This is a genomic window from Massilia pseudoviolaceinigra, from assembly GCF_030846505.1.
Classification (GTDB): Bacteria; Pseudomonadota; Gammaproteobacteria; order Burkholderiales; family Burkholderiaceae_D; genus Telluria_A; species Telluria_A violaceinigra.
In genome coordinates this window covers 113,508-207,300 of record NZ_JAVCWL010000010.1, presented here as the reverse complement: position 1 = coordinate 207,300, position 93,793 = coordinate 113,508, and the positions used below count along the sequence as shown (strand labels likewise).

General features: G+C 64.1%; 98 protein-coding genes (1 of these 98 running past the window's edge). 47 read left to right on the top strand and 51 right to left on the bottom strand.

All coding sequences use genetic code 11. From position 1 onward, the window contains the following. Positions 1–352: 352 nt before the first annotated feature. Positions 353–976, top strand: a complete 624-nt coding sequence (locus RBA40_RS12385; RefSeq protein ID WP_306648160.1) for a lysozyme inhibitor LprI family protein — start codon at positions 353–355, stop codon at positions 974–976. A gap of 202 nt (positions 977–1,178) precedes the next feature. On the opposite strand, the gene RBA40_RS12380 is transcribed toward RBA40_RS12385, so the two are convergent. Further along, entirely contained in the window at positions 1,179–1,673 is a 495-nt protein-coding gene (locus RBA40_RS12380) for an SgcJ/EcaC family oxidoreductase (protein WP_306648159.1), read from the bottom strand. 132 nt (positions 1,674–1,805) lie between these two features. On the opposite strand from RBA40_RS12380, the gene RBA40_RS12375 reads away from it, so the two are divergent. From RBA40_RS12375 to RBA40_RS12365, 3 genes are read left to right on the top strand one after another with little or no spacing between them, the layout of a single operon-like run. Beyond that, the gene (locus tag RBA40_RS12375; protein WP_306648158.1) at positions 1,806–2,579 is read left to right on the top strand and encodes a helix-turn-helix transcriptional regulator; all 774 of its coding nucleotides are present in this window, start codon (positions 1,806–1,808) and stop codon (positions 2,577–2,579) included. Then, positions 2,576–4,507 (top strand): ATP-binding protein, encoded by a 1,932-nt coding sequence (locus RBA40_RS12370; RefSeq protein WP_306648157.1) that lies wholly within the window; start codon positions 2,576–2,578, stop codon positions 4,505–4,507. The genes RBA40_RS12375 and RBA40_RS12370 overlap by 4 nt, the downstream gene beginning before the upstream one ends. Continuing rightward, positions 4,504–4,974 carry a response regulator gene (locus tag RBA40_RS12365; protein WP_306648156.1) on the top strand — a complete coding sequence of 157 codons (471 nt, stop codon included), beginning with the start codon at positions 4,504–4,506 and terminating at the stop codon, positions 4,972–4,974. Before RBA40_RS12370 ends, RBA40_RS12365 begins: the two co-directional genes overlap by 4 nt. Before the next feature lie 18 nt (positions 4,975–4,992). On the opposite strand, the gene RBA40_RS12360 is transcribed toward RBA40_RS12365, so the two are convergent. Beyond that, the gene (locus RBA40_RS12360; RefSeq protein ID WP_306648168.1) at positions 4,993–6,051 is read right to left on the bottom strand and encodes an AI-2E family transporter; all 1,059 of its coding nucleotides are present in this window, start codon (positions 6,049–6,051) and stop codon (positions 4,993–4,995) included. 148 nt (positions 6,052–6,199) lie between these two features. On the opposite strand from RBA40_RS12360, the gene RBA40_RS12355 reads away from it, so the two are divergent. The 3 genes from RBA40_RS12355 to RBA40_RS12345 all read left to right on the top strand — a co-directional run bounded on the left by RBA40_RS12355 (position 6,200) and on the right by RBA40_RS12345 (position 8,004). After that, a complete protein-coding gene (locus RBA40_RS12355) occupies positions 6,200–6,937 on the top strand; it encodes a hypothetical protein (protein ID WP_306648155.1) in 738 nt (245 codons plus the stop codon). A gap of 8 nt (positions 6,938–6,945) precedes the next feature. Then, positions 6,946–7,329, top strand: a complete 384-nt coding sequence (locus RBA40_RS12350; RefSeq protein WP_306648154.1) for a hypothetical protein — start codon at positions 6,946–6,948, stop codon at positions 7,327–7,329. A 180-nt stretch (positions 7,330–7,509) separates the two neighbouring features. Next, complete coding sequence (locus RBA40_RS12345; RefSeq protein WP_306648153.1) at positions 7,510–8,004, top strand: hypothetical protein; 495 nt, start codon at positions 7,510–7,512, stop codon at positions 8,002–8,004. A 65-nt stretch (positions 8,005–8,069) separates the two neighbouring features. Here RBA40_RS12345 and RBA40_RS12340 read toward each other — a convergent pair whose 3' ends face one another. Beyond that, a complete protein-coding gene (locus RBA40_RS12340; protein ID WP_306648152.1) occupies positions 8,070–8,483 on the bottom strand; it encodes a DUF8617 domain-containing protein in 414 nt (137 codons plus the stop codon). A gap of 56 nt (positions 8,484–8,539) precedes the next feature. Then, positions 8,540–9,274, bottom strand: coding sequence for an NUDIX hydrolase (locus tag RBA40_RS12335; RefSeq protein ID WP_306648151.1), 735 nt, complete (start codon positions 9,272–9,274; stop codon positions 8,540–8,542). A 176-nt stretch (positions 9,275–9,450) separates the two neighbouring features. Here RBA40_RS12335 and RBA40_RS12330 point away from each other — a divergent pair, with 176 nt between their 5' ends. The 4 genes from RBA40_RS12330 to RBA40_RS12315 all read left to right on the top strand — a co-directional run bounded on the left by RBA40_RS12330 (position 9,451) and on the right by RBA40_RS12315 (position 14,065). Next, complete coding sequence (locus tag RBA40_RS12330) at positions 9,451–10,293, top strand: TIGR02452 family protein (protein WP_306648150.1); 843 nt, start codon at positions 9,451–9,453, stop codon at positions 10,291–10,293. Positions 10,294–10,442: 149 nt separating this feature from the next. Further along, the gene (locus tag RBA40_RS12325; RefSeq protein ID WP_306648149.1) at positions 10,443–10,700 is read left to right on the top strand and encodes a hypothetical protein; all 258 of its coding nucleotides are present in this window, start codon (positions 10,443–10,445) and stop codon (positions 10,698–10,700) included. Further along, positions 10,697–12,220: a DUF885 domain-containing protein gene (locus RBA40_RS12320; protein WP_306648148.1), complete on the top strand. Its 1,524-nt coding sequence runs from the start codon at positions 10,697–10,699 to the stop codon at positions 12,218–12,220. The genes RBA40_RS12325 and RBA40_RS12320 overlap by 4 nt, the downstream gene beginning before the upstream one ends. A 117-nt stretch (positions 12,221–12,337) precedes the next feature. Further along, positions 12,338–14,065: a methyl-accepting chemotaxis protein gene (locus RBA40_RS12315; protein ID WP_306648167.1), complete on the top strand. Its 1,728-nt coding sequence runs from the start codon at positions 12,338–12,340 to the stop codon at positions 14,063–14,065. Here RBA40_RS12315 and RBA40_RS12310 read toward each other — a convergent pair. Next, positions 14,062–14,700: a TetR/AcrR family transcriptional regulator C-terminal domain-containing protein gene (locus RBA40_RS12310; protein ID WP_306648147.1), complete on the bottom strand. Its 639-nt coding sequence runs from the start codon at positions 14,698–14,700 to the stop codon at positions 14,062–14,064. The genes RBA40_RS12315 and RBA40_RS12310 overlap by 4 nt on opposite strands. Positions 14,701–14,773: 73 nt before the next feature. Between RBA40_RS12310 and RBA40_RS12305 the strand changes: the two genes are divergently transcribed. Next, the gene (locus tag RBA40_RS12305; protein ID WP_306648146.1) at positions 14,774–16,291 is read left to right on the top strand and encodes an FAD-dependent monooxygenase; all 1,518 of its coding nucleotides are present in this window, start codon (positions 14,774–14,776) and stop codon (positions 16,289–16,291) included. 271 nt (positions 16,292–16,562) lie between these two features. Here the strand turns inward: RBA40_RS12305 and RBA40_RS12300 are convergent, their stop codons facing one another. The 4 genes from RBA40_RS12300 to RBA40_RS12290 form a co-directional block, all read right to left on the bottom strand. Further along, on the bottom strand, positions 16,563–17,060 hold the full coding sequence (locus RBA40_RS12300; RefSeq protein WP_306648145.1) for a protein-tyrosine phosphatase family protein: 498 nt from the start codon (positions 17,058–17,060) through the stop codon (positions 16,563–16,565). 81 nt (positions 17,061–17,141) lie between these two features. Next, entirely contained in the window at positions 17,142–17,570 is a 429-nt protein-coding gene (locus RBA40_RS33560) for a transposase (RefSeq protein ID WP_374710483.1), read from the bottom strand. Positions 17,571–17,598: 28 nt separating this feature from the next. After that, the gene (locus RBA40_RS12295) at positions 17,599–18,108 is read right to left on the bottom strand and encodes a GNAT family N-acetyltransferase (protein WP_306648143.1); all 510 of its coding nucleotides are present in this window, start codon (positions 18,106–18,108) and stop codon (positions 17,599–17,601) included. Between the two features lie 148 nt (positions 18,109–18,256). Beyond that, entirely contained in the window at positions 18,257–18,664 is a 408-nt protein-coding gene (locus RBA40_RS12290; RefSeq protein WP_306648142.1) for a hypothetical protein, read from the bottom strand. 135 nt (positions 18,665–18,799) lie between these two features. Between RBA40_RS12290 and RBA40_RS12285 the strand changes: the two genes are divergently transcribed. Then, a complete protein-coding gene (locus RBA40_RS12285; protein ID WP_306648141.1) occupies positions 18,800–19,609 on the top strand; it encodes a porin in 810 nt (269 codons plus the stop codon). 55 nt (positions 19,610–19,664) lie between these two features. Here the strand turns inward: RBA40_RS12285 and RBA40_RS12280 are convergent, their stop codons facing one another. Further along, positions 19,665–22,514 (bottom strand): bifunctional diguanylate cyclase/phosphodiesterase, encoded by a 2,850-nt coding sequence (locus RBA40_RS12280; RefSeq protein ID WP_306648140.1) that lies wholly within the window; start codon positions 22,512–22,514, stop codon positions 19,665–19,667. Between the two features lie 207 nt (positions 22,515–22,721). Between RBA40_RS12280 and RBA40_RS12275 the strand changes: the two genes are divergently transcribed. From RBA40_RS12275 to RBA40_RS12260, 4 genes are all read left to right on the top strand, one after another. After that, positions 22,722–23,456, top strand: a complete 735-nt coding sequence (locus RBA40_RS12275) for a Crp/Fnr family transcriptional regulator (RefSeq protein WP_099881090.1) — start codon at positions 22,722–22,724, stop codon at positions 23,454–23,456. Further along, a complete protein-coding gene (locus RBA40_RS12270) occupies positions 23,453–25,759 on the top strand; it encodes a PAS domain-containing hybrid sensor histidine kinase/response regulator (RefSeq protein ID WP_306648139.1) in 2,307 nt (768 codons plus the stop codon). Before RBA40_RS12275 ends, RBA40_RS12270 begins: the two co-directional genes overlap by 4 nt. Before the next feature lie 9 nt (positions 25,760–25,768). Then, positions 25,769–26,599, top strand: coding sequence for a response regulator (locus RBA40_RS12265; protein ID WP_306648138.1), 831 nt, complete (start codon positions 25,769–25,771; stop codon positions 26,597–26,599). Between the two features lie 278 nt (positions 26,600–26,877). After that, a complete protein-coding gene (locus RBA40_RS12260) occupies positions 26,878–27,315 on the top strand; it encodes a hypothetical protein (protein WP_306648137.1) in 438 nt (145 codons plus the stop codon). Here the strand turns inward: RBA40_RS12260 and RBA40_RS12255 are convergent. The 8 genes from RBA40_RS12255 to RBA40_RS12220 all read right to left on the bottom strand — a co-directional run bounded on the left by RBA40_RS12255 (position 27,250) and on the right by RBA40_RS12220 (position 34,627). Further along, positions 27,250–28,293 (bottom strand): SDR family oxidoreductase, encoded by a 1,044-nt coding sequence (locus RBA40_RS12255; RefSeq protein ID WP_306648136.1) that lies wholly within the window; start codon positions 28,291–28,293, stop codon positions 27,250–27,252. The genes RBA40_RS12260 and RBA40_RS12255 overlap by 66 nt on opposite strands. A gap of 144 nt (positions 28,294–28,437) precedes the next feature. Continuing rightward, positions 28,438–29,322: a dienelactone hydrolase family protein gene (locus RBA40_RS12250; protein ID WP_306648134.1), complete on the bottom strand. Its 885-nt coding sequence runs from the start codon at positions 29,320–29,322 to the stop codon at positions 28,438–28,440. Positions 29,323–29,733: 411 nt separating this feature from the next. After that, complete coding sequence (locus RBA40_RS12245; RefSeq protein WP_306648133.1) at positions 29,734–30,741, bottom strand: sulfate ABC transporter substrate-binding protein; 1,008 nt, start codon at positions 30,739–30,741, stop codon at positions 29,734–29,736. Positions 30,742–30,832: 91 nt separating this feature from the next. Next, positions 30,833–31,045, bottom strand: coding sequence for a hypothetical protein (locus RBA40_RS12240; RefSeq protein WP_054263454.1), 213 nt, complete (start codon positions 31,043–31,045; stop codon positions 30,833–30,835). Between the two features lie 125 nt (positions 31,046–31,170). Continuing rightward, on the bottom strand, positions 31,171–32,244 hold the full coding sequence (locus tag RBA40_RS12235) for a MauE/DoxX family redox-associated membrane protein (RefSeq protein WP_306648132.1): 1,074 nt from the start codon (positions 32,242–32,244) through the stop codon (positions 31,171–31,173). A gap of 40 nt (positions 32,245–32,284) precedes the next feature. Next, the gene (locus RBA40_RS12230) at positions 32,285–33,304 is read right to left on the bottom strand and encodes a phospholipase A2 family protein (protein ID WP_306648131.1); all 1,020 of its coding nucleotides are present in this window, start codon (positions 33,302–33,304) and stop codon (positions 32,285–32,287) included. A 35-nt stretch (positions 33,305–33,339) separates the two neighbouring features. Continuing rightward, entirely contained in the window at positions 33,340–34,089 is a 750-nt protein-coding gene (locus RBA40_RS12225; RefSeq protein WP_306648130.1) for a hypothetical protein, read from the bottom strand. Position 34,090: 1 nt separating this feature from the next. Further along, positions 34,091–34,627, bottom strand: coding sequence for a hypothetical protein (locus RBA40_RS12220; RefSeq protein ID WP_306648129.1), 537 nt, complete (start codon positions 34,625–34,627; stop codon positions 34,091–34,093). A 394-nt stretch (positions 34,628–35,021) separates the two neighbouring features. On the opposite strand from RBA40_RS12220, the gene RBA40_RS12215 reads away from it, so the two are divergent. The 7 genes from RBA40_RS12215 to RBA40_RS12185 all read left to right on the top strand — a co-directional run bounded on the left by RBA40_RS12215 (position 35,022) and on the right by RBA40_RS12185 (position 40,534). Then, entirely contained in the window at positions 35,022–35,345 is a 324-nt protein-coding gene (locus tag RBA40_RS12215) for a hypothetical protein (protein ID WP_306648128.1), read from the top strand. Between the two features lie 12 nt (positions 35,346–35,357). Beyond that, entirely contained in the window at positions 35,358–35,723 is a 366-nt protein-coding gene (locus RBA40_RS12210) for a response regulator (protein WP_306648127.1), read from the top strand. A 111-nt stretch (positions 35,724–35,834) separates the two neighbouring features. Continuing rightward, complete coding sequence (locus tag RBA40_RS12205; protein WP_306648126.1) at positions 35,835–36,548, top strand: phosphatase PAP2 family protein; 714 nt, start codon at positions 35,835–35,837, stop codon at positions 36,546–36,548. Between the two features lie 25 nt (positions 36,549–36,573). Then, on the top strand, positions 36,574–37,479 hold the full coding sequence (locus RBA40_RS12200; RefSeq protein WP_306648166.1) for a diacylglycerol/lipid kinase family protein: 906 nt from the start codon (positions 36,574–36,576) through the stop codon (positions 37,477–37,479). 9 nt (positions 37,480–37,488) lie between these two features. Then, positions 37,489–38,325: a metallophosphoesterase family protein gene (locus RBA40_RS12195; protein WP_306648125.1), complete on the top strand. Its 837-nt coding sequence runs from the start codon at positions 37,489–37,491 to the stop codon at positions 38,323–38,325. A gap of 122 nt (positions 38,326–38,447) precedes the next feature. Continuing rightward, entirely contained in the window at positions 38,448–39,668 is a 1,221-nt protein-coding gene (locus tag RBA40_RS12190; protein WP_306648124.1) for a mandelate racemase/muconate lactonizing enzyme family protein, read from the top strand. Then, positions 39,668–40,534 (top strand): class I SAM-dependent methyltransferase, encoded by an 867-nt coding sequence (locus tag RBA40_RS12185; protein WP_306648123.1) that lies wholly within the window; start codon positions 39,668–39,670, stop codon positions 40,532–40,534. Before RBA40_RS12190 ends, RBA40_RS12185 begins: the two co-directional genes overlap by 1 nt. A 6-nt stretch (positions 40,535–40,540) precedes the next feature. Here RBA40_RS12185 and RBA40_RS12180 read toward each other — a convergent pair whose 3' ends face one another. The 6 genes from RBA40_RS12180 to RBA40_RS12155 all read right to left on the bottom strand — a co-directional run bounded on the left by RBA40_RS12180 (position 40,541) and on the right by RBA40_RS12155 (position 54,262). Then, on the bottom strand, positions 40,541–41,941 hold the full coding sequence (locus tag RBA40_RS12180) for a phenylacetate--CoA ligase family protein (RefSeq protein ID WP_306648122.1): 1,401 nt from the start codon (positions 41,939–41,941) through the stop codon (positions 40,541–40,543). 31 nt (positions 41,942–41,972) lie between these two features. Continuing rightward, on the bottom strand, positions 41,973–45,704 hold the full coding sequence (locus RBA40_RS12175) for an autotransporter outer membrane beta-barrel domain-containing protein (protein WP_306648121.1): 3,732 nt from the start codon (positions 45,702–45,704) through the stop codon (positions 41,973–41,975). 142 nt (positions 45,705–45,846) lie between these two features. Continuing rightward, positions 45,847–49,728 carry an autotransporter outer membrane beta-barrel domain-containing protein gene (locus RBA40_RS12170; protein ID WP_306648120.1) on the bottom strand — a complete coding sequence of 1,294 codons (3,882 nt, stop codon included), beginning with the start codon at positions 49,726–49,728 and terminating at the stop codon, positions 45,847–45,849. A gap of 259 nt (positions 49,729–49,987) precedes the next feature. After that, positions 49,988–51,379, bottom strand: coding sequence for a cardiolipin synthase (cls, locus tag RBA40_RS12165; RefSeq protein ID WP_306648119.1), 1,392 nt, complete (start codon positions 51,377–51,379; stop codon positions 49,988–49,990). Next, entirely contained in the window at positions 51,376–53,472 is a 2,097-nt protein-coding gene (locus RBA40_RS12160; protein ID WP_306648118.1) for a site-specific recombinase, read from the bottom strand. The genes cls and RBA40_RS12160 overlap by 4 nt, the downstream gene beginning before the upstream one ends. 91 nt (positions 53,473–53,563) lie before the next feature. Next, the gene (locus RBA40_RS12155) at positions 53,564–54,262 is read right to left on the bottom strand and encodes a hypothetical protein (RefSeq protein WP_306648117.1); all 699 of its coding nucleotides are present in this window, start codon (positions 54,260–54,262) and stop codon (positions 53,564–53,566) included. 165 nt (positions 54,263–54,427) lie between these two features. Between RBA40_RS12155 and RBA40_RS12150 the strand changes: the two genes are divergently transcribed. Continuing rightward, positions 54,428–55,264, top strand: coding sequence for a branched-chain amino acid aminotransferase (locus RBA40_RS12150; RefSeq protein ID WP_306648116.1), 837 nt, complete (start codon positions 54,428–54,430; stop codon positions 55,262–55,264). Between the two features lie 50 nt (positions 55,265–55,314). Here the strand turns inward: RBA40_RS12150 and RBA40_RS12145 are convergent, their stop codons facing one another. The 4 genes from RBA40_RS12145 to RBA40_RS12130 all read right to left on the bottom strand — a co-directional run bounded on the left by RBA40_RS12145 (position 55,315) and on the right by RBA40_RS12130 (position 57,483). Continuing rightward, complete coding sequence (locus tag RBA40_RS12145; RefSeq protein WP_306648115.1) at positions 55,315–55,917, bottom strand: DUF3617 domain-containing protein; 603 nt, start codon at positions 55,915–55,917, stop codon at positions 55,315–55,317. Between the two features lie 110 nt (positions 55,918–56,027). After that, entirely contained in the window at positions 56,028–56,315 is a 288-nt protein-coding gene (locus RBA40_RS12140; RefSeq protein ID WP_306648114.1) for a hypothetical protein, read from the bottom strand. A 78-nt stretch (positions 56,316–56,393) separates the two neighbouring features. Continuing rightward, entirely contained in the window at positions 56,394–56,849 is a 456-nt protein-coding gene (locus tag RBA40_RS12135) for a hypothetical protein (protein ID WP_306648113.1), read from the bottom strand. Positions 56,850–56,895: 46 nt separating this feature from the next. Beyond that, positions 56,896–57,483: an NUDIX domain-containing protein gene (locus tag RBA40_RS12130; RefSeq protein WP_306648112.1), complete on the bottom strand. Its 588-nt coding sequence runs from the start codon at positions 57,481–57,483 to the stop codon at positions 56,896–56,898. An 85-nt stretch (positions 57,484–57,568) separates the two neighbouring features. Between RBA40_RS12130 and RBA40_RS12125 the strand changes: the two genes are divergently transcribed. Continuing rightward, positions 57,569–58,339: a DeoR/GlpR family DNA-binding transcription regulator gene (locus RBA40_RS12125; RefSeq protein ID WP_306648111.1), complete on the top strand. Its 771-nt coding sequence runs from the start codon at positions 57,569–57,571 to the stop codon at positions 58,337–58,339. Between the two features lie 46 nt (positions 58,340–58,385). On the opposite strand, the gene RBA40_RS12120 is transcribed toward RBA40_RS12125, so the two are convergent. From RBA40_RS12120 to RBA40_RS12105, 4 genes are all read right to left on the bottom strand, one after another. Then, a complete protein-coding gene (locus RBA40_RS12120) occupies positions 58,386–59,051 on the bottom strand; it encodes a YiaD family glycine zipper/OmpA-like lipoprotein (RefSeq protein WP_306648110.1) in 666 nt (221 codons plus the stop codon). A gap of 106 nt (positions 59,052–59,157) precedes the next feature. Further along, the gene (locus tag RBA40_RS12115) at positions 59,158–59,304 is read right to left on the bottom strand and encodes a lmo0937 family membrane protein (protein ID WP_103170603.1); all 147 of its coding nucleotides are present in this window, start codon (positions 59,302–59,304) and stop codon (positions 59,158–59,160) included. Positions 59,305–59,396: 92 nt separating this feature from the next. After that, complete coding sequence (locus tag RBA40_RS12110; protein WP_306648109.1) at positions 59,397–59,627, bottom strand: hypothetical protein; 231 nt, start codon at positions 59,625–59,627, stop codon at positions 59,397–59,399. Between the two features lie 171 nt (positions 59,628–59,798). Then, positions 59,799–60,533, bottom strand: a complete 735-nt coding sequence (locus RBA40_RS12105) for a glycine zipper 2TM domain-containing protein (protein WP_306648108.1) — start codon at positions 60,531–60,533, stop codon at positions 59,799–59,801. A gap of 237 nt (positions 60,534–60,770) precedes the next feature. Between RBA40_RS12105 and RBA40_RS12100 the strand changes: the two genes are divergently transcribed. Then, positions 60,771–61,502 (top strand): Crp/Fnr family transcriptional regulator, encoded by a 732-nt coding sequence (locus tag RBA40_RS12100; protein WP_306648107.1) that lies wholly within the window; start codon positions 60,771–60,773, stop codon positions 61,500–61,502. 19 nt (positions 61,503–61,521) lie between these two features. Here the strand turns inward: RBA40_RS12100 and RBA40_RS12095 are convergent, their stop codons facing one another. The 4 genes from RBA40_RS12095 to RBA40_RS12080 all read right to left on the bottom strand — a co-directional run bounded on the left by RBA40_RS12095 (position 61,522) and on the right by RBA40_RS12080 (position 64,797). Then, positions 61,522–61,935 (bottom strand): hypothetical protein, encoded by a 414-nt coding sequence (locus RBA40_RS12095; protein WP_306648106.1) that lies wholly within the window; start codon positions 61,933–61,935, stop codon positions 61,522–61,524. 86 nt (positions 61,936–62,021) lie between these two features. After that, entirely contained in the window at positions 62,022–62,243 is a 222-nt protein-coding gene (locus tag RBA40_RS12090) for a YMGG-like glycine zipper-containing protein (RefSeq protein ID WP_099881030.1), read from the bottom strand. Between the two features lie 27 nt (positions 62,244–62,270). Further along, complete coding sequence (locus tag RBA40_RS12085; protein ID WP_306623274.1) at positions 62,271–62,582, bottom strand: BON domain-containing protein; 312 nt, start codon at positions 62,580–62,582, stop codon at positions 62,271–62,273. A 142-nt stretch (positions 62,583–62,724) separates the two neighbouring features. Then, the gene (locus RBA40_RS12080) at positions 62,725–64,797 is read right to left on the bottom strand and encodes an AsmA family protein (RefSeq protein WP_306648105.1); all 2,073 of its coding nucleotides are present in this window, start codon (positions 64,795–64,797) and stop codon (positions 62,725–62,727) included. A gap of 185 nt (positions 64,798–64,982) precedes the next feature. Here RBA40_RS12080 and RBA40_RS12075 point away from each other — a divergent pair, with 185 nt between their 5' ends. From RBA40_RS12075 to RBA40_RS12045, 7 genes are all read left to right on the top strand, one after another. After that, positions 64,983–65,375 (top strand): DUF4398 domain-containing protein, encoded by a 393-nt coding sequence (locus RBA40_RS12075; protein ID WP_099881024.1) that lies wholly within the window; start codon positions 64,983–64,985, stop codon positions 65,373–65,375. Between the two features lie 132 nt (positions 65,376–65,507). Beyond that, a complete protein-coding gene (locus RBA40_RS12070; protein ID WP_306648104.1) occupies positions 65,508–66,443 on the top strand; it encodes an OmpA family protein in 936 nt (311 codons plus the stop codon). A gap of 37 nt (positions 66,444–66,480) precedes the next feature. Continuing rightward, on the top strand, positions 66,481–67,020 hold the full coding sequence (locus RBA40_RS12065) for a ferritin-like domain-containing protein (protein WP_099881020.1): 540 nt from the start codon (positions 66,481–66,483) through the stop codon (positions 67,018–67,020). A gap of 55 nt (positions 67,021–67,075) precedes the next feature. Continuing rightward, the gene (locus tag RBA40_RS12060) at positions 67,076–67,414 is read left to right on the top strand and encodes an ElaB/YgaM/YqjD family protein (RefSeq protein ID WP_099881018.1); all 339 of its coding nucleotides are present in this window, start codon (positions 67,076–67,078) and stop codon (positions 67,412–67,414) included. 18 nt (positions 67,415–67,432) lie between these two features. Further along, complete coding sequence (locus tag RBA40_RS12055) at positions 67,433–67,819, top strand: phage holin family protein (RefSeq protein WP_306623268.1); 387 nt, start codon at positions 67,433–67,435, stop codon at positions 67,817–67,819. A 26-nt stretch (positions 67,820–67,845) separates the two neighbouring features. Next, the gene (locus RBA40_RS12050; protein ID WP_306648103.1) at positions 67,846–68,238 is read left to right on the top strand and encodes a hypothetical protein; all 393 of its coding nucleotides are present in this window, start codon (positions 67,846–67,848) and stop codon (positions 68,236–68,238) included. Between the two features lie 163 nt (positions 68,239–68,401). After that, the gene (locus RBA40_RS12045) at positions 68,402–69,556 is read left to right on the top strand and encodes a patatin-like phospholipase family protein (RefSeq protein WP_306648102.1); all 1,155 of its coding nucleotides are present in this window, start codon (positions 68,402–68,404) and stop codon (positions 69,554–69,556) included. An 18-nt stretch (positions 69,557–69,574) separates the two neighbouring features. Here RBA40_RS12045 and RBA40_RS12040 read toward each other — a convergent pair whose 3' ends face one another. The 3 genes from RBA40_RS12040 to RBA40_RS12030 form a co-directional block, all read right to left on the bottom strand. Continuing rightward, a complete protein-coding gene (locus RBA40_RS12040) occupies positions 69,575–69,982 on the bottom strand; it encodes a hypothetical protein (RefSeq protein ID WP_306648101.1) in 408 nt (135 codons plus the stop codon). A gap of 84 nt (positions 69,983–70,066) precedes the next feature. Continuing rightward, positions 70,067–70,219: a DUF3309 family protein gene (locus tag RBA40_RS12035; protein WP_099881010.1), complete on the bottom strand. Its 153-nt coding sequence runs from the start codon at positions 70,217–70,219 to the stop codon at positions 70,067–70,069. 75 nt (positions 70,220–70,294) lie between these two features. After that, positions 70,295–70,753: an outer membrane lipoprotein gene (locus RBA40_RS12030; RefSeq protein WP_306648100.1), complete on the bottom strand. Its 459-nt coding sequence runs from the start codon at positions 70,751–70,753 to the stop codon at positions 70,295–70,297. Positions 70,754–70,961: 208 nt separating this feature from the next. Between RBA40_RS12030 and RBA40_RS12025 the strand changes: the two genes are divergently transcribed. The 6 genes from RBA40_RS12025 (at position 70,962) to RBA40_RS12000 (ending at position 75,885) form a co-directional block, all read left to right on the top strand. Continuing rightward, positions 70,962–71,510, top strand: a complete 549-nt coding sequence (locus RBA40_RS12025; protein WP_306648099.1) for a hypothetical protein — start codon at positions 70,962–70,964, stop codon at positions 71,508–71,510. Between the two features lie 61 nt (positions 71,511–71,571). Beyond that, positions 71,572–71,886, top strand: coding sequence for a BON domain-containing protein (locus RBA40_RS12020; protein WP_099881004.1), 315 nt, complete (start codon positions 71,572–71,574; stop codon positions 71,884–71,886). A gap of 66 nt (positions 71,887–71,952) precedes the next feature. Beyond that, the gene (locus tag RBA40_RS12015; protein WP_306648098.1) at positions 71,953–73,197 is read left to right on the top strand and encodes an AI-2E family transporter; all 1,245 of its coding nucleotides are present in this window, start codon (positions 71,953–71,955) and stop codon (positions 73,195–73,197) included. 127 nt (positions 73,198–73,324) lie between these two features. Then, on the top strand, positions 73,325–74,272 hold the full coding sequence (locus RBA40_RS12010; protein WP_306648097.1) for a polysaccharide deacetylase family protein: 948 nt from the start codon (positions 73,325–73,327) through the stop codon (positions 74,270–74,272). A gap of 6 nt (positions 74,273–74,278) precedes the next feature. Continuing rightward, entirely contained in the window at positions 74,279–75,538 is a 1,260-nt protein-coding gene (locus RBA40_RS12005; protein ID WP_306648096.1) for a lipoprotein-releasing ABC transporter permease subunit, read from the top strand. Positions 75,539–75,561: 23 nt separating this feature from the next. Continuing rightward, positions 75,562–75,885 (top strand): hypothetical protein, encoded by a 324-nt coding sequence (locus RBA40_RS12000; protein WP_306648095.1) that lies wholly within the window; start codon positions 75,562–75,564, stop codon positions 75,883–75,885. Positions 75,886–75,908: 23 nt separating this feature from the next. Here RBA40_RS12000 and RBA40_RS11995 read toward each other — a convergent pair whose 3' ends face one another. The 3 genes from RBA40_RS11995 to RBA40_RS11985 form a co-directional block, all read right to left on the bottom strand. Next, positions 75,909–76,841, bottom strand: a complete 933-nt coding sequence (locus RBA40_RS11995; protein WP_099880994.1) for a YihY/virulence factor BrkB family protein — start codon at positions 76,839–76,841, stop codon at positions 75,909–75,911. A 63-nt stretch (positions 76,842–76,904) separates the two neighbouring features. After that, positions 76,905–77,924 carry an OmpA family protein gene (locus tag RBA40_RS11990; protein WP_510184482.1) on the bottom strand — a complete coding sequence of 340 codons (1,020 nt, stop codon included), beginning with the start codon at positions 77,922–77,924 and terminating at the stop codon, positions 76,905–76,907. A gap of 240 nt (positions 77,925–78,164) precedes the next feature. Continuing rightward, positions 78,165–78,482: a collagen-like protein gene (locus RBA40_RS11985; RefSeq protein ID WP_306648093.1), complete on the bottom strand. Its 318-nt coding sequence runs from the start codon at positions 78,480–78,482 to the stop codon at positions 78,165–78,167. A 341-nt stretch (positions 78,483–78,823) separates the two neighbouring features. On the opposite strand from RBA40_RS11985, the gene RBA40_RS11980 reads away from it, so the two are divergent. The 4 genes from RBA40_RS11980 to RBA40_RS11965 all read left to right on the top strand — a co-directional run bounded on the left by RBA40_RS11980 (position 78,824) and on the right by RBA40_RS11965 (position 82,898). Next, on the top strand, positions 78,824–79,435 hold the full coding sequence (locus tag RBA40_RS11980; protein ID WP_099880988.1) for a winged helix-turn-helix domain-containing protein: 612 nt from the start codon (positions 78,824–78,826) through the stop codon (positions 79,433–79,435). 343 nt (positions 79,436–79,778) lie between these two features. Continuing rightward, positions 79,779–80,531 (top strand): glutathione peroxidase, encoded by a 753-nt coding sequence (locus RBA40_RS11975; RefSeq protein WP_306648092.1) that lies wholly within the window; start codon positions 79,779–79,781, stop codon positions 80,529–80,531. 52 nt (positions 80,532–80,583) lie between these two features. After that, positions 80,584–81,477, top strand: a complete 894-nt coding sequence (locus RBA40_RS11970; RefSeq protein WP_306648091.1) for a M90 family metallopeptidase — start codon at positions 80,584–80,586, stop codon at positions 81,475–81,477. A 68-nt stretch (positions 81,478–81,545) separates the two neighbouring features. Beyond that, a complete protein-coding gene (locus RBA40_RS11965) occupies positions 81,546–82,898 on the top strand; it encodes an ATP-binding protein (RefSeq protein ID WP_306648165.1) in 1,353 nt (450 codons plus the stop codon). Positions 82,899–82,961: 63 nt separating this feature from the next. Here RBA40_RS11965 and RBA40_RS11960 read toward each other — a convergent pair whose 3' ends face one another. The 6 genes from RBA40_RS11960 to RBA40_RS11935 are packed head-to-tail and all read right to left on the bottom strand — an operon-like array spanning position 82,962 to position 90,046. After that, complete coding sequence (locus tag RBA40_RS11960; RefSeq protein ID WP_306648090.1) at positions 82,962–83,489, bottom strand: response regulator; 528 nt, start codon at positions 83,487–83,489, stop codon at positions 82,962–82,964. Position 83,490: 1 nt separating this feature from the next. After that, entirely contained in the window at positions 83,491–84,822 is a 1,332-nt protein-coding gene (nosR, locus tag RBA40_RS11955; RefSeq protein WP_306648089.1) for a response regulator c-di-GMP phosphodiesterase, NosR family, read from the bottom strand. After that, positions 84,819–86,303: a PAS domain-containing sensor histidine kinase gene (locus tag RBA40_RS11950; RefSeq protein ID WP_306648088.1), complete on the bottom strand. Its 1,485-nt coding sequence runs from the start codon at positions 86,301–86,303 to the stop codon at positions 84,819–84,821. The genes nosR and RBA40_RS11950 overlap by 4 nt, the downstream gene beginning before the upstream one ends. Before the next feature lie 28 nt (positions 86,304–86,331). Then, positions 86,332–87,171 (bottom strand): HDOD domain-containing protein, encoded by an 840-nt coding sequence (locus RBA40_RS11945; protein ID WP_306648087.1) that lies wholly within the window; start codon positions 87,169–87,171, stop codon positions 86,332–86,334. Next, positions 87,171–87,500: a hypothetical protein gene (locus RBA40_RS11940; protein WP_306648086.1), complete on the bottom strand. Its 330-nt coding sequence runs from the start codon at positions 87,498–87,500 to the stop codon at positions 87,171–87,173. The genes RBA40_RS11945 and RBA40_RS11940 overlap by 1 nt, the downstream gene beginning before the upstream one ends. Then, positions 87,497–90,046 carry an EAL domain-containing protein gene (locus RBA40_RS11935; protein WP_306648085.1) on the bottom strand — a complete coding sequence of 850 codons (2,550 nt, stop codon included), beginning with the start codon at positions 90,044–90,046 and terminating at the stop codon, positions 87,497–87,499. Before RBA40_RS11935 ends, RBA40_RS11940 begins: the two co-directional genes overlap by 4 nt. A 216-nt stretch (positions 90,047–90,262) precedes the next feature. Here RBA40_RS11935 and RBA40_RS11930 point away from each other — a divergent pair, with 216 nt between their 5' ends. Together RBA40_RS11930 and RBA40_RS11925 are read left to right on the top strand one after the other, a co-directional pair. Further along, positions 90,263–90,820, top strand: coding sequence for a hypothetical protein (locus RBA40_RS11930; RefSeq protein ID WP_306648084.1), 558 nt, complete (start codon positions 90,263–90,265; stop codon positions 90,818–90,820). Between the two features lie 233 nt (positions 90,821–91,053). Further along, on the top strand, positions 91,054–91,473 hold the full coding sequence (locus RBA40_RS11925; protein WP_306648083.1) for a hypothetical protein: 420 nt from the start codon (positions 91,054–91,056) through the stop codon (positions 91,471–91,473). Between the two features lie 6 nt (positions 91,474–91,479). On the opposite strand, the gene RBA40_RS11920 is transcribed toward RBA40_RS11925, so the two are convergent. Continuing rightward, positions 91,480–92,328 carry a universal stress protein gene (locus RBA40_RS11920; protein ID WP_306648082.1) on the bottom strand — a complete coding sequence of 283 codons (849 nt, stop codon included), beginning with the start codon at positions 92,326–92,328 and terminating at the stop codon, positions 91,480–91,482. Between the two features lie 136 nt (positions 92,329–92,464). Here RBA40_RS11920 and phbB point away from each other — a divergent pair, with 136 nt between their 5' ends. Then, on the top strand, positions 92,465–93,211 hold the full coding sequence (phbB, locus tag RBA40_RS11915) for an acetoacetyl-CoA reductase (RefSeq protein WP_306648081.1): 747 nt from the start codon (positions 92,465–92,467) through the stop codon (positions 93,209–93,211). 5 nt (positions 93,212–93,216) lie between these two features. Here phbB and RBA40_RS11910 read toward each other — a convergent pair whose 3' ends face one another. Both RBA40_RS11910 and RBA40_RS11905 read right to left on the bottom strand, forming a co-directional pair. After that, positions 93,217–93,579 (bottom strand): TraR/DksA family transcriptional regulator, encoded by a 363-nt coding sequence (locus tag RBA40_RS11910; protein WP_306648080.1) that lies wholly within the window; start codon positions 93,577–93,579, stop codon positions 93,217–93,219. 192 nt (positions 93,580–93,771) lie between these two features. Next, positions 93,772–93,793, bottom strand: the 3' portion of a protein-coding gene (locus RBA40_RS11905; protein WP_306648079.1) for a hypothetical protein. 422 nt of this gene lie beyond the right edge of the window; only the last 22 of its 444 coding nucleotides appear in the window; the start codon falls outside the window, past its right edge; the stop codon is at positions 93,772–93,774.

The window sequence follows — 93,793 nt, the reverse complement described above, 5'->3', positions numbered from 1 at the left end:
ATTTAGAAAATCTGGCTACCCGTTCATAGAACGCACCATCATGGTTGCGGTTGGGTGGAACGGCTTAAGTCAGTCGCGGTAGCGCGATGTCAAAAGGGGTAGCCAGGTGCCGCCCCTTTTACATTGGCGGTTCACCTTCGGCCGACCAAGTACGTGGCGCTCGCGATAAGCCGGAATCAACGGTCACGGTAACCGGAGTACAAACAAACTCGCGGTTCATTCACGGAAACTACTCACCATCCCAAGCGCCCGCCCGGGCAGCATGTAGACCGTCAGCGCGATGATGGGTGCTGGCGGCGGCCGGTGCGAACAGTTACATTAGCGTATATTCAACTTTTCCTTATTGCAAACTATGATTCCTTTTAAAATTGCCCTGCTGTCGCTCGCGCTTGTTTGCCCCCTGGCCTCGGCCGCCAGCTACGATTGTCCCAAGGCGGTCTCCAACGTCGAGAAGATGGTCTGCGCCGATCCCGAGTTGTCGCGGCTGGACGATGACCTCCATGGCTCGTACAAGCGGGCCGTGGCCCGTGTCGGCGACGAATTGGCGATGCGCCAGTGGCAGCGTAATTGGCTCAAGTCACAGGCGCTCAACGGATGCAAGACGGCGCAGTGTGTCAAGGTGGCGTACGGGACGCGCGTCAAACTGCTCGACGACGCGGTGCCCTCGCGCTGGACCGGACAGTACGCGCGCTATTACAAGGGCAAGGCCGACCGCAATCAGGGCGATATCCTGCTCATCGCCGTGGGCGAGAACGCCGCAATCGTGGAGGGAATGACGACGTGGCCAGATCCGGATGAGCAGGTCCGCCCGGGCCAGTTCGGCTCGCTTGGCGCGTTCAGCGGCGAGCATCTGATCGTTGAAGCTGAGGAGTGCCAGGCGTCGATGACGCTCAAGGGCAAAGTGCTGCGGGTGGACGATAGCAAGACCTGCAGCGGCACCAACGGCACTTTCGGCGCCGAATACCGTCGTAAGTAGTTGCAGCGCAAGATGGAAAGGCGCCGCGTCCTTCCATCTTGCGGGTTGGGGCGTTCCAACTGGCTGGAAGGCGTTCCGGCAGCATGCCAGCCAATCGTTCGTCAGGTGCGCTCTTGGAAGTTTGCTTTAGCGACGCTGATGCGCACGGTCATCCTGCAGGCCCGGCCACGGGCATATCTCCATCACGCCCGCAGCTGCCGTCTCAGTTCAGCGCCACGTGTTCGGGCATCGCCGACGAATGGTGCTTCAGAATCAGCCAGTCCTTCCCCAGCTTCTTGTACACGAAGGTGTACCGCGCCTGCACCTTGGCCGGCTTGCCATCCTTGACGATGTCAAAGGTGTACACGCCGCTGTCGACCGCGCTATCCTTGCTCAGCATCTGAATATGACGCGAGTTGATCACGCCGTGCGGCTTCAGTTCCAGAAAATGCACGAAATAATCCTCGATTTCCGCCGGCGTCGTCCTCACGTGATTCGACACGGTCGGCTGCAACACCGCTTTCGGGTGATACAGCTTGACCACTTCGGCCGGCTTCCCGGTGCCCAGCGCGGCGTTCCAGCGGTCGAACAGGCCGGCAATCTCGCGATCTTGCTTGGCGGTCGGGGCGACGGCTTCGTTGCCGTACACCCGGGGCGGCTCCTTGGCATACGCAACGCTGCAAGCGAAGAGGGAAGCGGCAAGGATCAGTTTGTTCATGAAATTCTCCTGTTAAGTCAAAGTGGATGGCGCATTGTTTGCTGCGACAGACACACTATCGCCCCTCGCCGGCGCCTGGGCGTCCGCCGCCAGGCCTAGCCCAAGCTCTGCCGTTCGGCATATACTGCGCGTATGCCCCGTACCTCTTCCCCCTCCGCCCAAACCCTGCGCGAGCACTATCGCGAGCAGCAAGCCAATACCGCCCGCCTGCGTCTGCTGCACGAGGCGGGCCAGGCGCTCGCCGCGCGCGAGGCCGCCACCGCGCTGGACGCGATGCTCGGCTTCGCCCTGGCGTTTTCCGCCTTCGACTGCGGCAGCGTGCTGGCCGACGACAACGGCGCGCTGCGCGTGCAGGCGGCGCGCGGCGAGGTACTGCCCGCGGGCATGCGTTTTCCCGCGCAAGGCGCCCTGGCTGCGGGTTTGAAGGATGAGGCCGGCGTACTGGTCCGGCGCAACAGCGTCAGCCAGATGCTGCTGCCGGCCGGGGCGATGGCCGGCATCGAACTGCTGTTTCCCCTGCGGTCGGCGGGGCGCGCGCTGGGCGTGCTGCAACTGGCCAGCCGCCGCCCGCTGCCGGTTCCCGGCGAGGCCGACCTGGCCGCCTTGTCCACCCTGGCGAGCATGCTGGCCTCGGCCTTGCCGCAGGGCGCCGCGCGGCCTGCGGTGCCAGCCGCGCAATCGGCTAAGCTGCTCACTCCGCTGACACCGCGCGAGCGTGAGGTGCTGGGCCTGCTGCCGCACGGATTGACCAATGCCGACATCGCCCTGCGCCTGGGCATCGCGCCCGGCACCGTGAAGGTGCATGTGGAGCGCATCATCCACAAGTTCGGCCTGGCCGACCGCACCCAGGTCGCTGCCCGCGCGGTCGAACTCGGCTTCGGCCATTCCGGCGCGACCAACCCATGAGCGTGTTGGCGAGCTGGTCCCAGTGGTGGTCGAACCGTTCCTTGCGCGTCAAGGGGCTGGTGCTGATCGCGGTGCCGCTGGTGATCCTGCTGGGCGCGCTCGCTTCCGGCTATCTGATGGGCGCCGAAAGCCGCCGCGCCCAGCAGGGCGTGCAGCGCACCTTGCAGATCCAGCACGACATCCAGGAAGTGCATACGTTACTGGCCGAGGCCGCCACAGGCGTGCGCGGCTATCTGTTGACGGGGCGGGCGAATTTCCTGGAGCGCTACCGGATTGCCGAAACCGAGCTGCCGCGCACCTTGCGCCGGCTGCGCGTGCAGATTCGCGATCCGCAGCAGAACGCCTTGCTCGACCAGGTCGCCGCCCTGGCCGCGCGAAAAAGCGAGGGCTTGAGCGAACTGGTCGCCCTCGGCAACACCACCCCGGCGGCGACGCTGGTGCCGATCCTGGTGTCGAACAAGGTGGTGCTGGACGAGCTGCGCGGACACATTGACGCCATGCTGGCCCGAGAAGACGTGCTGCGGCGCGAGAGCGAGCGTTTCGCCGACCAGGTCTACATGCGCACCATGGTGGCCACCGGCGTGGCCAGCGCGGCCGGGGTGCTGGGCGCGGTCATCGTGGTGCTGCTGTTTTCAACCGGCATCGGGCGCCGCGTGCGCGATCTGGCCGATAACGCGGAGCGGCTGGCGCGCGGCGCGCCGCTGGCCCCGATCGCGCCGGCCACCGATGAGCTGGGCCAGCTGGCGGCGCGGATGGAGCATGCCAGCATGCTGCTGGCGGCCCGCAGCGCCGACGCCGAGCAAGCCTATCGCGAAGCCGAACGCGCCAGCAAGGCCAAGACCGAATTTCTGTCGCGCACCAGCCATGAACTGCGCACGCCGCTCAACGCGATTCTGGGTTTTGCCCAGTTGCTCGAACGCGATCTCAAGACGCCTGCCGAGCGCGAGCATGTCGGCCATATCCTGAAAGGCGGCCGTCACCTGCTGGCGCTGATTAACGAAGTGCTCGATATCGCCCGCATCGAAACCGGCCATATGGACCTGGCGCCGGAGCCGGTCGAGGTGGACAGCCTGCTGCGCGAAGCGCTGGCGCTGATCGCCCCGATGGCGGGCGAGCGCGGCGTGACCCTGGCCGCCCAAGCGCCATCGTCCGGCGTGCACGTGCTCGCCGACCGCAAGCGCTTGCTGCAGGTGATGCTCAATCTGCTGTCGAACGCGGTCAAGTACAACCATCCGAACGGGACTGTATCGCTGCGCGTCGAGGCCGACGCGCAGCGTGCGCGCATCGGCGTGAGCGACAACGGCCCGGGCATCGATCCATCCTTGCAAGCGCGCCTGTTCACGCCGTTCGACCGCCTGGGCGCCGAACGCCGTCCCGGCGAGGGCACCGGCCTGGGGCTGGCGGTATCGCTGCAGATGGTGCGTGCCATGGGCGGCGACATCGGCATGGAAAGCGCGGTGGGGCAGGGCAGCACCTTCCGCGTCGAGCTGCCGCTGAGCGCCGCGGCGGGCCATGCGCACGCGACGCGGCCATCCAGTATGGCGGCGCCGCCATCGCAGCGCCCCTGTACCGTGCTTTATATCGAGGATCAGTCCTCCAATCTGGCGCTGGTCGAGATCCTGCTGGCCAAACGCGCCAACATCACCCTGCTCAGCGCATCCACCGGCAGCGAGGGGCTGGCGCTGGCGCAGCGGCATGCGCCCGATCTGGTGCTGCTGGACCTGCACCTGCCCGACGTATCCGGACTCGACTTGCTCGCGCAGCTGCGCGCCACGCCCGGGTTGAGCCAGACGCCGGTGGTGGTGGTCAGCGCCGACGCCTTGCCTGCGACCATAGCCGGCGCACTGGCCGCCGGCGCCGCCGACTACCTGACCAAGCCGCTCGACGTGAGCCTGTTTTTTGCTACTTTGGACCGATTGATGCCATGAATATTTTCGACTTGCATGCCATGCGGCTCCTGATCGTCGACGACAAAATCGAGAACGTCAACATCCTCGAAGACATGCTGGCGGGAGAAGGGTTTCGCAACGTCGTCAGCACCACCGATCCGCGCCGCACGCTCGATCTGGTATCGGCTTTCGATCCCGACCTGGTGCTGCTCGACCTGATGATGCCGGACCTGGACGGTTACGCGGTTCTGGAGCAACTGGCGCGCCGCACGCCGCCCAACGAGTTTCGTCCGGTCATGGTGATCAGCGCTGATGTGACCCAGGAAGCCCGGCGGCGCGCATTGTCGCTGGGGGCCAAGGATTTCCTGACCAAGCCGTTCGACCTGATCGAGACGATGCTGCGCATCTGCAATCTGCTGGAAACCAGCCTGCTGTACAAGCGTCTGCAAGCGCTCACGTCGCCGGAGCCGCCGCTGCAGCGCTGGCACCCGAAGGCGGACGACTGAGCCGATGGGGCCTGGCGTTTAATCGGTGTGGAACTCGCTGGCCGAGGCAAACAAATCCCAGGCGGCGATAAACAACGCCGCCACAACCGGGCCGATGACGAATCCATTCAGCCCGAACAGCGCCATGCCGCCCACGGTGGAAAGCAGCACCACGTAGTCCGGCATCTTGGTGTCCTTGCCCACTAGAATAGGGCGCAGGATATTGTCGACCAGTCCGATCACGACCACGCCAAAGATACTCAGCACCACGCCTTCCCAGACCGATCCGGTGACCAGGAAATAGACGGCAACCGGTGCCCACACCAGCGCCGCGCCAATTGCCGGCAGCAGCGACAGAAACGCCATCACCACGGCCCACAGTACCGGCGCCTGCACGTCCAGAAACCAGAATATCAGGCCACCGAGCGCGCCTTGCGCAACCGCGACCAGGATATTGCCCTTGACGGTAGCGCGGGTCACGGCGGTGAAATTGCTGAACAGGCGCTGTTTATATTTGCGGCTCAGCGGAACGGCACTCTTGATCCGCGCAGCGAGCGCCTGGCCGTCACGCAGCAGGAAATACAGCAGGTACAGCATGATGCACATGCTGACCATCAGATCGAAGGTGTAGCTGCCCACGTGGATGGCCTGGCGCGCGACGGTCTGGCTGACCTGCGACGCGCCTTCCGTCATTTTCTGCTGCAGCTTCGACAGGGTGGTCAGGTCGAAACGCTCAAGCAGATTGAGGGCCCATTGCGGCAGCGCAGCCATGATTTTCTTGAAGTAGCTGCCCACGGTCAGATCGCCGGATCGGACCATTTCGTACACGGTGGCGGCCTGGTCGACCAGGGACACCGCGATCAGCGACAGCGGCAAAATCACCATGACCACGATCGACATCAGGGTCAGCAAGGCAGCGAGATTGGGTTTGTGATTGGTCTTCCTGAGCAGCCAGCGGTTCAGCGGCGCGAACAGGATCGCCAGCACCACGCCCCAGAACACGGCACCGGCATACGGCGCCAGGATCCAGCCGAAGCCGATGGTGACCAGGGCGAGAAGGAGCAGAAACGATTTTTGCTGGAGGGTGTATTCGTGCATAGGAGTTTGCATATGAATTCGATAATTTTTATAGCCCCATCATAATCTATCCGATGACCCAGGTGCGTGCGTTGGGATACGCAACCGAATCGGCCGCCGGCCGGCATTCGCATGGCTGATAAAATACGATGTCCTTTTTGGCGCGCATATGACCTATACAAACATCAAAGAACTGACGACCGCGATCCTGTTCGTTCCGCTGTTGGCCTTCGCGGCGGCGCCGGACACAAAGACCAGTATCGAGACGCGCCATGGCAGGGTAGACGTGAGCGCGGAGGCGGATGCCACGCACCTCCTTGTCGCTGGCAAGAAAATCGCAACCATCAGCGCAGGCGGTGCATCCCTGTTTCGCATCACTTCCATGGCGGAGCGGGAATACATCGTCGTGCAAGGCAGTCGCCCTGGTTTGCATTGCCAGTACGCGTATCGGCTGCTGGCATTGTCGGATAGTGCGCCGAAGGTGTCGAAGGAATTCGGAGAATGCCTCGACCTTGGCGGCGCCGGGATGGCCGGGGCCGAGCCGGTGGTGCATCTGAACAGTCGGGTGGATCCGGAAGCCGGCGTCGAAACCTATCAATGGCAGGGCGATGACGTCATCCTGGTGTTTGAATCGCCCACCCTGTGCGGCGCAGCCGGCTTTCTGGCCCAGAAAAATGCCGCGCCGGTGAGCGCGCCGCGTGACAGGCGCGTCAAGGGCCCCGGACGCCTGCAATTCCTGAGCGCTCCCGATGCCGGCTGCGCGATGCCCGGCGTGTTTGTGGTGGGGGGCGATAGCGTGACGACCAGCCTGGCCTCCGGTGCATTCGTCTATGCGAACTACACCAATCCCAAAAACGGAAGGAAAGTTCAGGGATGGGTGCCGCGCGAGCGCCTGTCGGACCTGTGACGACCGCCATGGAAGGCGACTATTTCCGTCACCCCCAACGATTCCCGAAAAACGCGGAAGGCCCCTTCTATACGACAGGAGGTCAACTGCGCGATGGCACATGGTGTAGCGACTGCATGTCCTGCGAGGTGCCCGAAAATGAGGCGCCGTCGCTGCTCGCGCCGTTAACCGACGATAACAGCGATACCTACTTTGTTCGGCAACCGGTGACCGGCGAAGAAATCGAACAGGCATGCGCAGCCGTCAACGTATGCTGTACCGGGGCACTTCGCTACGGTGGTTGCGATCCGGGAATTCTGGCAAAGCTGGACCCATCGAATTGTGATAACCCCAAATTAGGGTGCTTGCAGAAGCTTTTACGGTTCCTCGGTTTCAGGAAGAATGACGGATGATTCAGGATCAATCCGGAGTATGTCACCTGCTTCTCGGCCGCAACCTCAACAAGGTCGTCGCATCCGGCGGCGGCCATGGGCTGGACTTTTAACTGCCCAGACGGCTGCGACGCGCAAAGCACGCCATCTGTCCAATCGCTTGTTTCAGATAGTTTAAGCCCCCGTATTTTGTGGAGTTTTATGTTTGCCAGCATTCTAGCCGCCCTCGCCATCGCAACCGATGCCTGCAACGCCATTCCGGCCGATGCCGTCCAGGCGCTGCAGGAATCGCGCAGCGCCGTTTTGTATTCTCTCGAACCCATATCACCGGAGGGGTTTCGCGGGCGGACCTTCAAGGGTTATCAGCTTTTCGGCAAGACGCGGATCGAGGGTGCAAGCTACAAGATCGCGGCTGACGAATTTCGCAATGCCGCAACGCGATCGAATGGCTACGGCGCCGCCTGTTTTGATCCGCGGCACGCCATCGAAGTCGCCGCAAAGGGGCACACGTTCACGTTCCTGTTGTGTTACGCCTGCAAACAGATGGCTGTGTATCGTGACGGTAAGATGATAACCAAGGTCGATGCAGCCGGCTCCTCAAAAACCTTGAATCGCATTTTGACTGCAGCGAAGGTGCCGCTGTCGACCAGCTACGATGAGACCAGGCAGAAAGGACAAAACGCGGATTCGGATTGAAGCAGGATGCTGCGGCCCTACGCGCACGCGCATGCCGATCGAACTGTCCACGCCGGTATTGATCGTTACAGATCCTCTGCGTCAACTGGCCGATCGCCGGCAAGTACACGGTTGTAGCTACCGCTATCAGGCGCGTAAGCAGTGAAATGATTGTTCGTGCTCAGTTCGACGAGAACCCGTCCGCATGTCTGACATTCAAACATATCGCGCGAGAGACTGATGTATTTCGTGTGAATGTGGTCGAGCATGATATTGCCGTGGCTAAGCTTTAAATCGACATAATCCTTGCCGTAACCTTTTTGCAGAAGCCATTCGTCAACGCTGCCATTCAATGCCGCGGTGACATAGCGCTGCGTCTCGTCGACAAGCCATTCAAAGAAGGGGTTGTAGTTAACATCCGGGAGCACCGATGCTTTGTAAGGCAGCGAATCGCTGTTGTCGCTGATGGTTTTCCCGCAGGTACAACCTAATTTGCTCATCGCTCAGGCCCGTCAAGAAGTGGATCAAAATTGGTGCAGGAATCGTGCCGCGTCCATTACCCCATTGTGCGGCTGAAGAACACCGTCGGCTGACCGCTGCGAATGCGGTACAGCTGCGCCGGGCGATTGCTGCCATGGCGCTGCTTGCCGGTGATCTCTTCCAGAAAATCGCCTTCCTTGACGCGCTTGCGAAAGGCGCTTTTATCGATCGGCCGCCCCAGCACGATTTCATACACGCGCTGCAGATCGGACAAGGTGAATTCCTCCGCCAGCAAATGGGCCGGCAGCGAGGTGTATTCGACCTTGTTACGCAGCCGCTGTACTGCCGTGGCAATGATCGTGGCGTGGTCGAATGCCAGATCGATGTCCACGCCGGCCTCGCCAATCGAGTGCCAGCAAGCGGCATCCGCCCCCGATCCATGCTGCAGTTCGATGTGGCTTGACCCGATCAGCGCAAAATAGGCGAACGTGGCCGACCAGCCGCGCGGATCGCGCGTGCTGCTGCCGAATCCCTGCAATTGCTCGAGATAGGGCGCCGTCACACCCGTCTTTTCGCGCAGCTTGCGCAAAGCCGTCGCGTCCAGATCCAGGTCGTGCCGGACATCGATAAACCCTCCCGGCAAGGCCCATTGCCCCTTCGCCGGATGCGCGCCGCGCTGCACCAGCAGCACGTGCAGTGCCTGCTCCCTGACGGTAAATATCACCAGGTCGACACTGGTCAACGGCACATCGAAAGCGTGGATGTTGTAGCTGGCGAGATATTCCTGTTCAGTGAGATCGGCGGTACCCATCGTTTTCCTCGTTGTGGCGAGCGCGGATTCTACCACTTTCCGCGCCTTAGTTGAAAATTCAAACTAAGTTAGTTGTAAATTACTACTAAGTGATTTATGATGCGGCAGCGGCCCGGCGCAACGCTGCTGCCGTGCGGGTTTCACGTCGTAACGCATAAAAATAAAAAGGAACAACAATGAGTAATCGAGATTATCGTGCCGGTATTGCGCAGGAAACCCTGACCGTGCTGGAGCGGGGGAACTATCAGAATGCGCGCGGAGACACGGTGTCGATCGCGGACGCCCTGACGTTCGCCAAAGCACAGTCCCAACACTATTCGTCGGAGCGCCTGGCGGAATTGACTGCGGCGCCGGTTGCGGGCGAAGCGAAGACCACGCGTTTTGAAGTACGCAATGAATCGACCCTTGCCGCAGCCCGGCGCGGCATCGGTGAAGGGCGCCTGGACCCGTTGTGCCTCAATTTCGCCTCCGCGAAAAACCCGGGTGGCGGCTTTCTCGGCGGCGCAGAGGCGCAGGAAGAAAACCTGGCCAAGTCGTCCGGCCTGTATCCCTGCATCGTGCAGATGAACGCCATGTACGACGCCAATCGCGCGCTCAGAACCTGCATCTACAACGATGACATGATCTATTCGCCCAAGGTGCCGGTGTTTCGCGACGATGCGTATGCCTTCCTCGATACGCCTTACCTGGCATCGATGGTGACTGCGCCGGCGGTCAACCGCGGCGCGCTTGCCCGCAATGAGCCGGAGCGCATGCAGGATGTGGCGCCGTGCATGCTGCAGCGAATCGACAAGCTGCTGGCGCTGGCCCTGCATCACGGTCATCAGGACTTGATTCTCGGTGCCTGGGGCTGCGGCGTGTTCGGCAATCTGCCCGAGGAAATGGGCGGCTGGTTCGCCGCGCATTTGCTGCATAACCCGCGCTACAGGAACGCGTTCCGTCATGTGACGTTTGCCGTACTCGATCGTAAAGACATCGGAACCTTCGATGCATTCGATCAGGTGTTCAGGAAGCTGTAAGTTCTTCTATTGCTGCCACGGCACGACGGCTCGATGGCCGGACGCTGACATGGAGGCTTTGATCAATCGGCCGGTATCTGGTAAAACAGTGGTCCGCGCATCCGGCCGCTTTCCGGTCGGGCCGCATATGTATAACTACAAGGAGCGTCATGTCGAAGCCTCACACCACCACGCGGACTATCCGCGCCGCCGTTGCCCTGGCCATGCTGTCGCTGTGCGCCGCTGTTTCCGCGGCCGAACCGGCGTGGGTCACCAAAAGTAATGCCAACGCCAAGCTTGTGCTCAACGTGATGGCCAAATATGCGCCCGAAAGCGCCAGCGGCCTCGGTGTCGACGGTTACGACGAACAGATCACCGACCTGTCGCGCGACCATTTTGCACAGACCATAAAGATACCCGTGCCGTGATCGCGGAACTGCAAAAACGCCGCAAAACCGAGACCGACGCCAAGATCCGCCAGGATATCGATATCCTGATCGGCAGCGCCGAAGACCAGATGCGCTCGGACGCCCTGGAGCGCAAGCATTTTGTCCCGTTCGACAATCTGGCCGATCAATTGTTCGGCGTGGTGCGCCAGACGCTCGACCCGCGCATTCCCAAGGAGCGCCAGAAGACGCTGCTGGTCCGGCTGCAAAAATACGCCGGCCTGGCCAAGGGATATCGCCCTTCCACCGAACTGGCGGTCGAACGCCTGCAGGAGCGCCTGAAAGCGAACAGGAACCTGATCGGTCCTTTCAAGGATGAAGTGGAGCAGGCCATCAACGACAGCCCGACCCTGATCAAGGGCATCAAGGAGTTGCTGAGCAAGAGCGCCCTGCAAGGGTGGGAGCCGAGTTTCGCCGCGCTCGAAACGCAGCTGACGGCCTATAACGAGCACGTGAAAAAGCAGATCCTGCCGCGCGCACGCAGCGACCACCGTTTGCCGCCCGAGGTGTATGCGAATAACCTGCGCCAGTTCGGGGTCGATATCAGTCCGCAGGAGTTGATCGCCAAGGCGCTGACATCGTTCGCCGAAATCCGCAACCAGATGAATATCACCGCCGGCCTGATCGCACGCGAGCGCAAGCTGGCCAATCCCGATTACCGCGCCGTGATGGCCGAGCTGAAAAAGCAGCAGATCGCGCCCGAGCAGGTCATGCCTTTGTACGCCGATCGCCTGGTCCAGATCGAAGCGGCCGTGCGCGCGCAAAACATCGTGTCGCTGCCGGAGCGCAAGGCGGTCATCCGCATGGCCAGCACCGCCGAAAGCGCAGCGCAGCCGGCGCCGCACATGAACCCGCCGCGCCTGATCGGCAACACGGGCGAATATGGCGAATTCGTGCTGACCGCCGGCATGCCGCCCGACGCCAAGGGCAAGACGCTGGCCTTCGACGACTTCACCCACGAAGCGGCGACCTGGACGCTGACGGCGCACGAAGCGCGCCCAGGGCACGAGCTGCAGTTCGCCAAGATGATCGAAACCGGCGTCTCGACCGCGCGCGCGGTGTTTGCGTTCAACAGTGTCAACGTCGAAGGATGGGCCCTGTACGCGGAAGCGGAAATGCAGCCCTACGAGCCGCTCGACGGCCAGCTGTTCGCGCTCCAGGCCCGCATGCAGCGCGCCGCCCGCGCCTTCCTCGATCCGATGGTCAACCTGGGCGAGATCACGCCCGAGGGAGTGAAGGCTTTCCTGATGGATGAGGTGGGGCTGTCGGAAGGCATGGCCACCCAGGAAATGCAGCGCTATACCTTCCGCGCGCCGGGCCAGGCGACCTCGTATTTCTACGGCTACCAGCGCCTGATGGAAACGCGCCAGGCGGCCGAAGTTGCCCTGCGCAAGAAGTTCAACCGCCAGGCCTTCAACGACTTCGTGCTGGCGCAGGGGCTGGTGCCGCCGGCGCTGTTGCGCCAGGCTGTGCTGCAGGAGTTCGTGCCGGCCCAGCGCTAGACCGATGCGGCCGTAGTGTGCCGCATAACAACACTCCTTGACTGCGTTGCATGAAGCAGGCTTACAATCGTTCTCATCGGTTAGCCATGTGAATGCTCGTCAAGGAGGATTGTCGTGATGTTTTCTGATCTGAAAATTGGTGCACGTCTGGCAATCGGGTTTGGCTTGACGATCTGCATCCTGCTGGTGATGTCCCTGTTCGGGATCAGCCGCATCCGCTACACCAGTTCCCTGACCGACCATATCGTCAACGACCGCTACGTCCAGGTCGAGCTGACCAATGTCATGCGCAGCTACGCCAACCGAGGCGCCCAGTCGCTGCGCAACGCCATGCTGGCGCCCGATCCGGCCCAATCCAAAACATTGATGACCGGCATGCTCGATGCCGACCGCACCGGCGCCGAGGCATCCGCCAAGCTGGGCGCGATGATGGTCGCAGACGAAGCCAAACAACTGTTCCAGGATCAGGCCAAGGCCTTCGATGCGTATTTCCAGCTGCGTTCGCAAGCGGTCAAGCGCTTCGAGGAGGGCGAGCGCGACGCCGCCGTCCAATTCCTGTTCAAGGAAGTCATTCCGATACAGAACGCGTACTTCGGCCGGCTCGACGCCGTGCTCAAGTACCAGACCGGGTTGATGGCGCGCGACGGCAAGGAAGCGGCGGACGCGTCCAGCTCGGCGGCGTTGATGATGTTGATGCTGCTGGCGCTTGCCAGCGCGATCTCGGCCGTTGCGGGCTTTCTGATCACCCGTTCCGTGACCGTTCCCATCGGCGAAGCCGTGACCCTGGCCGAGACGGTCGCCCGCGGCGACCTGACCACCCGCATCGACGTGACCCGCCAGGATGAAACCGGGCGCCTGCTGACGGCCTTGAAAGACATGGTGGAGGGCTTGACCCGTACCGTCGGCGCTGTGCGCAGCAGCACCGACACGATCACGACCGCCTCCTCCGAAATTGCCGCCGGCAATATGGACCTGGCCTCGCGCACCGAAAACCAGGCTGCCAGCCTGGAAGAAACGGCGTCGTCGATGGAAGAACTGACGTCCATCGTCAGCCAGAACGCCGACAACGCGCGCCAGGCCAACACCCTCGTGGTTTCCGCCGCCGAGCACGCCAACAAGGGCGGCCGCGTGGTCAGCGAAGTGGTCGAAACGATGGGCGCCATCAGGGAAAGTTCGGGCAAGATCGTCGATATCATCAGCGTGATCGACGGCATCGCTTTCCAGACCAACATCCTTGCGCTCAATGCCGCGGTCGAGGCGGCCCGCGCCGGCGAGCAGGGGCGCGGCTTCGCGGTGGTGGCGTCCGAGGTGCGCAACCTGGCGCAGCGTTCGGCCAGCGCCGCCAAGGAAATCAAGGCGCTGATCGACGATTCGGTGGGCAAGGTCGAAAATGGCAGCGCACTGGTCAATCAGGCGGGCGAAACGATGCAGCAGATCATGGGTTCGGTGCGCCAGGTGGCCGACATCATGGGCGAAATCGCCGCCGCCAGCGCCGAGCAGAGCGCCGGGATCGGGCAGGTGAATGTGGCGATCGTGGCGATGGACAATGCCACGCAACAAAACGCGGCCCTGGTTGAGGAGGCCGCCGCCGCTGCAGCGAGCATGCAGGGGCAGGCCGTGCAACTGGCCGAGGCGGTCAGCGTGTTCAAGCTGCATGGCGACGATGCGCAGGCAACGCCGCTGCGCACGCCGGTACGCACTGCCGTTGCCGCGCCAGCACGTGCCAGGGCGGTGGCCAAGCCGGCGGCGAAGGCGGCCGCCAAGGTGCCAGCCAAGGCGTCACCCCAAGCCGCGACCCGGATCGCCAAGCCGGCGGCCCAGGCCGACGAGTGGGAAGAGTTCTAGCCCGCGCCTGCTTTCAGCTTGACGTCGAGGCCGGTGAGAATCAGGTCCAGTCCTGCCTCGAAGCGGGTCTCGAAATCCATATCGAACAGGTCGTCCATGGCCGCCAGCACGTGCGGATAGCGTTGCGCCGCGAGTTCCTCGAACGGACCGCGCCGGCTGGCCGCATCGATGGGGGCAGCCGCTGCCGGATCGAGCGCCTGTTCCTCCATTACGAACCCGAGCACGTAGTACAGGATGGAAAACGCGCCCCAGCCCGCCATGCGTGTGCTGGCGCCCGCCGTGCGCAGCGGGCCGATCATCGACTCGGCCACGCGCAGCACGTTGTCGGTGACCACGTAGGTGCCCGCGAACACGCGCGCGCCGTCGCGCCGGGCGAGCAGGGCGGCGCGCACCGCCCGCGCCGTGGCGCCGACGGCGTCGCGCCATGAGTCCGGTGGCGCTTCCTGCGCCACGCCCGCCATCAGGGCATCGGCCATGCCGTCCAGCAAAACCTGCTTATTAGCAAAGTGCCAGTAGAGCGACGCGGCCTTGATGTCGAGCGCGTCGGCCAGCCGGCGCATCGTCAATCCTTCCAGCCCGACCTCATCGAGCAAGCCCAGTGCCGTGGCGATCACCGCCTCGCGCGAAATTCCCATGATGTCCTCTTTTTCTTGACAGTCTAACGGTGTTAGGTTTATCTTTGACCTTTCCCTAACGATGTTAGCTTATATGACGATGACAAGCAATGCAGAGGTAATCGTGGTCGGCGCCGGGCCGGTCGGGCTGTTGCTGGCCTGCGAACTGGCCGTGGCGGGCGTGCGGGTGACAGTGCTGGAGCGGCGCGCCGGGACGGTGCCGCAATCGCGCGCCCTGACCATGCACGGGCGCACGCTGGAAATGCTGGCGCTGCGCGGCGTGGCCGGGCGTTTCATGGCGCGCGGCATGCCCATTTCCAGCGGCCACTTCGCCGGCCTGCCGACCCGGCTCGATTTCAGCGCCTGCGACAGCACCTATCCCTTCACGTTATTTATTCCCCAGAGCGTGACGGAACAGTTGCTCGAAGCCTGGGCCGGCGAACTGGGCGTCGACGTGCGGCGCGGGGCCGCGGTGGAGGTAACCGGGCAGGGTGAGGAGGGCGTGTGGGTCGGCGGCACGCAGGCGGGAATGCCGTTTCGGCTCGATGCGCGCTTTCTGGTCGGTGCGGACGGGGCGCGCAGCCTGGTGCGGCGGCAGGCCGGCATCGCTTTCGATGGCTTGGGGGCCACCAAAACGGCCATGCTGGGCGACGTACGCCTGCCTACGCCACCACCGGGCCGGGCCATCAGCGTGGGCAATTCGGCGGGCGGGTTGATGGTGGTGCCGCTCGGTGGCGAGCTGTACCGCGTGATCGTGGTCGATGCGCAGGAGATCGGCGTGCCGCTGGAGGTTCCGGTCACCTTGGAAGGATTGTCGGAGGCGACGCGGCGCGTGGCGGGGGAGGATTTCGGCATGCATTCGCCCGAATGGCTGTCGCGTTTTTCGAACCAAACCTGCCTGGCGCAGTCTTATCGTAAAGGGAGGATTTTTTTGGCGGGCGACGCGGCCCATATCCATTTACCGGCGGGCGGGCAGGGGATGAATGTGGGTATGCAGGACGCCATGAATTTGGGCTGGAAGCTCGCTGGCGTGCTGCGCGGCAGGGCGGATCCGTCGCTGCTCGACAGTTATGAGGGCGAACGCCATCCGGTGGGGGCGGCGCTGTACCGCAACACACTGGCCCAGAGCGCGCTGATGATGGATTCCTTCGGCCCGGCGGGGCAGGCGCTGCGCGCCACGCTCAGCGACCTGATGAAGGGACCGGAACTCAATGCGACGCTGGCGCATGACTTGTCGGGTTTCGGCATCCGTTATCCGGCTGCGCTGCTTTCCGGGGCGCCGAAGGGCGATGCGTGCGCGCGCTGGACCGGGCGCAGGTTGCCGGATTGGCCTTTGCAGCATGCCGATGGCGCGGCATCGTCGCTGTACGAGCATCTGGCGAGCGGGCGCTGGCTGGTGCTGCAGGTGGACGGGGACGTGCAGGGCCATGATCAGCCTGCCCTGGACGGCGCGTGGGTGAATACGGTGACGGCACTGGTGCCGGGGAGGGAGGCGGAACTGGACGGCGTGGCGGCGCTCGTGGTGCGGCCGGATGGTTATGTCGACCATGCCGTTGCATTACGTTCCTCTGTAATGAGTGGCAATCCATGCTCCGCGCAAGCGGTGACGTAGCCTGTCGCCTGGCACCCGCACGTCCGTTGTTGGCTTCTTGGGCTTTCGCGTCGACTCGGGTCCGGCGGCGTCCGCCATGGCGCGGGAGCAAGGAAGTTAGCACCCGTAGCCCAATATTCGTCGTTCCCGCGCCGGCGGGAACCCAAGTTCCGCGCACCACGCAAGGCTGCGACCCGAATTCCGTCCCCCGCTCCTCAGCCAGGCGCATCCCCGGCCATGGCGCGACGCTCCCACAGGAACCCACGGTCGGCTTGCCAGGACGGTGAACCAGTCAGGCCATGCGCAAACGCTTCTGATGTGTCACTACCCAGGCATACTGTTCCGGCGTATCCGGCACCTGAACGCCGCGCGACGCCGACACCTGCCTGAACGCGTCCTCTGGCGTCCAGCCGTGCCGTACGAGCACGGCCGCAGCCATCAATCCGGTGCGCCCGATGCCGGCCCGGCAATGAATGACGATATGTTCGCCATCCTCAATGCGGCGGCCGAGCGCCTGTACCAGTGCAAAAACCCCCGGCGAGGCGGGCAAGCCGCGGTCGGCAATCGGGAAATGCGTGAAGGTGATGCCATTCGACGCGCACAGTGCCGGCGCGTCGACCAGACCGAGTTCGTGGATTTCGTGCCGCTCCAGCAGGGAAACCATGCCGGTAATGCCATACCTGGCGATGCCGGAAAATTCGTCGTCAATCCATTCGCCAGCCACCGGTTTTGCCATCACTGCCAAGCACCCGCGCCCAATGCCCGCGACCTTGTAAATCTCTGGACCCATACCATCCTTTATTTTTTATCGCGTTGACTTGGAACGCCTAACAAAACCTCTCGACATACCGCCCACAGATGAGTGAACAAGCTAACGAAAGAAAGGCTTGGTGAATATCTGCCCGCCGTTCGTGACGAACACGCGGTCTACGAAAGCGATGAAGCCAACCAAGGTCCGCTCAACAACCCAACGCCAGCGGCCCAGCCCTTCCCGTGACTCGACGCCGTAGCGTGCAAGACGTGCGGCGATACCTCGTCGGCGCAGCCAGGCACGGTGCGCTCGCGAGCAATAAGCACGGTCGACGTGTAACTTCCCTGGGCGTTTGCGAGCGAACCCTGAAAGCACTTTGGCAGCCGGAATTGCTTCAACGTGCGGTATGAGCATCCGTGAATCGTGTACCTGCGCACCCGGGATCCGGGCCACCAATGGCAAACCGCGCTGGTCGACCAGCACGTGATGCTTGCAGCCGAGTTTGCCACGATCGGTTGGATTGCGACCAGCATGCCCAGAAGCGGTCACTGCCCCTCGAGCTTTCCATCGACCCTGCTTATACCTCCATGCGGACTTCAAAATTTTCCGGGACGAGGGCGACAGTAGAACCACCCATGCTGGCGAACTCGTTCAGCGGGTGCGTCATTGTAAAAAAAGCCTCATCCGCAGCTTCGACAACCCACCCCTCTCGCTCATAGAACCGTTTCGCGGCGCTATTGACACGAAACACGCGCAAGTGCAGTGGACGACCTGACCGATGAGTACATCGCAGGATTTCCTGTAACAACGAAGCCCCTATCCCCATTGATCTGACAGTTGGCGTCAGAACGAGCATGCGCAGATAGACGCCAGTGTCATCGATGTCGAGTTGGATAAAACCGCAAAGTTTCGTATCAAGCTCTACGATATAGGTTGCTGAAGCAACATATGCTTTGCTGAAGTAGTCTCGCTGCCAGACTGGATCCCATCCCCAGAGGGATTCGATGTAAGCTCTCAGCGCGCTTTCGTACAGCGTCCAGATGGTGTCCTTTTCCGTTGTGCAGGCAAGTCGCGTATCGATTTTCATGGAGTAAGCTTGGTTTTTTTTCTAACGGCCGCTCTTGGGCCGATAGCGGCCGGGCGCAATGGCTCAGTGTACGATGTTGTTGCCATCTTGACAAAGTAAGGAATTTTGTCAGGCCTTCTTAGACCTGCGGCAACGTTGCCGGAAGTGCCTATTCGCCATCGTCTTCCTCTGGCGCGGCGACCGCCCTGACTTTGGCCGCCCCCGGCGAACGCAGCGGGCGGCGCCGGCGGGCCGACCTGGCCGCCCGCACACCCTCCAGCCAGTCGCGCCCGGCGCCGGCCAGCGCGGCGTCGATCACCTCTTGCGGCAGGCAATACACCGAGGCCCAGCCAGCCCGGCCATCGGCCGTGTTGGTCGGAAAGTCCCGGCGCTCGATCGGCCAGCCGTACTTGCGGATCAGCGCGCGGATCACCGTGCTCAAGCTTTGCTTTCTTTGGTCGAAAATACTTTCAATGCCGGTCATGTCGTCCGATGCCAGCAAGACCGCCAGCACATCGGCGCGCAAGGTGCCTGGCATCTTGGGATAACGGAAGGTTTTGCTGCTGCTGTTACTCACTGTGGACATCCTGTCAGGCCGGTGGTCAATACGATATCGACGATGATAGCCTGCTATGTGGGGTAACGGACAGAACAAAAATTCGGGTTGGAGGATAACGTAACTAGCGTAGAATTAATTGTACGGAGTACCGCCATGAAAACATCTTCTTTTGCCATTGTTGCCTTGTGCGCCTGCGCCGCGGGTGCGAATGCTCAAACACAAACTTCCGTGTACCGGGCCGCCCTCACGCCGTCCGATGCCAAACAGGGGCTGGCGCTGGTCGATGTCAGCGATCTGTTCGACTCGGGCACGCCCGAGACCGCCACCAAGGTATTCGGCTATCCCGGCAAGCGCATGGGCTTGCAGGACATGACCGAACCACGCCGCTTTGCCCTCAGCAACTTTGAACGCGACCGCCAGAACAGCCGCGCCTGGGGCTTGTCGGTCGGTGTCTCAGGCGGACCGGTCACCCTGCGCCTGGCACACCAGAACAAGAGCGTTGCCAAGGTCGCACCGGCAACCTCGCTCGGTGCCCGCATGGATGCCAAGAATTCCATCGCCGCCGCCAATGTCGACCTGGGCAATATGAAGGCGTACGCCGCTTACAGCGCCAACCGCGGCTGGGGTGCTTCCCCGTTGTGGAATCCGGATAATCCCTACGGCGCGGCCATGGCCAGTACGCCATCGACCGACAGCCGCGACGTACTGGTCGGCATTGCCGTGCCGATGCGCGCCACGACCTACCTGGTGTCGTTCGTGCGCAAGAACGACCGCGACCGCGCCAACCGCGATGTGGACATGCTGGCCTTCGGCGCCACGTATCAAATTTCGCGCCGCACCGATTTCTATACCGCGTATTCGCTGGTAAAACACCGTACCGGACCGGGCTACATGGCCATGACGGCGCCGGACGGCGGCAAAGGCTGGTCGGCCCTCAACATCGGCATGCGCCACTCGTTTTAAGCTCTGATACGCCGGATTGCACGCGCTCGGCCGCCGCGCCCATCCCGCAGACGCGTCAGTTCGTGGTGCATGGCGCGTGCCCCATCAGGTGTTCAAATTCCAGGGCGCCCACCGGGCGGCTGAAGAAATAGCCTTGCACTTCATCGCAGCCATGCTCGCGCAGGAAGGCCAGCTGTTCGGCCGTTTCCACCCGTTCGGCAATGACTTTCATGCGCAGGCTGTGCGCCAGTGAAATGATCGACACCACGATCGCCGCTCCGTCCGCCTCCAGCGCAATGTCGCGCACGAACGACTGGTCGATCTTGAGCACGTCGATGGGAAAACGGCTCAGATACGACAGACTGGAATAGCCGGTGCCGAAATCGTCGATGGCGAGGTGCACACCGAGCTGCTTGAGCATGCGCAAGATCGTGATGGCGTTGTCGACATCGCTCATGACCATGCTCTCGGTCAGCTCCAGCTCCAGGTAGCGCGCCTCCAGGCCGCTTTGTTCCAGGGCATCGCCAACCGATTGCAGCAGATCCTTGCCGGTGAACTGGCGCGCCGACAGGTTCACTGCCATGCGCAGCTTGCCCATCCCGGCCGTTTGCCACGCCATGTTCTGCAGGCAAGCGGTACGGATCACCCACGCCCCGATCGGGATGATCAGGCCCATCTCTTCGGCCAGGGTAATGAAGCGCAGCGGCGAAACCAGGCCCAGCACTGGATGCTCCCAGCGCAGCAGCGCTTCCACGCCGACCACGGCGCCGCTCTGCACGTCGATCTGCGGCTGGTAATGCAGCACCAGTTCATTGCGTTCGAGCGCGTGGCGCAGATCGGCCTCGATCCGCAGCCGCTCCAGGGTGCGCGCATTCATTTCCGGGCAATAAAACTGGTAACTGTTGCGCCCCAGCTCCTTGGCCCGGTACATGGCAATGTCGGCATGCTTGGTCAGGGTGTCGGCGTTGTCGCCGTCGGCCGGGTACACCGCCACGCCCAGGCTGCAGGTGACGAAAAACTCGTGTGCCTGGATGCGCAGCGGTTCGGCCACCGCGTCCATGATGCGCTGGAGCACGCGCAGGCCGTCGCCGTCGCCCGGATGCCCGGGCAAGACCAGCACGAATTCGTCGCCGCCCATGCGCGACACCGTGTCGTCTTCGCGCACCGCGTCCTTGATGCGCTCGCCCAGCACGCGCAGCATGGCGTCGCCGGCTTCATGGCCGAGCGTGTCGTTGACGAACTTGAAGCGGTCGAGGTCGGCGAACACCACCCACAGTTCGGTGCCCGCGCGGTGCGCCTGCGCAATCGCACTGGAGAGCCGCTCGGCCAGCAAATGGCGGTTGGCCAGCCCGGTGAGGGCGTCATGGTTGGCCTGGTATTCCAGCTCGGCCTCGAAGCGCATCACGGCGCTGATGTCGTACTGGGCCACCACGAAATGGCTGATCGCGCCGGCGTCGTCGCGCACGGGAGCGATGAACAGGTCGTTCCAGTAGCCGCTGCCATCCTTGCGGTAACTGCGCACCACCGCATGGCCTTCGCGCTGTTCGCGTAGGGCCGCGCTGATTTCATCGATGCTTCGCTGGTCGTGTCCTTCGCCCTGCAAGGATTTGAGGCTCTTGCCGATGACCTCGGTCGCGCTGAATCCGGTGAGCGCTTCAAAGGCGGGATTGACGTACTCGACGGCATAATCGGGCGCATCGGCGTTGCAGATGATGACGGCGTTGGCCGACACCTCAATGACTTTCTCGCGCAGGCGCAGCGCTTTTTCGGTGCGCTTGCGCAGGGCCAGGTCTTCGGTCAGGCGCAGGTTGGCGAACTGCAGCGCCGCGGTGCGTTCGCCGGCGGCGCGCGCGAACGTCGAGTGGCGCGCGACCAGACTGTAGACATAGCCGGCCGCCAACAGGCTCGACAGCACGCCGCCGAGCAGCGCATACGAGGAGCCGGCCGGGGTCTCGATAAAGGAGCGCGGTTCCTGGGTCACCTCGATGAACCAGGGTTCGCCCGCGACCTGGAATACGGTATTGACGGGGGCCGGATGGTCGTACAGCAGCCAGGTGGGCAGCAGGGAGCGCACGCCCCCGGACCGGTGCGGCGCCTTGCCGTCGGAAAAAGCCAGCCGCGCCGCTTGCGCCGAGCCCGATGCGTAGATATTGATCGACATGCCGGGCTGGTCGAGCAGCCTGGCGTTGCCGAGCAGGGTATGGATCAGGTGGTCGACGCGGAATACGGCGGCCGTTTCGCCGATCACAGCGCGCTCGCGGTGGCGGATGGTGTCTAACGGAGCCTGGCGCTGGTACACCGGCGCGAGCACCAGGAAGCCCGTACGAAATCCGCGTTGCTGCACCAGCGAGAGCAGGCCGGTGGCAGTGACGCGGCCGTTGCGGCGCGAGCGCGAGCGGGCGTCGCCATAGGTGGTCAGGGCTGCGGTGTCGAGCCCGAGCGCGGTGTCATTGCCGGCCGCCGGTTCAATATACTCGACCACGTTGTAGTAGGCCCGTTGCCGTGCCGGACCGTGGCGTTCGTCGATGAATTCGGTGATGGTAAAGCCCGGCACGCGCCGGCGCTGCTGCGCTTCGTACGCCGGGCGCTCGGCATCGCTGACCAGGCGCTGGAAACTGAGCGCTTGCAGTTCAGGATAGCGTGCCAGCAAGGGTGCGACAAAGCTGCGGAATTGCTCGCGGCTCACCACGCCAAAGGTATTGAACAGCTGGTTGATGACCATCAACTGCTCGATCGCGTCCGACAGCCCGCCCGAGACGGCATTGATGCGCAGTGTCGCCGCCTGCTTGAACTGCACGGTGCGCGCCTGGGTTTCCACCCGCCGTACCGCCGTGAACAGCAGCGCAGTCAAGGCCAGCCCGACCAGCAGCGCCAGGATGGCCGACACCGAGATCGAAATGCGCACCCGGCGCAATAAATTTCCCATCAGCGAACCTCCTGCGTGCACGCGTCCGGGTGATCGACGATCACATCTGGCCGTAGCTTTACGATACTCCAAAGTGCGTCGATTGTATGTACGCTTCCGTACGGACAAGTAGGTTCCGTATGTCATACATTGCACCATGGAATGTGCGCGTGATATTCTGTCGGATTAACTCAACGCACCTTTCACTGGAAGAATAGGCTGTCTCCAATGTCCAGTAAGCACGACCCTAACCAGAACCATTTGTTGGCAGCGCTTCTCGACGCCGAATTCGATCGTCTTGCCCCGCACCTCGAACTGATTCCCCTGCTGCTTGGCGACGTGTTGTCGGAATCGGGCGACAAGTTGCATCATTTGTACTTCCCCACGACCGCGATCGTGTCGCTCCACTACCTTCTGGAAAATGGAGGCTCGTCCGAAATTGCCGGGGTCGGCAATGAAGGCGTGCTCGGCGTGTCGGTATTCATGGGCGGCGACAGCACGCCCAGCCGCGCCGTGGTGCAGACGCGCGGTCATGCCTACCGCTTGCCGGCCGCGATCCTGATGGAAGAATTCAACCGCGGCGGCCATGTGATGCGCCTGCTGCTGCGCTACACCCAGGCCCTGCTGACGCAAATGTCGCAAACGGCGGTGTGCAACCGGCACCATTCGGTGGAGCAGCAACTGTGCCGCTGGCTGCTGCTGACCCTGGACCGCTTGCCGTCCAACGAACTGACCATGACGCAGGAACTGATCGCCAACATGCTCGGCGTGCGGCGCGAAGGGGTCACCGAGGCGGCCGGGCGCCTGCAGGGCTACGGCTACATCAGCTACCGGCGCGGACACATCACCGTGCTGGACCGGGCTGGGCTGGAGGACGACGTGTGCGAATGCTACGCCGTCGTCAAGAAGGAATTCGGACGCCTGCTGTCGGACGTGCGTCACCGCCAGGGAAATATCGGATGAGCAACGGTTTCTTGCACAACACCTCGGTCGAGCGCCTGATGGTGATCGGCTTCGGCGCCACCTTGACGGTGCTGCTGCTGGTCGGCGGCATCGCGCTCAATTATGCGGTGGACTCGGCCGGCGCGGTCAACCTGATCAAGGCCAGCATCATCCTGCTGCTCATTTTCCTGGCGCTGCTGTTCGTGCGCGTGCAGCGCGCCATCAGCCAGCGTACCGAGGCCGACCGGGCGCTGCACGCGGTGCCGCTGCTCAAGTCCGGCGCGCTGCAGGATGCGATTTTCAACAGCGCCAATTTCTCCAGCATCGCCACCGATGCCCAGGGTGTGATCCAGATCTTCAATGTCGGCGCCGCGCGCATGCTGGGCTACGTCGCCGGCGAAGTGATCGATAAGATGACCCCGGCCGATATTTCCGACCGCCAGGAACTGGAAGCCCGCGCTGTCGAACTGAGCCACGAGATGGGCGAGCCGATCGCCCCCGGCTTCGAATCGATGGTATTCAAGGCCTTGCGCGGCATCGAGGATATTTACGAACTGACCTATATCCGCAAGGACGGCACCCGCTTTCCGGCCCTGGTGTCGGTCACCGCGCTGCGCGACGCGCCCGGCCGGGTGATCGGCTACCTGCTGATCGGCAGCGACAATACCGCCCGCAAGCAGGTCGAGGCCGAACAGGCCCTGCTCGACCAGCGCTTGCGCGACCAGCAGTTCTACACGCGTTCGCTGATCGAATCGAATACCGACGCCCTGATCGCCACCGACCCGCGCGGCATCATCAGCGACGTCAACCAGCAGATGGAAGCGCTGACCGGCTGCACCCGCGACGAGCTGATCGGCGCGCCGTTCAAAAACTATTTTTCCGAGCCGGAACGGGCGCACGAAGCGGTCACGCGCGTGCTGCGCGAAGGCAAGGTGACCAATTACGAACTGACCGCGCTGGCGCGCGACGGCACCCGGACGGTGGTGTCGTACAGCGCCAGCACCTTCTACGACCGCGACCGCAAGCTGCAGGGCGTGTTCGCCGCCGCGCGCGACGTGACCGAGCGCAAGCAGTTCGAATCCGCGCTGCAGGAAACCAATGTCGAGCTCGAAAGCGCGCGCGCCACGGCCGACAAGGCCAATCGCGCCAAGTCCGAATTCCTGTCCTCGATGAGCCACGAACTGCGCACCCCGCTCAACGCGGTGCTCGGCTTTGCCCAGCTGATGGCATCCGACGTGCCGCCGCCGGCCCCGCATCAGCAGCGCTCGATCGACCAGATCCTCAAGGGCGGCTGGTATCTGCTGCGCCTGATCAACGAAATCCTCGACCTGGCCATGGTCGAATCGGGCAAGGTGACGATGTCGCAGGAATCGATGTCGCTGGGCGACGTGCTGCTCGACTGCCAGGGCATGATCGGCCCGCAGGCCGCCACCCGCAAGCTGGGCCTGCATTTCCCGATTGTCGACAAGCAGCTGTACATCCATGCCGACCGTACCCGCGTGAAACAGGTGATGATCAACCTGCTGTCGAACGCGATCAAGTACAACCGCGAAGGCGGCTCGGTGAGCGTGACCTGCGAACTGGTGGCCGACGGCCGCGTGCGCGTGAGCGTGGAAGATACCGGCGCGGGCCTGGCGCCGGCGCAGCTAGCGCAGCTGTTCCAGCCGTTCAACCGCCTGGGCCAGGAAAACAGTCCCGAAGAAGGCACCGGCATCGGGCTGGTGGTCACCAAGCGCCTGGTCGAACTGATGGATGGCCGCATCGGCGTCGAGAGCACGGTCGGGTCCGGCACTGTGTTCTGGGTCGAATTCGCCGGTGCCGCCGAGCCCGCGCTGGCGATGGACCACGATGACGACCTCGAGCGCGACCGCCGCCAGGCCGCCGCGCGCAGGGTCGGCCGCCAGCCGACCCTGCTGTACGTGGAAGACAACCCGGCCAACCTGGCGCTGGTGGAGCAATTGATGGAGCGCCGCGGCGACCTGCAACTGCTCACCGCCGTCGATGGCTACCACGGCGTCGAAATGGCGCGCGCCTGCAAGCCCGACGTGATCCTGATGGACATCAACCTGCCCGGCATGAGTGGCTACGGCGCGCTCAAGATCCTGCGCGAAGACAGCAGCACCGCGCATATTCCGGTAGTGGCGCTGTCGGCCAACGCCATGCCGCGCGACATTGAAAAGGGCTTGGAGGCGGGATTTTTCCGCTACCTCACCAAGCCGATCCGCGTGCGCGAATTCATGGATGCGCTCGACCTCGCCATCCAGCACGCGGCCGAACACGGCCTGGCCGAAACTGTCGACTCCGGCACCAATGCACCACTTTGAAAGAACGACATGCTTGACCCTTCTGAAATCCTGAGCGGCAACATCCTGATCGTCGATGATCAGGAAGCGAACGTGATGCTGCTTGAACAAATGTTGCGTAACGCGGGTTACGTCAACATTTCCACGACTCAGGATCCGCGCACCGTGTGCGCCGCGCACGCCGAACACAGCTACGACCTGATTCTGCTCGACCTGCAGATGCCGGACATGGACGGGTTCGAGGTGATCGAAGGACTCAAGCTGATCGAGCGGGGCGGCTACCTGCCGGTGCTGGTCATTACCGCCCAGCCCGGACACAAGCTGCGCGCGCTCAAGGCCGGCGCCAAGGATTTCGTCAGCAAGCCATTCGATCTGGTCGAGGTGCAGACGCGCATTCACAACATGCTCGAAGTGCGCCTGCTGTACCGCCGCCTGGCCGATTACAACCGCCAGCTCGAACAGACGGTGCTCGAACGCACCGCCGAGCTGCGCGCCAGCGAAGCGCGTTTCCAGCGCTTTACCGAGCTCTCGTCGGACTGGTACTGGGAGCAGGATGCGCAGGGCCAGCTGACCCGGTTTTCCGGTCCCGTCAGCGAAATGCTGGGCATCGGCGCCGACAGCGACAGCGACGGCGGCTGGAACCCGGACGAGCGCGCCGAGCTGCAAGACAATATCGCCAGCCGCACGCCCTTCCTCGATTTCATCTTCACGCGCAAGCGCGCCGACGGCACGGTGCAATACCTGCAGGTGAGCGGCGAGCCGATGTTCGATTCGTCGAGCCGCTTCACGGGGTACCGCGGGATCGGAATGGATATCACCGAGCGCATGAACTGGCGGCCGCCGGCAACGACGCCGGGCTGACGCGACCGGCTCCGATGGCGCCGCATGGCGGAGTTGTCAGCCTTTCCGGGGCTACAACCTGTCGATGCCGCATGGCGGAGCAGTAAGACGATCCTCGCGGCCACTACCTGTAGAGTCGTCGCCCCCGCGCCAAGGCGGCTCCCGGCGGGGGGCCAAGTTCGCTCCGCATCCTCGGACGCAATTTGTCAACCTTGTCGGTGCGACACTTCTGCGTGCGACATGATCCCGCGATTTTGGTTACGCTGTCATCACACCATCCAATCATTTCCGGAGGCACCATGACAGGCACCAGCACGCTCGACCCCGATAACTTCCCTGAAACCCCGGACCGCAAGCTCGGCTCCGGCCACGGCACCGGCGCACTCGGCCCCAGCGATTCCTCCGACAGCGGCAGTGACCTGGTCGGCGCATCGGGCTTCGGTCGTGACGGCGTGCTGGACCTCGGCAGCGGCACCACCTCCGACCTTGAAACGGGCACGGCCGGCGGCGCCGGTCCCGATATCGGCGACCCTGACCTCGACAGCGATACCGACGCCAGCGGCACCGGCGAACGCGCCGCGGCCGGGCGCGATACGACCGTGCGCGATGGCGCCGACATCGACGTCGACCATATCGAATCGATTCCCTCGGTGCCGCTCGACGAGGACGACCTAGAATTCATGGCCAGTGCGCCGCCGGGACAGGCGCCAGGCGGCAAAAAGGGCGCCAACCCCTAACAGGGCGCTCAGCAAGGGCCGGGTGCGCATCGACAGCGCCGTGTAGGTGCTCGATTCGGCCACCTGCGCCACCATGCCCATGCCCTGGCGCTCGCGCATGGCGTTGGCCGGATCGGGCGCGTGCAGGGCGTCGCGCCGGGTCTGCGTGGCCGGCATGGCGGACGGCTCGCGCATCTGCTTGCGAAACAGGGCATACCGCATATAGCGGTCCATCAGCGACGGCAGGTGAAAGCCGCCAAGCGACATCAGCCTGGACGCGGCGCCCACGTACACGTCGCGGCGCGGATGGCGCGCCGCATACAGGATCGCTTGCGCCACCAGCTCGGGCGCGTAGATGGGCGGAGGCAGGGCCGGTTCCTTCTCCATATAGTTTTTCGCGTGCACCGTGAACAGGGTGTCGACCGCAGCCGGCTTGATCAGGGTGACCGACACCGGCGCGCCATCGTGCGCCAGCTCGACCCGCAGCGCATCGGTGAAGCCCTTGACCGCGTGCTTCGAGGACGAATACATCCCCTGCAGCGGTACCGCCACATCCGACACTTCGCTTCCCAGGTTGATCAGGGCGCCGCCGCGCGCCTTCATGTGCTTGAGCGCTTCCAGCGAGCCGTGCACCACGCCCCAGAAATTGGTCTGGAACAGGCGCTGGTGGTCTTGCAGCGTGACATCTTCCAGCTTGCCGAAAATCGCCACGCCGGCATTGTTGATCCAGGTATCGATACGGCCGAAGCGCTCGATCGCGGCGCGGCCGATGCGCGCCACGTCGTGCGGCACGCCCACGTCGGCCGTGACGGCGACGACCTGGGCGCCATGCAGGCGCAGCTCGCCGGCCAGCTGTTCGAGGGCATCGCGCCCGCGCGCGGCCAGCACCAGGCTGGCGCCCTCGTCGGCGGCCATGCGCGCGGTGGTCAGGCCGATGCCGCTGGTGGCGCCGGTGATCACCATCACCTGGTCCTTGAGGGGTTTGAGTCGGGGTTTCATCAGGCATCCTTTCGTGAATAAGCTCACAAAGGACAGACAGCGCGGGAGGGTGTTTGGTTCGCGGCGCTGGCGCTGGCGCTGGTGCTGGTGTTCCGGTGCGGGGGAGTCATCCCCGCCTGTGCGCTGGCGGGGATGGCGCGCGGGTCAGCCCAGGTGTTTCTTGAAGAAATCCATGGTGCGCTGCCAGGCCAGCTTGGCGGCCGCTTCATCGTAGCGCGGGGTGGTGTCGTTGTTGAAACCGTGCTCGACGCCGGGATAGATGTAGTGCTGGTAATCGACCTTGTTGGCCTTGAGCGCCGCTTCGTACGCGGGCCAGCCGGCCAGGATGCGTGCATCCTTTTCGGCGTCGTGGATCAGCAGCGGCGTTTTGATCTTGGGCACGTCGGCGGCGGGCGTCTGGGCGCCGTAGAACGGTACCGAGGCGGCCAGGTGCTTGACCACGGTCGGCAGGTAGTTGGCGATGCCGCCGCCGTAGCAGAAGCCGACCACGCCGACCTTGCCGGTGCCGTTGGGCATGGCCTTGAGGATGGCGGCGGCTTCGACGAAATCGGCGCGTGTCTTGGTCTGGTCGAGTTTGCCGAACAGTTCGCGCGCCTTGTCTTCGTCGCCGGGGTAGCCGCCCAGCGGGAACAGGGCGTCGGGGGCGAAGGCGATGTAGTTCTCGAGCGCGACGCGGCGCGCGATGTCTTCGATGTGCGGATTGAGGCCGCGGTTTTCATGCACGACCAGCACGGTCGGCAGCTTGCCTTTGGCGTTTGCCGGCTGCACCAGGTAGCCGCGCAATGCGCCGTAGCCCTGGGGCGAGGGGTACTCGACGTAGGTAGCCTTGATGCGCGGGTCGGTGGGCGGCACGACCTGGGCCGCGAAACTGGGGGAGAGCGCAGCGAGCATGCTGGCGGCCGTGGCGCCGCCGACCGCGTAGCGGCCTGCCTGCGACAGAAAGCCGCGGCGGCCGAGCTGGCCGTGTACGTACTGGTCGAATAACTTCAGCACTTCGGGATCGAAATCTTTAGCGGTCATGCGTGTCATCGTTGACGTCTCCTCGTAGTTGCGGTGTGGCCGGGAATGGTTCCGTGGCGATCCGATCATACCCCGGTTAAGGGCAGGATGCAGGGCGGGAGCAGCGTGATGAAACAGGCGTGGAGGAGGGGCGTGACGGAGGGGCCGCTGTTGCAGGGCGCGCGACGAGCGCTTGCGTGCGCAGATACGGCGCCTCGCAATTTGCCGGCGCCTCGCAGGGATCCGTCGCTTCGAGCCGTCGCCCCGTTTGGCACAGAGCTGAGGCTGCGCGAGGCAGCCTCGCACGGAGCCGCCGCGTCGCAACGTACCGCCGACTCGCACCGAGCCGACACTCCGCGGAGCCATCGCCTTCGCGCCGGGACGGCACTTGGCGGGGGCGACGTCTCCGCGGTATAACGGTTGCCCAAACGGGCTACATCATTACTTCTTGCCGGTCAGGTAAATCTGGTCGAACACGCCGCCATCGGCGAAGTGGGCCTTCTGGGCCTTGGTCCAGCCGCCGGCAACTTCGTCAATGGTGAACAGCTTGACCTTGGGGAACTGCGCGGCGTATTTGGCGCCAATCTTCGGCACCACCGGACGGTAGTAGTTCCTGGCCGCGATTTCCTGGCCTTCATCGGTGTACAGGAATTGCAGGTAGGCTTCCGCCACCTTGCGCGTGCCGCGCTTGTCGACCACCTTGTCCACCACCGACACCGGCGGCTCGGCCAGGATGCTGAGCGATGGCGCAACGATATCGACCTTGTCCGGGCCGAGTTCCTTGATCGCCAGCAGCGCTTCGTTTTCCCATGCGATCAGCACGTCGCCGATGCCGCGTTCCACGAACGTGGTGGTCGCACCGCGCGCGCCCGAATCGAGCACCGGTACGTTTTTGTACAGCTTGCTGATGAATTCCTTGGCCGTCGCTTCAGTGGCGCCCGGCTGGCGCAGGGCGTAGCCCCAGGCCGCAAGGTGGTTCCAGCGCGCTCCGCCCGAGGTCTTGGGATTCGGCGTGATCACGGCGATACCGGGCTTGACCAGGTCGTTCCAATCCTTGATGCCTTTCGGATTGCCTTTGCGGACCAAAAACACGATCGTCGAGGTGTAGGGGGAGCTGTTGTGCTGCAAGCGTTTTTGCCACTGGGGCGACACGCTGCCGCGCTCGGCGATGGCGTCGATGTCATAGGCGAGCGCGAGCGTGACCACGTCCGCTTCCAGCCCGTCGATGACGCCACGGGCTTGCTTGCCCGAACCGCCGTGCGATTGCTTGACCGAGACGTTGTCGCCCGTCTTGGCTTTCCATTGCTTGGCAAACGCGGCATTGACGTCCTGGTACAGCTCGCGGGTCGGATCGTACGACACATTGAGCAAGGTAACGTCAGCGGCGATGGCAGCTTGTGACAGCAGGGTCAGTGCGATCAGGGACTGGCTTATTTTTTTTAACAGCATGGTGAGCTCTCTCGGTGGGAAATGCGGGAACAAACAGCATAAATGGCTCCCACCGGAAAGAACACGAATTAAATCAGCTTTGCATATGCGTTTAATGTGCCTTGGAGAGGATCAGCAGCCAGCGGCGCATCAGCAGCACTTCCACATGGCCCGGCTCGACGCCGGTATCGCATTCGATGATGGGGTTGACCGGGTAGAAGCGCTTGCGGAAATCGCGCGTCACCAGCACTTCGCGGCGGCCGAGGCGCATCAGGAATGGGGTTGGAGCGTATTCGAGGCCGAAGTTACCGTTCAGTGGAGTCATGATAAATTCCTTTGGGGTTTGCGTTGAGCGAGTGAATCCAGAATAGCACAAGTACTGTATGAATCCACAGGTACTGTATAAATAAACAGTTGTTTGTCGTTTTGCGGCATCGGCCCCCTTTCTCGTCAGGAATAGACGATGTGCCGCCCGTGCAGGCCGGCGCCGTCCCACGCGCGGGTGCCCTGGACCAGTGCCATGATCTGGTCCTTGCCGATGGCGATCGGTGCGGCGATGCTGCCGTCGGCGGCTAGCAGCAAGGCGCTTGGCGTGGCCACCACCCCGAACAGGGCGTTGATTTCGCGTTCCTCTTGCATTAGGGCATCGGCGCCGATCAGGCCACCGAGCTTGTCGCGGTTGGCCTGGACCGTCCCGCTGGTCACGGTCACCAGCCGGTCCCGGGGATGATGCGCGCCGCGCCATGCCAGCAGGTCGGTCAGCAGATCCTTGCACGGTGCGCAGTCGGCGCTCACGAACAGCAGCAGCGACGGTGTGCCGTTGCCGAACAGCGTGCTTGAGGCGGCCTCTGCCCCCGCCAGGGTGACGGCGCTGAACGCGGGCGCGGCGCTGCCGGGCAGGGGGCCGGTCAGTGGCGGGGACTGGTGTTGCGGGATGCCGGCCGCGGCCAGGCGCTGCTCCAGGTTATCGATTTTCAGGAGCAGTCGCCCTTGCTGGCGCACCAGGTTCAGCGACAGCCAGCCCTGGAGCAGAAAGATGCACGCCATGGCCAGCGATGCCAGCACGGCCGCGCCAAGTGTCGCCGCCAGCTTGCCGGCTTCTGCCAGCAGCCCCTGGTCGAGCTGCGCGCGCCCGTCCCACAGCACATAAGCGGCGCACAGGGTCAGCAGCAGGCTGCGCAGGGCGACGCCCCAGCTGACCGGCGCGGCACGCACCTGTCCGAAGCAGTTGCAGCTGGGATGTTTGTTTTGCAGCAGCGCGGCCGTCACCAGCATGGTCACCAGCGCCATGAACAGGGTCGCCGCCAGCGCGCCGGCCCATGCCGCGCCTGGCGTGAGCAGGCAGATGGCAATGCCGAGCTCCGCCGCAGGCAGCACGGGAGCGGCCCAATCCGCCCATCGCGCGGGCAACCCGAACTCGCGCATGGCACTGGCGGTCTCGAATGCGCGGCCGAATTTGGAGACGCCGGCGAGGGTCAGGACCAGCACCACCGTGATGCCGCAAACGACGGACAAGATACCCATTGATTACCTCCGGTCAGTGGCTGGAATATGAATGGTGCGGTCAGTGTCTGCCGGTGGTGGCCGGTCGTGCCGTGGTCGGTCCCGCCGCCGGCGCCGCCCCAAACGGCGACACGCGGGCGCCGCCAACGACAAAGCAGGGCTGGATGCAGACAGGATGGCTTCCGCAGCAAGTGACGCTGACGCAGGCCCATCCGGACGGGCAACTGGCGCTGGACGTGCAGCCCGACAAGGCCGCGCACGGTTGCGGACGGTGGCAAAATCCGGCGCCTTCGATGGTCTGGAAACACACGCAGCCGGGATCCTCGCAGCTGGGCAATGCCTCGCAGGTGCCGCCGGGGCAGGTCTTGCAGGTTTGCGTGCCGCAGCAGTCGCAGGCCGCCTGCTGCGCCGCGAGGTAAGCCGGGGTGCCCCAGGTGTCGGTCTGGACGCCCTCGAAGTAGGCGCGCGCCGTGGCGCGGCACGAGGAACGCCGGATCCGGTTGCTGTCCAGGCCGAGCGCATTGAGGCGCGGCGGGTAAGCCGCGTCGCAGGCGTCGCGCAGGCAATCGATGAAAGTGCCGTCGCAGCGTGGCCGGTTGCTGTTGCAACTGCCCCAGCAGCAGTCGTGGCCGTCGCAACAGGCGCCAAAGCGCGCCGCGCCGAACGCGCCCGGGAAGGATTGTCCGCCGGCGGCGCCGCAGCCGTTCGGACGGCACACGTAGCCCGGATGCGCGACCCGCTCCGGGCACGAGGCAAGGTCGGCCAGCGGATGCTTGGGCCGCACCCCGGCCGGGGTGCAGCATTGGGTCGCCACGTCGTACAGCTGGCGTGCGCACAGGCAGTTGGCCGCCGCCCACGCCTGCTTCATGCCGACGCTGCCGAGCAGCGCCGAGACCGCGCCGAACAGCGCCACCTTCATCACGTCGCGGCGCGCGACCTGGCTGCCCAGCGAGCGCGAAAAATGGTCGAAGCCGGTGTCGTCTCCGGCAGGGCTGGCCGGCGCTGGGACGCGCACCTGCGCGCGCACCCAGCGGCGCAGTGCGCGCGCCAGTGCCGACATGGCCGAACGAGTGGCATCCATGCTTCCCTCCCGCGTCATACATGCGTTGAATCGATTCAGGCAAACCGGTATGGCGTCATCACGTAGTCGGACACGACGGGGCCGGCCTCGTCGCTGGCGTGGTTCCAGGAGGTCAGCGCGGCCGGGCTGGCTTCCGACCGGGTTCGGGTGCTCATCAATTGAAATCCGGACAAGGACTGTCCGGGCGCGAGCTGATGCGGATAGGACGGCGCATCGTCGGCGGCGTACCACAGCACAAAGGTCTGGCCGTCGGTTTCCACCGCCCAGCCGGCCGGGATGCCGGTCACGGCCACCGGCGCGGCGATCGACAGGGACAAGGTGGCGATCGACTTGCGGCTGGCGGCCGGCTCGTCGTTGAAGAGCGTGTAGTTCCAGTAACGGGCCCTGGAAGACGATTCCACCCGTGCCTTGAAGCGCGGCAGCGCGGCCGCCGTCGCGGCAGGCAGGCGGATGAAACGGTTCAGGCTCAGCCCATACGCGACCCCGCCCACCGTGTAGGTTCCGCCGAGGGTGAACAGGTATTTGCCGCCCACGGTCAGCTCCGCGCTGGAAAAACGCGCCGTCACATGCGCGGTCGCGCTGGCCCCGATGAGCTCGATCACGATGGGGAATCCGGGCGGGCTGGCGCGGTGCGCGCTGCCGAGCGTCATCGCGCTGATGTGCAGATTGGCCAGCGGCGCTTCGCCCACGTTCATGATGTGCAGATTGAGGAATACTTGTCCGTTCACATGCTCAATCCCCGGCTCACCGAGCACGACCTTGGTAGCGGCTGCAGGCTTGGCCATGTCAGCCCCGCAAGCCGTTAGGGTGCCCGACCCGGGGCCGGGCCAGCGCCACGCCGGCCAGCAGCGCAATGAGCCCGGCGGTCACCAGCGGCACCGTGGATGGCTCCGGCACCGCGGACGCCGGCCCCTCGATGAGGAAGGAAAACGTGGTCACGTCGCTGAAATTGCCATGGATGTCGGCCGCGAACACGTCCATGGACCAGGCCAGGCCGCGCACCGCATCGGGAGCGATGTCGACGTGAAACAGGTCGGTCAGGCCGGAGACCGTCCTGTTGCCGATGGTAAATTCGATCCCGCCCAGGCGTTGCTGCGGCGCCAGCATGTGATGCGGGTAGCCGCTGAACTCCAGAAATATCTCCGTGCTGAGCAGATCGAAGCCGCTCAGGTTGGTGATGGTGCCTGTGGCATCCCAGGCCGATCCGGGCGCCAGGGTGATGGTCTGGACGGCGGGGGTGATGGTCAGCAGCGATGCTGGCGTGGAGGAGGACCAGAAGACGGCCATCGCGAAAACGAGGGTGGCAAATCGGTTCAATCGCACAAGGATCTCCGGCGGGAAGGGATGGGGGCGCTGCTGTTCTGCCGATTTTGTAAGAAGGCGCCGCTAGCGGGTTTGATTCGCGTCCATCCGTCGGGCTTGCTTAGCCCGCCTCACGCCGGCGCTTGACGCGGCTCGGCTCGTGCATGTGCGTTCGCTCAACAAGCCGCCGGTTGAGTCGGCCCAGGTGTAAAATTTGGCGCACAGCAACAATTTGATTGACTACTGTGCAAGTCGCGGGCCATACTGCGCGCAAGCTGGCTGTTGCGCAATATGATCTGACGTATCATATTGACTGTTACGTCCATGCCCGGTGGACCAGGTAAAACCGGTTTTGTGTGCCGTCAGCAGTCCCACGGGAGCCTGTGGCGCTCGTTCATTGATTGGGGTTCTATTCATGCCTGACCCAAAGGCGGTCAATTCTGCGCTGTATAACGCCGTGCGGAAAGACGTGGCGCGCTACGTCAGAAACAAGCTGCGAAGCATGGAACTCGACGTCACCGCCCTCGAGCTGCATAATTCCAGCTCGACCAAGACCTTGCGCGTGTACGTGACGGTCAGCCGTACTACCAACCTGAAGGCACTGTACTTGGCCGAAACCATCGTCTGCCAGGAATTGCAGAAGGAATTCGGCTTGCGCCCCGACGCCTTTTACTGGCGCTATCATCCCGAACGCAAAGCAGCAGCGGAGGAGGCAGTGCCTTCCTCGTCGACCCATTGAAATCGATTTGTCATGGCTAGTCAAAAAATCCTCGTCGTCGACGATTCGCTGGTACAGCGCCTGATTGTCGCCGAACTGCTGCAAGCGCACGGGCACCGGGTGATCTTGGCCACCGACGGCCTGGAAGCGGTGGCGATGGCGCGCAGCGAGCTGCCGGACCTGATCGTCATGGATGTCATCATGCCCAACCTGAACGGCTTCCAGGCCACGCGCGCCATCACCAACGATGAAACCACCTGGCATATCCCGGTCATCCTGCTCACCAGCAAGGACATGGATTCGGACCGCGTCTGGGCGCTGCGCCAGGGCGCGACCGCGTTCCTGAACAAGCCGCTCGATCACGCCGCGCTGCTCGACCTGGTCAATACGCTGGAATAGCAGCGGGCAGGACGCCGGTTTGGCGGTCTGTGCGCTGCGAAGGGCGGCGCGTCGTGTACGATTGCAAACGTTGCCGTGCCGCTGGTGCCGGCCGTCGTCCAACTTTCAATCGTGATCAATTTCCATCCCCGCGTACGCAGCTTCGTCGCCGCCCGCCTCAGTCCCGAAGGCGAGCTCGGCCTGCACGTCACCATCGGCGCCATCCTGATGATGCTGGCCGCCGCGCTGTTCGGCAACCTGGCGGCCGACGTCGTCTCGCACGACGACATCACCGAGCTCGATGCCCTCCTGGCGAACTGGTTCCACGGCTACAAGGACAGTATCTGGACCGGCCCCATGCTGTTCATCACCAATACCCACGACGTGCTGGGCGTGTCGCTCATGGCCACCGCGCTGGGGCTCTACTTTTACCTCAAGAAAGCGCGCTACTGGCTCATTTGCCTGGTGCTGGCGGTGCCGGGCGGCCAGCTGCTCAACGTCATGCTCAAGTATATTTTCCAGCGCGCCCGGCCCAGCTTCGACGAGCCGCTGCTGACCTTGTCCACCTACAGCTTCCCCAGCGGCCATACCCTGGGCGCGACCGTGTTCTACGGCCTGCTGGCGGCCTACCTGGTGTGCGTGGTGCCGCGCTGGCGCGTGCGCATCCTGGTGGTGCTGGGAGCCTGTACGATGGTCGCTCTGGTGGCCCTGAGCCGGGTCTACCTCGGCGCCCATTACCTGAGCGACGTGCTGGGCGCCATGGTCGAGGGCTGCGGCTGGCTGGCGGTATGCATCACCGCCTGCTCGACCCTGCGCCGGCGGCGCGCGGCGCGCATCAGCGAGTAAGCCATCGCTTTCCCTCTCAACGCACCTGAGGAGTTCCATCCTGACCCCGATCGCAGTCATCATCAACGGCAGTGCCGGCAGCGGTCACGACGACGACCGCGCCGCCGAGCTGCGCGACAAATTCGCGGCCCATGGCCTCGATGCGCACGTCACCCTGGCGCGCGGCGGCAGCGAGTTGATCGAGGCGGCCAAGGCGGCGCGCGCCAGCGGCAAGCAGATCGTGGTGGCCGGCGGCGGCGACGGCACCATCAACGCGGTCGCCTCGCAGCTGGTCGGCAGCGAGGTCGCCTTCGGCGTGCTGCCGATGGGTACCCTGAACCACTTCGCCAAGGACCTCGGCATTCCGCTGGCGCTCGACGAGGCGATCCGCAACGTGGCGCAGGGCCGCCGCACCCAGGTGGATGTGGGCGAGGTGAACGGGACGATTTTCCTGAACAATTCCAGCCTTGGCCTGTATCCCGACATCGTGCGCGACCGCGAAAAGCAGCAGCGCCGGCTCGGCCGCGGCAAGTGGCTGGCGGCCTGCTGGGCCACCGTGACGGCGCTGCGCCGCTATCCGTTTCTCAGCCTGCGCCTGACGGTGGGCGAGCAGGAACATGCGCGGCGCACGCCGTTCGTCTTCATCGGCAATAACGAATACACGATGCAGGGCCTGAGCGTGGGCGAGCGCCAGCGCCTCGATGCCGGCAAGCTGAGCCTGTACGTGGCGCAGCGTCCCGGCCGCCTGGGCTTGCTGCGGCTGGGCTGGAGCGCCCTGTGGGGCAGCCTGGCGCAGGAACGCGATTTCGACGTACTTACGGTGGAAAACATGGAGATTGCCACCCGCCACACGCGTTTGCGCGTGGCCACCGATGGCGAAGTGACCGTCATGACGACTCCGCTGCGCTACCGGATTCGTCCGGCCGCGCTGACGGTCGTTGTCCCAACTTGAGGAGTTAGCATGCGTACTTTGGTTCATCTTTCAGACCTGCATTTCGGCCGGGTCGACGAAAAACTGCTGGCGCCGCTGCGCGAGCTGGTCGAACGCATCGCGCCGGACGTGGTGGTGGTCTCGGGCGACCTGACCCAGCGCGCCAAGAGCGAGGAATTCGAGGCGGCCAAGGCCTGGCTCGACACCTTGCCCGGTCCGCAGATCATCGTGCCGGGCAATCACGACATTTCGCTGTACAACGTGTTCCGGCGCTTCCTGCAGCCGCTGACGCGCTATAAGCGCTATATCACCGACGACCTCGATCCGATCTACGTGGATGAAGAAATCGCGGTCCTGGGCGTGAACACCGCGCGCTCGCTGACTTTCAAGGATGGGCGCGTGAACGACGAGCAGGTGGCGATGATCCGCAAGCAGCTCAAGGGGCTCGATCCGGCGATCACGCGCATCATCGTGACCCATCATCCGTTCGACCTGCCCAAGACCGAGGATGACGACGATCTGGTCGACCGGGCGCCGGCGGCGATGCAGGCGTTTGCCGACTGCGGGGTGGACTTGCTGTTGTCGGGGCATATGCATACCAGCCATGCCGGCAATACCTCGGAGCGGTACCAGATGAGCGAATACGCGGCGCTGGTGGTGCAGGCCGGCACGGCGACATCGACGCGCGGGCGGGGCGAGGTGAACTCGTTCAACGTGGTGCGGGTCGAGCACCAGCGCGTGGAAGTGGACCGCTATGGCTGGGATGAGGTGGGCTTGCAGTTTTCGCTGATGAAAACCGAGCCGTTCCTGCGCACCGGCAATATCTGGTCGGGCCATACCGAAGGGCTGATGGCCAGCGGAATCTGAGCCGCTGGCAGCCGCGCGGCAAGCCGGCTTGACGGTACAATAGGCTGTGCGGCCGCTCCCGCGAGCGCCGATGCAAAAGTCCTGTGCCGGTGCGCACCCTGCGCCGGCGCAGCAGATGTCCGATGGCCCGACCTCACTGGCGCAATGTGCTCATGGCTGATTTTTCTCCCGCAAGTGCGCATGGCGCGCCGCTGACCATCGTGCGGGTCGGGGCATGGAAGGTGCGCATGCCGTATATCGCGCCCATGCAGTCCTCGCGCGGGCGCCTGGAGGTGGGCGAGAAGGTGCTGCTGCGCCTGACCGCGCTCGATGGCACCGTGGGCCTGGGCGAGGCCTCGATCATTTTCCCCGCGCGCGACGGCGAGTGCGCCGACTCGGTGTTCCGCCGCCTCGCCGAGGTCACCGGCCCGCTCCTGCTGGGCCAGGACGGGGCGCGCATCGTCACCATCCTGCAGACCTTGGCGGGCCTGTCCTCGGAACGCCACGCCTTTCCCACTTCCCTGTGCGCCATCGACCTGGCGCTGCACGACCTGAAGGCGCGCCACCTCGGCATCTCGGTGGCCGACCTGCTCGGCGGCGCGACGCGCGACCGTTTTGCCCTCTCGCGCAGCATGGCCATGCCGGACGAACGCACGGCGGTGCAATCGGCCTGCGCGCTGGCCGGGATGGGCTACCGCCTGCTCACCCTGAAAGGCAGCGCCGACTGGCGCCACGATATCCGCATGGCGCGCGCGGTGCAGCGCGCCGTGGGCGCGGGCGTGCGCATCGAAATCGACCCCAACCAGGCGTGGCACTGCAAGGCGGCGCTGGCCGTCGATGCCGCCTTGCAGGAGTGCGAGCTCGAATGCATCGAGCAGCCATGCGCCTGGTGGGATATCGAAGCCATGCAGCTGATCACCGAACGCGCGCATGCGCCCATCGCGGCCGATGAAAGCGTCCTGAGTCCGGCCGATGCGATGCGCGTGGTGCGTGCGCGCGCGGCCGACATCATCACGGTCAAGCTGGCGAAGTCGGGCGGCTTGCGCGCTTCCTCGGCCATCGTGGCGATTGCCGAGGCAGGGGGGCTGCAGTGCAACCTGGGCTCGAAACACACCCTGGGCGTGGGCAGCGCGGCCCTGCTGCACTTTGCCGCGGCCCATCCCGCCGTCGGCGAGTTCGTCGGCTACGGTTCCGCGCTCGAACGCTTCGTCGGCGACGTCGTCAACGAAACGATCGACATCAGCGATGGCCAGGCGCGGCTGCCGCCTGGTCCCGGCTTCGGGGTTACGCTCAACGACGAGGCCGTCGCGCGCTTCGCCCTCGCCTCGGCCGACCTGTCGGCCGAGCGGGCACGCGCGCGGTGATGCTTGTGCCCTGCGCCAGCTACGGCCATGCGGCGCGGCGCGAACGGCTGCTGCAAGCCTTGCCGGCCTTGCTGCCGATGCAATCGCCCTACCATAGCGGCTGGGTCGTGCTGCAACTGCTGGGCATCATCAGTGGCCTGGACAGCGAGCGGGCGCATATCGTGCGGCACCTGCGGGCCCTGGCGCGCGAGCGGCCGACCGCCTCGGTGTACATCGCCGGCAGCGCCGATTGCGGCTTGCTGTCGGTGCTGCACGAGGCGTTCGGCGCGGGCATCGCGGCGCTCGACGTGCGCGTCGCCGACCGCTCCCCGGTGCCGCTGGCGCTGTGCCGGCAGTACGCCGGCGCGATGGGCTTTCCGGTCACGCTCGACGTGCACGACCTGTGCGCGGAGCCAGATCCGGGCGGACGCCGGTTCGATCTGGTGCTGACCCATTCGCTGCTCAGTTTTATCGCGCCGGACGCGCGCGCCGCGCTGGTCGGCCATCTGGCGGCGCGGCTGGACGTGGCTGGCAGCTTGCTGCTGTACCAGAGCGTGCGCGCGCAGCATGGCGCCTCGCTGCTGGCGTATTCGCCGCAGCAGGTCGACAGCATGGTCGCCGCCAGCCTGGCTGCCCAGGGCACTGCCGCGCGGCGCCTGGCCATGCTGACCGACCATGAACTCGAAGCGATCGTGCGCGCGTTCTGCGCGGCCAAGATCACCCATGCGGTGGCCTCGGTGGACGAGCTGGCCGGCATTGCCCGCGCCGCCGGCCTCACCGATGTGCGCTGCGAGCCGCTGTCGGCGCAGGACCTGGCCGGACACCGGCCCGCCACGCCGGAAAGCCGCTACGTCAAATGGATGATGCTGGGACAGCGGGCCGCCTGAACGCCATCACGGCGCTTCCGGCGCCGTTGCAATAGCCGCGACGAACTCCTCGAATTTGCCGTTCGCACTGCGCGCGATGCCGGCCACCCGCTGCGCCGTGACGTTCACGCCGGGCGGCAAGCGCTGCGCCACCTGTGCCGTGAGCATGGATTCTTCGTCGGGCGAGAGCGCGCTGGCGCTGACATAGCGGATCTGCACCTGGTCGAGCGCGCTCTGGACCACCTGGCGCTGGATGATGCGCGGGCCGCCGCTGCCGGCGCCCGTGGCACTGTCGCGAAAGCCGAAGGTGGGCCAGTAGCGTTTGGCGTCGGCTGTCACCAGCATGCTGCGGGTCCGTCCGAGAATGCGGGTGAGCACGGGCAGGCCGCGCCCGCAGGGGCAGGGCGGGCCCGCTTCGGCCATGTCGCCCAGCTCGTAGCGGATCAGCGGCATCGCGAAATTCAACAAGCCGGTGACCACCACGCGTCCGATGGTACCCGGCGCGCAGGCATTGCCATCGTCATCGAGCACTTCGAGCAAGACGCTTTCGGACTGCACATGATAGTGGCCGCTGTGCGGACAGCCGATGGCGAGGTAGCCGAATTCCTCGGATGAATAGGTGTCGTTGACCGGCACGCCCCACGCCTCGCGGCAGGCGTCGCGCACCTGCGCATCGAGCGGCTCGCCGAAGGTGCGCACCTCGCGCAGGCCCGGCAAGCGCACGCCTTGCTGGCGCGCCAGGCTGGCCAGTTGCAGGGCGAGCGAGGGATAGGTCAGCAGGTAGCCGGGCGCGCGCTCGACCAGCCATGCCAGCTGAGCCTCGACATCGATGCTGACCGGGCACAGATAGGCTGCTCCGGTGTGGAACATGCGGGTCGGCAGGCCCCAGTTGTCGGCCTCGTCGGCCTCGCCGCGCCGGATGATGCACAGCGTTTGCTGCAGGTCGCGCCGGTGCCAGGCATGGTCGCGCAAGGTCAGCGCTTCCCAGATCAGCTGGTTCAGGTAGGTTTTGCGAAAGCGCACCGGGGTACCGGTGGAGCCGGAGCTGCTGCTGTCGGCAAGCGGGCCGTGTTCGGACGGCACCGCGCTGCTTTGAAGCTGCGCAAACTGCGCCTGCAGGTCGCGTCTGCCCAAGCACGGCAGGCTCGCGAAGGCATCGGCGGACAGCGCCCCACCCTCGCTCAAGCGCGCGAGCAGGCCTGGCGGCCAGTGCTCGCGGTACCAGGGTACGGTCAGAGCGGCATGCCGCACGATTTGCTCCAGCTGGACCGACTGGCGTGCCGCGATATCGCGCGGGGCCAGCCATTGCTCGGTTTCCATCTGGCGGAACAGGGAGTAGACCAGGCTGCCCCGCACATCGGGGACAGCCGGCCACTCGATGCCGCTCAAACTGCTTTTCAAACGCCATGCGGGTACGTCGTTCGACATCGGTCTCCTTGTGTCAGGGTCGAGGCGCCGCTCAGAACTGCTTGCGCAGTTTGAGCGACACGCTTTGAGCGCGGTAGCCGCGATGCGCTTCAGCGTCGTAGCGCGCCGTCAATTCGGTGCTGCCGGTCCGCAGCAGCGTCACGCCGGCGCCGGCACGGGCAAACAGCGGCTTGGGATCGATGCCGCTGGTGGTGAAGGCCGGTCCGCCACCGGCAAAGGTCGCCACGACCGAGGTTTGCTCGGCCAGGAAATCATAGCCGAACCCAAGGTTGCCCGAGAACGTCAATTCCTTCGATGGCGAATGATTGAACTTGACGTCGCCGTACAGGACGAACTGCTTGGCGCGCTGGCTGTTGACCAGCAAGTTCAGGGCGCCCGCGCCGGTTTCCGCGTAAGCCTTGTTCTTGACGGTGGTGTAGTCCAGGCGCACCGATGGCGTCAGGTTGGTTTGCTCGCTCAGGCGCATCACCCGTGCGATGCCGCTGCCGGCATGCAGGCTCATGCCGCGGTAGTCGCTGTTTGCCATGCGCGTCAGGCCGCCGAAACTGATGAGCCGGCGGCCCTCGGTCTTGTTGGTGCCCATGTCGAGCTGCCAGCTGATGTCGGTATCGGCGTCCAGGTTGTGGCTGCCGTAGGTCATCAGTTGCAGCAGGTCGATATCGGCCGTCTGCGCGCTCACGCCGGTGCCGTCCAGGCTGGTACGGGCATAGGTCACCGCGAAGCCGACCCGGTCGGCGCTGCTGAGCACGCCGTCCGCTCCGACGATCAGGCCGCCGCTATCGGCCTCGTAGCCGGGGGCGCCATTGCGTTCGCTCTGGCGTCCCCAGGCTCCGAACGGCTTGGCCCACATGGCGCGATCGCCGCCGTAACCGTCACCGGCCGACAGGCCCCGGTTCGATTCGATGCGCGCCTGCACCACGCGGTCGGTCAGGTTCATGGTACGGGCCAGCGCGGCGGCGGTGCCGCCGGCTGCCAGCGGCAAGCTCTGGCCGACGGCATCGGACACTTCGTTCGCGGTCGACAGCTTGCCCAGCGCGGTGATGACCTGGCCCATGTCACCGCCGGTGCTGTTGGCGATCAGGGTGTCGAACACGCGCGCCGCGCCGCCCCCGGACGAATTGCCGGTGGCCACGATGGCCGAGATGGCGGTGTTGGCCGGTGGCGGTACGATGGGCGGCAGCGGTGGCGTTGGAACCGGTGTCGGAACCGGGACGGGTGTCGGGACCGGTACCGGTGTGGGGACCGGAACCGGCGTCGGCACCGGTACGGGGGTTGGCACTGGCACCGGTACGGGAGTTGGCACAGGCGTCGGCACCGGTACGGGTGTCGGCACCGGCGTAGGCACAGGCGTTGGCACCGGTGTCGGTACTGGTGTCGGTACTGGTGTCGGCACCGGCACCGGGGTTGGCACGGGTGTTGGAACCGGTGTCGGCTCTGGTGTCGGTACCGGGGTCGGTACAGGCGTCGGTGTGGGGACCGGCGTCGGTGTCGGCGTCGCCGAGGCAATCACCAGATTGATGGACTTGCCGTTTTTCACGCCAGTCAGGTTGAACAGGAAGCTGTTGTCGGTCACCGGGATGGTGGCTGCCGTGGTCAAGGTGCCGCTGGCCTTGATCACATCGGCCAGGACGGCGCCGTTGGCAAGGACCGGCGCGCCACTGACGTCCACATCGATCTTGCTGCTGGCGGCCAGATTGACATTGCCGGTCACGTTCAGTTTGCCGTAGGTCGTGGCGTTGGTCAGGCCGCTGCGGAACATGCCGCCGGCAGCCTGGACATAGTCGCCCGTCAGCGAGACGGTATGGCCGGCGGCGACCGACAGGATGCCGCTGTTGCTCATGGTCGTCGCGCCGATGGTCAGCGCACTGCTCGAACGCAGGGTGCTGCCCGCGCCGATATTCATCTGGCTCAAGCCGGCAAAATTGCCGCCAGCCGTCATCGACCCGGTATTGAGCGCGCCGGTGCCGATATTGACCACGCTGCCGGTGCCGCCGGTGACGGTGCCGGTCACGCTGGCGGTGCTGCCCAGGATGTTAAGGGTATTGATGCCAAGCACGACTTGGCCAGTCAGGCTGCCCCGGTTGGTGACGGTAAACGCGCTGCCGCTGTTCGTGAGGTTGAGCGCCTTGGTGCCGCTGATGGTACCGGTGGCGCTGTTCAGGATGCCGCCGTCGAGGACGCTCGTGCCCGTGATCGCGATGCCGGTGTTGGTACCGCTGATCGTGCCATCGTTGGTGATGCCGCCATGCACTTGGGCGTTGACCACGGCGATGCCGCTATATTCGCTGGCGATGGTGGCGCCGGCCTGGTTGACAATGCCGTCAGTGAGAATGATGGCGCCGGTGTTGACGTACACGCCGTTAGCGCCGTTCAGGGCGCCGCTGTTGACGATCCCTTTCGCCTTGCTGACGCCGCCAATGCCATTGATATTAATAGCGGTGCCTTCGGAGCTGTTGATGACGCCAGAGGCGGTGTTGCTGATGTGGCCCGCCGTGGCGCCGCCCAACAGGAAAATGCCATTGGCGTCAGCGGCGCCGATCGTGCCGCTGTTGACAATGTCGCCGCTGATCTGGGCATTGTTAAAGAAAATCCCACTGCCGGTATCGGTGGCGATCGTGCCCGCGTTGCTGATGTTGCCGGTGATGGTGGTCCCGTTGTGCACGTGCATGCCGCCTTCGGCGCCGTCCAGCAGGCCGCGGTTGACGATGTCGCCGGTGATCTGCGAACTGTTCAGATCGATCCCGCGTTCGCCGTGCGTCGCGGCCCCGGTATCGTTGACGATGCCGCCGCCGCTGATGGTTGTCAACTGCAAGGCGATGGCGTTGATGGCGTTGATCGTGCCGGCATTGACGATGCCGTTGGTGATGGTGGAATTGTTCCCATAGATGCCCAGCTCGTCGCCGTTGATGGTGCCCGACGCGGTATTTTCGATCTGGCCGACGGTGGAATTGCCTTGCACCGTCAGGACGCTGGAACTGGAGCTGACCAGCGCGCCGCTGTTGCTGATCTTGCCGCTGACGGTGCTCGCTATCAGCGACAGCACCGCGCTGCCGCCTTGGGTGTTGATGGTGCCGCTGTTGAGGATATCGCCGGTGAGGGTGACGCTCGCCAAGGTTATGCCGAGCCCGTTTTGCCCTGGCGGATGGCCGATGTGTCCCTGGTTCACGATGCTGGCGCCGATCTGGGACCCGCTGATGGAGAGCGCGGCGAAGCCGCCGGCCGCGCGGATGTCGCCGCCGACGGCGTTGGTGATGCCGCCCTGCAAAGTACTGTTGATGATATTGATCGCGGCGCCGTTGACGGCGCTGATCACGCCTGCCGGGCCGTTGCTGATGGCGCCGGTGACGGTGGCGCCGTTCAGCCGGATGCCTTCCTCGGTCACGCCGCCCCCTGGCCCGGTGGAGGCGATGATGCCGGTATTGGTGATGCCGCCGGTGAGCGTGCCTTCGATATTGATCGCGACCGTGACCGGGTTGATGGTGCCGGCATTGGTGATTGAGCCGGCGCTGACGCCGGTGGCGAGTTGCACGCCATTGTTTGGCGTGTTGGCCAGCGGCACGGTGATCACTCCGGTGGCGGTCACGTCGAGACTCTCGCCGGCGCCGATCGTGCAGGTGTTATCGATGGTGATGTTGTCCACCGTAATGATGCCGCCGCTGGGAGCCGGACAAGGGTTACCGATCGCCGAGGCATTGGCCATCAGCAGGCAAGCGCCGGCGACCAGTACCGCTATTTGTTTTTTTTGGAAATTGGAATTCATCATGAGCTCAGTTCCCCGGTTCAGGTGCGCAACAGAATATGGCGGCGCCCTGCGAAGAACTCGCGCGCGCCCGATGAAATCGGTCTCCTTGTGGCAGGCTCGGCGGGTGCCTCGACCGCGGCGGCGGCCACGGTCGAGGCGCCGCTCAGAACTGCTTGCGCAGTTTCAGCGACACGCTTTGAGCGCGGTAGCCGCGGTGCGCTTCAGCGTCGTAGCGTGCCGTCAGTTCGGTGCTGCCGGTCCGCAGCAGCGTCACGCCGGCGCCGGCACGGGCAAACAGCGGCTTGGGATCGATGCCGCTGGTGGTGAAGGCCGGTCCGCCACCGGCAAAGGTCGCCACGACCGAGGTTTGCTCGGCCAGGAAATCATAGCCGAACCCAAGGTTGCCCGAGAACGTCAATTCCTTCGATGGCGAATGATTGAACTTGACGTCGCCGTACAGGATGAACTGCTTGGCGCGCTGGCTGTCGACCAGCAAGTTCAGGGCGCCCGCGCCGGTTTCCGCGTAGGCCTTGTTCTTGACGGTGGTGTAGTCCAGGCGCATCGATGGCGTCAGATTGGTTTGCTCGCTCAGGCGCATCACACGGGCGATGCCGCTGCCGGCATGCAGGCTCATGCCGCGGTAGTCGCTGCTTGCCATGCGCGTCAGGCCGCCAAAACTGATGAGCCGGCGGCCCTCGGTCTTGTTGGTGCCCATGTCGAGCTGCCAGCTGATGTCGGTATCGGCGTCCAGGTTGTGGCTGCCGTAGGTCATCAGTTGCAGCAGGTCGATATCGGCCGTCTGCGCGCTCACGCCGGTGCCGTCCAGGCTGGTACGGGCATAGGTCACCGCGAAGCCGACCCGGTCGGCGCTGCCGACCACGCCGTCCGCTCCGACGATCAGGCCGCCGCTGTCGGCCTCGTAGCCGGGGGTGCCATCGCGTTCGCTCTGGCGTCCCCAGGATCCGAACGGCTTGGCCCACATGGCGCGATCGCCGCCGTAGCCGTCACCGGCCGACAGGCCGCGGTTCGATTCGATGCGCGCCTGCACCACGCGGTCGGTCAGGTTCATGGTACGGGCCAGCGCGGCGGCAGTGCCGCCGGCTGCCAGCGGCAAGCTCTGGCCGATCGCATCGGACACTTCTTTCGCGGTCGACAGCTTGCCCAGCGCGGTGATGACCTGGCCCATGTCGCCGCCGGTGCTGTTGGCGATCAGGGTGTCGAACACGCGCGCTGCGCCGCCTCCGGACGAATTGCCGGTGGCCACGATGGCCGAGATGGCGGTGTTGGCCGGTGGCTGCACGACTGGCGGCAGCGGAGGTGTCGGGACGGGCGTCGGGACCGGGGTCGGAACCGGGGTCGGAACCGGCACCGGGGTTGGTACCGGCGTCGGGACCGGGGTCGGCACCGGAGTCGGGACGGGAACAGGTGTCGGGACAGGAACGGGCGTCGGGACCGGAACCGGTGTCGGTACAGGAACCGGCGTCGGTACAGGCACCGGTGTCGGAATGGGCGTTGGCACCGGTGTCGGGACCGGCGTTGGCACCGGCACTGGCGTCGGCACCGGTGTCGGGGTCGGCTCCGGCGTTGGGGTCGGTGTCGGTGTCGGAGTGGGCGTTGGCGTTGGCGTCGGTGTCGGTGTCGGCGTCGGTGTTGGTGTTGGCGTTGGCGTTGGCGCCGAGGCGATCACCAGATCGACTGACTTGCCGTTTTTTACGCCGGTCAGGTTGAACAGGAAGCTGTTGTCGGTCACCGGAATGGTGGCCGCCGTGGTCAGCGTGCCGCTGGCCTTGATCACATCGGCCAGGACGGTGCCGTTGGCAAGGACTGGCGCGCCGCTGACATCGACATCGATTTTGCTGCTGGCGGACAGGTCGACATTGCCGGTCACGTTCAGCTTGCCGTAGGTCGTGGCGTTCGTCAGGCCGGTGCGGAACACGCCCGTGGCAGCCTGGACATAGTCGCCCGTTAGCGCAACGGTATGGCCGGCGGCCACCGACATGATTCCGCTGTTGGTCATGGTTGTGGCGCCGATGTTGAGCGCACTGGTCGAACGCAGGGTACTGCCCGCGCCGATATTCATCTGGCTCAAGCCGGCAAAATTGCCGCCGGCCGTGATTGCGCCGGTATTGAGCGCCCCGGTGCCGATATTGACCACGCTGCCCGTGCCGCCGGTGACATTGCCGGTCACGGCGGCGGTACTGCCCAGGATGGTGAGGGTATTGATGCCGAGCCCGAGGGCACCGGTCAAGGTGCCCTGATTGCTTACCGTGAAGGCGTCGCCGACATTGCCCAGATCGAGCGACATGGTGCCGCCGATGGTGCCGCTGTTGACGATGCCGCCACCGAGGGCGGTGGTGCCGGACACCACGATGCCGGTGGTGGTGCCGGTGATCGTGCCGGTGTTGTTGATGCCGCCACCGAGGGCGGTGGTGCCGGTCACCGCGATGCCGCTGGTGGTGCCGGTGATCGTGCCGGTGTTGTTGATGCCGCCAGTCACTTGCGCGTTTTGGATAGCGATGCCGCTGTTGGTGCCGCTGATCGCACCGAGGTTGCCGATGCCGCCACTCACTTGCGCATTGTTGACGCTGATCCCGACGTCGGTGCTGGTGATGGCCGCGCCGAGCTGGTTGACGATGCCGGAGTTCACAATCACGGCGGTACTGCTCACTGAGATGCCGCGCGCGCCGTTCAGGGCGCCGCTATTGACGATCCCGCCCGCCACGCTGGTGTCCACGCCGTCGACGCGGATACCGTAGCCGTTGACGGTGGTGATGACGCCGGCGGCGCTGTTGCTGATCGACGCCGCCGTGGAGCCGCCCGTCATGCTCATGCCCATGCCGCCAGCGCTGGTGAGGGTGCCGCTGTTGGCCAGCTCGCCGGCGATCTGGACATCGTTCAGGTTGATGGTGTCGCCGTAGGCGGTAATGGTGCCGGAGTTGCTGAGCTTGCCGCTGACGGTGGTGCCGTTGAACCCGACGATGCCGCCTTCGGCGCCGTCCATCAGGCCGCGGTTGATGATGTCGCCGGTGATCTGCGCACTGTTCAAATGCATGGCGCGGCTGCCGTGGGTTTCGGCGCCGGTATCGTTGACGATGCCGCCGCCGCTGATGACCCCCGCCTGCAGTTCGATGGCATGGATGCCGTAAATCTTGCCCGCATTGACGATGCCGTTGGTGACGGTGGAACTGCCCACATGGACCCCCACGTAGCCGGAAGTAATGACGCCGGACGCGGTATTTTCAATCTGGCCGACCGTGGAATTGCTCTGGACCATCATGGCGTTGGAGTTGGCGCCGCCCAGCGTACCGCTATTGCTGATCTTGCCGCTCACGGTGCTCGCACTCAGGTACATCGCCGGATTGCCGCCCTGGGTGTCGATGGTGCCGCTGTTGAGAATATCGCCCGTGAGCGTGACGCTCGACAAGAACATGCCGCGCGCGTTTTGCCCGGCGGTCTTGCCGATATGGCCGGCATTGACAATGCTGGCGCCGAGCTGCGAATTGCTGATGTCGAGCGCGGCGAAGCCCCCTGCGGCCGCGATTTCGCCGCCGGCGGCATTGGTGATGCCGCCTTGCAGCGTACTGTTGACGATGTGGATCGCGGTGCCGTTGACGGCGCTGATCACGCCCGCCGGGCCGTTGCTGATGGCGCCGCCGACCGTGGCGCCGTTCAGGCGGATGCCTTCCTCGGTGATGCCACCCCATGGTCCGGTGGACGCGATGGTGCCGGTATTGGTGATGCCGCCGGTGAGCGTGCCTTCGATATTGAGCGCGACCGCGACCGGGTTGATGGTGCCGGCATTGGTGATCGAGCCGGCGGTGACGCCGTTGGCGAGCTGGACCCCATTGTTGGGCGTGTTGGCCAGCGGCACGGTAATGACCCCGGTGGCGGTCACGTTGAGGCTTTCGCCGCTACCGATGGTGCAGGTGTTATCGATGGTGATGTTGTCCACCGTAATCATGGAGGCGCTGGCAGCCGGACACGGGTTGCCAATGGCCGCCGCGTTGGCCATCAGCAGGCATGCGCCGGCAACCAGAACCGCCATTTGTTTTTTTTGGAAATTGGAATTCGCCATGAGATCAGTTCCCCGGTTCAGGTGCGCAACAGAAGGTGAAGGCGCCCTGCAAAGAACTTGCGCGCGCCCGATGAATCAAGGCTTCGCTTGATTTATCTCAAGTCGCGCTGATCCCTGTGTGCTTTGAATATAACGAAACACTATTTTTATGTAAATGATGTTTCGCTCGGAACACACCGGAATCCCAATGTGTAACAACACATTGATGAAGTGGGGTTGATCGGGGGGATCAGATCCAGTATTCGGTCAGCCGTGCCGCCCATTCCTTGAAGCGGTCGGCCCACGGGCGGTCGCGCCATTGTTCGAGGGTGATTTCCTTGGAATCGCGCATATCTTCCGAAAACGCGCTTTCCATGTCGGTGCCGAAGCCGGCGTCGAGCACCACGACGTTCAATTCGTAATTGTGCAGAAAACTGCGGCGGTCGATATTGGCCGAGCCGACGGTCGACCAGGTGCCGTCGATCACCGCTGTCTTGGCGTGCAGAATCGCCACCTGCAACTGGTGAATCTTGACCCCGCTCCTGAGCAGTTCATCGTAAAACGCGCGTCCCGCATGGAACACCAGGCCATGGTCGGTCACCCCTGGCAGCACCAGGCGCACGTCCACGCCGCGCTTGGCGGCGGCGCAGAGCGCATCGACAAACTGGCGGTCCGGCACAAAATAGGCCGAGGTGATGTGCACCGATTTCTTCGCTTCCTGGATCGCCAGCATGAACGACTTGTAAATCTCCGACTCGCGCTCGGGATCGGTGGCCAGTACGCGCACGATCTTGTCGCCGACCGGCGCCAGCGGCGGGAAATACTCGCGCTCGGGCAATTCGCCGGCATCCTGGTTGACCCAGGCGTCGATGAAGTGATACTGCAGCGAAGCGACCGCCGGGCCCTCGATCTTGAGGTGGGTATCGCGCCAGCCGACCTTCTTGCTGTCGGTGGTGTCCGGCTTGCGCTTGGAGCGGAAGAAGGAACTGTTGGCGTAGGTACTGCTGATGTTGATGCCGCCCGTGAACGCGACCTTGCCGTCGACCACCATCAGCTTGCGGTGGTCGCGGTTGTTCAGCTCCCACTTGCCGACCCGGGCCGCCGGATTGACCGGGTTGAAGGCGACCATGGCAATGCCGGCCTGCTTCATGCGCTCGAAGAAGGCCTTGGGCGTGGCCAGGGTGCCGACGCTGTCGTACAGCACGTTGACGGTGACGCCCTGTTTTTGCTTCTCGATCAGCACGTCGGCGAACTGCAGGCCGACGTCATCCTGGTCGAAAATATAGGTTTCCAGGTTGATCGAGGTTTTGGCGCTGCTGGCGGCGGCCATCATTTCCTTCATGGTGGCCGGGCCGTCGAACAGCAGGGTGACCTTGTTGCCCGCCACCAGGGGCACGCCGGTGGCCGCTTCTTCCAGCACCGCCAGCGCCTTCATGTCGGGCGTGGCCTTGGCCCAGCGCCGCGCCAGCAGGTCGGCGGCCTTTTTCTTGTCCATCCGGCCCTTGCCGGTGGCCACCGTCGGGGTGGCGCGCGCCGCCGGGGCGTCCGCCAGCGCGTCCATCGAGGGCAGCGCGGTGCAGGAGGCCAGGCCGACCGCGAGGGCCAGGACGGCCAGCCAGGCAGCGACGCGTGATTTTGTCATTTTGATCCCCTAATTGGTACGGCTTCGAGCGGCTCCGACGGCATGTCCTTGGGCCCGATGAAAAAATCGATGGGGGCGGCCAGGAAACGCCGTCCGAGTGCTTTCAACAGAAGAATACCGTGTTCGAAGTGAATCTTGCGCGCGCGAAGCGCAACTAAAAGTGCTAAGCCGAAACTTACCACGAGATTGACCGTCCCGATCGATAAAAATCCGCCGATCGAGGTCAGCGCCAGTTCCCAGCTCATATTGTGGTCTAGCGCCACCAATGAGGTGGCGAAATTGGCGGACGAGAAGGTGACATGGCGGATGTCGAGCGGCAGGCCGAACAGGAAGCCGAGGGTGCCGATGGTGCCGAGCAGGATGCCGAAATACAGGTTGCCCATCAGGCTGCCCAAGTTGTTTTCGATGTACATCGACAGGCGGCGCAGGCGGTCCGGCCCCAGCAGGCGGCCCAGGCCGCGCAGCTGGTAGACGCGCTGCGCCATGCGGGTGTACAGCGCCTTGTTATCGAAGTAGCCAGAAATCAGGCCGGCCACGAACAGGCACACGCCGGCAATGGCGGCGTAGAACAGGGCCAGGCTGTGGATCGGGTCGATGTCGTGCAGCAGGTGCATGGCCTTGTCGGGCGTGACCAGGTGGCGGCCGGTGGCGTAGTGGTAGCCCATGGCGATCAGCCAGGCGGTCGGAATGGCCGTGGCCAGGTTGCCCAGCACGGCGAAGCACTGGGTGCGGAACACCTTGTTGATGAGCGCAGCCATGCTGTCGAGGTCGATATTGCGCCCATCCTTGCTCGACAAGCCGGCGGCGATGCGCGAGGCGGTCATGGCCGGTTGCTTGGTGGCCACGGTGAAATGCAGCACGTGGATCAGCATGAAGCCGAGCGAGTAGTTCAGGCTGAACAAAAACGCTTCGACCAGCGGCGCGGCGCGCAGTGTGCCCAGCAAAATCTTGAACAGCGCCATGAAGCCGACGATGAGGCCGGCCCCGGCCGAGGACAGGAACATGCCGCCCAGCTGGGCGCGGGTGTCGGCGATGTAGTGTTCGCCGGTGCGGCTGGCGTTTTCGGTAACGTTGCGGGCCAGCAGGTCGATATTGTCGGCGAACAGGTCGCGCACCGTGTATTTGTTGTTGTGCGCTTCGACCAGTTCCTGCGCCAGGGCGATGGCGCCGGCGCGGCGCAGGCTGGTCGGCGGGGCGTAGTCGGGCGTGGCCTCGTTGGCCAGCGTTTCCAGGTCGACGCTGGGGGCGGCCGGCAATTGGCCGCTGACGTCGACCAGGAACAGCAGCTTGCGCAGGCGGTCGATGCTCTGGGTCAGGGCCAGCAGCAAATAGGTGAGGGCGACGCTGGTGCCGTGGCTGAGCGCATTCTTGCGGATCTTGGCCACCACGCTGTCGCACTGGTCGAGCATGACCAGCAGATGGCGCGCATCGTCCATGCTGGCCGTTTCGCCGGTCAGCAGGCGTGCATAGCCGTCGAGGTAGTTGTTGACCTCGATGTTTTGCATCAGGAACGGCGAATCGAAATTTTCGATGTCGGCGTGGCTGCTGATCAGGCGCGGCTCGAAGCCGAGCGCGCATACGCGGCAGGACAGGGTGCGGATTGCTTCGAGCATGCCGAGCGCGGTGGTGCGGCGCGCGTTGGCCGGGCTGGCGTGCGGCGCGGGCGTGGCGTTGGACACCACGTCGAACAGTTCCAGCCAGTCGGCGGCCGGAACGGTACGAATCCAGCGGTAGTCGGTTTTGATGTACAGCACCTGGTCGATGGCGTCGCTCAGGTACACATCGCCCAGCGCGGGCGGCAGGAAACGGTAGGAAATGCGGCGTTTCAGTTCGGTGAAGAAGCCATCGTTGGACAGCACGCCGATGTCGGTGTACAGGCTGGCGTGGCGGCGGCTGTCGAGCACGCGCGTGACGTAGCTGCGCAGGGCGGAAGCCTGGGCGGGATTGCCCCTGAGGAGCTGGCACAGGGTGCGCACCCGGTCGGTGCTGGTGGCAATGTCGGCGCGCCGCCGCGGGCGCAGTTTTTCGACCAGGTCGACCAGGATGTCAATCCGGTCGCTGTGAGGATCGATTCGTTCTAAGGTTGAAAGCATGAAAAATAGCCGGAGCAACAGATACTAAAGACCCAGTATACGTTGCTGTCGCGTGGAAACTTTGTTCGCTACCGAACACAGGGCTGGCGCGCTAATCGGGGCACTGGGTGTATTTCTTTTCCTGAACACGCTCGTTGACCCGCTCGGTGGGCTTCAGATAGGTGATGCAGTAGGTCCCCAGGGCTGTCCTGATTTTGTATTTGCGCCCGCCGCTATCGGTATTGCCGGTGGTAATTTCCTCGACCTCGGCCTGTTCGAACAGGGTGGGGGGGCGCCGGGCCGACTCGATGCCGGCGATCAGGCGCTTTTGCGGCGAATCGTCAGGCACGCTGAACTTGTTGAGCGATTGCTTGCGCAAGTCCTTGTCGATCTTGCCCAGGTCGGCCATGGCGCGCTTGCGGATGGCGTCGGCGCCGCCGGGTGGCGCGGGCTCGGCGAAGGGATCGGGCGGCACCACGGACATTGCCGGCGCTTCGGCTTCGGGAACGGGAACGGGAGCGGTCGCGGGCGCAGGCGTGGGCGTGGGTGCGTCCGGGCGCTGGCGCGCGGCGCGCACGGGCGCGGAGCTCACGCTCGCTGCCGGCGGGGTGCGCGTCTCCGGCGGGCTCTGGACCGGCTTGGCGGCGATGGCCTCGATCCACTGGATGCGCGGGCCGCTGTCGTCCTCGCGGGCCGGGGCTTTCTCGCGCTTATGGCACCAGGCCAGCAGTAGGGCGGCATGCAGGCCGAGCACGAGGCCGATCGTGATCCAGCGCGTGGGACGGCGGGGCGGAAGTAAGTCAGTGGACATGGCGCATCAATAAGTAGCTGTTGAAATGCAGTGCGTTAAGTTAAATGTATGCTTGCAACATTTTCAATGCTAACAGCTCAGGCCGCCTTATGGCCGTGGCCGTGGTGGAGCATCACCTCTAAGTTCGGTTAAACTGGAACGCAGAACAATGACTGAGGGGCAAGTATGTATTTGACTTATTTCAAAGGGCAATGGGCCGAAGGTAATGTGCCGCTGTTCGGCGCGATGGACCATAGCGTGTGGCTGGGCTCGTCTGTATTCGATGGCGCGCGCGCCCTCCGCGGCCAGTTGCCCGATCTGCGCCTGCACTTGCAGCGCGTGATTCACTCGGCCGAGCGGCTCGGTTTGCAGTGCCCGCTGACGGTGGACGAGATGGAAGCGCTGGTGCGCGAAGGGGTGGGCAAGTTCCCGCTTGACGCCGAACTGTACGTGCGCCCGCTGGTGTTCGGCGCCGAGGGCTTCCTGGTGCCGGTGCCCGGGAAGAGCGGTTTCGCGCTGACCTTGTTCGATGCGCCGATGCCGCCGTTCACCGGTTTTTCGGCCTGCCTGTCGAGCTTGTGCCGGCCGGACGCCAGCATGGCGCCGACCGATGCCAAGGCTTCGGCCCTGTACGCCAACACCACGCGCGCGATCCGCGAAGCGAATGCGCGCGGTTTCGATAATGCGGTGGTGGTCGACAGCGACGGCAATGTGGGCGAGTTCGCGACCTCGAACCTGTTCCTGGTCACGCCCGAGGGCAAGGTGGTGACGCCGGTGCCGAACGGCACCTTCCTGGCCGGCATCACGCGCGCCCGGGTGATCGGGTTATTGGCCGAGGCCGGCGTGGCGGTGGAAGAGCGCAGCGTGCATCCGGACGAGCTGCTGACGGCGCTGGAAATCTTCAACACCGGCAACTACGGCAAGGTCACCCCGTGCATCCGCTACGAAGGGCGCACCTTGGCCATCGGACCGGTGGCGACCCTGGCGCGCGAGCGCTACCTGGCATTTTCGGGCGCGGCGTAACGCGCTGCCAGGCGCGCCGCCGGATGCCTTAGGGACGCCTTACGGACGCCTTATTTACTGGGGGCGGGCTTGGCGGCCGGCTTGGTGTCGACCGGCTTGACGTCGCCGCAGTTGGCGCCCAAATACTTGCCCGTCGATTCCATGGTCATGTTTCCCATGGCGCCGGCGGCGCTGGACGTCATGGTCACGGTCGAGCTGTACGAATCGGCCTGGTACGAAATCTTGCCCTCGCCGCTGGCCTGCGGGTTGACGCAGGTGTAGGAGAAACTTTGCGTGCCGCCCACCAATGCCCCCTTCTTGTGGGTGCAGTTGCCGTTGAGCTGGCCAAGATGGTTGCCGGCCGAATCGTCGATCATTTTCTGGGTGATGCACATCTTGACGGTGACGCTGCCGTCGTCGTTGAGCTTGAAGTTCGGCGCACCGGAGTTGCCCATGGCTTTTTCCATCGCCTTGCGCTGTTCCGGCGGCATGGACTTCATCTGTTTCTGCATCTCTGCCATGGCCTTCGCAATCTCTGCGTTTTGCGAGGTCGACTTGCTGGTGTTTTCCCAGAGACCGGGCTTCATGTTCTGGGTGGCGGCGCTGGCGGGCGCGAGCGACAAGGTCGCGGCGGAAACGATGGCGAGGGAGGTCAGGCGAAGGCGTGGGTTCATGGTGTCTCCAGTGTGAATACGCGAGTTTATCGCGAAACGCCCACTGGATGTTGTTAATAGAACACGCAGGCGAACGGCGGGCCGCGCCGCCGCCGTCGGCCGGCAGCCGATCAGTTGAACTCGTCGTCGTCTTCTTCGTCGAGGTCGTCATCGAGGTCGTCATCGCGTTTGTCGGCATGGTTCGCCGCGCTGTCGTTGCCGGCCTGGACGTCGCCGCGCGCGCGCCAGGAGGGATCCGATCCGACCGCTTCCAGCAAACCCTTGACGCGGCGTACGCGCGCGCTCTGGTTGGCGTTGGTCTGGCCGGGGGAGGTCACCGGCGCCGCGGCCGGGGCGGGCGCTTCCGCGCTCCAGGATTGCAGAGAATCCAAAAAATGGGCAAAACGCTCCGTGCTCATACCGTGCTCCTGTGCGAGTGGTCAACCTGCGAAAAGGGGGTACCGCCAACTGCGACGCCAATGCGGACGGCGTTCATCTCAGTGCACCTGCGTGATCAACGCGAGCAGCCGGACGTAGCCGAACACGTACGCAATGAACAGCACCAGCGCGCAGGGCAGGGCGACGGCCCAGGACTGGCGCGCATAATCGGTGCCCAGGCGCTCGCGGATGAAGCGCTCCTGGGGACTGGCCTCGGCGATGTACCAGACCAGCAAGAAAATCACATTGCTCATGCGTATGGGCGAGGACTCGCCGCACAGCAAGGAATAGTAGAAGTTGAGAATCAGCATTACCAGGCTGAGGGCGAACCACCAGCATGCGCGCACGGCGCGCCCGGGCTCGCCGAGCGCTTCCCAGTTGCGGATGGTCAGGTAAGTGCCGAACAGGGGCGTGAGCAGCAGGCTCCAGCAGGCGGCGGCGTCCGGGTTCCACAGCGTGTCGCGCCGCTCGGCGCGCGCTGCCGGGTTCTGTGGGAGAGAGGTATGTGCATTCATAGGTGCAACTATCGCGTGCCTCCCACGCCGATGTATTGATCTGGCGCTAGGTTTGCGCCGACATCAGGTGCAACTGAAGATATTGCAACAGCAGGACCGTCTTGCCATCCATGATTTCGCCGCTGGCCATCATGGCCAGCGCCTCGTCGAAACCGAGTTCGAGCACGTCGATATCCTCGCCCTCGGCCGCCAGGCCGCCGCCATCGCCCACCTTGTGTTCCGGCTCGTAGGCGCCGACGAAAAAGTGCAGGCGTTCGGTCACTGAACCGGGACTCATGAAGAGATCGTAGATCTTTTTCACGTCGTTAATGCGGTAACCGGTTTCTTCCTCGGCTTCCGCGCGGATGCGCTGCTCGGGGCTGGCATTGTCGAGCAGGCCGGCGGCCGCTTCGATCAGAAAACCGTCGTGGCCATTCACAAAAGCGGGGATGCGGAACTGGCGCGTGAGCAGCACCGTGCGCTGGCGCAGGTTGTACAGCAAGATCACGGCGCCGTTGCCGCGGTCGTAGACTTCGCGTGTCTGGCTTTGCCAGCTGCCGTCGCGCCGGCGCAGCGAAAAGGTCAGGCGCTTCAGGATGTACCAGTTGTCAGAGAGCAGTTCTTCCTTGTCGATGCGGACCCGTGTTTCTTGCATGGCGTTTCTCCGTGATTGTGCTTGGTGTTTTTTAGAATATCGTGCAAAATCGTGCAATGTCAAGAAAATACGTGCAGGAGCAATCATGCTGACGACCCAGCGAAAACAATATCTGATGGACCTGTTGCGGCGCGACGGACAGGTGGTGGCCAAGGCCGTGAGCGAGGAGCTGGGTTTGTCGGAAGACACCATCCGGCGCGACCTGCGCGAGCTGGCGCGCGAAGGCTTGCTGCAGCGCGTGCACGGCGGCGCGCTGCCGGCCTTGCCCGCTTCGCCGGCGCTGGCCGACTTCAGCGCGCGTGCGCAGATGTCGCCTGACGCCAAGGCGGCCATCGGCCGCGCCGCCGCCGCGCTGATCTTGCCGGGGCAGGTGGTGTTCATCGATGGCGGCACCACGTCAGGCCATCTGGTGCGGTCCCTGGCGCCGGACTTGCGCGCCACGGTGCTCACCCACAGCCCCTCGGTGGCGCTGGCGCTGCTGGGGCACCAACAGGTGGAGGTGATCATGCTCGGCGGGCGCCTGTACCGCCATTCGGTGGTGGGGGTGGGCGCGGCCACGCTGGACGCGATCGCCCAGGTGCGCGCCGACCTGTGCTTCCTGGGCGTGAGCAGCATCGACCCGGACGCCGGCCTGTCCACGGGCGACTTCGAGGAGGCGGCCGTCAAGCGCGCCATGTGGCGCGCGGCCGCGCAGACCGTGGTGCTGGCTTCCCCCGAAAAGCTGGCGACCGCCTCGCCCTACCGCATCGCCGGCGCCGACGAGATTGCCGCGCTGGTGGTGGCGCACGGCACCGACGCGGCCTTGCTGGCGCGCTACCGCGCGCTGGGCGTGACGGTGCATGTGGCGCCGGCGTAAAAAAGCCGGCATCGCGATGCCGGCTTTTGGGGGTATTGCAGCGGGTTTAACCCTGGCGGTTCGGCTCGGCGACGTAGATCTCGACGCGGCGGTTGCGCGCGCGTCCGGAAGCGTCATCGTTCGAGGCGACCGGTTCGCGCTCGCCGCGGCCATCGATCATGATGCGGTTCGGCGAGACGCCGCGCGAAGCGAGATAATCGCGCGTCTGGGCGGCGCGGTCGACCGACAGCGGCTCGTTGACGGCGTCGCCGCCGGTGCTGTCGGTGTGGCCGATGATGGTCACGGTGGTGGCAGGATTGTCTTGCAGAGTCGCGGCGAAGCGTTCCAGCACGGGACGGAAATTCGATTTGATGTCGGAACGGCCGGTGTCGAACGACACGTCGGCAGGCACGTCGAGCTTCAGGCGGTTATCCTGGGTCTGGCTGACCTCGATGCCGGTGCCGCGCGTGGCTTGTTCCATGGCTTGCTTCTGCTGTTCCATGCGGTTCGACCAGATGTTGCCAATGATCGCGCCGGCGGCGCCACCGATCAGGGCACCCTTGCCCGCGCGTCCGCCGCTGCCGGCGGAGGCGCCAATGATCGCACCGAGGCCAGCGCCTACGCCGGCGCCGGTGGCGGTGCCGCGCTGGGTCGCGGACATGTCGGCGCAACCGGTGGCAAACATGGCGACGATGGTGATACCAATCAGGGATTTGCTCAGGTTCTTTTTCATAGTGTGGCTCCAAAAGTAATTAATCCGTTTCGCTGTCACACCAGGCTATGCCAGGCGCGACCGCGAAACGGATCGGACATCAGTTGATGGCCGGATCATGCGTCAGCTAGATACCTCGGCCGCTGATCAGACGAACCAGAATCATGATGACTGCGACAACCAGCAAAATGTGGATGAAGCCGCCAATTGTATAGGAAGTGACCAAGCCAAGCAGCCACAGGATAAGAAGAACTACGGCGATTGTATAGAGCATGATTTTTTCCTCGGTGGGTTTTTATAGACGACTGATATGTCGTGACTGCAGTATGCAGAACTCTTGCATGCCGCTCCGTACGCTGGCGTACATTAAGAATAACTTTTTTGTTCGTTTCGCAAGGCTGGCAACCATCCCAATACGCCAGCCAGGCCAACGAGACCGATCAGGCAGGCCACCAGGCCGCCGGCAATCAGGAACACCACATCCTGGGCCTGCATCGTGGCGCTGCTGCCCGCCGCGACAGGTCCCGCGGCGCTGAAACCGAACAGCGTCACGATAATGCCCCAAGCTAAAATGCCGATCCAAACCATGCGGTTCATGATAAATCCTTCTTCTCTGGTGATACTGCCGCGCCGTTTGCTGCAGGCGTGAAGCCATTCTCGCGCCTGCTCATCAGGAGATCGGTTCGCTGGCACACATTGCAAAGAAGAAAACACAACGCCCCTTGCTTTTCAGCCAGGGGCGTTGTTTTTTTGTACTGCTGTCCGGGATCAGGCGGCCGAGCGCAGCGTCCCGTTGACAACCTTGACGCGGTCGCCGGCGCGCCAGCCGGCGGCGCTTTGCTGATGAAAGGTGCGGGCGCCGCCATCGTCCAGACGGACCCGGATTTCGTAGCTGCGGGTGGCCTTCATATTGCCTTCGAGCTGGTTGCCGACCACGGCGCCGCCCACCGCGCCGGCCACGGTGGCCAGCTTGCGGCCATTGCCGCCGCCGACCTGGTTGCCCAGCAAGCCGCCGAGCAGGGCGCCGCCGGCCGCGCCCAGGCCGCTGCCTTCGGCGCGCTGGCTCACTTCACGCACCGATTCGATATTGCCGCAGTGCGCGCACCAGCCGCTTTCCTTCACCGGTTCGGCCGCGGCCACGCGCGGGGCCGGTTTGCGTAGCGGCGCCGCATTGTCGTGGGCGGCGCGGTCGGCGGCGCGTTCGCGCGCGGCGAGGCGATCGGCGGCGCGGTTGCGGTCGCGTTCCCGGTCGCCGTCGTGGTCGAGCTCGCGCAGATCGAGCGCGGCCGGCTGGGGCGGCGTGGTGCCCTGCAGTTTGGAAGCGAGCACGGGGCGGTCGATTTCGCTCAGTTCGGCCGCGGCCGGCGTGCCGCCGATGGAGGAAGGAATCCAGCCCAGGATGGCGGCCGTACCGGTGCCGCAAAACACGATGACCGCGACCGCGGCGGCGATCAGCAGGGGATGCCGCGCGCTCGGCGCCGCGGGGGAAGTGGGACTACTCATGGTGTTTCCTTTGGATTGAATGTGCGCTGCTGCACGGTCGGGTTGATGCAGGCCATTCTCCCGAGGATGGGGCGGTGCTTCCGTGCGTCACCGTACATACTTTGCCTATTATTGCCGTTACGCTGATTGAAATTGTTTGTAAATGTATCCGCAGTATTTACTTGGCCTTACCTATCTAATGATCGCTATCCGTTTTGACTTATGGTCGACCACACGCTTTGCTTGCCGGAGGGAGCGATGAATCACGTTTCCGCCGTAGAGCTCGACCACCCGAACGGCAACCAGTTGCTCGCCGCCCTGCCGCATAGCGATCTCGCGCGTCTGTCTCCCTTGCTCGAACCGGTGCAGGTGGAAGTGGGCGAGGTCCTGTACGAGCCGGCCGAGCCGGTGCGCTTTATTTATTTTCCGCACGATAGCCTGATCTCCCTGCTGGGCGTGGCCGAAGGGCGCATGACGCTCGAAGTGGGCCTGGTCGGACGCGAAGGCATGCTGGGCGCCACCGTCGCGCTCGGGCACGACACGGCGCAGACGCGCGCCATCGTGCAGCGCGCCGGTTGCGCCAGCCGCATGGACAGCGCCAAGTTCCGCACCGAGTTCGCGCGCAATCCGGCGCTGCAGCGGGTGCTGTACCGTTACACCGATACCTTGCTGGCGCAGGCGATCCAGATCGCCGTGTGCAGCCGCTTTCACGTGCTCGAAGCGCGCCTGGCGCGCTCGCTGCTCATTACGCGCGACCGTCTCAAGTCCGACAAATTCCACCTCACGCACGAATTCCTGGCCCATGCGCTGGGCGTGCGCCGGGTCGGCGTGACCAAGGCCGCCAGCGCCCTGCAGCAGCAGGGGCTGATCATCTACAGCCGCGGCAATATCGAAATCCTCGACGTGCAGGGCTTGGCCGCGGCCTCCTGCAAGTGCTACGAGATCGTCAAGGAAGCCGGCGCCAGCGCGCTGTCCACCGCTTTCGTCTGATCCGCCGGGCAGCGCCGGCCTACGGGTCTTGCCGCTGTCCGAGTACCTGCTTGCGGTACGCCATCCATTGCGTCAATCCCTGTTCCGGAACCGGCATTTGCTCCAGGAACGTGCCGGCCGTGGTATCCATCGCCTGCCATCCATGCTTCAGGCACAGTTCGACGATGGGCGCGACGATGCCTTCTCCCGCGCGCACATGCAGCATGACGCTGTTGACCGGCTCCTCGTCCGAGACACTGAATACGACCGAGCCGAACGGCCCCTCGTGCCTGCCCCATCCGGGCTCGCTCCAGTCGGTGTGCGGGAACAGGGCGCAGACGGCGGCGTGGATCTGCGCCCGGCTTCCCATCGGCAGGAACGACCCGTCCTCGCCGATCTGGTTCATGTGGGTATAAGTGCGAGAAAATTTGCAAACGAAAACATCCCAGCTCATCGGTCCCCCTTGTGTTTTCCTCCATCATAAAACACCGGGCGTAAAAAAACCCCGCAAGCGGGGTTTTCTCAATCAGGCAAACCGGATCATTTCGGTGGCTTGACCTGGTTGCCGATCACGCCGCCGACGGCTGCGCCGCCAACGGTGCCGACAGCGCTGCCGCCGGTCAGAACGCCACCGACCACTGCGCCGGCACCGGCGCCGATGGCCGTGTTCTTATCCTGGGCCGACATGCCTGCGCAGCCACCTAAACCGAGCGCCACCGTGACCAGTGTCGCGCTCATGACCAGTTGCTTGATTGTTTTCATCTTGAACCTCTTTGAATTGCTTGTCGCTTATTTCATGCGAATGTCGTTTTTCACCTGCTTCACACCTTTGACGTCGCGTGCGACCTTGCCGGCGGTAGCGATGCTGTCCTGGGCGGCAACGAAGCCGCTCAGCTGAACAACGCCTTTGAAGGTTTCAACGTTGATTTCAGCAACTTTCAGGGTCGGCTCGTTGAGGATGGCGGCTTTCACGCTGGTGGTGATCACGCTGTCGTCAACGTACTCGCCGACGCTTTCTTTCTTTTCGGTCGAAGCGCAGCCGACAACGGTGGTCAGCATCAGGGCGGCGAGCAGGGTCGATACGATTTTCAGGTTTTTCATGGGGTGTTCCTCTATGGTGGTGGTCTATGTTGTTATGCGTTCGGCGGTGCGTGTCGCCCAACCGATACGTCTAGATTACGGCCTGCCGGGCGTGTGGTCTGTTCGCCAACGCACATAAGTGATAAAACGCAATTTTGTGACTTTATCGGCGGCTGGTCTTGCCCGGCGGCGGCGCCACCGGCTTTTCGCGCGCTTCGGCCAGCAGGCGCGCGCAGCCGCTGTCCTTGCCCGGTCCGGTGTTGACCAGGGGCAGCAGGGCGGCCGCCGGCGCCGCCAGGCCGAGCGCCACCGCGCCGCCCGCTTTCAGGGCCAGCACGCCCTTGTCGACGCTCACGTCGGGCTTGGAGAAGCTGCCGCGCACATGCAGGGGCGAGCGCAGCGAAAAGATGCGCAAGCCCTTGGTCTTGGGGTTCAGGGTCAGGTCCATCTGTTCGTTGGCCAGGTTGATGGTGCCCTCGGCCGTGATGACCGCCTCTTCGGTATCGACGACAAAGGTGCGCGTCTGCATCAAGCCGTTGGTGACCTGGAAATCGGTGGCCATGCAATTGAGCCTGACCTGCTTGTCGCCGAATAATTTGGTCAGCACGATGTTGCCGATATTGAGGCCCATCTGTTCGAGCAGCATCTTGCTGACCGTGCCTTCATCGATCAGCGCCTTGATTTCACCGTTGGACGCGCCCAGCAGGGAGGCGACCGAATTGCCGGTGGCGGACAACTGGGCGTCGCCGTTGATCTGGCCGACGGTCGCTTTCATTTCCTGAATCGACGGAAACAGTTCCTTGATGCGGATGTGGCGCGCGCTGACCCTGGCGGTGGCCTTGATGGCTTGCTTGCCCTTGCCGCTTCCGTCGAGCTTGATGGTCGAGGTCATGTTCCCGCCCGCCATCTGGAAGTTCAGCGGTGCCAGGTTGAGCACGCCATCCTTGAGGATCAGGTGGGTGTTCAGTTTGCTGATTGGCAGCTGCTTTTCGCGCACGATGCGCTCGGCGGCATAGCGCACGTCGGCGTCGATGGCGCTCCAGCGTTCGGTGCGGAACGATTCGACCGGCAGCACCTTGCCGGCCGGCTGCACCGCGTCGACCCCGCGCGCTTCCTTGCTGGCGTTCGAGTCGGCGCCGACCAGCGGCCCCAGGTCGGCGAACTGCAGCAATTTCGACGATACGCTGCCGCTCAGTTTGCCGCGCGGCTTGCCGGTCCGGTATGCGAGGCGGCCGGCGATATCGCTGGAACCGACCTTGCCGGTGAATTTGTCGTAGACCCAGAGGCTGCTGGTTTCTCCCAGCTCGCCGGTCAGGCGGCCCTCGGTGCGAAAGGCCGGCGTTTCCGGCAGCAGCACCCCGGTCAGCGTATACAGGCGCGCCATGCTGGCGCCGGAGAGCTTCAGGCGCAGGTCGAGCGCCGCCAGCTTGGTCGGCTTGGTGACCGTGCCTTCGACTTCGATGTGGGTCTTGCCCACGCGCAGGTCGGCCTGCACCGGGTAGGGCGTGGTCTGCTGCTTGAGCGAGAGTACCGCGCCAGCCTTGCCGCCGCCGGTGACCGGCCCGCCATTGTAGGTGCCGCGCAGCTTCCAGCTGATGCCGTAGGCGGGGTCGGCGTTGACGGTGTCGACGTCGGCCGTCAGGTCGATCTTTTCCACCGCATCGTTGAACTTGACCACGCCCTTGGTGAAGATCACCCGTTCGAGGTCGAGCTTCCAGCGCGCCGGCTTGTCTTCCTGGTGGAAGGTCCAGTTGTTCTTGCCATCCTTGGTGCGGCGCAGGTCGACCGCCGGCGCGTCGAAGCGCAGCACGGGAATGGCGATGGTCTTGTGCAGCAGCGCGAACGGGTTCAGCGAAAACGAAAACTGCTTCACGCTGGCCATGTCGCCCGCCTCTGCGCCGGGCGCACCCATGCCCTCGGGCTGGCCGACGTGAACATCGTTGGCAACCAGATGCGGCCAGGGCACCAGGTCGCGCCAGGTGCGGTCGCGCTCGGCCATGACGGTGGCCGGTTTTTCCCAGCTCAGCTTGAGGTCGCCCGCCACCGTGAACGGGCGGTCGATCGCTTCGCTGGCCTTGGCATTGAGCCAGGGCCTGGCCTTGTTCCAGTCGTAGGTGAGCAGGATGGCCAGCGCGATGGCGGCAATGGCCACCAGCACGGCAAGGATGGCGAGAATGATTTTGGTGCGGCGCGCGAGCGGGGTGCGGCCGGAAGGGATCGGGGCGGCTTGACTCATGACTATCCTTCTGGTGAAAGTAGGAGCAGCTTAAGCGATAAGGGTAGTGCTCTTGTGTACGTTAGCGCACGGTCGGAAGTGCCATTGCGCGCAAAACATTTGCTATGTGCGGCAGCGAACCGAACTTGCCAATAAATCAGCTTATAACGTTATCACGACATCATTACACCTCATGGAGAAACCCGATGAATGCACAAATCAAGACTCACGTCAGTAAAGTACTCTGCGCCGCACTGGTTATGACACTGGCCGCTTGCGCCAGTTCGCAAAAAGCACCGGCAACGGCCGATGTGGCCGTGTCGAAGAACGCGGTTGAAAACGCAGTGAGCGCCGGCGCCGCCGACCTGGCTCCTGAAGAAATCAATGCAGCCCGCGCCAAGATGATGCGCGCCAACGAAGCCCTGGCCGCCAAGGATTACAAGCTGGCACGCGAACTGGCGACCCAAGCCCAGGCCGACGCCAAGCTGGCACAGAGCAAGGCCAATTCGACCAAGGCCACCACCGCCGCCAACGCGCTGCAGGACGACCTGCGCGTGCTGCGCGAAGAAGTCGACCGCGCCAACAAGCCACAACAATAAAAACAGATTGACGCCGCGCGCCCTCACAGCGGCAGCGCAGGCCGACCGGTCCGCGCACAGTACCACCCAGAGCACAAGAAAACGATTGATTACCGCGCCAAGTGCGCTACGACAAGAAAAGGAAACACCTCCATGAAACATACATTGATCAAGTCCGCCATCCTCGCCTCCGTCCTCGCGCTGGGCGCATGCAGCAGCGTGCCGACCACCACCCCGTTGCTGGACCAGGCCCGTGGCGATTTCGTCGCCGCCAACAACAATTCGCGCGTGTCGACCTTCGCACCGCTGGAATTCAAGCAGGCCAGCGAAGCGCTGGAACAAGCCAACGCCGCCGCCGCCCGCAAGGATAGCCTGGAGCAGATCGACAAGCTGGCCTACCTGGCCAAGCAAAAGATCGCCACCGCACAAGAAGTAGCCAAACAGAAGCAGGCTGAGGCCGATATCGCCGCTTCCGGCAAACAGCGCGACGCCGTGCGCCTCGAAGCGCGCACCGCCGAAGCGGACCGCGCCAAGATGGATGCCGCCGCCTCCAAGGCCGCCGCCGCCGCCGCCAACGCTGATGCCGCCGCCGCCCAGAACCAGGCTGCCGCCGCGCAAGGCCAGGTCGCCGCCGCCGAAGCCCAGACCCGCGAAGCCCAGGCCCGCGCCGCCCAGCTCGAAGCGCTGATGACAGACCTGCAAGCGAAGAAAACCGAACGCGGCCTGATCATCACGATCGGCGACGTGCTGTTCGGCGTGGACCAGGCCAACCTGACCCCGAACGGCCAGGCCACCCTGCGCAAGCTGGCCGATGCATTGGCACAGAACCCGAACCGCACCGTGCTGGTCGAAGGGTTTACCGACAGTACCGGCAGCAGCGCGCATAACCAGCAATTGTCCGAGCGCCGCGCCACCTCCGTGCGCGCGGCCCTGGTCGACATGGGTATCGCGCGCGACCGCGTCGCCATGCGCGCTTACGGTGAAGCATTCCCGGTCGCCGCGAATGACACGGCCGGCAACCGCCAGATGAACCGCCGCGTGGAAATCGTGCTGTCGAACGAAGGCGCGGCGATCGCCCCGCGCCGTTAATACGAACACAATCGCAACAGATATTTAAGGAATCATCATGGAACAAACCACCAAGCCACTGGCGCACGGATTCGACGTGCAAGCCATCCGCCAGGCAGCCGCCAATCTGGACGACGGCGCCGTGACGGACGGCTACGCCGCAGACCGTGAAGCGGTCATCAACATGCTCAACGATGCGCTGGCCACCGAACTGGTGTGCGTGCTGCGCTACAAGCGCCACTACTACACCGTCAGCGGCGTGGGCAACGGCCCGATCAAGGCCGAGTTCCTCGAGCACGCGCAGCAGGAGCAGGAACACGCCGACTCGCTGGCCGAACGCATCGTCCAGCTGAACGGTTCGCCGAATTTCAATCCGGCCACGCTGACCGCGCGCAGCCACGCCGAGTACGACGATTCGGACGATGTGCAAGCCATGATCCGCTCGAACCTGATCGCCGAACGCGTGGCGATCGAGTCGTATCGGCAAATGATTGCCGCCATTGGCGACAAGGACCCGACCACCAAGCATCTGTTGATCAGCATCATGGCGGTCGAAGAAGAGCACGCAGACGACATGCGCGATCTGCTGGCGCATTAAGAGCAAAAAGAGAAGCACTTTTCAGATTTTTTTCAACCCACCACTGGAGTTCATCATGTTAGATACCAATACCCGCACCAACGGCTCGGCCAACCTGAACGGCAATGTGAACGCAGTCCAGACCGATGTCAAAACCCTGGTCAAGGATGCACAGACCCTGCTGTCCGCAGCGGCCGCACTGACCGGCGAGAAAGCCGAAGACATGCGCGCACGCGGCATGGAAATGCTGGACGTAGCGCTGGGCAAGGCATCGCAAGTGCAAGGTCAAGCCATCGTCAAAGGTAAGGAACTGGCGCACACCGCCGATGTCTATGTTAAGGACAACCCATGGCGCACGATCGCTGCAGCAGCCAGCGTCGGCTTGCTGGTCGGCGTGATCCTGGGCCGTAAATAATTCTAGCCGGGAGAAGCCATGGACAAAACAACTGCTGCAGTGCATGGCCCCGGCCTGATGGGCGGCCTGACAGGGCTGGCAAAAAATATCTTCGGACTCGTGGTGTCGCGCGTGGAACTGGCGGCACTCGAGTTGTCCGAAGTGCGCAATCATGTCCTCGAGCTGCTGGTGATCTTTTCGCTGGCAGTGCTGTGCGCCATGTTCGCGCTGGCCTACGGCACCGCGACAATCGTCGCGCTCGCCTGGGAAAGCATGGGCTGGAAAATCCTCCTGCTTATGTTTGCCGTGTTCATCGCCGTGACGATCGGCCTCGTGGTCAAGGCCAAGGCCATGCTCAAAGAGGGCAAGCTGGCTTTCCCCGAGACCATGAACGAACTCAAGAACGATCGTGACATGCTGCTGTAAGCGGCCATTCAGACGGGAGGATTACGATGGATAACATTATCGGGCTCGAAAAAACCCCGGACAAGGGTGGGGCCAAGGCCGATTCGGTGTCTGAGCGCAAGGCGCGCCTGCTGCGCCAGGGCGACTTTTACCGCGTCGGCATTGCCCATGCCAAGGCCCAGATCAAGCACGACTCGCGTCCCGATGTGCTGTTTCACTCGGCGCTGGACCATGCGACCTGGGCGGTCCGCTCGCGGATCGACGCCGTGCTGCACCCGACCGGCATCAGCGTGGCGTCGATCATGCCGTACGCGGCGACCATCGTCGGTTTCATCACGCGGCGCCGGCTGATCAAGCCGGCGCTCGGGGTGGCCGCGGTGGTGGGCGGCGTGGTCTGGTACCTGCAGCAACGCCGCACGCGGGACGCGCAGACCTTGTGAACTGGTTGGTGACCATGCCGGGCAAGCGAACCCGGCCTTGCAACAAGAACGGAAAAATATGGTGGGGCTTGAGCGGCGTCGTAATCTTCGGATTCGACGCCGTCTTTTTTTCCCCGAATCTATTTCCTCTATACTCGATTCATCTTTTCATTCCGGCTATCCCATGACAGACATTAACAAACTCAATCCCGACAAGCTACGTATTGTTCTCGTTTTGCAAGGTGGCGGCGCCCTGGGCGCTTACCAGGCCGGGGTGTACCAGGCGCTGCACGAGCACAATCTGGTGCCGGACTGGATCGTCGGCACTTCGATCGGCGCCATCAATGCCGCGCTGATCGCCGGCAACGAGCAATCGGTGCGGCTGGAAAAGGTCAAGGCTTTCTGGGACCGGGTGTCGCATCCCGATATGCTGGACATGGCGCGGGTCGACGACCGCCAGCGGCGCTCGAATATCTGGCTCAACACCTTCGACACCGTCATGCGCGGGGTGCCGGGCTTTTTCTCGCCGCGCCCGTTCAGCGGATTTCCCTATGGGATGACGGTGGCGCCCGAAGAAGCGTCTTTCTACGACACCTTGCCGCTGCGCGACACGCTCAAGGAACTGGTCGACTTCGACTACCTCAACGCCGAGGGCGGCATGCGCCTGACCGTGAACGCGGTCAATGTGCGCACCGGCGAACTGGCGCATTTCGACAGCGAGAGCGGGCAGCTGTGCGCCGACCATGTGCGCGCCAGCGGCAGCCTGCCGCCGGCGTTCGCCCCGGTGCGCATCGGCGAGGAACTGTACTGGGACGGCGGCCTGTACTCGAATACCCCGCTCGAATCGGTGCTGCGCGAGCTGCCCGGCGGCGACACGATCTGCTTCATGGTCGATTTGTGGAGCGCCGAAGGGGAGGTGCCGGTGACGATGGATGAAGTGAGCACGCGCCAGAAGGATGTGACGTACGCCTCGCGCTCGAAACGCCATATCGAAGACTACAGCGCGACCCACGCGCTGCAGCACAAGCTGCGCCAGCTGTACGCGCGCTTGCCGGAGGCCGAGCGCAGCGACGACGACCGGCGCGAACTGGCAGCGCTGGGCTGCGACGCCACCTTGCACATCGTGCGGATTCCCTATGCGGGCCACGACTGGCATATGGCGTCGAAGGACGTCAATTTTTCCAAGGGATCGATCGAGTGGCGCTGGGAGCAGGGCTATCGCGATGCATTGCGTGCGCTCAAGCATGCCGGGTGGCTGGTGATGGTGGCCGAAGAGACGGCCGTGGTAGTGCACGAACTGCCGCCGGAGCAGGACGACTGGGTCGCTGCCGCGGCGTAAGGACAATGACGGCGCCGGTCAGCCGCCCGCGGCTGCCCGGGCGCGCGCGCCGGCCATGTCTTTCTGATAGTTCGCTTGCGCTTCCTTGTTGCAGGCGCTGCGTTCGGCGGCGGGCAGGGCGCGGCAAGCGCCTTTGGCTTCCTGCAGGGCCGCGCCCATTTCCTTGCGCAGGGTGCGCAGGCGCGCATCCGGGGTCGTATCCTCGCGCGACCAGCGCGCGGGGTCGCCGCGGGCGATTTCGGCCGCTTGCTGGCGCGCGGTGGCGGCCGGCACATTCTGGTCGGTCGATGTCTGCGCCATCTGGGCGTGGGCCAGGCTCATGCCCATCAGGCAGGCGGTGGCCAGGGCCGCGCGCAGCGCGCGCGAAAATTGGATGGCGGTGTTGCGCGATGCGCTTGGCAGCGCGTTGGTAACAGGCTGGCTCATGGCAGCTCCTTTTCTTATGATGCGATATGGTGGGGCGGTGGGGCAAAAAAAAACCGGCGCACGCGGCGCCGGTTAGTCGACTTCTTACAGGCGCCCGGTGATGAGCAGCACGATCAGTACGATGACGATCAGGCCGGTGATGCCGGTTGGGCCGTATCCCCAACTGCGGCTGTGGTTCCAGGTAGGAAGGACGCCGATCAGCGCAAGAATGAGAATAACGAGAAGAATGGTACCCATGGTGGGCTCCTTAAAGGTGGTCGAGCTGGCGGGCAGTTCGTGTTTTATTGTAAGTGGGTGGGTAGTACGGTGAAATTAGTAACGGTAGACGCGGCCATCGACCAGACGCACGCGGTTGCCCACGCGCAGGTCGTACACGCTGTCCTGCACGATCGTGCGGGTTTCGCCATTTTCGAGGCGAACATTAATCTGGTACAGATCCTGGCCGCTGCCCGCATTGCGGTTCGCTTCGACCTTGTTGCCGACGACGGCGCCGCCGACTGCGCCGGCCACCGTGGCCGCGGTACGGCCGCTACCGCTGCCGACCTGATTGCCGACCAGCGCGCCGACGATGCCGCCGACAACCGCGCCGGTACCGTTGGTCTGGCCTTCGCTGCGGGTGACCTGGATCGATTCGATGGTGCCGTATCCGGCCGAGGCCGATACCGGGTTGCTGTAGCTGCCATTGTTGGCCGGCTGGGTCGTGCTGGCGCAACCGCCGAGAACGGCAGACGCGGCGACCACGAGTGCTGCGATAGTCTGAGTCGATTTCATGTTGTTCTCCTGACAAAGTGTAGAGCCAGCATAATCAGCAACAACCCCGGGGTCTGTGCGCTGCCGCACCCAGTCTGCTGCGCTTGGGTTCGCATCAAACTGTTGGGTTTTTGCCACTAATCTCGCTGTGTTCGCCAGCGTACAGATGTGTTGGCGCACTTCCCGTAAAACGTAGCTCAGCGATGTATTGTCACTGGAGAAAAGCAAGATGAAGCGAGCAGTCACCCCAGCCCTGATCGGCGCCTTCCTGATGTCGGCCTCACTGGTCGCCAGCGCGGCCACGCCGGAAGCGAAAGCGGCGTACAGCCAGGCCAGGGATGCGGCGAGCGCCGCTTACAAGGTGGCACGCGCGCGCTGCGACACCATTACCGGCAACCCGAAAGAGGTCTGCGTGGAAGAAGCCAAGGTGGCGCGCGTGCGCAGCGTGGAAGAAGCCACGGCCATTTACAAGAACACGCTCAAGGCTTACACCCAGTCGCGCCTGCAGATTGCCGCCGCCAACTACGACCTCGACAGGGTCAAGTGCAAGGCATTGACGGGCAACGACAAGGATGTCTGCATCCAACAGGCAAAAGCGACCCTGATCGCGGCCCAGGCCGACGCCAGGGCCGACAAGAAAGCGATCGAAGCGCGCACCGATGCGCGCGACGATAAACGAACGGCCGAGTACAAAGTCGCGCTCGAAAAGTGCGACGCGTTCGCCGGAGCGGCCAAGGACACTTGTGTCTCAGCCGCAAAATCGCAGTACGGGAAGTAAAGCCGTCCTGCAATAGCTCACATCGAGCATCTTTTTTGAACCACCCACCAAGGAGTCCACCATGAAAATCGCAAAACGTCTGTCGTCCATGCTGTTTGCCGCCACCCTCGTTGCCACCATGGCAGGTTGCGCTTCGACTGCCACCAAAGAAGGCACCGGCGAATTTATCGATGACACCGTGATCACCGCCAAGGTCAAAGCTTCGATCTTCAACGACCCAACGCTCAAGGCGTCGGAAATCAACGTTGAAACCTTCAAGGGCGACGTGCAACTGTCCGGTTTCGTGGCGGATCCAGCCGATGCCACCAAAGCTGCCGATGTGGCACGCGGCGTGAAGGGTGTAGTATCGGTAAAGAACGACGTACGTGTGAAGTAAGCTGAGCTCTTCAGGCTGGCCCGCAGTGGCCGGCCTGTGGCGCCGGCACTATAATGTGAAGATTTTATGCAGCTTGCAGATCCGATTCCGGCCCCCGCCAATGAAAATCCCGCTCCTTCCGTAGAGAGCGCCGCCGTCAAGGCACCCCCCGCCGATCCCGGCGCGGAGCAGCACGATCCCCTTATTTCGAGCGCCGCGCAAACCTTGCGCATCCCGATCCATGTCAACGCGCGCGGGCTGGCGCTGGGCATCATCGCGACGATTGCCTTTGTCTACGCGCTGCAGTGGTCGCAAAAATTCCTGGTCCCGCTCCTGCTCGGGATTTTCATCGCCTACACTCTCAATCCCGTGGTCCTGTGGCTCGAACGGCGGCTGCGCATCAAGCGCGCCTTCGGCGCGACCATCGTCACGGTCGCCATCCTGGTCGTGATGGGCGGCGTGCTGAACCGGGTGCAGGGCGAATTTTTCAATATCATCGATGAATTACCTACGATCACGCAGAAAGTCACGCGCCTGCTGACCAACGCCAGCGGCGGGCAGCCGAGCACGATCCAGCAGATGCAGGCAGCCGCTTCCCAGATAGAACAGGCCACCTCCAGCGTGGGCGGGCAGCGCCCGTCGGCGCGCAAGGCAGTGCCGGCCGCCGCCGCAGCCGGGGGCAGCTTCAAGATCATGGACTGGGTGCTGGCCGGCTCGATGGGGTTCATCGGCTTCATCACCCAGGCCACGATGGTGGTGTTCCTGGTGTTTTTCCTGCTGCTTGCGGGCGATACCTTCAAGCGCAAGCTGGTCAAGCTGACCGGGCCGTCATTGAGCCGCAAGAAGGTCACCGTGCACATCCTGGACGATATCAACAGCTCGATCCAGAACTATATGTTCATGCTGCTCGTTACCAATACCTTGCTGGCGCTGATGATGTGGGTCGCCCTGCGCGCGCTGGGCCTGGAAAATGCGGGCGCCTGGGCCATTTTTGCCGGGCTGATGCACATCATGCCGTACTTCGGTCCGCTGCTGATCACCGCGCTGACGGGGCTGGTTGCCTTCATGCAGTTTGAATCGCTGGAAATGGTGCTGCTGGTCAGCGGCGCCTCGCTGGCCATTGCGACCCTGGTCGGCACCGTCATCGCCACCTGGATGACCGGCAAGATCGCCAAGATGAACCCGGCCGCCGTGTTCGTCAGCCTGCTGTTCTGGGGCTGGCTGTGGGGCATGTGGGGCTTGCTGCTGGGCGTGCCGGTGGTGGTGATGATCAAGGTCGTGGCTGAACGGGTCGAAGGCATGGAAGTGCTGGCCGAGCTGCTGGGCGAGTGATTTTGGTCGTTCAGTTGGGCCAGTCAGTTGGGCGAGTATGACGACGGCGGGGCAGGGCGCGTGCCTTTGCGCCCGCGCCGCCGTATGTTAGGCTTGCAGATCGTCAATTCAGAAGTGCGCTTGGTCCATGCTCCAGTTTAAAAATTTCGCGGTGAGGCTTTCCAGCGGTGCCGCTGCCATCCTGTGCGCCGGGCTGCTGTCCGGTGCCGCCTGCGCGCAATCGGTCGCCTTCAGCTTCGATGACGGACCGTCGCTCGCCGAAACGCCGCGCCTGTCGCCGCAGCAGCGCAACCAGGCCATGCTCGATGCGCTCGCCAAACACAAAGTGAAGGCAGCGTTGTTCGTTACCGCCGGCAACGGCGCCGACAAGCGCGCCGGCCATGCGCTGGCACGCGCCTGGGGCGAGGCCGGCCACGCCATCGGCAACCATACGATGACCCATCCCGACCTCGATAGTGCCAAGATCAGCCTGGCGCAGTACTGGCAGGAAGTGATGGACTGCGACAAGATCATCGCCTCCTTGCCGGGTTACCAGAAATGGTTCCGCTTCACGTATCTGCGCGAAGGCAACACGCCCGGGAAGCGCGATGGCATGCGCGCGTTTCTCGCCGCGCAGGGCTACCGCAACGCGTATGTGAGCCTCGATACAAGCGACTGGCGCCTCGACGATTACCTGACCGAACTGCTCGCCAAAAACAGCAAGGCCGACCTGGCGCCGTTGAAGAAAGTCTATCTGGCGCATGTGCGCCAGCGGGCCCTGGCTTACCGCGCCCTGTCGCAGCGCCTGCAGGGCCGTGACATCGCCCAGGTGATCCTGATGCATCACAACCTGATCAACGCGCTGTTTCTCGATGACGTGATCTCCATGTTCAAGGAGATGGGCTGGACCATCGTGTCGCCAGCCAAGGCCTTCGAGGACCCGGTGTATCAACTCGCGCCGCAACGCGCCGCACCTGGGCAGAGCCTGCTTTTGTCGATGTCGCGCAGCCTCGGGGTGGACAAGTTTGATGGATGGGAACGACTGGTCGACGATGGCGATGCCGATATCGCCAGCCTGAAAGCACAAGGATACTAAGAACACATGCTCGCCAATTTACCTTACGAATTACAGATCGCGCTGCGTTACACCAGCGCGCAACGCCGCAGCGAACGCAATCCCATGCTGTCGGTCATTTCCCTCATTTCGGTGAGCGGCATTGCGCTCGGCGTCGCCGCGCTCATCGTCGTGCTGTCGGTGATGAACGGCTTCCAGAAGGAAGTGGCGGCGCGCATGCTGTCGATGATTCCGCATATCGAAGTCATCGACGAGCGTGGCGGCTTGCCGAACTGGGAGCAGACCCTGGCGCAGGCGCGCAGCAATCCGGCCGTATCCGGCGGCGCGCCGTTCGTCACCTTGCAGGGCATGTTGCTGTACGACGAGACGATGCGGCCGGTGGCGGTGCAAGGCATTTTGCCGTCGGCCGAAAAGACGGTGTCCGCCATCGCCGAGCGCATGAAGGGCGGAAAACTGGACGATTTGCAGCCGGGCCGCTTCAATATCGTGCTCGGTTATGAGCTGGCCAACAAGCTGAGCGTGAAGGCGGGCGACAAATTGTCGCTGCTGGTGGCGCCGCAGGGTGGCAACGCGACGTCGTGGACGCCGCGCCGGCAGGTATTCACGGTGACGGGATTGTTCAATGTGGGACATAACGATTTCGATTCCGGCGTGGCCCTGGTGCATATCGACGATGCGCGTGCAGTTGAACAGCTGGAGCTGCCTTCCGGGCTGCGTCTGAGTTTGCACGATCTGCACCAGGCGCCGCGTGTGGCGCAGGAATTAATGGCGAGCATGCCCGAGCATCTGATGTTTCGCGACTGGACGCGCCAGAACGAAGTGTGGTTCGCGGCCCTGCAATCGCAAAAGCGCATGATGTTTTTGATTCTGGTGCTCATTATTGCGGTGGCGGCGTTCAATCTGGTGTCGACCCTGGTGATGAAGGTCAACGACAAGCAGGCCGATATCGCGATCCTGCGCACCCTGGGCGCGTCGCCGCGCTCGATCATGGCGGTGTTCATGATGCAGGGCGCGCTGGTGGGCGTGATCGGGACTGCGGCCGGGGTGGCCGCGGGTGTGCTGTTTGCGCTCAATATCGATGTGATCATGCCGGTGGTGGAGAAGCTGCTGGGCAGCAAGCTGCTGTCGAAAGAGATTTATTTCCTGAGCTCGGTGCCGTCGGACCCGCAATGGCAGGATGTGGTCATGATCGGCGGGGTCTCGGTGGCGCTGGCCTTCCTGGCAACCTTGTATCCGAGTTACGGCGCGGCGCGGATCAATCCGGCGGAGTCGCTGCGCTACGAGTAGGTCAGTTCAAGGAGACGAGACAGATGATGAAGACACTGCGGCCACAACCGGCCGTTCTCGCCGACTGGCTAAATGAGCTTGCACGGCGCCTTGGCCGGCCAGCGGAGGATCTGGCGGCAGCCGGTCTGATGGCGAGCGATTTTTGTGGCGATGTCGAGGTAAGAACGCCTTATGGCATGACGGTGCGCTTCTCGCTGGCGTTCTTTCTTGTGCGTCCTTCTTTTTCCCAGGCGGTGGTCTTTACCGAACATAGCGGTTACGTGGAATTCGATTTGGAAGATGACATGGTATTTGCCGAAATCTCCGAGTCGACTTACCGCCATGCTTCGGATAGCGCGAGTCAATAAGGATCACTGAGATGTGGACAGGCTCAGCGAATCCGCGTCACCTTCGCCGCCGCCGTCTGCCCGCCACCGGTCACTTCATCCGGCTTGTGCTTCAGGCTGCCCAATTGCAGCGCATACTGGCGCGCGAACTCCGCACCCAAAAAGAAAATCTGCGCCGAGTAGTACACCCACAGCAGCAGGGCGATCATCGACCCGGCCGCGCCGAAGCTGTTGGCCACGCCGCTGTTACCGATATACAGCCCGATGACGAATTTTCCCAGGGTGAACAAGGCCGCCGTCCCCAGCGCGCCGATGGTCACGTCGCGCCATGACAGCTTGATGCGCGGAAGCATTTTGTAGATCACGCCGAACAGGGTGGCGATCACCAGGAAGCTGATCCCCCACGACACCCACGACAGCAGCACCGCCGCATCTTTCCACAAACCATTCATGTACTTTTCCAGCACCGCCAGCGCGGCGCTGACCACCAGCGAGACCATCAGCAAAAAGCCCAGCACCAGTATCAGCCCGAACGACAGCAGGCGCGTGCGCAGGATGTCCCACCACGTGGCATCGGTCGAGGCCGGTACCGCCCAGATTTCATCGAGGCTATCCTTGAGTTCGGAAAACACGGTGGTCGCGCCGAACAGCAGCAGGGCGGTGGCGATGACGGTGGCCCAGATCCCGCTTTCCTTGTTTTGTGCGCCTGCGAGTACCAGCTGGATCGCTTCCGCGCCCTGCTTGCCGACCAGCCCCCTGAGCTCGTTGAGCAGTTGCCCCTGGGCCGCTTCGGCGCCATAGAAGAAACCGGCGATGGCAATCACCAGCACCAGGATCGGCGCCATCGAAAACAGGGTGTAGAACGCCAGTGCCGCGCCCTTGCTGGCGGCGCGGTGGGCGAACCATTCGGTGACTGCGCAGCGCATCACGCGCGCCAGTTGTTTGGAGTACGGCACCCATTCTTTGATTTCGATCATATGTCTTCCTAAAATTTGCGCGAGGGGCGCGCGCCCCCCCGAAAAACAGGCCGCGGCCCTTGCTTATTGAACGCGTCGTTCGATGGTGATCTGTTCGACTTCAACGCGGCGGTTCGGTTCCAGGCACTTGATCAGGTCGGCGCGCCGCTTGTCGGTACAGGTGACGAGCGGGTTGGCTTCGCCCTTGCCGTAGGCTTTCAGGCGCGCACCGTCGATGCCCTTGGCGACCAGATAGTCGCGCACCGCGTTGGCGCGCCGCTCCGACAGCTTGAGGTTGTATTGCTCCGAACCGAGCCGGTCGGCGTAACCGGTAATGTCGACGTCGGTGATGCTCGGATCGGCCTGCAGGGCGGCGGCGATGTCGTCCAGGCGCGTCTGCGTCACGTTGAGTGTGGCACTGTCGAAGGCGAACAGCTCGGTGGCGGTCAGCGTGACTTTTTCGAAACGGGTCGGCGGTGGTGGCGGTGGCGGTGGCGCGACCGGCTCCGGCGGCGTGACGGCTGGTGGCGGCGCCGGCGTTGGCGGGGGAGCCGGCGGGGCCGGCTTGCTGAAGGCGTAGTTCAAACCGATCGTCAGGTATTTGTTGTTGCTGCGGCCGAAACCGAACGCATCGTCGGCGCGCAGGCGCCCGCGCACGGTGCGCAGGTCGGCCTGCATCGACCACTGGTCCGTCATGCCCAGCTGGAAGCCGATGCCGGCGGTCGCGTAGGGCGATGTTTTGCTGACCCTGCGCAATGGATTGTCGACCCGGTCGCGCTGGGCGCCGACGCCGATCAGCAGGAAGGGCCGGAAGTTCTGGCGCGACAGCATCAGCAGCGCGTCGGCGCCCAGCAGGCTCTGGCGATAGTGGTAGCGGCCTTCTTCGGCGCGGGCGTGGGTGGCGCCGATCTGCACATCCCACATTTCGGAGAGCGGTTTGCCGAATTTGAGCCCGCCGCCGTAGTCGCGCTCGCTCACGCCGAAATCCTGGTCGGGCTTGAACGCGTTGGCGCTGGGCTGGATGTACCACGCGGGGTTGATGTCTTGCGCAAAGGCCAGTCCGGCGCTACACAACAGCGCCGCCGCTAGGGCCGTCTTTTTCATTTTGTTCACAGGGAACTCCTATTCGATGGGTCAGTAGATATGTCATCACTGATGCGAGGCAGTGTGACGTTCGACTTGAGATTAAGCGGGGGAGTTCAATGCAACCGTTCGATAGCGCACCGTGATGGTGGACTTGTCTTTTTAATACAACGATTTGTGCGAGTGCCAACAAAAATCGCGCCGGACCAGGCGCAAACCTGGTCCGGCGCGATGTTGTCGCGCGAAAAATAGCCGGGGCTATTAGTTCGTTTTTTCCGGAACGACGATCACGGTGTCGCCGCCGGTCTTGCCGGTGTCGCCCTTGGAACCGTCCATGCCTGGTGCGCCCGGGGTGCCTGGCGTACCTGCGGCACCAGCGGTGCCAGTGGCGCCGGAAGTGCCGTCGGTACCGGCAGCGCCGGGAGCGCCGGGAGCGCCAGGAGCGCCGGCAGGGCCAGGTACGGCAACCGGAACTTCAACGGTTGGGGTAACAACGGTTGCAGGTGGGTTAACAGTGGTTTTTTCGCATGCGGTCAGACCGGCGATTGCCAACAGTGCTGCCAGAAGTGTCGTTTTCATGGTGGTTTCCTTTTATAAGTGTCTGGTGCCGGGCGGCAGGCAGACTGAACGTCAATGAAGTCATTGCACACACAATGTTGTGCGAACGGGGCCAGAATACGGTGTTGTATTGATGGAATCTGTACGCCAACGCACACAGCCGGACCCGTCATCACAATTGCAACGATGAAAAGATGATCATAGGAAGTAAATTGTGCGAAATGTTCGATGGCGCACAGACCATCGATGTCCACGCAGGCAATCTTGTACCCAGATGTGCGGAACCGAATTATTGTCAGGCTGTCAAACGACATGTACCGGGTCCGGACGACATGACTATCTCTTCTCTTGGAGTACTCAACATGCATGCAACGACACAGCACCACAATGCGGCCCAAGGCGACATGACCACATTGCACACTTCCGCCAACTCTACGCTGATCGAGCGCGTAGCGCCCCAGCCAGCCGAGCGCGCCCCGATCTCGATGGCCCCGATCGAACGCGTGCGTTCGACCTCGGCCACCCAGCGCCGCATCGAAAATATGCAGAAACTGATCGGCGAATTGTCGACTCACGAAATGCTGGCCGATGAAATCGCCTGGTTCCTGAAGTTTTCGCCGTCCGGCGCGCGTAAATACATCCGCGATCTGCGCGAAGCGGGCGTGATTGAACTGGCGCGCTATATTGAAGGCACCGCTACCTACCTGGGCAAGGCCGTGTACCAGATCTCGCCTGATCCGGAACGCGTCAAGGCTTTCCTGGCCGCGATCGTGCAGCCGAAACGCGAAGGCGCCGCACCGCGCAAGGAGCGTCCAGGGCTGCGCGAGCAAAGCATGGCAGGCACGGGCCGTCACTTCCATATCCTGGCTGATGACACCCACTATGCCATCCGCGTCAATCGCAGCCCGGTGGCGCGCGACCCGCTCGTCGCCGCCCTGTTCGGCGCAGCACCGTCGGCCAAAGAACAGGCTTGATGCTGCGCTGAGCGGTCCCCGCGGCGCCTGGTTGCACCGCGCCTGGTTGCACCGCGCCTGGTTGCACCGCGCCTGCCGCCACCTCCCGGTTGGGTTGCAGGGAAGGGTCCGTTCACCTCTCGTATCGTCCAGACAGGGCTGGCGCAGTCCGGCCCCCGTTTTTTGCGTGACCTTCGCGTCACCTTCGCGTGTCCGCCTTCGCGCTTCCCCTTCGCGGCAGTGCGGCACAGGCACGTCTGCTGTTTTTCTGTCATCCCCACCAATTGAAAACCCCTGAACCAGCCCCACTTGTGGCGGTGCGGGGATGCTTTGCTGTCCCAATCACTTACCAAAAGGAACACCCATGTTACCGACGCCAGAATCGCTGGAAGGCAAGCCCGTGCCGAATGTGACGTTCAAGGCCAGGCCCAACGACCAGTGGAAAGACCTCACCACCGACGAGCTGTTCAAGGGCAAGACGGTTGTCCTGTTTTCGCTGCCCGGGGCTTACACGCCGACCTGTTCTTCCACCCATTTGCCGCGCTATAACGAACTGGCGCCCGTGTTCAGGCAAAACGGGGTCGACGAGATCATGTGCATTTCGGTCAACGATGCCTTCGTGATGAACGAGTGGAAAGGCGGGCAGGATGCGGAGAACATCACCGTGATCCCGGACGGCAATGGCGACTTCAGCCAGGGCATGGGCATGCTGGTCGACAAGCGCAACCTGGGTTTCGGCATGCGCTCGTGGCGTTATTCCATGCTGGTCAAGGATGGCATGATCCAGAAGGTGTTCATCGAGCCGGACAAGGAAGGCGACCCGTTCGAAGTGTCGGACGCCGAAACCATGCTGCGTTTCATTAACCCGACCGTGCAGATTCCGGAACCGGTGGTGGTGTTTTCCAAGCCCGGCTGCCCGCATTGCGCGCGCGCCAAGGCCACGCTCAAGGCGCATGGCCTCAACTTCACCGACATCATGCAGAACCAGAAGATCAATTCCAGCGTGCTGCGCGCCGTGTCGGGCCAGTCGACCTGGCCGCAAGTGTTCATCGGCGGCAAGCTGGTCGGCAATGCCGACGCGGTCGACGCCTATTTCGGCGCTCCCAAGGCGGCGTAAGCCCCGGCCGCGCCGGGCCTCGTTTTCGTACCCCACCCCGACAAGGAACAAGATGGAAGCGCTGCTCTGGACCACCGCCATCATGGTGGCAATCGCGCTCGGCATGAGCTATCCCGGCTGGCGCCTCAAGCGCGCGCTGGCCCAGCCTTTTCCGCCGGCGTGGCTGGACATACTCGAACGTAATATCCCGATTTATCGTCGCATGCAGCCCGAGCTGCAGGCGCAGTTGCAGCGGCTGGTACAGCAATTCCTGTTCCAGAAAAAATTCGTCGGCTGCGAAGGGCTGGAAGTGGACGATGAAATCCGCGTCACCATCGCCGGCCAGGCTTGCCTGCTGCTGCTTAACCGCTACACCCGCGTGTACCGCAAGTTGCACACCATCCTGGTGTACCCGAGCGCCTTCCTGGTGCCGCGCAACCATGCCGACGAAGCCGGCATCGTGAACCCGGTGCGCCAGGAACTGCTGGGCGAATCGTGGGGCGATGGCCGCGTGGTGTTGTCCTGGGACCACGTCCAGCGCGGCGCGGGCGACTGGACCGATGGCCAGAATGTGGTGCTGCACGAATTCGCGCACCAGCTCGACAGTGAATCGGGCAGCAACAATGGCGCGCCCTTCCTCGGCCATCCGGGCAGTTACCGCAACTGGTCCGAGGTGCTGTCGCGCGATTTCAACAACCTGCGCCACGAAGCCATGTCTCGCCGTCAAAGCGTGCTCGACCACTACGGCGCGGTCAGCCCCGCCGAATTCTTTGCCGTTGCCACGGAAACGTTTTACGAGAAGCCCTGGCAGATGGCCGAACGCCATGCTGAACTGTTCGACCAGTTCCAGCAATACTACCGGGTCGACCCGCGCGCCTGGCTGGCGCCGCCCGCCCCGGAACCGGACGCCGGGCACGAACCGGAATCACCGCCGTCCTACGGCACCGTGTACGGGCAATGGCAATGAGAGTGGCGCTGTCCTGAATACTCGTTCATAATTGCCTGAAGCACTTTCCCACGGGATCGATCATGGCGATGCAGTTCGAGGAATTTGAATCCTTTACGTCCGACACGCCGCCCGCGGCGCGCGCGCCGGGCGCGGACGCCGCCTCGCCCCTGGTGCGGCTCCAATATCTGATCGACAATACCCCGGCCATCATCTACTGCACCGTGCCCAGCGGCGACTTCAAGATGACATTCGTGAGCAACAATGCCTACAATGTGCTGGGCTACCGGCCCGAAGACATGGTGGCCGATCCCAATTTCTGGTTCGACCATATTCATCCGGACGACGCGCCGGCGATTTTCTCCAGCCTGGCGCTGGTGTTCGTGGAAGGCCAGCGCGCCTACGAGTACCGCTTCCGCGCCGCCGACGGCGGCTACCTGTGGATGCACGACACCTTGCGCCTGATCCGCGACGAGCAGGGCGCGCCGCTCGAAGTGATCGGCGCGCTCACCGACATCACGATCCGCAAGACCATGGAAGAGGCGCTCTACAGCAAGGGCCAGGAACAGCAGTTGCTGATCGGGCGTTTGCAGGAAGCGCAGAACCAGTTGCTGCAGTCGGAAAAGATGGCGTCGATCGGCCAGCTGGCCGCCGGCATCGCGCACGAGATCAACAATCCGGTCGGCTTCGTCAATTCCAACATGGGCACCTTGCAAAAGTATGTGGCGACCCTGTTCGGCGTGGTGCGCGAGTACGATGCCGCCATTGCCGCGCACAGCCCGCCGCCGGCGCTGGCCAAGGCCATCGCCCAGATCGGCAAGAGCGCCGACCTGGAATTTTTGCAGGACGATGCGACCGACCTGGTGCGCGAGTCGATGGATGGACTCAAGCGGGTCAAGGATATCGTGCAGGCGCTCAAGGATTTCTCGCATGTGGGCGAGAATGAATGGCAGGTGGCCGACCTCCATCACGGGCTCGACAGCACGCTGAATATCGTCTCCAACGAGATCAAGTACAAGGCCACGGTGGACAAGCAGTACGGGCAGTTGCCCCCGGTGACCTGCCTGGCGTCGCAGCTCAATCAGGTGTTCATGAATTTGCTGGTCAATGCCGGCCATGCGATCAAGGACAAGGGCGTGATCACGATCCGCACCGGCGCCGAAGACGACTGGGTGTGGATCGCGGTGAGCGACACCGGCTGCGGAATCGCGCAAGAGCATCTGAACCGGATTTTCGAGCCGTTTTTTACCACCAAGCCGGTGGGCAGCGGCACCGGTCTGGGCTTGTCGCTATCGTACGGGATCGTGAACAAGCACGGTGGACGGATCGAAGTGGCCTCGACGCCGGGGGAGGGGACCACGTTTACGGTGCGCTTGCCGGTGGTGCCGCCGGCGGCGGTGTCGCCAGGGGCGGAGCCGGGGATGGCTGGCGCGGCGGCATAGGCCCGGTTTCCCGGGTCGCAGCCGTGCCGGCTCTGGCACTGCCAGAACCCACGGGGCTGGTAGCTACATGATAATTTCCCCGTTCGGCCCCCACTTCACCTTCAGCAGCCCCGGTTCCTCTTCCTCCATTTTGCGCAACGCGAGTTCCTCCTTGCTCAGGGTTCCCTCCTGCACGCGCTGGCGGTCGGCCAGCTGGTGCTGCTTGCGCAGCGAATCGCGGTATTCGAAGGCCAGGCGGATGTTTTCCCGTAAATCCCCCACCTGCCACGGCTTGGGAATAAAGCGAAACACCTGGGCGTCGTTGATCGCACTGGTCACCGTCTCGAACTCGGTCGAGGCCGATAAAATCATGCGCACCGTGTCCGGCGCCACTTCCTTGATCGCGTGCAAAAATTCCACGCCCGTCATCTGCGGCATCCGGAAATCGGAAATCACCAGATCGAAGGTGCATTCGGCGCAGCGGGTCAGCGCATCGAAGGGATCGGTAAACGTTTCAATATGCAGGTCCTCGATTTCCAGGTGCTGGCGCATGGCGCGTACCAGTGCGTTCAGGACATTGATTTCATCATCGACTAAAAGAATTCGGCGCATGTCAGTCCTCCTTCGGTGGTGCAGGCCACACCCAGATATTCAGGCGGACCTCGTTCTTGATTTCAAAATCCTGGACTTGCTGGATCAGGCGCTCGTCGAGCACATGGTCGGCCGAGAGCAGCATGAAGCCTTCCGGGCTGACCAGGTCGCGCGATAGCGTCATGCCCGGAGTCAGGTACTTGGCCACGGTGGCCAGGTCGCGTACTTTTTCCACCTTGTCGCCATCCATCAGCGAGCGGAATGCCGCCACCACCTTGGGGTCGTAGCGCTTGCCCACGGCGTCGTAGACGATCTGCTTGGCGTCGGGCGCGAGCACCTTGCGCTGCAGCAGCGCGCCGATCTGCAGGTTGTCGTAGTCCGAGGCCAGCGCCAGGATGCGCGCACCGAGGGGAATCAAAGGACCGGCTATGCCGTCCGGAAAACCGCCGCCGTCGAAGCGCTCCATATGGGCGCGCAGCAAGGCCGCCACCCCGCGCAAGTCGTCCAGCGGCATCAGGAGCTGCTCGGCGCGCAGCGGGTGCTTGCGGAACACCCCCAGCATGTCGCCGGCCAGCAGGTTGACCGGCATCGCCAGCAAGTCGTCGGGAAACCCGATCTTGCCGATGTCGTGCAGCAGCGCGGCAATGAACACTTCCTGGGTCGCGTTCGCATCGAGCCCGAGCTTGACGGCGATGCGCCGCGCCAGGTCGGCCACCCGGCGCGAATGTCCCGCCAGGTTCCCGCCCCGCATCTCGATCATGCTCGAGAGGATCTTGATGGTGGTGATGAAGTTGCTTTTGAGTTTTTTGTTGGTCTCGAGGATGGTGTCGCGTGAACTGCGCAGCTCTTCGGTGCGGATCTCGACCTTCGCTTCCAGGCTCTGGTTAAGCGTCTTGAGTTCGTCGTTCTGGCGCAGGGTCAAGGCTTCCAGGCGCGCCTTTTCCTGCTCCAGCGCATGGCGCTCGAGACCGTGGCGTACCACCAGCAGGATATCGTTGTCGTCCCACGGCTTGGTGATGTAGCGGTAGATTTCGCCGCGGTTGATCGCCGCCAGGATCGAGGATACGTCCGAGTAGCCGGTCAGCAGCAGGCGCACGGTGTCGGGCCAGCGCTGGCGCACATGTTCGAGGAATTTGGCGCCGTCCATTTCCGGCATGCGCATGTCGGAAATGACCAGGTCCACTTTTTCCTGTTCCAGGATGGCCAGGCCGGCCGCGCCGCTCTCGGCCACCAGCACCCGGTAGCCTTCCGGGCGAAACAGGCGGCGCAGCGCCGACAGGATGTTCGGTTCGTCGTCGACGCACAGCACGGTGGCCGGAGGTGGGGCAAGATCGTCGGTCAGGCTGTCTGTCATGGGCTGGGCTCCTCGCTTGCCTGGGTGGTCTGGCGCACCGGCAAGACGATGCGGAAGGTGGTGCCACGCCCCACCTCGCTGTCGACGTCGATGCTGCCACGGTGTTTTTGAATGATGCCGTAGGCCAGGGACAGGCCCAGGCCGGTTCCCTTGCCCACGGGCTTGGTGGTGAAGAAGGGATCGAAGATGCGCGACAGGTTTTCGCGCGCGATCCCGCCGCCGTTGTCGGCAACCTCGATCCACACCTGTTCGCCCTCGGTCCCGGCTTCAAGGCCCTGGCTGGTGCCGGTGCGCACCGTGATCGTGCCGCGCCGCTCGCTCATCGCATGGGCCGCGTTGACCACCAGGTTCATGATCACCTGGTTCACCTGCGAAGGCAGGCATTCGATGTCGGGAATGGCGCCGTACTGCTTGACCACGTCGGCCTTGTACTTGACCTCGTTGGAGACGATGTTCAGGGTCGAATCGATGCCGCCGTGTATGTTCGCCCACACCCAGTCCTGGTTGGCGTCGACCCGCGAGAAATCCTTCAGGTCTTGCACGATATGGCGCACGCGCACGATGCCTTCCTTCGATTCGCTCATCAGGACGGGAATATCTTCGCGCAGGAAATCGAGGTCGAGCGTCTTGCGCATCGCCGCCAGCCGGGCCGCCGTTTCCGGACTGGCTTCGGTTTCCGACTCCTGGTACACATGCAGCATGTCGAACAGCTGGTCGAGGTAGCTTTGCAGGGTGCCGAAATTGGAAAAGATGTAGCCGATCGGGTTGTTGATCTCGTGCGCCACGCCGGCCGCCAGCTGCCCGATCGAGGCCAGCTTTTCCGATTGCACCAGCTGCTCCTGGGCCATCGACAGCTTGGCGTTCAGTTCGGTCAGGGCGAGGTGCTTGGCGCGCAGTTCGGCGTCGGCGATCTGGCGCTGGCGCAGGTCGTCCTCCAGCCGTTCGTTGGCTTCGGCCAATTGGGCCGTGCGTTTCTCGATCAGGTGTTCGAGGTTGTCGTGGGCGCGCCGCAGGGCGTTTTCGGCCACCCGCCGCTCGGTGACGTCGCGCATGGTTTCGATCGCGCCGACCACCTGGCCGGAGGCGTCGCGCAGGGGCGCGGCGGTGAAGTGCAGCCAGTGCCCGCCCACGCCCAGGTTCTCGAAAAAGCCTTCGGTTTCGTAGGCGCCGGGAATGAGGGCCGACTGGCGGTGCGCGGCCAGGCCGGCGCCGTCGCCCGAGACGATCATGTCCGACAGCATCTGGCGCTCGTGCGTGTAAAAGGCCACGCCGTGGTTGCGCGTGCCGATCATCGCTTCGGTGCTCCAGCCGAGCAGGTGTTCGCAGGCCTTGTTCCAGTGCGTGATGGTGTGCTCGTGGTCGATCACGAAGGTGGCCACCGGGTGGCCGTCGAGCAGTTCGGACAGGGCAATCCCGCCGCCGCCGCCGTCGTCGGCGCTGGCGGGCAGGCTGGTGTGGAATGGGTGTTCGCGGTTGGGCATGTTGATGGCCTTTATGGCACGCGTCGCGCTAGGTGACGAGGATCTGGCACATATCGACAAAGGTCGACTCGGAATCGCGGAACAGTTTGGCGCAGTCGGCTTCGCTCAGCGCCAGGCTCACCCACAGCGCCTGCGACAGCGGCGGCACCAGGTCGTCTTGCTCGCCGGACAGGTCGAGCGCGTGCGCGAAGACGTTGGCGGCGTTGATCAGCAGCGGCAGGGTCGGGGTACCGGCGCTGTCGAGCTGGTGGTGGTTGGCCACCGCTTCCTGCATGGCGGCCGGGAACTTCCAGTAGGCGGCCAGGGCCGCGCCGGCCATCGCGTGGTCGATCCCGATCACGCTGCGCTCGGCCTCGAGGATGTAGCAATCGTGCTCCTTGCGGTAAGCCAGCATGGCCGCGTACTCGGCGGGGAAGCGCGTGGCCAGCACCAGGGTGCCGATATCGTGCAGCAGGCCGGCCGTGAATGCGGTGTCGGGATTGAGTTTCAGGTGCACCGCCAGCAGCTTGGCGCACACCGCCGTGGCCACCGAATGGCGCCAGAAAGCCTGGAAATTGACGCCGCCGCTGGCGCTGGCGGGAAAGCTGCCGGTCACCGCGCACGCCGTCACCAGGGTGCGGATGCTGTGAAAGCCCAGCACCGAAATGGCCTGGTGGATGGTGGTCACCTTCGATGACATGCCGTAGAACGAGGAGTTGGCCAGGCGCAGCGTCTTGGCCGTGAGCGACTGGTCGAGCGCGATCTTGGCGCCCAGGACGTGCACGTCGATATCTTCCTGGTCCATGGTCGAGAGCAGTTCCACCACCACCGTCGACAGCGAGGGCAGGTCGCGGATGCGTTTGACGACGTCGTCGAGCGAGGTAGCCATCAGCAGCTCCCGCGGTAGGCCAGCAGGCGCTCGTAGAGCACCGAGTTGGCGCTGGCGGGCGCAGCGGGGAGGCAACGCCGGAACAGGTGTTCCAGGCGCGCGCACTGGCGTTCGCGTTCGGCGCGCACGGCCGCCTCGTCGACCGGCGGCGCGGCGCCCACCACCTGCACCTGCTCGATGCCGCGCCGGCGCAGCGAGGCCAGCGACGAGGCACTGAGGGTGGCGCCTGCCGGCAGCAGCACGCCGCCGCCGGCGTCGCGCAAATCCTGGGCCAGCACCATGCCTTCGCTGGCGTCATCGATGTCGATGGTTTCTTCGGCAGGCGTCATTCGGTTTCCTCGCACACGCTAATGGTGATCAGGCTGCCGCGCGATTGGGAATTCGCGCCCATGGGGTGCGCCACCACCTGGTAGCAGCATCCGTTGATATCGACCTGGTGGCTGCCGCTGGGGGCCAGGCCGTCCGGAAACAGTTCGGGCAGGACGATTTCAGCCTCATTGCCGAGTATGGCACCATTCTGGCGGAACATGCGCTCGGCTGCATCGTTCACGAAGGCCACCATGCCATCGTCGTCGAGCCCGATCACCGCCAGCGGCACGAACTGCAGCAGTTCGCGCGCCACGTTCAAGCTGATCTCGTCGCGCGTGATCTGCTGCTGCTTCTGGCGCAGCACGTCTTCCATGCGCCGGTTGGCCGCCGCCAGCTCGTGGTTGGCGGTGCGCAGCTCCAGGTTCAGGCGTTCGTTGTCGTCGGCGATTTCCTTGAGCCGGAACGCTTCGGCGATGTGGCCGCGCAGCTGCTCGTCGTCCCAGGGCTTGGTGAGGAACTTGAAGATCGCGCCCTCGTTGACGGCATCGGTCACCGATTGCAGTTCGGTGTAGCCCGACAACATGATGCGGATCGTGTCCGGATACAGTCCCTTGGCCGCGCGCAGGAAGTCGGCGCCGATCATGCCCGGCATGCGCTGGTCCGACACGATCACGTCGACCGCGTTGGCGGCCAGCACGTCGAGCCCTTCCTGGCCGCTGTTGGCCGACAGGATCTGGTAACCGTCGCGCCGCAGCAGGCGCTTCAGGGCCGAGACGATGTTTTGCTCGTCGTCCACCAGCAGCAGGGTGCGCGGCTGCTTCTGGATGCGCAGCAGATGCGGCGGGACCGCATGGCGCGCAGCCAGCATGCCGGCCACTTCCTCGCGGTCGCACGGCTTGGCCAGAAAATAGCCCTGGATCTGGTCGCACATATTGCGCCGCAAGAAGTCGCACTGGGCTTCCGTTTCCACCCCCTCGGCCGCCACTTCGATGCCCAGGTGGTGCGCCATCGAAATGATGGTCTTGACCAGGGCGGCATCGTCGGCGCCGGTGACGATATTGCCGGTCAGGCCGCAGTCGATCTTGACCAGGTCGAGCGGGAAGCGCTTGAGGTGGTTGAGCGAGGAGTAGCCGGTGCCGAAGTCGTCCAGGGTCAGGCCGATGCCGAGCGCCTTTAACTGGGCCAGGGTGGCGTCGCTGGCGTGCAGGTCCTGCATCAGGGCCGCCTCGGTGATTTCCAGCGACAGCTGGGATGGCGCGATGCCCGACTGCGCCAGCGCGTCGGCCACCGCCTGGGGCAGGGCGGCGTCGCGGAACTGCTTGGGCGAGATGTTGATCGCCACCCGCACCGGCGCCAGGCCGGCCGTGCGCCAGGCCAGCATGTCTTCCATGGCGCGGCGCAGGCTCCAGTAGCCGAGCGCGGTGGTCAGGCCGGCCGCTTCGGCCAGCGGGATGAAGCGCCCGGCCGGAATGAGGCCCATCACCGGGTGTTGCCAGCGCACCAGTGCCTCCAGCGCGCAGATGGCGCCCAGCTGCAGGTCGGCCACCGGCTGGTACTGCAGCTGCAGCTGGCCTTCGATGAGGGCAACGCGCAGGGCCGCTTCCATCTGGGCCCGCTCGGCGGTGCGCTGGTTCATCTCGGGCGTGAAAAACTGCAGCTGGTTGCCGCCCAGGCCGAGCGCATGGGTGAGCGCCATGTCGGCGTAGCGCAGCAGGGTCACGCCATCGTCCGCGTCCTGCGGGTAGCGCGCAATGCCGATGCTGCAGCCGGCGTGCAGGCTCTGGCCGATCACGGGGAAGGGTGCGCCGATCACGCGCACGATGTGCTCGCACACGGCCTGCACCTGCGCGGTACTCTCGATCTCATCGAGCACCAGGACGAACTCGTTGCCGCCGTGGCGGGACAAGGTGTCCTGCGGGCGCATGCAGCCCTGGATGCGCATGGCCACGCTGATCAGCAACTGGTCGCCGGCCACGTAGCCGAGGCTTTCGTTGATCAGGTTAAAGCCGTCCAGCGCCAGGCACAGCACGGCCACCCCGTCCGCGTGCTGCCGGGCGCGCGCCATGGCCGCATGCAGGCGCTCGTTGAACAGGCTGCGGTTGGCCAGGCCGGTGAGGGCGTCGTGGGTGGACAGATGGGCCAGCAGGGCTTGCTGTTCGTGCAGCTCGCTGACGTTCTCGGCAATGCAGACCAGCTGGCGCGGGGTGGCGCCTTCACCTTCGCCCGGCACCGCGCTGATGGTCCACCGGCACCAGGGAGCACTGCCGCTGGCGCCGCCCACGCGCAGCAGCAGCGATGCGCTGGCGCCGCCGGCGGCCACTTGCGCCAGCGCCGCGCCGAAGGGTCCGCCAGGCTCGCTATCTTCGGCGCTGCCAAGCACGATGGCGCTGGTGCCGATCAGTTGCTCCGGCGTGCGGCCGCTGAGTTGGCAAAAGGCGGGGTTGACATCGAGGATGGGAAAGCCGGCGACGCTGGCATCGACCAGCAGCACGCCGTTCGTACACGCGGACAGGACCGCGGCGGCGGCGGGACTCGATCGTAAGGGATGCGCAGTGTCCAATTCCATCAGCGTCTTTCAATAAAGATTGCGAGCGTGCTGGGTCTTGCCAGGCAGGCGAACCAAGCCGCCGTACCGTCGATTTATATTATACGGAGAAATATTTACCGAACGGGAGGGAAAGATTTCTTTTTGTTGCGCCCCGGCCTTAGGTGCGTTTGCGTACAGAGGAAAGGGACGCACTGGGGCATGCTGGCACCATCATTAATGCAGGAGGAGTACAGCATGTCTACCATCGTTGCAGGTCATTTTCAACTTCAGGACGAGATCGATCACGCGCGCCGCGAGCTGGTGCGCGCCGGATTTTCCGAAGATCGCATTTCCGCCTTTTTCCTGAACCAGCCGGGTCAGCATGACCAGACCCCGATCGGCGGCGATCATCTCCAGTCTCCGGGCGCCAAGGAAACCCCGGAAGGCGTGCTGCAAGGCGCGGCCACCGGTGGCGCCGTCGGCGTGGCCGTGGGCGCGGCCACCGCCTTTGTCACCGGTCCGGCCGGTCCGATCGTGGGCGGCCTGGTCGGCGCGCACGTCGGCTCGCTGTTCAGCCTGTCTAAAATGAAGGATGCCGGCGAGAAGGAAGAGGGTAGCAATGAAAACCGTTACGAACCGCGCCAGTCCGGCATGCTGATCGCCGTGGCGGCCGACCAGCCGGACCAGGAAGCGCGCGCCATCGACGTGCTTCGCAAGCTCGGTTCGCACCATATCGAGCGCGCCAAGGGCACCATCGAAGGTGGCGACTGGACCGATTTCGATCCGCTCAGCTTGCCGGTGCTGGTGCAGTAAGCAGCGCCTGACGCCGCTGTCGGTTCATCGCCGACGGGAAGCGCGCCGCCCGGCCTTCGTGCCCGGCGGCGCGTTTGCATTTTGTTTACCTTTCATGCTGCCTGCAACAGCGTTCAGATAGCGCTTCCCAACGCGGGGTTTTTCGGTATTATGCTCTTTACATAGTGCATCCATGTACCAGTCCAGCCAGCGCATCCGCGCCGGTGGCTGCGTGCCGACGGGAGGACGCGACCATGAACCAAGCCTGGCTCACCCTGACGAGCATGGACGGACGCGACATCGCCGCGCCCACCGAGACGCAGCTGACGGCCGTTCTGGCCGAGCTGTACGCAGCGCCGCGCAAGACCCGGGGCAGGTCCAAGGCCAAGGCCGAGGCCGAGGCCAAGGCCGGGGCCAAGGGCAACGGTCCGCCCGAGTCTGCCCCCGAACCGGCCAGCGCGGCCCTGCGCTTCGGTTACGACGACGGTTTGATGTATGTGATCGAGGTAAGCCGCGGGGGCGCCATCCGCTTCGAGGAATGGTCCGACCGCGACTGCGAACTGGCGCTGGCGCCACCGCGCCGCATGAGCGCCGACCTGACCCTGGCGCAGCAGCTATGGTCGCTCATGGTGCGGCGCCAGGTCTCGCGCATCCGCGAACTCGACTGGCACTGACGCGGCTTAGTGCGCCATCAGCACCGGCACGCTCATCGACTCGAACAAGGTGCGCGTGACCCCGCCCAGGATGGTTTCGCGCACGCGCGAGTGGCCGTAGGCGCCCATCACCAGCAGGTCGGCATTTTTCCGGGCGGCCAGCGCCAGCAGCGCTTCGCCCACTTGCTGGCGCTTGTGCGCCAGCGCGTGCACCGCGAAATTGGCATGCACGCCATGCCGGGCCAGCCACGGACGCGGATCGGCCGCGCGCGCGTCGGCCGCCGTGTGGCTGGCGGGGCCGGTATCGAACACCGCCAGGTCGACCGCGACCGCCTGGCGCAGCAGCGGCAGCGCCAGTTGCAGCGCGCACGCCGCCTCGCGGCTGGCATCCCACGACACCAGCACGCGCTGCCCGACGCTGACGCGCTCGCCCGTAAACGGCACCATCAGCACCGGCTTGCCGGAGTGCAGTACCACATAGGCGGGCAGGTCGGCCAGCAGGCCGGGCCCGCCTTGGTCCGGATCGGACTGGCTCAGTACGATCACGTCGGCCACCCGGCCATGCAGGCACAGGCCGCCGCCGGCGTCATCGTCGATCACGCGCGCCTCGTGCGACGCCACCGCGGCCGCCTCGCAACGCTGGGTGAAGGCGGCCAGCGCTTGCTGCGCCTGCTCGCGTAGGAAACCCAGGTGCAGCGACAGGGTGGGGTCGCTCTGGCCGGGCGGCAGGCTGGGAAGAAGGGTGCGCGCGACCCCGGTCGGGGCCATGCCGATGAGGTGGCCGCCGCCACTGTTTGCCAGCGCGATCGCCACGCCGATGCGCGCGTACGCGGACGGACTGTCGTCAACGTGGACGAGGATGGTCTGATACCCCATGAATGCTCCTGTCTCGATGGACTTGATATCCATCATCTTAAACCATCTTTCCCAAAGCTTTGATATTGCTCAATGTTGCGCACGGTAAGCGCCCTAGACTTGGGCTCGGACTTCACCACGATGACAGGAAAGCATGATGGAAATCAAAAGAGTGGCTCTCGTAACCGGGGGCATGGGAGGTTTGGGAACAGCAATTTGCCAGCGCCTGCATCGGGCCGGCTTCAGCGTGGCGGCGACCTATTCGCCAAACAACAGTTCGCCTGAGGGCTGGCTGGCGGCGCAGCGCGATGAAGGCTATCGCTTCACCGCTTACAAGGCCGACGTGGGCGACTTTGCCGACAGTGAATGGATGGTGCAAAAACTCTTGTCCGAACAGGGGCGCCTGGATGTGCTGGTCAATAATGCCGGCATCACACGCGACCGCACTCTGGCCAAGATGCATCATGACGACTGGCTCGAGGTCATGCGCACCAATCTCGACAGCGTCTTCAACCTGTCCAAGCAGGTGATCGAGCCGATGATTGCCCAGGGCTGGGGCCGCATCATCAATATTTCCTCGGTTAACGGGCAAAAGGGCGCCTTCGGTCAGACCAACTATTCCGCGGCCAAGGCCGCGATGCACGGTTTCACCAAGGCGCTGGCGCTGGAAATGGCGCGCCATAGCGTCACCGTCAACACCGTCTCGCCCGGCTACCTGCGCACCAAGATGGTCACCGGGGTGCCGGACGAGGTGATGACGAGCCGCATCCTGCCGCAAATTCCCGTGGGACGGCTGGGCGAACCGGAGGAAGTGGCGGGCCTGGTCGCCTATCTGTCATCGGAAGAGGCGGCCTTCGTGACGGGCGCCAATATCGCCATCAACGGCGGGCAGCACATGGTCTGAGCGCGTCAGCGCTTCTCGGCGCGGGTCTGGCAGGCAATGCAGAGCCGCGCTTCCGGGCGCGCCTGCAGGCGCGAAAAGCCGATCGGACTGCCGCATTCCTCGCACTCGCCGTAGCTGCCATCCTCGATGCGCGCCAGCGCCTGGCGCAGCGTGCGCAGTTGCGCCACGTGGTGGCCGGCCGCTTCCAGCGCCAGGTCGTTGAGCAGGCGCACGGTAGCCTTGTCGGCGGGCGAGGTTTCGACCTCCTGCACCGCCAGGTCGCGCGGGCCGGACAGCACCTCGGCCCCATCGTGGCGCGCCAGGTCGGCCAGCCGCTGTTCGAGGACGGCTTTGAGGAGCGCAAGCTGCCCTGGTTCCAGTCCATTCATGATGACGCTCGGGAAAGTGAATGTTGGCACGGCCGCGTCACTGCACCTGGACGCGCGCGTGCTGATATCGAGTGTAGCGCGTTCGCGCGGCGCTGAATACCCGCGCACGCGCACGCAGCGTGCCGCCTTCGCGCGTCCGTTACACGGGTCTGTTACACGGGTCCGTTACACGGGTCCGTTACACGGGTTGGGCTACTGCCCCTTGACCGCCTTG

What these genes read in the sequence shown, in the direction of transcription:
- RBA40_RS12230 (WP_306648131.1), bottom strand. Translation starts at nt 33,304, where the DNA reads ATGGATGCCACTCGTTCGGCCATGTCGGCACTGGCGCGCGCACTGCGC.
- RBA40_RS11930 (WP_306648084.1), top strand. Translation starts at nt 90,263, where the DNA reads ATGTCTACCATCGTTGCAGGTCATTTTCAACTTCAGGACGAGATCGAT.
- RBA40_RS11985 (WP_306648093.1), bottom strand. Translation starts at nt 78,482, where the DNA reads ATGAAAACGACACTTCTGGCAGCACTGTTGGCAATCGCCGGTCTGACC.
- RBA40_RS11920 (WP_306648082.1), bottom strand. Translation starts at nt 92,328, where the DNA reads ATGGGGTATCAGACCATCCTCGTCCACGTTGACGACAGTCCGTCCGCG.
- RBA40_RS12015 (WP_306648098.1), top strand. Translation starts at nt 71,953, where the DNA reads ATGCAGCTTGCAGATCCGATTCCGGCCCCCGCCAATGAAAATCCCGCT.
- RBA40_RS12245 (WP_306648133.1), bottom strand. Translation starts at nt 30,741, where the DNA reads ATGCTGTTAAAAAAAATAAGCCAGTCCCTGATCGCACTGACCCTGCTG.
- RBA40_RS12160 (WP_306648118.1), bottom strand. Translation starts at nt 53,472, where the DNA reads ATGCTTTCAACCTTAGAACGAATCGATCCTCACAGCGACCGGATTGAC.
- RBA40_RS12135 (WP_306648113.1), bottom strand. Translation starts at nt 56,849, where the DNA reads ATGAATGCACATACCTCTCTCCCACAGAACCCGGCAGCGCGCGCCGAG.
- RBA40_RS11995 (WP_099880994.1), bottom strand. Translation starts at nt 76,841, where the DNA reads ATGATCGAAATCAAAGAATGGGTGCCGTACTCCAAACAACTGGCGCGC.
- RBA40_RS12000 (WP_306648095.1), top strand. Translation starts at nt 75,562, where the DNA reads ATGATGAAGACACTGCGGCCACAACCGGCCGTTCTCGCCGACTGGCTA.
- RBA40_RS11965 (WP_306648165.1), top strand. Translation starts at nt 81,546, where the DNA reads ATGCAGTTCGAGGAATTTGAATCCTTTACGTCCGACACGCCGCCCGCG.
- RBA40_RS12035 (WP_099881010.1), bottom strand. Translation starts at nt 70,219, where the DNA reads ATGGGTACCATTCTTCTCGTTATTCTCATTCTTGCGCTGATCGGCGTC.
- RBA40_RS12045 (WP_306648102.1), top strand. Translation starts at nt 68,402, where the DNA reads ATGACAGACATTAACAAACTCAATCCCGACAAGCTACGTATTGTTCTC.
- RBA40_RS12115 (WP_103170603.1), bottom strand. Translation starts at nt 59,304, where the DNA reads ATGCTCTATACAATCGCCGTAGTTCTTCTTATCCTGTGGCTGCTTGGC.
- RBA40_RS12030 (WP_306648100.1), bottom strand. Translation starts at nt 70,753, where the DNA reads ATGAAATCGACTCAGACTATCGCAGCACTCGTGGTCGCCGCGTCTGCC.
- RBA40_RS12325 (WP_306648149.1), top strand. Translation starts at nt 10,443, where the DNA reads ATGTCGAAGCCTCACACCACCACGCGGACTATCCGCGCCGCCGTTGCC.
- RBA40_RS12250 (WP_306648134.1), bottom strand. Translation starts at nt 29,322, where the DNA reads ATGACACGCATGACCGCTAAAGATTTCGATCCCGAAGTGCTGAAGTTA.
- RBA40_RS12050 (WP_306648103.1), top strand. Translation starts at nt 67,846, where the DNA reads ATGGATAACATTATCGGGCTCGAAAAAACCCCGGACAAGGGTGGGGCC.
- RBA40_RS12145 (WP_306648115.1), bottom strand. Translation starts at nt 55,917, where the DNA reads ATGAACCCACGCCTTCGCCTGACCTCCCTCGCCATCGTTTCCGCCGCG.
- RBA40_RS12195 (WP_306648125.1), top strand. Translation starts at nt 37,489, where the DNA reads ATGCGTACTTTGGTTCATCTTTCAGACCTGCATTTCGGCCGGGTCGAC.
- RBA40_RS12265 (WP_306648138.1), top strand. Translation starts at nt 25,769, where the DNA reads ATGCTTGACCCTTCTGAAATCCTGAGCGGCAACATCCTGATCGTCGAT.
- RBA40_RS11910 (WP_306648080.1), bottom strand. Translation starts at nt 93,579, where the DNA reads ATGAATGGACTGGAACCAGGGCAGCTTGCGCTCCTCAAAGCCGTCCTC.
- RBA40_RS12175 (WP_306648121.1), bottom strand. Translation starts at nt 45,704, where the DNA reads ATGATGAATTCCAATTTCCAAAAAAAACAAATAGCGGTACTGGTCGCC.
- RBA40_RS12375 (WP_306648158.1), top strand. Translation starts at nt 1,806, where the DNA reads ATGCCCCGTACCTCTTCCCCCTCCGCCCAAACCCTGCGCGAGCACTAT.
- nosR (WP_306648089.1), bottom strand. Translation starts at nt 84,822, where the DNA reads ATGACAGACAGCCTGACCGACGATCTTGCCCCACCTCCGGCCACCGTG.
- RBA40_RS11950 (WP_306648088.1), bottom strand. Translation starts at nt 86,303, where the DNA reads ATGCCCAACCGCGAACACCCATTCCACACCAGCCTGCCCGCCAGCGCC.
- RBA40_RS12315 (WP_306648167.1), top strand. Translation starts at nt 12,338, where the DNA reads ATGTTTTCTGATCTGAAAATTGGTGCACGTCTGGCAATCGGGTTTGGC.
- RBA40_RS11960 (WP_306648090.1), bottom strand. Translation starts at nt 83,489, where the DNA reads ATGCGCCGAATTCTTTTAGTCGATGATGAAATCAATGTCCTGAACGCA.
- RBA40_RS12055 (WP_306623268.1), top strand. Translation starts at nt 67,433, where the DNA reads ATGGACAAAACAACTGCTGCAGTGCATGGCCCCGGCCTGATGGGCGGC.
- RBA40_RS12370 (WP_306648157.1), top strand. Translation starts at nt 2,576, where the DNA reads ATGAGCGTGTTGGCGAGCTGGTCCCAGTGGTGGTCGAACCGTTCCTTG.
- phbB (WP_306648081.1), top strand. Translation starts at nt 92,465, where the DNA reads ATGGAAATCAAAAGAGTGGCTCTCGTAACCGGGGGCATGGGAGGTTTG.
- RBA40_RS12085 (WP_306623274.1), bottom strand. Translation starts at nt 62,582, where the DNA reads ATGAAAAACCTGAAAATCGTATCGACCCTGCTCGCCGCCCTGATGCTG.
- RBA40_RS11935 (WP_306648085.1), bottom strand. Translation starts at nt 90,046, where the DNA reads ATGGAATTGGACACTGCGCATCCCTTACGATCGAGTCCCGCCGCCGCC.
- RBA40_RS12240 (WP_054263454.1), bottom strand. Translation starts at nt 31,045, where the DNA reads ATGACTCCACTGAACGGTAACTTCGGCCTCGAATACGCTCCAACCCCA.
- RBA40_RS12215 (WP_306648128.1), top strand. Translation starts at nt 35,022, where the DNA reads ATGCCTGACCCAAAGGCGGTCAATTCTGCGCTGTATAACGCCGTGCGG.
- RBA40_RS12010 (WP_306648097.1), top strand. Translation starts at nt 73,325, where the DNA reads ATGCTCCAGTTTAAAAATTTCGCGGTGAGGCTTTCCAGCGGTGCCGCT.
- RBA40_RS11975 (WP_306648092.1), top strand. Translation starts at nt 79,779, where the DNA reads ATGTTACCGACGCCAGAATCGCTGGAAGGCAAGCCCGTGCCGAATGTG.
- RBA40_RS12190 (WP_306648124.1), top strand. Translation starts at nt 38,448, where the DNA reads ATGGCCCGACCTCACTGGCGCAATGTGCTCATGGCTGATTTTTCTCCC.
- RBA40_RS12150 (WP_306648116.1), top strand. Translation starts at nt 54,428, where the DNA reads ATGTATTTGACTTATTTCAAAGGGCAATGGGCCGAAGGTAATGTGCCG.
- RBA40_RS12105 (WP_306648108.1), bottom strand. Translation starts at nt 60,533, where the DNA reads ATGAGTAGTCCCACTTCCCCCGCGGCGCCGAGCGCGCGGCATCCCCTG.
- RBA40_RS12170 (WP_306648120.1), bottom strand. Translation starts at nt 49,728, where the DNA reads ATGGCGGTTCTGGTTGCCGGCGCATGCCTGCTGATGGCCAACGCGGCG.
- RBA40_RS12100 (WP_306648107.1), top strand. Translation starts at nt 60,771, where the DNA reads ATGAATCACGTTTCCGCCGTAGAGCTCGACCACCCGAACGGCAACCAG.
- RBA40_RS12130 (WP_306648112.1), bottom strand. Translation starts at nt 57,483, where the DNA reads ATGCAAGAAACACGGGTCCGCATCGACAAGGAAGAACTGCTCTCTGAC.
- RBA40_RS12340 (WP_306648152.1), bottom strand. Translation starts at nt 8,483, where the DNA reads ATGAGCAAATTAGGTTGTACCTGCGGGAAAACCATCAGCGACAACAGC.
- RBA40_RS12225 (WP_306648130.1), bottom strand. Translation starts at nt 34,089, where the DNA reads ATGGCCAAGCCTGCAGCCGCTACCAAGGTCGTGCTCGGTGAGCCGGGG.
- RBA40_RS12110 (WP_306648109.1), bottom strand. Translation starts at nt 59,627, where the DNA reads ATGAACCGCATGGTTTGGATCGGCATTTTAGCTTGGGGCATTATCGTG.
- RBA40_RS11990 (WP_510184482.1), bottom strand. Translation starts at nt 77,924, where the DNA reads ATGAAAAAGACGGCCCTAGCGGCGGCGCTGTTGTGTAGCGCCGGACTG.
- cls (WP_306648119.1), bottom strand. Translation starts at nt 51,379, where the DNA reads ATGACAAAATCACGCGTCGCTGCCTGGCTGGCCGTCCTGGCCCTCGCG.
- RBA40_RS12280 (WP_306648140.1), bottom strand. Translation starts at nt 22,514, where the DNA reads ATGGGAAATTTATTGCGCCGGGTGCGCATTTCGATCTCGGTGTCGGCC.
- RBA40_RS12360 (WP_306648168.1), bottom strand. Translation starts at nt 6,051, where the DNA reads ATGCACGAATACACCCTCCAGCAAAAATCGTTTCTGCTCCTTCTCGCC.
- RBA40_RS12120 (WP_306648110.1), bottom strand. Translation starts at nt 59,051, where the DNA reads ATGAAAAAGAACCTGAGCAAATCCCTGATTGGTATCACCATCGTCGCC.
- RBA40_RS12070 (WP_306648104.1), top strand. Translation starts at nt 65,508, where the DNA reads ATGAAACATACATTGATCAAGTCCGCCATCCTCGCCTCCGTCCTCGCG.
- RBA40_RS12235 (WP_306648132.1), bottom strand. Translation starts at nt 32,244, where the DNA reads ATGGGTATCTTGTCCGTCGTTTGCGGCATCACGGTGGTGCTGGTCCTG.
- RBA40_RS12385 (WP_306648160.1), top strand. Translation starts at nt 353, where the DNA reads ATGATTCCTTTTAAAATTGCCCTGCTGTCGCTCGCGCTTGTTTGCCCC.
- RBA40_RS12210 (WP_306648127.1), top strand. Translation starts at nt 35,358, where the DNA reads ATGGCTAGTCAAAAAATCCTCGTCGTCGACGATTCGCTGGTACAGCGC.
- RBA40_RS12140 (WP_306648114.1), bottom strand. Translation starts at nt 56,315, where the DNA reads ATGAGCACGGAGCGTTTTGCCCATTTTTTGGATTCTCTGCAATCCTGG.
- RBA40_RS12300 (WP_306648145.1), bottom strand. Translation starts at nt 17,060, where the DNA reads ATGGGTCCAGAGATTTACAAGGTCGCGGGCATTGGGCGCGGGTGCTTG.
- RBA40_RS12270 (WP_306648139.1), top strand. Translation starts at nt 23,453, where the DNA reads ATGAGCAACGGTTTCTTGCACAACACCTCGGTCGAGCGCCTGATGGTG.
- RBA40_RS11970 (WP_306648091.1), top strand. Translation starts at nt 80,584, where the DNA reads ATGGAAGCGCTGCTCTGGACCACCGCCATCATGGTGGCAATCGCGCTC.
- RBA40_RS12255 (WP_306648136.1), bottom strand. Translation starts at nt 28,293, where the DNA reads ATGAAACCCCGACTCAAACCCCTCAAGGACCAGGTGATGGTGATCACC.
- RBA40_RS12155 (WP_306648117.1), bottom strand. Translation starts at nt 54,262, where the DNA reads ATGTCCACTGACTTACTTCCGCCCCGCCGTCCCACGCGCTGGATCACG.
- RBA40_RS12080 (WP_306648105.1), bottom strand. Translation starts at nt 64,797, where the DNA reads ATGAGTCAAGCCGCCCCGATCCCTTCCGGCCGCACCCCGCTCGCGCGC.
- RBA40_RS12260 (WP_306648137.1), top strand. Translation starts at nt 26,878, where the DNA reads ATGACAGGCACCAGCACGCTCGACCCCGATAACTTCCCTGAAACCCCG.
- RBA40_RS12180 (WP_306648122.1), bottom strand. Translation starts at nt 41,941, where the DNA reads ATGTCGAACGACGTACCCGCATGGCGTTTGAAAAGCAGTTTGAGCGGC.
- RBA40_RS12345 (WP_306648153.1), top strand. Translation starts at nt 7,510, where the DNA reads ATGTTTGCCAGCATTCTAGCCGCCCTCGCCATCGCAACCGATGCCTGC.
- RBA40_RS12090 (WP_099881030.1), bottom strand. Translation starts at nt 62,243, where the DNA reads ATGAAAACAATCAAGCAACTGGTCATGAGCGCGACACTGGTCACGGTG.
- RBA40_RS12335 (WP_306648151.1), bottom strand. Translation starts at nt 9,274, where the DNA reads ATGGGTACCGCCGATCTCACTGAACAGGAATATCTCGCCAGCTACAAC.
- RBA40_RS11940 (WP_306648086.1), bottom strand. Translation starts at nt 87,500, where the DNA reads ATGACGCCTGCCGAAGAAACCATCGACATCGATGACGCCAGCGAAGGC.
- RBA40_RS12330 (WP_306648150.1), top strand. Translation starts at nt 9,451, where the DNA reads ATGAGTAATCGAGATTATCGTGCCGGTATTGCGCAGGAAACCCTGACC.
- RBA40_RS12275 (WP_099881090.1), top strand. Translation starts at nt 22,722, where the DNA reads ATGTCCAGTAAGCACGACCCTAACCAGAACCATTTGTTGGCAGCGCTT.
- RBA40_RS12065 (WP_099881020.1), top strand. Translation starts at nt 66,481, where the DNA reads ATGGAACAAACCACCAAGCCACTGGCGCACGGATTCGACGTGCAAGCC.
- RBA40_RS12355 (WP_306648155.1), top strand. Translation starts at nt 6,200, where the DNA reads ATGACCTATACAAACATCAAAGAACTGACGACCGCGATCCTGTTCGTT.
- RBA40_RS12020 (WP_099881004.1), top strand. Translation starts at nt 71,572, where the DNA reads ATGAAAATCGCAAAACGTCTGTCGTCCATGCTGTTTGCCGCCACCCTC.
- RBA40_RS12285 (WP_306648141.1), top strand. Translation starts at nt 18,800, where the DNA reads ATGAAAACATCTTCTTTTGCCATTGTTGCCTTGTGCGCCTGCGCCGCG.
- RBA40_RS12305 (WP_306648146.1), top strand. Translation starts at nt 14,774, where the DNA reads ATGACGATGACAAGCAATGCAGAGGTAATCGTGGTCGGCGCCGGGCCG.
- RBA40_RS11945 (WP_306648087.1), bottom strand. Translation starts at nt 87,171, where the DNA reads ATGGCTACCTCGCTCGACGACGTCGTCAAACGCATCCGCGACCTGCCC.
- RBA40_RS12060 (WP_099881018.1), top strand. Translation starts at nt 67,076, where the DNA reads ATGTTAGATACCAATACCCGCACCAACGGCTCGGCCAACCTGAACGGC.
- RBA40_RS11925 (WP_306648083.1), top strand. Translation starts at nt 91,054, where the DNA reads ATGAACCAAGCCTGGCTCACCCTGACGAGCATGGACGGACGCGACATC.
- RBA40_RS12025 (WP_306648099.1), top strand. Translation starts at nt 70,962, where the DNA reads ATGAAGCGAGCAGTCACCCCAGCCCTGATCGGCGCCTTCCTGATGTCG.
- RBA40_RS12185 (WP_306648123.1), top strand. Translation starts at nt 39,668, where the DNA reads ATGCTTGTGCCCTGCGCCAGCTACGGCCATGCGGCGCGGCGCGAACGG.
- RBA40_RS12295 (WP_306648143.1), bottom strand. Translation starts at nt 18,108, where the DNA reads ATGAAAATCGATACGCGACTTGCCTGCACAACGGAAAAGGACACCATC.
- RBA40_RS12310 (WP_306648147.1), bottom strand. Translation starts at nt 14,700, where the DNA reads ATGGGAATTTCGCGCGAGGCGGTGATCGCCACGGCACTGGGCTTGCTC.
- RBA40_RS11980 (WP_099880988.1), top strand. Translation starts at nt 78,824, where the DNA reads ATGCATGCAACGACACAGCACCACAATGCGGCCCAAGGCGACATGACC.
- RBA40_RS12365 (WP_306648156.1), top strand. Translation starts at nt 4,504, where the DNA reads ATGAATATTTTCGACTTGCATGCCATGCGGCTCCTGATCGTCGACGAC.
- RBA40_RS12040 (WP_306648101.1), bottom strand. Translation starts at nt 69,982, where the DNA reads ATGAGCCAGCCTGTTACCAACGCGCTGCCAAGCGCATCGCGCAACACC.
- RBA40_RS12380 (WP_306648159.1), bottom strand. Translation starts at nt 1,673, where the DNA reads ATGAACAAACTGATCCTTGCCGCTTCCCTCTTCGCTTGCAGCGTTGCG.
- RBA40_RS12350 (WP_306648154.1), top strand. Translation starts at nt 6,946, where the DNA reads ATGGAAGGCGACTATTTCCGTCACCCCCAACGATTCCCGAAAAACGCG.
- RBA40_RS12125 (WP_306648111.1), top strand. Translation starts at nt 57,569, where the DNA reads ATGCTGACGACCCAGCGAAAACAATATCTGATGGACCTGTTGCGGCGC.
- RBA40_RS12095 (WP_306648106.1), bottom strand. Translation starts at nt 61,935, where the DNA reads ATGAGCTGGGATGTTTTCGTTTGCAAATTTTCTCGCACTTATACCCAC.
- RBA40_RS12005 (WP_306648096.1), top strand. Translation starts at nt 74,279, where the DNA reads ATGCTCGCCAATTTACCTTACGAATTACAGATCGCGCTGCGTTACACC.
- RBA40_RS12075 (WP_099881024.1), top strand. Translation starts at nt 64,983, where the DNA reads ATGAATGCACAAATCAAGACTCACGTCAGTAAAGTACTCTGCGCCGCA.